The 115,343-nt window shown below is 59.6% G+C and carries 102 protein-coding genes and 1 tRNA gene (1 of these 103 only partly in view); 36 read left to right on the top strand and 67 right to left on the bottom strand.

Translation table 11 applies throughout. The features are described from left to right. Nucleotides 1-430: the 5' portion of a carbon-nitrogen hydrolase family protein gene (locus BLU24_RS07160; protein ID WP_093098701.1), read on the bottom strand. 392 nt of this gene lie to the left of the window's left edge; the window shows 430 of its 822 coding nt (coding positions 1-430); the start codon lies at nucleotides 428-430; the stop codon falls past the left edge of the window. Nucleotides 431-554: 124 nt separating this feature from the next. Between BLU24_RS07160 and BLU24_RS07155 the strand changes: the two genes are divergently transcribed. Continuing rightward, nucleotides 555-1,355: a helix-turn-helix transcriptional regulator gene (locus tag BLU24_RS07155; protein WP_093098698.1), complete on the top strand. Its 801-nt coding sequence runs from the start codon at nucleotides 555-557 to the stop codon at nucleotides 1,353-1,355. 158 nt (nucleotides 1,356-1,513) lie between these two features. Then, nucleotides 1,514-3,133 carry an FMN-binding glutamate synthase family protein gene (locus BLU24_RS07150; protein WP_093098695.1) on the top strand — a complete coding sequence of 540 codons (1,620 nt, stop codon included), beginning with the start codon at nucleotides 1,514-1,516 and terminating at the stop codon, nucleotides 3,131-3,133. Between the two features lie 51 nt (nucleotides 3,134-3,184). Here the strand turns inward: BLU24_RS07150 and BLU24_RS07145 are convergent, their stop codons facing one another. Beyond that, nucleotides 3,185-4,606 carry an amino acid permease gene (locus BLU24_RS07145; protein ID WP_093098692.1) on the bottom strand — a complete coding sequence of 474 codons (1,422 nt, stop codon included), beginning with the start codon at nucleotides 4,604-4,606 and terminating at the stop codon, nucleotides 3,185-3,187. A 555-nt stretch (nucleotides 4,607-5,161) separates the two neighbouring features. Between BLU24_RS07145 and BLU24_RS07140 the strand changes: the two genes are divergently transcribed. From BLU24_RS07140 to BLU24_RS07125, 4 genes are all read left to right on the top strand, one after another. Then, nucleotides 5,162-8,299 (top strand): transglycosylase domain-containing protein, encoded by a 3,138-nt coding sequence (locus tag BLU24_RS07140; RefSeq protein ID WP_093098689.1) that lies wholly within the window; start codon nucleotides 5,162-5,164, stop codon nucleotides 8,297-8,299. 192 nt (nucleotides 8,300-8,491) lie between these two features. Continuing rightward, complete coding sequence (locus tag BLU24_RS07135; protein WP_093098686.1) at nucleotides 8,492-9,073, top strand: dermonecrotic toxin domain-containing protein; 582 nt, start codon at nucleotides 8,492-8,494, stop codon at nucleotides 9,071-9,073. A 67-nt stretch (nucleotides 9,074-9,140) separates the two neighbouring features. After that, nucleotides 9,141-10,091, top strand: coding sequence for an IS481 family transposase (locus BLU24_RS07130; RefSeq protein ID WP_093096621.1), 951 nt, complete (start codon nucleotides 9,141-9,143; stop codon nucleotides 10,089-10,091). Further along, nucleotides 10,058-14,638 carry an NEL-type E3 ubiquitin ligase domain-containing protein gene (locus tag BLU24_RS07125; protein ID WP_093098683.1) on the top strand — a complete coding sequence of 1,527 codons (4,581 nt, stop codon included), beginning with the start codon at nucleotides 10,058-10,060 and terminating at the stop codon, nucleotides 14,636-14,638. Before BLU24_RS07130 ends, BLU24_RS07125 begins: the two co-directional genes overlap by 34 nt. A 47-nt stretch (nucleotides 14,639-14,685) precedes the next feature. Here BLU24_RS07125 and BLU24_RS07120 read toward each other — a convergent pair whose 3' ends face one another. The 6 genes from BLU24_RS07120 to BLU24_RS07095 all read right to left on the bottom strand — a co-directional run bounded on the left by BLU24_RS07120 (nucleotide 14,686) and on the right by BLU24_RS07095 (nucleotide 21,754). After that, nucleotides 14,686-15,906, bottom strand: coding sequence for a hypothetical protein (locus tag BLU24_RS07120; RefSeq protein ID WP_093098680.1), 1,221 nt, complete (start codon nucleotides 15,904-15,906; stop codon nucleotides 14,686-14,688). Nucleotides 15,907-16,087: 181 nt separating this feature from the next. Then, nucleotides 16,088-16,588, bottom strand: coding sequence for a CS1 type fimbrial major subunit (locus tag BLU24_RS07115; protein ID WP_172833246.1), 501 nt, complete (start codon nucleotides 16,586-16,588; stop codon nucleotides 16,088-16,090). A gap of 32 nt (nucleotides 16,589-16,620) precedes the next feature. Further along, the gene (locus BLU24_RS07110) at nucleotides 16,621-17,364 is read right to left on the bottom strand and encodes a pilus assembly protein (protein WP_093098674.1); all 744 of its coding nucleotides are present in this window, start codon (nucleotides 17,362-17,364) and stop codon (nucleotides 16,621-16,623) included. A gap of 44 nt (nucleotides 17,365-17,408) precedes the next feature. After that, on the bottom strand, nucleotides 17,409-18,623 hold the full coding sequence (locus BLU24_RS07105; protein WP_093098671.1) for a hypothetical protein: 1,215 nt from the start codon (nucleotides 18,621-18,623) through the stop codon (nucleotides 17,409-17,411). Nucleotides 18,624-18,627: 4 nt separating this feature from the next. Beyond that, entirely contained in the window at nucleotides 18,628-21,150 is a 2,523-nt protein-coding gene (locus BLU24_RS07100) for a CS1-pili formation C-terminal domain-containing protein (protein ID WP_093098668.1), read from the bottom strand. A gap of 112 nt (nucleotides 21,151-21,262) precedes the next feature. Continuing rightward, entirely contained in the window at nucleotides 21,263-21,754 is a 492-nt protein-coding gene (locus BLU24_RS07095; protein ID WP_093098665.1) for a CS1 type fimbrial major subunit, read from the bottom strand. Nucleotides 21,755-22,263: 509 nt separating this feature from the next. On the opposite strand from BLU24_RS07095, the gene BLU24_RS07090 reads away from it, so the two are divergent. Continuing rightward, a complete protein-coding gene (locus BLU24_RS07090) occupies nucleotides 22,264-22,839 on the top strand; it encodes a PadR family transcriptional regulator (RefSeq protein WP_093098662.1) in 576 nt (191 codons plus the stop codon). Continuing rightward, complete coding sequence (locus tag BLU24_RS07085) at nucleotides 22,836-23,621, top strand: siderophore-interacting protein (RefSeq protein ID WP_093098659.1); 786 nt, start codon at nucleotides 22,836-22,838, stop codon at nucleotides 23,619-23,621. Before BLU24_RS07090 ends, BLU24_RS07085 begins: the two co-directional genes overlap by 4 nt. Nucleotides 23,622-23,741: 120 nt before the next feature. Here the strand turns inward: BLU24_RS07085 and BLU24_RS07080 are convergent, their stop codons facing one another. Both BLU24_RS07080 and BLU24_RS07075 read right to left on the bottom strand, forming a co-directional pair. Further along, nucleotides 23,742-24,380 carry a Pr6Pr family membrane protein gene (locus BLU24_RS07080; RefSeq protein WP_093098656.1) on the bottom strand — a complete coding sequence of 213 codons (639 nt, stop codon included), beginning with the start codon at nucleotides 24,378-24,380 and terminating at the stop codon, nucleotides 23,742-23,744. A 1-nt stretch (nucleotide 24,381) separates the two neighbouring features. Then, nucleotides 24,382-24,612, bottom strand: a complete 231-nt coding sequence (locus BLU24_RS07075; protein ID WP_090285959.1) for a VF530 family DNA-binding protein — start codon at nucleotides 24,610-24,612, stop codon at nucleotides 24,382-24,384. Between the two features lie 302 nt (nucleotides 24,613-24,914). On the opposite strand from BLU24_RS07075, the gene BLU24_RS07070 reads away from it, so the two are divergent. The 7 genes from BLU24_RS07070 to cmoB all read left to right on the top strand — a co-directional run bounded on the left by BLU24_RS07070 (nucleotide 24,915) and on the right by cmoB (nucleotide 36,026). Further along, nucleotides 24,915-26,276 carry a carbohydrate porin gene (locus BLU24_RS07070; RefSeq protein WP_093098653.1) on the top strand — a complete coding sequence of 454 codons (1,362 nt, stop codon included), beginning with the start codon at nucleotides 24,915-24,917 and terminating at the stop codon, nucleotides 26,274-26,276. A gap of 217 nt (nucleotides 26,277-26,493) precedes the next feature. Then, nucleotides 26,494-28,905 carry a glucose/quinate/shikimate family membrane-bound PQQ-dependent dehydrogenase gene (locus BLU24_RS07065; protein WP_093098650.1) on the top strand — a complete coding sequence of 804 codons (2,412 nt, stop codon included), beginning with the start codon at nucleotides 26,494-26,496 and terminating at the stop codon, nucleotides 28,903-28,905. A gap of 505 nt (nucleotides 28,906-29,410) precedes the next feature. Next, a complete protein-coding gene (locus BLU24_RS07060) occupies nucleotides 29,411-29,785 on the top strand; it encodes a DUF6124 family protein (RefSeq protein WP_093098647.1) in 375 nt (124 codons plus the stop codon). A 1,266-nt stretch (nucleotides 29,786-31,051) separates the two neighbouring features. Next, nucleotides 31,052-33,469, top strand: coding sequence for an endopeptidase La (gene lon / locus BLU24_RS07055; RefSeq protein WP_093098644.1), 2,418 nt, complete (start codon nucleotides 31,052-31,054; stop codon nucleotides 33,467-33,469). Between the two features lie 264 nt (nucleotides 33,470-33,733). Next, nucleotides 33,734-34,126, top strand: a complete 393-nt coding sequence (locus BLU24_RS07050; protein WP_093098641.1) for a protease inhibitor I42 family protein — start codon at nucleotides 33,734-33,736, stop codon at nucleotides 34,124-34,126. Nucleotides 34,127-34,329: 203 nt separating this feature from the next. Then, nucleotides 34,330-35,073 (top strand): carboxy-S-adenosyl-L-methionine synthase CmoA, encoded by a 744-nt coding sequence (gene cmoA, locus BLU24_RS07045; protein WP_093098638.1) that lies wholly within the window; start codon nucleotides 34,330-34,332, stop codon nucleotides 35,071-35,073. Then, nucleotides 35,070-36,026 carry a tRNA 5-methoxyuridine(34)/uridine 5-oxyacetic acid(34) synthase CmoB gene (gene cmoB / locus BLU24_RS07040; protein WP_093098635.1) on the top strand — a complete coding sequence of 319 codons (957 nt, stop codon included), beginning with the start codon at nucleotides 35,070-35,072 and terminating at the stop codon, nucleotides 36,024-36,026. Before cmoA ends, cmoB begins: the two co-directional genes overlap by 4 nt. Nucleotides 36,027-36,152: 126 nt before the next feature. Here cmoB and tadA read toward each other — a convergent pair whose 3' ends face one another. The 7 genes from tadA to treP all read right to left on the bottom strand — a co-directional run bounded on the left by tadA (nucleotide 36,153) and on the right by treP (nucleotide 45,469). Next, nucleotides 36,153-36,650, bottom strand: coding sequence for a tRNA adenosine(34) deaminase TadA (tadA, locus tag BLU24_RS07035; RefSeq protein ID WP_093098632.1), 498 nt, complete (start codon nucleotides 36,648-36,650; stop codon nucleotides 36,153-36,155). Then, complete coding sequence (locus tag BLU24_RS07030) at nucleotides 36,650-38,026, bottom strand: multicopper oxidase family protein (protein WP_093098629.1); 1,377 nt, start codon at nucleotides 38,024-38,026, stop codon at nucleotides 36,650-36,652. Before BLU24_RS07030 ends, tadA begins: the two co-directional genes overlap by 1 nt. A 116-nt stretch (nucleotides 38,027-38,142) precedes the next feature. Beyond that, nucleotides 38,143-38,433 carry a PTS transporter subunit EIIB gene (locus BLU24_RS07025; RefSeq protein ID WP_093098626.1) on the bottom strand — a complete coding sequence of 97 codons (291 nt, stop codon included), beginning with the start codon at nucleotides 38,431-38,433 and terminating at the stop codon, nucleotides 38,143-38,145. Between the two features lie 2 nt (nucleotides 38,434-38,435). Then, nucleotides 38,436-40,964: a phosphoenolpyruvate--protein phosphotransferase gene (gene ptsP / locus BLU24_RS07020; RefSeq protein ID WP_093098623.1), complete on the bottom strand. Its 2,529-nt coding sequence runs from the start codon at nucleotides 40,962-40,964 to the stop codon at nucleotides 38,436-38,438. Nucleotides 40,965-41,026: 62 nt separating this feature from the next. After that, the gene (locus BLU24_RS07015) at nucleotides 41,027-42,250 is read right to left on the bottom strand and encodes a maltoporin (RefSeq protein WP_093098620.1); all 1,224 of its coding nucleotides are present in this window, start codon (nucleotides 42,248-42,250) and stop codon (nucleotides 41,027-41,029) included. Nucleotides 42,251-42,355: 105 nt separating this feature from the next. Then, entirely contained in the window at nucleotides 42,356-44,005 is a 1,650-nt protein-coding gene (gene treC / locus BLU24_RS07010; protein ID WP_093098617.1) for an alpha,alpha-phosphotrehalase, read from the bottom strand. A 21-nt stretch (nucleotides 44,006-44,026) separates the two neighbouring features. Continuing rightward, nucleotides 44,027-45,469: a PTS system trehalose-specific EIIBC component gene (treP, locus tag BLU24_RS07005; protein WP_090285989.1), complete on the bottom strand. Its 1,443-nt coding sequence runs from the start codon at nucleotides 45,467-45,469 to the stop codon at nucleotides 44,027-44,029. Nucleotides 45,470-45,704: 235 nt separating this feature from the next. On the opposite strand from treP, the gene treR reads away from it, so the two are divergent. The 3 genes from treR (at nucleotide 45,705) to BLU24_RS06990 (ending at nucleotide 51,947) form a co-directional block, all read left to right on the top strand. After that, nucleotides 45,705-46,409 (top strand): trehalose operon repressor, encoded by a 705-nt coding sequence (treR, locus tag BLU24_RS07000; protein ID WP_093098614.1) that lies wholly within the window; start codon nucleotides 45,705-45,707, stop codon nucleotides 46,407-46,409. A gap of 217 nt (nucleotides 46,410-46,626) precedes the next feature. After that, nucleotides 46,627-48,702, top strand: coding sequence for a TerD family protein (locus BLU24_RS06995; RefSeq protein ID WP_231990196.1), 2,076 nt, complete (start codon nucleotides 46,627-46,629; stop codon nucleotides 48,700-48,702). 80 nt (nucleotides 48,703-48,782) lie between these two features. Next, nucleotides 48,783-51,947: a membrane-targeted effector domain-containing toxin gene (locus BLU24_RS06990; RefSeq protein WP_231990195.1), complete on the top strand. Its 3,165-nt coding sequence runs from the start codon at nucleotides 48,783-48,785 to the stop codon at nucleotides 51,945-51,947. 185 nt (nucleotides 51,948-52,132) lie between these two features. Here BLU24_RS06990 and BLU24_RS06985 read toward each other — a convergent pair whose 3' ends face one another. The 6 genes from BLU24_RS06985 to BLU24_RS06960 all read right to left on the bottom strand — a co-directional run bounded on the left by BLU24_RS06985 (nucleotide 52,133) and on the right by BLU24_RS06960 (nucleotide 57,610). After that, nucleotides 52,133-52,531, bottom strand: a complete 399-nt coding sequence (locus BLU24_RS06985) for a type II toxin-antitoxin system death-on-curing family toxin (protein WP_093098608.1) — start codon at nucleotides 52,529-52,531, stop codon at nucleotides 52,133-52,135. Continuing rightward, entirely contained in the window at nucleotides 52,531-52,701 is a 171-nt protein-coding gene (locus BLU24_RS06980; protein ID WP_093098605.1) for an acetyltransferase, read from the bottom strand. Before BLU24_RS06980 ends, BLU24_RS06985 begins: the two co-directional genes overlap by 1 nt. A 197-nt stretch (nucleotides 52,702-52,898) precedes the next feature. After that, complete coding sequence (gene guaA, locus BLU24_RS06975) at nucleotides 52,899-54,476, bottom strand: glutamine-hydrolyzing GMP synthase (RefSeq protein ID WP_042608327.1); 1,578 nt, start codon at nucleotides 54,474-54,476, stop codon at nucleotides 52,899-52,901. 80 nt (nucleotides 54,477-54,556) lie between these two features. Beyond that, nucleotides 54,557-56,026, bottom strand: a complete 1,470-nt coding sequence (gene guaB / locus BLU24_RS06970; protein WP_093098602.1) for an IMP dehydrogenase — start codon at nucleotides 56,024-56,026, stop codon at nucleotides 54,557-54,559. Nucleotides 56,027-56,131: 105 nt separating this feature from the next. Next, nucleotides 56,132-56,680 (bottom strand): sugar ABC transporter ATPase, encoded by a 549-nt coding sequence (locus tag BLU24_RS06965; RefSeq protein WP_090285997.1) that lies wholly within the window; start codon nucleotides 56,678-56,680, stop codon nucleotides 56,132-56,134. 162 nt (nucleotides 56,681-56,842) lie between these two features. Continuing rightward, nucleotides 56,843-57,610, bottom strand: coding sequence for a sulfite exporter TauE/SafE family protein (locus tag BLU24_RS06960; RefSeq protein WP_093098599.1), 768 nt, complete (start codon nucleotides 57,608-57,610; stop codon nucleotides 56,843-56,845). A gap of 177 nt (nucleotides 57,611-57,787) precedes the next feature. Here BLU24_RS06960 and xseA point away from each other — a divergent pair, with 177 nt between their 5' ends. The 3 genes from xseA to leuA all read left to right on the top strand — a co-directional run bounded on the left by xseA (nucleotide 57,788) and on the right by leuA (nucleotide 62,136). Further along, nucleotides 57,788-59,167, top strand: a complete 1,380-nt coding sequence (xseA, locus tag BLU24_RS06955) for an exodeoxyribonuclease VII large subunit (protein WP_093098596.1) — start codon at nucleotides 57,788-57,790, stop codon at nucleotides 59,165-59,167. A gap of 3 nt (nucleotides 59,168-59,170) precedes the next feature. Beyond that, the gene (locus BLU24_RS06950) at nucleotides 59,171-59,992 is read left to right on the top strand and encodes a M23 family metallopeptidase (protein WP_093098592.1); all 822 of its coding nucleotides are present in this window, start codon (nucleotides 59,171-59,173) and stop codon (nucleotides 59,990-59,992) included. A 464-nt stretch (nucleotides 59,993-60,456) separates the two neighbouring features. Beyond that, a complete protein-coding gene (gene leuA, locus BLU24_RS06935) occupies nucleotides 60,457-62,136 on the top strand; it encodes a 2-isopropylmalate synthase (RefSeq protein ID WP_090286008.1) in 1,680 nt (559 codons plus the stop codon). A 186-nt stretch (nucleotides 62,137-62,322) separates the two neighbouring features. On the opposite strand, the gene BLU24_RS06930 is transcribed toward leuA, so the two are convergent. The 21 genes from BLU24_RS06930 to trmJ all read right to left on the bottom strand — a co-directional run bounded on the left by BLU24_RS06930 (nucleotide 62,323) and on the right by trmJ (nucleotide 81,251). Beyond that, nucleotides 62,323-63,114 (bottom strand): amidohydrolase, encoded by a 792-nt coding sequence (locus BLU24_RS06930; RefSeq protein ID WP_093106492.1) that lies wholly within the window; start codon nucleotides 63,112-63,114, stop codon nucleotides 62,323-62,325. Continuing rightward, on the bottom strand, nucleotides 63,102-64,250 hold the full coding sequence (locus tag BLU24_RS06925) for a pyridoxal phosphate-dependent aminotransferase (RefSeq protein ID WP_093098586.1): 1,149 nt from the start codon (nucleotides 64,248-64,250) through the stop codon (nucleotides 63,102-63,104). Before BLU24_RS06925 ends, BLU24_RS06930 begins: the two co-directional genes overlap by 13 nt. Before the next feature lie 173 nt (nucleotides 64,251-64,423). Further along, the gene (gene der / locus BLU24_RS06920) at nucleotides 64,424-65,896 is read right to left on the bottom strand and encodes a ribosome biogenesis GTPase Der (protein WP_090286015.1); all 1,473 of its coding nucleotides are present in this window, start codon (nucleotides 65,894-65,896) and stop codon (nucleotides 64,424-64,426) included. 212 nt (nucleotides 65,897-66,108) lie between these two features. Continuing rightward, on the bottom strand, nucleotides 66,109-67,260 hold the full coding sequence (gene bamB / locus BLU24_RS06915) for an outer membrane protein assembly factor BamB (RefSeq protein WP_093098583.1): 1,152 nt from the start codon (nucleotides 67,258-67,260) through the stop codon (nucleotides 66,109-66,111). Continuing rightward, nucleotides 67,253-67,894 (bottom strand): tetratricopeptide repeat protein, encoded by a 642-nt coding sequence (locus BLU24_RS06910; RefSeq protein ID WP_090286019.1) that lies wholly within the window; start codon nucleotides 67,892-67,894, stop codon nucleotides 67,253-67,255. Before BLU24_RS06910 ends, bamB begins: the two co-directional genes overlap by 8 nt. A 41-nt stretch (nucleotides 67,895-67,935) precedes the next feature. Next, entirely contained in the window at nucleotides 67,936-69,225 is a 1,290-nt protein-coding gene (gene hisS / locus BLU24_RS06905) for a histidine--tRNA ligase (RefSeq protein ID WP_090286022.1), read from the bottom strand. A gap of 22 nt (nucleotides 69,226-69,247) precedes the next feature. Then, on the bottom strand, nucleotides 69,248-70,357 hold the full coding sequence (ispG, locus tag BLU24_RS06900; RefSeq protein WP_090286025.1) for a flavodoxin-dependent (E)-4-hydroxy-3-methylbut-2-enyl-diphosphate synthase: 1,110 nt from the start codon (nucleotides 70,355-70,357) through the stop codon (nucleotides 69,248-69,250). Between the two features lie 3 nt (nucleotides 70,358-70,360). After that, nucleotides 70,361-71,398, bottom strand: a complete 1,038-nt coding sequence (locus BLU24_RS06895; RefSeq protein WP_093098580.1) for a RodZ domain-containing protein — start codon at nucleotides 71,396-71,398, stop codon at nucleotides 70,361-70,363. Beyond that, on the bottom strand, nucleotides 71,398-72,156 hold the full coding sequence (pilW, locus tag BLU24_RS06890; RefSeq protein ID WP_090286029.1) for a type IV pilus biogenesis/stability protein PilW: 759 nt from the start codon (nucleotides 72,154-72,156) through the stop codon (nucleotides 71,398-71,400). Before pilW ends, BLU24_RS06895 begins: the two co-directional genes overlap by 1 nt. A 12-nt stretch (nucleotides 72,157-72,168) precedes the next feature. Beyond that, nucleotides 72,169-73,317 (bottom strand): 23S rRNA (adenine(2503)-C(2))-methyltransferase RlmN, encoded by a 1,149-nt coding sequence (gene rlmN, locus BLU24_RS06885; protein WP_093098577.1) that lies wholly within the window; start codon nucleotides 73,315-73,317, stop codon nucleotides 72,169-72,171. A gap of 28 nt (nucleotides 73,318-73,345) precedes the next feature. Then, entirely contained in the window at nucleotides 73,346-73,771 is a 426-nt protein-coding gene (ndk, locus tag BLU24_RS06880; RefSeq protein WP_024014216.1) for a nucleoside-diphosphate kinase, read from the bottom strand. Between the two features lie 87 nt (nucleotides 73,772-73,858). Next, nucleotides 73,859-74,059 carry a Fe-S cluster assembly protein IscX gene (iscX, locus tag BLU24_RS06875; protein WP_016773328.1) on the bottom strand — a complete coding sequence of 67 codons (201 nt, stop codon included), beginning with the start codon at nucleotides 74,057-74,059 and terminating at the stop codon, nucleotides 73,859-73,861. A 14-nt stretch (nucleotides 74,060-74,073) separates the two neighbouring features. Then, a complete protein-coding gene (fdx, locus tag BLU24_RS06870; protein WP_007916885.1) occupies nucleotides 74,074-74,415 on the bottom strand; it encodes an ISC system 2Fe-2S type ferredoxin in 342 nt (113 codons plus the stop codon). Beyond that, nucleotides 74,415-76,280 carry a Fe-S protein assembly chaperone HscA gene (gene hscA, locus BLU24_RS06865; RefSeq protein WP_093098574.1) on the bottom strand — a complete coding sequence of 622 codons (1,866 nt, stop codon included), beginning with the start codon at nucleotides 76,278-76,280 and terminating at the stop codon, nucleotides 74,415-74,417. The genes fdx and hscA overlap by 1 nt, the downstream gene beginning before the upstream one ends. Before the next feature lie 51 nt (nucleotides 76,281-76,331). Then, a complete protein-coding gene (gene hscB, locus BLU24_RS06860) occupies nucleotides 76,332-76,853 on the bottom strand; it encodes a co-chaperone HscB (RefSeq protein WP_016773325.1) in 522 nt (173 codons plus the stop codon). A gap of 8 nt (nucleotides 76,854-76,861) precedes the next feature. Further along, nucleotides 76,862-77,185 (bottom strand): iron-sulfur cluster assembly protein IscA, encoded by a 324-nt coding sequence (iscA, locus tag BLU24_RS06855; RefSeq protein WP_010565230.1) that lies wholly within the window; start codon nucleotides 77,183-77,185, stop codon nucleotides 76,862-76,864. Between the two features lie 34 nt (nucleotides 77,186-77,219). Continuing rightward, nucleotides 77,220-77,606 carry a Fe-S cluster assembly scaffold IscU gene (gene iscU / locus BLU24_RS06850; RefSeq protein ID WP_003227907.1) on the bottom strand — a complete coding sequence of 129 codons (387 nt, stop codon included), beginning with the start codon at nucleotides 77,604-77,606 and terminating at the stop codon, nucleotides 77,220-77,222. Between the two features lie 101 nt (nucleotides 77,607-77,707). Further along, nucleotides 77,708-78,922 (bottom strand): IscS subfamily cysteine desulfurase, encoded by a 1,215-nt coding sequence (locus tag BLU24_RS06845; protein ID WP_093098571.1) that lies wholly within the window; start codon nucleotides 78,920-78,922, stop codon nucleotides 77,708-77,710. Nucleotides 78,923-78,969: 47 nt separating this feature from the next. After that, nucleotides 78,970-79,461: a Fe-S cluster assembly transcriptional regulator IscR gene (gene iscR, locus BLU24_RS06840; RefSeq protein WP_003227911.1), complete on the bottom strand. Its 492-nt coding sequence runs from the start codon at nucleotides 79,459-79,461 to the stop codon at nucleotides 78,970-78,972. 239 nt (nucleotides 79,462-79,700) lie between these two features. After that, on the bottom strand, nucleotides 79,701-80,477 hold the full coding sequence (cysE, locus tag BLU24_RS06835; RefSeq protein WP_093106487.1) for a serine O-acetyltransferase: 777 nt from the start codon (nucleotides 80,475-80,477) through the stop codon (nucleotides 79,701-79,703). A 3-nt stretch (nucleotides 80,478-80,480) separates the two neighbouring features. Continuing rightward, nucleotides 80,481-81,251, bottom strand: a complete 771-nt coding sequence (gene trmJ, locus BLU24_RS06830; protein WP_090286037.1) for a tRNA (cytosine(32)/uridine(32)-2'-O)-methyltransferase TrmJ — start codon at nucleotides 81,249-81,251, stop codon at nucleotides 80,481-80,483. Between the two features lie 145 nt (nucleotides 81,252-81,396). Here trmJ and suhB point away from each other — a divergent pair, with 145 nt between their 5' ends. Then, on the top strand, nucleotides 81,397-82,215 hold the full coding sequence (gene suhB, locus BLU24_RS06825; RefSeq protein WP_090286039.1) for a type III secretion system regulator SuhB: 819 nt from the start codon (nucleotides 81,397-81,399) through the stop codon (nucleotides 82,213-82,215). 248 nt (nucleotides 82,216-82,463) lie between these two features. Here the strand turns inward: suhB and BLU24_RS06820 are convergent, their stop codons facing one another. The 6 genes from BLU24_RS06820 to queA all read right to left on the bottom strand — a co-directional run bounded on the left by BLU24_RS06820 (nucleotide 82,464) and on the right by queA (nucleotide 88,568). Continuing rightward, entirely contained in the window at nucleotides 82,464-83,012 is a 549-nt protein-coding gene (locus tag BLU24_RS06820; RefSeq protein ID WP_007956693.1) for a glycine zipper 2TM domain-containing protein, read from the bottom strand. Nucleotides 83,013-83,133: 121 nt separating this feature from the next. Then, nucleotides 83,134-84,048: a protein translocase subunit SecF gene (gene secF / locus BLU24_RS06815; RefSeq protein ID WP_093098568.1), complete on the bottom strand. Its 915-nt coding sequence runs from the start codon at nucleotides 84,046-84,048 to the stop codon at nucleotides 83,134-83,136. 9 nt (nucleotides 84,049-84,057) lie between these two features. Next, nucleotides 84,058-85,926: a protein translocase subunit SecD gene (gene secD, locus BLU24_RS06810; RefSeq protein WP_093098565.1), complete on the bottom strand. Its 1,869-nt coding sequence runs from the start codon at nucleotides 85,924-85,926 to the stop codon at nucleotides 84,058-84,060. 65 nt (nucleotides 85,927-85,991) lie between these two features. Further along, nucleotides 85,992-86,330, bottom strand: coding sequence for a preprotein translocase subunit YajC (gene yajC, locus BLU24_RS06805; protein ID WP_016773317.1), 339 nt, complete (start codon nucleotides 86,328-86,330; stop codon nucleotides 85,992-85,994). Nucleotides 86,331-86,373: 43 nt separating this feature from the next. After that, complete coding sequence (gene tgt / locus BLU24_RS06800; protein ID WP_172833245.1) at nucleotides 86,374-87,489, bottom strand: tRNA guanosine(34) transglycosylase Tgt; 1,116 nt, start codon at nucleotides 87,487-87,489, stop codon at nucleotides 86,374-86,376. A gap of 14 nt (nucleotides 87,490-87,503) precedes the next feature. After that, entirely contained in the window at nucleotides 87,504-88,568 is a 1,065-nt protein-coding gene (gene queA / locus BLU24_RS06795; protein WP_093098560.1) for a tRNA preQ1(34) S-adenosylmethionine ribosyltransferase-isomerase QueA, read from the bottom strand. Between the two features lie 108 nt (nucleotides 88,569-88,676). Here queA and BLU24_RS06790 point away from each other — a divergent pair. Continuing rightward, nucleotides 88,677-88,761: transfer RNA gene (locus BLU24_RS06790), tRNA-Leu, on the top strand. Nucleotides 88,762-88,764: 3 nt separating this feature from the next. Here the strand turns inward: BLU24_RS06790 and BLU24_RS27530 are convergent. The 5 genes from BLU24_RS27530 to BLU24_RS06765 form a co-directional block, all read right to left on the bottom strand. Beyond that, nucleotides 88,765-89,007: a hypothetical protein gene (locus BLU24_RS27530; RefSeq protein WP_157720822.1), complete on the bottom strand. Its 243-nt coding sequence runs from the start codon at nucleotides 89,005-89,007 to the stop codon at nucleotides 88,765-88,767. After that, nucleotides 88,992-89,279: a hypothetical protein gene (locus tag BLU24_RS06785; RefSeq protein WP_093098558.1), complete on the bottom strand. Its 288-nt coding sequence runs from the start codon at nucleotides 89,277-89,279 to the stop codon at nucleotides 88,992-88,994. Before BLU24_RS06785 ends, BLU24_RS27530 begins: the two co-directional genes overlap by 16 nt. After that, nucleotides 89,276-89,998, bottom strand: a complete 723-nt coding sequence (locus BLU24_RS06780; protein WP_093098556.1) for a peptidoglycan recognition protein family protein — start codon at nucleotides 89,996-89,998, stop codon at nucleotides 89,276-89,278. The genes BLU24_RS06785 and BLU24_RS06780 overlap by 4 nt, the downstream gene beginning before the upstream one ends. Beyond that, a complete protein-coding gene (locus BLU24_RS06775; protein ID WP_093106482.1) occupies nucleotides 89,998-90,537 on the bottom strand; it encodes a PAAR domain-containing protein in 540 nt (179 codons plus the stop codon). Before BLU24_RS06775 ends, BLU24_RS06780 begins: the two co-directional genes overlap by 1 nt. Before the next feature lie 1,378 nt (nucleotides 90,538-91,915). Beyond that, on the bottom strand, nucleotides 91,916-92,176 hold the full coding sequence (locus BLU24_RS06765) for a DUF6429 family protein (RefSeq protein ID WP_093098551.1): 261 nt from the start codon (nucleotides 92,174-92,176) through the stop codon (nucleotides 91,916-91,918). Between the two features lie 170 nt (nucleotides 92,177-92,346). On the opposite strand from BLU24_RS06765, the gene BLU24_RS06760 reads away from it, so the two are divergent. After that, nucleotides 92,347-92,676 carry a hypothetical protein gene (locus tag BLU24_RS06760; protein WP_093098548.1) on the top strand — a complete coding sequence of 110 codons (330 nt, stop codon included), beginning with the start codon at nucleotides 92,347-92,349 and terminating at the stop codon, nucleotides 92,674-92,676. An 18-nt stretch (nucleotides 92,677-92,694) separates the two neighbouring features. Here the strand turns inward: BLU24_RS06760 and BLU24_RS06755 are convergent, their stop codons facing one another. Then, nucleotides 92,695-93,063 carry a PH domain-containing protein gene (locus BLU24_RS06755; RefSeq protein ID WP_093098545.1) on the bottom strand — a complete coding sequence of 123 codons (369 nt, stop codon included), beginning with the start codon at nucleotides 93,061-93,063 and terminating at the stop codon, nucleotides 92,695-92,697. A gap of 191 nt (nucleotides 93,064-93,254) precedes the next feature. On the opposite strand from BLU24_RS06755, the gene BLU24_RS06750 reads away from it, so the two are divergent. The 4 genes from BLU24_RS06750 to BLU24_RS27745 all read left to right on the top strand — a co-directional run bounded on the left by BLU24_RS06750 (nucleotide 93,255) and on the right by BLU24_RS27745 (nucleotide 96,865). After that, a complete protein-coding gene (locus BLU24_RS06750) occupies nucleotides 93,255-93,614 on the top strand; it encodes a hypothetical protein (protein ID WP_231990194.1) in 360 nt (119 codons plus the stop codon). A gap of 116 nt (nucleotides 93,615-93,730) precedes the next feature. Beyond that, a complete protein-coding gene (locus BLU24_RS06745; protein WP_093098542.1) occupies nucleotides 93,731-94,522 on the top strand; it encodes a hypothetical protein in 792 nt (263 codons plus the stop codon). Nucleotides 94,523-94,594: 72 nt separating this feature from the next. After that, nucleotides 94,595-96,514, top strand: a complete 1,920-nt coding sequence (locus tag BLU24_RS06740; RefSeq protein ID WP_093098539.1) for an alkaline phosphatase D family protein — start codon at nucleotides 94,595-94,597, stop codon at nucleotides 96,512-96,514. Nucleotides 96,515-96,673: 159 nt separating this feature from the next. Continuing rightward, nucleotides 96,674-96,865 (top strand): type II toxin-antitoxin system Phd/YefM family antitoxin, encoded by a 192-nt coding sequence (locus tag BLU24_RS27745; RefSeq protein ID WP_172833244.1) that lies wholly within the window; start codon nucleotides 96,674-96,676, stop codon nucleotides 96,863-96,865. On the opposite strand, the gene BLU24_RS06730 is transcribed toward BLU24_RS27745, so the two are convergent. Next, nucleotides 96,866-98,047: an aspartate aminotransferase family protein gene (locus BLU24_RS06730; protein ID WP_093098534.1), complete on the bottom strand. Its 1,182-nt coding sequence runs from the start codon at nucleotides 98,045-98,047 to the stop codon at nucleotides 96,866-96,868. A gap of 102 nt (nucleotides 98,048-98,149) precedes the next feature. On the opposite strand from BLU24_RS06730, the gene BLU24_RS06725 reads away from it, so the two are divergent. From BLU24_RS06725 to BLU24_RS06715, 3 genes are all read left to right on the top strand, one after another. Continuing rightward, nucleotides 98,150-99,085 (top strand): LysR family transcriptional regulator, encoded by a 936-nt coding sequence (locus tag BLU24_RS06725; RefSeq protein WP_093098531.1) that lies wholly within the window; start codon nucleotides 98,150-98,152, stop codon nucleotides 99,083-99,085. 15 nt (nucleotides 99,086-99,100) lie between these two features. Further along, nucleotides 99,101-99,505, top strand: a complete 405-nt coding sequence (locus tag BLU24_RS06720; protein ID WP_093098529.1) for a GNAT family N-acetyltransferase — start codon at nucleotides 99,101-99,103, stop codon at nucleotides 99,503-99,505. 132 nt (nucleotides 99,506-99,637) lie between these two features. Then, entirely contained in the window at nucleotides 99,638-100,339 is a 702-nt protein-coding gene (locus BLU24_RS06715; protein WP_093098528.1) for a hypothetical protein, read from the top strand. 270 nt (nucleotides 100,340-100,609) lie between these two features. On the opposite strand, the gene BLU24_RS06710 is transcribed toward BLU24_RS06715, so the two are convergent. The 8 genes from BLU24_RS06710 to hmpA all read right to left on the bottom strand — a co-directional run bounded on the left by BLU24_RS06710 (nucleotide 100,610) and on the right by hmpA (nucleotide 108,992). Then, entirely contained in the window at nucleotides 100,610-101,101 is a 492-nt protein-coding gene (locus BLU24_RS06710; RefSeq protein WP_090286073.1) for a RidA family protein, read from the bottom strand. A gap of 310 nt (nucleotides 101,102-101,411) precedes the next feature. Then, nucleotides 101,412-102,299: a heme o synthase gene (gene cyoE, locus BLU24_RS06705; RefSeq protein WP_090286075.1), complete on the bottom strand. Its 888-nt coding sequence runs from the start codon at nucleotides 102,297-102,299 to the stop codon at nucleotides 101,412-101,414. A gap of 10 nt (nucleotides 102,300-102,309) precedes the next feature. Then, nucleotides 102,310-102,645 carry a cytochrome o ubiquinol oxidase subunit IV gene (gene cyoD / locus BLU24_RS06700; RefSeq protein WP_007916940.1) on the bottom strand — a complete coding sequence of 112 codons (336 nt, stop codon included), beginning with the start codon at nucleotides 102,643-102,645 and terminating at the stop codon, nucleotides 102,310-102,312. Beyond that, nucleotides 102,645-103,268, bottom strand: a complete 624-nt coding sequence (cyoC, locus tag BLU24_RS06695) for a cytochrome o ubiquinol oxidase subunit III (protein WP_090286077.1) — start codon at nucleotides 103,266-103,268, stop codon at nucleotides 102,645-102,647. The genes cyoD and cyoC overlap by 1 nt, the downstream gene beginning before the upstream one ends. Before the next feature lie 3 nt (nucleotides 103,269-103,271). Further along, entirely contained in the window at nucleotides 103,272-105,302 is a 2,031-nt protein-coding gene (cyoB, locus tag BLU24_RS06690; RefSeq protein ID WP_090286080.1) for a cytochrome o ubiquinol oxidase subunit I, read from the bottom strand. A 3-nt stretch (nucleotides 105,303-105,305) separates the two neighbouring features. Then, the gene (gene cyoA, locus BLU24_RS06685; RefSeq protein ID WP_090286083.1) at nucleotides 105,306-106,247 is read right to left on the bottom strand and encodes a ubiquinol oxidase subunit II; all 942 of its coding nucleotides are present in this window, start codon (nucleotides 106,245-106,247) and stop codon (nucleotides 105,306-105,308) included. 827 nt (nucleotides 106,248-107,074) lie between these two features. After that, nucleotides 107,075-107,584: a disulfide bond formation protein B gene (locus tag BLU24_RS06675; RefSeq protein WP_093098526.1), complete on the bottom strand. Its 510-nt coding sequence runs from the start codon at nucleotides 107,582-107,584 to the stop codon at nucleotides 107,075-107,077. Nucleotides 107,585-107,810: 226 nt separating this feature from the next. After that, complete coding sequence (hmpA, locus tag BLU24_RS06670) at nucleotides 107,811-108,992, bottom strand: NO-inducible flavohemoprotein (protein WP_093098524.1); 1,182 nt, start codon at nucleotides 108,990-108,992, stop codon at nucleotides 107,811-107,813. A 162-nt stretch (nucleotides 108,993-109,154) separates the two neighbouring features. On the opposite strand from hmpA, the gene norR reads away from it, so the two are divergent. The 5 genes from norR to BLU24_RS06645 all read left to right on the top strand — a co-directional run bounded on the left by norR (nucleotide 109,155) and on the right by BLU24_RS06645 (nucleotide 113,719). After that, nucleotides 109,155-110,711: a nitric oxide reductase transcriptional regulator NorR gene (gene norR / locus BLU24_RS06665; RefSeq protein WP_093098521.1), complete on the top strand. Its 1,557-nt coding sequence runs from the start codon at nucleotides 109,155-109,157 to the stop codon at nucleotides 110,709-110,711. A gap of 319 nt (nucleotides 110,712-111,030) precedes the next feature. Beyond that, on the top strand, nucleotides 111,031-111,933 hold the full coding sequence (locus BLU24_RS06660) for a chemotaxis protein CheV (protein WP_090286091.1): 903 nt from the start codon (nucleotides 111,031-111,033) through the stop codon (nucleotides 111,931-111,933). A 27-nt stretch (nucleotides 111,934-111,960) separates the two neighbouring features. Beyond that, complete coding sequence (locus BLU24_RS06655; protein ID WP_093098518.1) at nucleotides 111,961-112,419, top strand: GNAT family N-acetyltransferase; 459 nt, start codon at nucleotides 111,961-111,963, stop codon at nucleotides 112,417-112,419. Nucleotides 112,420-112,559: 140 nt separating this feature from the next. Then, nucleotides 112,560-112,886: a hypothetical protein gene (locus tag BLU24_RS06650; RefSeq protein ID WP_093098515.1), complete on the top strand. Its 327-nt coding sequence runs from the start codon at nucleotides 112,560-112,562 to the stop codon at nucleotides 112,884-112,886. Nucleotides 112,887-112,969: 83 nt separating this feature from the next. Beyond that, on the top strand, nucleotides 112,970-113,719 hold the full coding sequence (locus BLU24_RS06645; protein WP_093098512.1) for a YkgJ family cysteine cluster protein: 750 nt from the start codon (nucleotides 112,970-112,972) through the stop codon (nucleotides 113,717-113,719). 42 nt (nucleotides 113,720-113,761) lie between these two features. Here BLU24_RS06645 and BLU24_RS06640 read toward each other — a convergent pair whose 3' ends face one another. Together BLU24_RS06640 and BLU24_RS06635 are read right to left on the bottom strand one after the other, a co-directional pair. Further along, nucleotides 113,762-114,712, bottom strand: coding sequence for an IS481 family transposase (locus BLU24_RS06640; protein ID WP_093096621.1), 951 nt, complete (start codon nucleotides 114,710-114,712; stop codon nucleotides 113,762-113,764). 222 nt (nucleotides 114,713-114,934) lie between these two features. Then, on the bottom strand, nucleotides 114,935-115,174 hold the full coding sequence (locus BLU24_RS06635; RefSeq protein WP_093098509.1) for a hypothetical protein: 240 nt from the start codon (nucleotides 115,172-115,174) through the stop codon (nucleotides 114,935-114,937). Nucleotides 115,175-115,343 lie beyond the last annotated feature (169 nt).

Here is a 115,343-nt window from a genome sequence, read left to right as displayed (position 1 = left end):
CGATGTCGTAGCAGATCAGCAGACCGACGCGCACGCCGTTCCACACGCAGGTCGCGTAACGGTCGCCGGGTTCGAACACGCCGCGATCCGAGGCCCATAGATGGGTCTTGCGGTATTTCAGAGCGATGCCTTCAGGGGTGAGCAACAGCGTGGTGTTGTAAAAGCGACCGTTGTCGTTCTCGGCCATTCCGATCACCACAGCAATATTGCGTTCGCGCGCAGCCGCCAGCACGGCGCTGACACTCGGGCCGTCGACGGGTTCGGCGATTTGCGCCACGGTCTCGCTGTTCGGGAAACCCATCAGGTGGGTTTCCGGAAACACCAGCAATTGCGTGTCAGCCGCGCACGCCGCGATGGCTGCCAAGGCACGTTGCAGGTTGTACGCCGTGTCGTTGTCACGGCCCGCCAGTTGGGCGAGTTCGACTTTCATGAGTGTTCCTTGTTATCGCACCGGGTGCGGAAAGATTGCCCGGCCTCTGTCTGTGGGCCAGTATGCGCAGCAAGCAACCGGCCAGGGAATTACGCGGCTGGGGTAACCCGATAGGGGTAGATCGATGACACTTTCGCTGGATGACATCACCTGGCACCGCGCTGTCGGGCAACTGATCGATGCGCTCGACAAGCCGAATTTCTGGGCGCAACTGCTGCGTTTGCTTGAGCAATACGTGCCATTCGATAGCTGGGTGGTGCTGCTGTTCAGTGCTGATCAGCGCCCGCAAGTCTTCGCCGAAAGCCCCGGCGAAGACGGCAGCCCCGACCCGTTGTTTCAGGATTATCTGCGCGGCCTGTACCTGCTCGATCCGTTTTACATCGCCTGCCGCGAGCAATCGCGCACCGGCCTGTATCGCCTCTCGGAAGTGGCGCCGGAGCATTTCGAACTGACCGAGTACTACCAGCGATACTTTCGTCTGAATGTGGTCGCCGATGAAATCCAGTTCAATTGCCAGCTCGAAGGCGAGCGCACGCTGTGCCTGTCGCTGGGCAGTGAAAAACCTTTTACTGGGCAACAGATCGCCTTGCTGTCTTTGATTCAACCCTGGGTGCTGGGCCTGTTGCGCCAGCGCCTGCCGTGCGAAATCAACGAAACCGTCGCCCTCGCTACCGCGCCGGCCCCCGCCGACTGGCGGGTGCAACTGGAAGCCTCGGTGCAACAACTCAAAGGCGCGCAACTGACGGCTCGCGAGCTGGATGTCGGGCGCTTGATGCTCAGCGGTTGCTCCAGTAAAGAAATCGCCCGCAAGCTGGAAATCTCCGTGGAAACCGTGAAAGTCCATAAGAAACACATGTACAGCAAGCTCGGGATCAAGTCCCAATCCGAGCTGTTTTCGATTTTTCTTCAAGCACAGAACGCCTGAAACGGCGCGATTTACGCTTTTTGTGGGAGCGATCCTGCTCGCGAAGAGGCCATCACATTCAACATTCATGTTGGCCGATCCACCGTCTTCGCGAGCAGGCTCGCTCCCACAAGAGATTGCAGCGCTGATTATTTTGAGTCCGAACCCAAGGAAACCGTATGAGCCTGTCACTGCTGAGCCGCTACGCCTTCTTTGCCGTCTGCGTGGTATTCACCCTCGCCAGCCTGCCCTTTCTACAACATGACTGGCTGTGGCCGATCACCGCTGTCACCGGCGTTTTGAGTCTGATCGGTCTGTTCGATCTGCTGCAGAGCCCTCACGCGGTGCGGCGCAATTATCCGATTCTGGGCAACATCCGTTATCTGGTCGAAGGCATCCGCCCGGAGATTCGCCAGTACCTGCTGGAATCCGACAGCGATGCCCTGCCCTTTTCCCGCGCCCAGCGTTCGCTGGTGTATTCGCGGGCGAAAAACGAAACTGCCGACAAACCGTTCGGCACGCTGATCGACGTCTATCAATCGGGTTTCGAGTTCATTGGCCATTCGATGCGTCCGGCGCCGCTGAGCGACCCGAGCGGTTTCCGCGTCATCGTCGGCGGCCCGCAATGCAGCCAGCCGTATTCGGCCTCGGTGTTCAATATCTCGGCAATGAGTTTCGGCTCACTCAGCGCCAACGCCATTCGCGCGCTGAACCAGGGCGCGAAACTCGGCAACTTCGCCCATGACACCGGTGAAGGCAGCATCAGCCCATATCACCGCGAACACGGCGGCGATCTGACCTGGGAATTGGGCAGCGGCTACTTCGGCTGCCGCACCAGCGACGGCCGTTTCGACCCGGAGCGCTTTGCCGTGCAGGCGCAGAACCCGCAAGTGCGGATGATCGAAATCAAGATGAGCCAGGGCGCCAAACCCGGCCACGGCGGCATCCTGCCCAAGCACAAGGTCACCCGGGAAATCGCTGAAACCCGTGGCATCCTGATGGGCGAAGATTGTGTTTCACCGTCTCGCCACAGCGCCTTCTCCACACCGCTGGAAATGATGCATTTCATCCAGCAGTTGCGTGAGCTGTCTGGCGGCAAACCGGTGGGCTTCAAGTTCTGCCTCGGCCATCCATGGGAATTCATGGGCATCGCCAAAGCCATGCTCGAAACCGGAATTCTTCCGGATTTCATCGTCGTTGACGGCAAGGAAGGCGGCACCGGCGCCGCGCCAGTGGAGTTCACCGACCACATCGGCGTGCCGCTGCGCGAAGGCCTGCTGTTCGTCCACAACACCCTGGTTAGCCTGAACCTGCGCGACAAGATCAAACTCGGCGCCAGCGGCAAGATTGTCAGCGCCTTCGACATCGCCAGCGTGCTGGCCATCGGCGCCGACTGGGCCAACGCCGCGCGCGGCTTCATGTTCGCCATCGGCTGCATCCAGTCGCAAAGCTGCCACACCAACAAATGCCCGACCGGCGTCGCCACCCAGGACGCGCTGCGCCAACGCGCGCTGGTCGTGCCAGACAAGGCCCAGCGCGTGTTCAACTTTCACCGCAACACGCTCAAAGCGCTGGCGGAAATGCTCGCCGCCGCTGGGCTGGACCATCCGTCGCAACTGTCGGCCAAGCACTTGGTACGACGCATGTCGGCGACCGAGATCAAGCTGTTCTCGCAGTTGCATGTATTTTTGAAACCCGGGGAATTGCTCACTGGGGAAGTGAACGGCGAGTTCTATTCGCGGATGTGGCAGATGGCACGGGCGGACAGTTTTGAGCCGCAGGAAGTGGCCGCTGCCTGAAACACAGCGGGCGTACAGAAATGTACGCCCGCTTTGCGACTGACTATCGATTCAAGAAGCCGAGCGCGCCGAGCCCTGCGCTACCTCGGTCGGTTGCAACTTGAACACGTAGAACAACACCGTCAGCAACACCAGAAACGCCGGCCCCACATACAGCGCCACGCGCGTATCCGGGAAGTACGCCATCAGGCCGACTACCAGCACCAGGAACGCCAGCGCAAAGTAAGAGCTGACCGGGTACAGCCACATCCGGTACTTGAGGCCGGCACGTTCGCTGGCGCTCAGGCCTTTGCGGAATTTCAGTTGGGCCAGCAGGATCATCACCCAGGTCCAGATCGCGCCAAAGGTGGCAATCGAAGTGACCCAGACGAAGACTTTCTCCGGCACCAGATAGTTGAGCATCACGCCCAGCAGCAACACCGCAATCGACAGCAGCAGCGCACGGCGTGGTACGCCATTGTTCGATGTCCTGGCAAAACCGGCCGGGGCCTGGCCGTTCTGCGCCAGGCTGTAGAGCATGCGCCCGGTGCTGAAGATGCCGCCGTTGCACGACGACAGCGCGGCGGTGATCACCACGAAGTTGATGATGCCGGCGGCGGTCTTGATGCCCAGACGTTCGAAGGTCATCACGAACGGGCTGCCTTGGGTGCCGATTTCGTTCCATGGGTAGATCGACAGAATCACGAACAACGCGCCGACGTAGAACAGCAGAATCCGCCAGAACACCGAGCCGATCGCATCGGGAATGGTTTTTTGCGGGTTCTTGGCTTCACCGGCGGTGAGGCCGATCATCTCGACACCGAGGTAGGCGAACATGACCATTTGCAGCGACATCAGCACGCCGGTCACGCCATTGGGCATGAAACCGCCATGCGCCCACAGGTTGGAAATGCCCAGCGCCACGCCATCGTTACCGAAACCGAACGCGATAATGCCGACGCCGCCAATGACCATCGCGATGATCGTGACGATCTTGATCAGGGCGAACCAGAATTCGAACTCGCCGAAAGCCTTGACCGCGATCAGGTTGATCGAGCCCATGCTGATCAGCGCCGCCAACGCCCAGATCCAGCGCGGCACATCGGGAAACCAGATGCCCATGTACACCGCCACCGCGGTGATTTCCGCCACGCACGTCACCAGCCACAGGAACCAGTAGTTCCAGCCGGTGAGGAAACCGGCCAGCGGGCCAAGATAGTCCTGCGCGTAGCGACTGAACGAACCGGCCACCGGGTTATGCACCGCCATCTCACCGAGGGCGCGCATGATCACCAGAATCGCCAGACCGCCAAGAATGTAGGACAGCATGATTGCTGGGCCGGCCATTTCAATGGCCTTGGCCGAACCGAGAAACAGACCGACGCCGATACAGGCACCGAGCGCCATCAGGCGGATATGCCGTTCGCCGAGTTCACGTTTGAGCGGACCGCCCTGAGCGGTATCGCCGTCAGGCAGAGAATTGCCAACTGGCATAGGGGTACAACCTCGTCTTGTTATTGGGTATGACCACTGGGTTTCGAAGCGTCGGCCGATAGGCCTTGGCTGGGCAGGAAACCGCGTCGGCTTCGTGGGCAGACGTGTCTTGCAGGGCAACCTGAAAGATCAGCGGGACGTCAGTATAAAAACCTTGCTGCAGGTCTTTTCACTCTAAAAAACACGGGATTCAGCGAGAATTGTCGCATTAAGCCGATAGATCGATCCAATCAACTGGTCGCATAGGAAAAATCGCCAATCTCTAACGGCACCGAGTATTGCACGGCAGTGGTGCATCGTCATGCCCGGATTTCGCCGTCAGGTGTGCGCTGACCGCTCTATTGCGGTGCTCTTACGTCTACGGCAACGCCGCCGCTGCGTCACCCCGTGAAGGAGGCAAGCAGCGGCAAACTTGCGTGCCATGGCACTGAAAAGGCGACAGCGCTTTATGGAGAAATCGGCAGCACCCCACCCGCCTTATTTTCTTCGCCAGCGCCAACCACCGTCTAAGCTTCAGACAAGTCCGATCAATCTGCGTGTATGGATCAATCGACTATGGGCGCTTTATGGCAAACCGATTCGAGTAAAACCGTGGTTCCGACTGAACGTATGGATGAAGCGCCTGTACCTGAAAAACCCCGTCGCAATCGGCATGGGTGGAAGGCTTTCTGGTTGTTGCTGCTGATCATCGCGATCGTGGTGGGGCTGGCTGCATCCAAAGAAATGCGCACCTCGCGCTTTCAGTCGCGCGAACTCAGCCAATACGCCGCCTCGCTGACGTACAAACTGGAACCGGGGCCGAGCGAAGCAATTCGTTATCCGGGCAACGGGCCGTTCGATCTGCGTCTGGGGTATAGCTCGCTGGATGAATTCCTGCCGCGCTTGCTCAAGCGCAATTACGTGATTACCGAACAGACACGGTTTTCGCCGGCGCTGCTCAGCTACACCGACAAAGGCCTGTTCGTGCCCTATTCGGAAAAGATTCAGGCCGGCCTGTCGATCACCGATTGCCGCGCGGCGCCGCTGTACCGCTACAACTATCCGCAACAGCTGTATGCCGATTTCGCGGCGATCCCGCCGGTGGTGGTCAACAGCCTGCTGTTCATCGAAAACCGCTTTCTGCTCGACCCGAAGCAACCGCTGGCCAACCCGGCAGTGGACTGGCCGCGTTTCGGCATGGCCGCGTGGTCGCAGGTGGCGAAGCTGTTGCGCCTGCCGGGGCAATCGGCCGGTGGCAGCACGCTGGCGACGCAACTGGAAAAATATCGACACTCGCCGGAAGGCCTTACCGCGTCGGGCGCGGAGAAACTCCGGCAGATGTTTTCCGCCAGCGTGCGCGCTTATCAAGACGGGCCGCAGACCTTGGGGGCACGGCAGAACATCGTGCGTGATTACCTCAACAGTGTGCCGCTGTCGGCGGTGCCAGGGCACGGCGAAGTGCATGGCATGGCTGAGGGCTTGCGGGTCTGGTACGGCAGCGATTTTGCCAAGGCCAACGAGCAACTGAACAGCCCGGCCACCGACCCGCAGACCATGGCTGCCAAAGGCCTGGCCCTGCGTGAAATGCTCTCGTTGATGATCGCCCAGCGCCGCCCTTCGTATTACCTGACCAAGGGCCGCGAGGATCTCGCCAGCCTGACCGACAGCCACCTGCGCCTGCTCAAACAGAACGGCGTGATCGACAGCGCACTCGCCGATGCCGCGCTGGCGAGCATCGTGTCGTACCGCGACTGGCAGACCCAACCGACGATTCAGCCGATCGAAACCAACAAGGGCATCAGTGCCGCCCGCAGTCGTCTGGCAAGCATGCTCAACCGGCCGCTGTACGACCTCGATCGCCTCGACCTGTCTGCTACCAGCACCTTGCAGGGCGATCTGCAAACCCAGGCCACCGCGTACCTGAAAAAACTCGCCGACCCGGCCTACGCCGCGGAAATCGGCCTGCTCGGCGAGCGCTTGCTGACGCCGACCAGCACCACGCAAGTGCGTTACAGCTTCACCCTGTTCGAGCTGACTGCGGACGGTTCCCGCGTGCGGGTGCAGACCGACAGCACCGACCAGCCTTTCGACATCAACGAAGGCAGCAAACTGGAACTCGGCTCAACGGCGAAAATGCGTGTGCTCACCACCTACCTGCAAATCATTGCCGAGCTGCACGACAAGTACGGCGCGATGAGCGCAGCCGAGCTGAAGAAAGTCGAGGTACCCGATCAGGACCGGCTGAGCCGCTGGGTCATCGATTATCTGATGCAGAACAAGGATCACGACCTGTCGAAGCTGCTCGCCGCCGCGCTGGATCGCAAATATTCAGCCAGCCCCGGCGAGGCGTTTTTCACCGGTGGCGGTTTGCATACCTTCCACAACTTTCGCAAAGAGGACAACGGCCGCCTGCCGACCCTGCGCGATTCACTTCGCGAATCGATCAACCTGCCGTTCATTCGGCTGATGCGCGACATCGTCCGTTACACCACCTACTCCGGGCCGAACGCCGAACTGCTCAAGGACGATCGCGACCCGCGTCGTCAGGAATACCTGGCCAGTTTTGCCGACCGCGAAGGCACTTCATTCCTGCTCAAGTTCTGGAAGAAGTACCGAAACAAAGACACCCAGGCGCGTCTCGACACTTTCCTCGACAGCATGCGCCCGACGCCGATCCGCATGGCCGCGGTGCATCGCTATCTGCTGCCCGAAGCCAGTCAGGAAGACTTCAACCGCTTTGTGCGTTCGCACCTCAAGGGCACCAAGCTCAACGAAAAACTCACCGACGATCGCTTGATCCGCCTCTATGATGCCTATGGCCCCGGCAGTTATGACCTGCCCGACCAAGGCTTCATCGCCAAAGTGCACCCGCTCGACCTGTGGATGATCGGCTATCTGCTGCACCACCCGGACGCCACCTTCAGCGAGATCGTCAAGGCCAGCCATTTCGAACGCCAGGAAGTCTACAGCTGGTTGTTCAAGAGTCGGCACAAGGGCGCGCGCGACAGCCGCATCCGCACCATGCTGGAAATCGAAGCGTTCCTGGATATTCACCAGCGCTGGCAAAAAGTCGGCTATCCGTTCGATCACCTGGTGCCGTCACTGGCCACTGCCATCGGCAGTTCCGGCGACCGCCCCGCCGCCCTCGCCGAATTGATCGGCACCATCCTCAATGACGGTGTGCGCATGCCGACGTTGCGTATCGATAGCCTGCATTTCGCTGCCGGCACGCCTTACGAAACCAAAGTGGTCAACGACCCGCATGTCGGTAAACGGGTGATGCCCGTTGAGGTTGCCAGAGCCATGCGCGAGGCGCTGTCGCAGGTGGTCGATGCCGGTACGGCAAAACGTGTTTCCGGCAGTTTCAAACTGGCCGATGGCACACCGCTGGCCATGGGCGGCAAGACCGGTACCGGCGACAACCGAATTGCGGCCATCGGCTCGGGCGGGCGCATCATCAGTTCGAAGTCGATCAACCGCACCGCGACCTTCGTGTTCTACATCGGCGACCACCATTTCGGCACCCTGACCGCGTTCGTTCCGGGGCGTTCGGCAGAGAACTTCAAGTTCACCTCGGCCCTGCCCACGCAGGTGCTCAAGGGCATGGCGCCGATCCTGACGCCGTATCTGCAACCGGGCAGCGCCTCGCAATGCCAGCCGACGCAGACCGCGAGCGTGGCGCTGAACGACACACCGCTTCCTACAATGAGGTAACAAATCGTGTCGGGGCATTCTGAATCAGGGTGAGGCTTTTTCCCGTCGGCGGGTGGTACTCCTGTACTTTTCCGATTCGAATTTTCGTCGGGTTAGTCACCCGCAGCAGCGTTTGCCTGGCGAACTTTGAACTTTTGTTTTGCCCTGCCGTGGGTAGGCTGATCATTCCTCAACAATCAAGGATGATTGGCCATGTCTCCCGCTCCCCTGCCTGCCGAACAACCAGACAAAGGCCGGCATTACGAATTCATCAAGTCTGCCGTCCACGACAGCTTCAAAAACGCAACCGTCAACCGCGCCCGCGCCTTGGCCGACGTGTCCCTGAAGCCCCAGCCCTGGTACACCTCGGCGAGCGCCGCTGACCTGAAAGAACTGGCCGCGGCCAATCTTAAAGCATGGAACTCGCAGAATCAGGTCGATCATCTTCTGGAGAAAACCGACCTGTATGCCTTCGCCGAGCCGCTGCTCAAGGCGAAAATCAAGTTGCTTCATGGCATCGAGCCGGACGTCAAAAGCACGTACCTGCGCCTTTATCTTCCCGCTGAAACCCCTTGGTACGCGATCAATGTGTCTGAGGGCGTCGTCACCCGAACGGTATCGCTGCTCGATGCCGCACTGCACAACTTCGCCCGCAGCGAAACGGCCGGGCGTGGCTCGGATTACATCAGCAAGCCTGATGAGCGTGGTCTGTTCGACGTCTTGCCAATCAAAAACACCATGCCGATCAGCGATTTCCAAAAACTGTGCCGCGAGCTAGATGTGATCTCTCTGTAGGTTGTTCACTCGGGGCTTTTCCGGGAAATTGGAGGTGCGAACCAAACCAAGCCCCCGGAGGCCCCGAGTGAACACTCATAAAAATGCCCGATTAACTGTTTCTGGTCGAGCCCTTCTTGTTCAAAGAGTCCTCACAGAGGGTTTGAGAGTTGAAGAGGTGGCCAAGGCCCAAGGGGTCAGCGTTCGCACTGCCTACAAGTGGATAAACCGCTATCGAACCGAAGGCGAAAAAGGTCTCCAGGATCGCTCATCCCGCCCGGCTTCCTGTCCGCACGCTACTGCCCCAGAGTGTCTGGAGAAAATCATCAAGCTTCGCCGTGAGCGAAAAACCTATGGCGAAATCAGTAAGTCTTTGAAGGTGGGGCATAGCACGGTAGGCAGGATATTGAGCCGCAACGGACTCAATCGCCTGGCTTATCTGGAACCGCCAGTTGCGGTTATTCGCTACGAATACTCTCAGCCGGGAGGCTTGCTGCACTTGGATATCAAGAGGCTGGGGCGCTTTAACAAACCTGGTCATCGAGTGACAAAAGACCGTCTGAAAGGCCGTTCTTACCATGTGGGTTGGGAGTTTGGACATGTTGCCATCGACGACCATAGTCGAGTGGCGCACTGTGGTTTATACCCAGACCAAACCGCTCGTAGCGCCTGCCTCGCGCTGATCCGGGCCCTGCGTTACTACAAAACGCTCGGCGTGAAATTCGAGCGGGTAATGACCGACAACGGCCCTTGCTACAAATCCAGGAGCTTCAAGCGCCTGTGCCGGCGGCTGCGGCTTAAGCACATCTTTACCAAGCCTTACACCCCGCGCACGAATGGCAAGGCAGAGCGATTTATACAGACCGCTCTGCGCGAATGGGCCTACGCCAGAAGTTATGAAAGCTCAGATCAACGCGCGACGTATCTGATGCCTTGGTTGCACAGGTACAACTGGCATCGCCCGCATGCCAGTTTGAGTTATTTACCACCGATTAGCCGAATAGCATCCGTGAACAACGTGGTGGGTTTACACAGCTAGACCTCGGCGCGAGGTACAAGAAGCACCTGGAAAGCTATCTGCTGCCCGGTGAGCCACTGGCCGAAAGTGTCCTGCAATACAAAGTCAGCCAAAGCCAAAAGGATGCCCTCGCGGTCGCCGCGCAATTAGCCCTGATCAAACGCGACATCTTCTCCGACGCCTACAAAATGTTGTTGGACCTGAGAGAGGAAAGGCGCCCGCTGATGCTGAACGACCGCCCGCTGGTGTACGCCGATCTGTCGCTGCTCGGCACCAGACTGACCGGGATCCTGCTGCTGACCCCCACACAAACCGACAGCCGCGGCATTCGTCGTCTGATCGCGTACATTCCGCACGATCCGGATCACCCGCTCAAGGAATACGCCTCGCTGAAAGCCTTTCGCGAGGAATTGACCCGACAGCTGCGCGAAGACCGCTTCAGCGACGCGACGCAACAGACCTACCGGCAGTTCTTCAGTCAGTTCGTCGATCATCAGCAACGCGGGCACTTTTTCGCCGAACTCGAACAGCGCCTGTTCGTCACCCGTTATCACCCGCGTGACGACCCGACCGATCAGCGCCCTGCGTGGCGCAAGGATGCCGTGGACAATCCCCACCTGCAATTCGCACGGCTGAAAGTCTCGGGCGATTACTGGCGCCACGCCTATCAGCAGAAGCTCAACAAGATTCTCAACGACGCGCGCGAGATCGCCGTCTCCACCGCCGACACCGACAGCAAGGCGCGCTGGGCCTGGTGGGACAACTTCAAGAAGATCCTCTCCGACATTTTCAATGTCGCCCTGTTGATCGTCACACCGTTCGTGCCGGGGCTGGGTGAGCTGATGATGGTTTACACCGCCTACCAGCTGACCACTGACGTTATCGAAGGCATCGTCGATCTGGCCGAAGGCCTGTGGCAGGAAGCGGGTGAGCATGTCATCAGCGTGGTGACCAACGTCATCGAACTGGCCGCGTTCGGCGCGGGCGCGGAAATTGCCGGCGCCTTCAAGGTCAAGCTGTCGCCGCTGGTGGACGACATGAAACAAGTACAATTACCCGATGGCAAAGCGTCGCTGTGGCATCCCGATCTGGGTCCCTATGAACAAAAAAGCCTGCAACTCGATGGGGCCTCGAAACCCGACCCGCATGGCCTGCACGACCATGGCGGCGAGCGCATCTTGCCGCTGGACGGCAAACTTTTCAGCATCGAGAAAGCCTCGACGCGCCCGGAAGTAAAAACCTGGCGGGTCAAACACCCCCAACGCGACAACGCCTACAAACCACTGCTGGAACACAACGAGCACGGCGCGTGGCGGCATGAGGCAGAGAACCCGTCGGACTGGAACGACAACGCATTGATGCCGCGCCTCGGCCATCGCGCCCAGCGCTTCTCGCCCACGCAACTGGAGCAGATTCGCATCAGCAGCGGCACCGGCCACCATCACCTGCGCCGGATGCACAGCGACAGCAGCCCACCGCCGCCCTTGCTGGCGGACGGTCTCAAGCGTTACGCGGCCTACGACGATGCGAAGGTCGCCAGCGCCAACATCCGCGCCGGCAAACCGATCGCGGCCGAGTCGGACTGGTTCGAACCAATCGCCACCAGCCTGCCGGGCTGGCCATACGAGCGCGCGTTGAAGGTTGAGTATGACCATCTGGACGGTTATTCCCGCCAGTACGGCAACCCGATGGCCAGCGCCGCCGACACGCTGACTGTTACCCAGTCAGAGCTTTACGCGGGACAGTTGCCGGAACGTCTGCTGACCTTTCTTGACGAGGGGCAGATGCGCACACTACTGGGTCGTAACGTGCCCGTCGCCGAACGGGTGCAAGCACTGCGCAACAAGCTCGCCGATGCCGTCGACAAACGCCGCGAGGACGTGTCGAAGCGTCTTTATCAAGCGGCCGATCGCACCGGCAAGGCTGACCTGCAGGTGGTGCGCAAGACCTTCCCCGAACTGCCGTTGCCGCTGGGTGAAAAACTGCTCGGCCAGGCCAGCGCCGCTGAAATGCAACGCACCCTGAACGAACAGCGCTTGCCGTTGCGTCTGAAAAATCAGGCACGGGAGCTGGATTTCGAAGCCAGAAGCAGCCGTGCCTACGAGGGTTTCTATCGCGACCATCAACTGAGCTCCGACAGCGAACGCCTCGCGCTGGGAACCTTGCGCCTGCACACCGACACCTTCGCCGACCTGCACATCGAGGTGCGCGACGGCACCTTTGACGGGCCCTTGCGTTGCAGCAGCGGACCGGACAACGCAAAAACGCTCAGGCGTCTGATCAGAAACGAACACGGCCGCTACGAAGTGTTCGACGCCAACGCCCGTTCGCTGCATGCCGCCGCCGAGTTTCATGAAGCGATCTTGCGTGCCCTGCCTGACGAAACACTGACGAGTATCGGCTATCGGCGCGGCCAGGGCGCCGCGCTGAAGGTCTGGCTGATGGAACTCGCAGCAGCCCCCGCCGAGCGCCGCACGGTCCTCGCTGAACCGCCGATTCGCCCGATGGTGAGCGTCGAAACCGAAACACTGCTGGGCTTGCCGAGGTTTCTGCGCCGCTCGACTCCTGAGGAACGGATCCGCGATCTGTATCCGGCAATGACGGAAAGAGAAGCCAGCACGTTTCTTGAAGCACTGACGCGCAAGGGCGAGCCGAAAGACGCCATTGCGCGGCTCGAGCAGGAACGCAAGGATCTGCAAAACGAGTTAACAGACTGGCGCAGCAGTTATACAGAGGTCGATCCGGAAACCGGTTATCCGGGCTTGTCCTCGGACTACCTGCACAAGGGCGGCGACTTTATCGAGGAGCGCCTGAAAGAGTGCTTCGAGCGGCGCAGCGAAATGTTCGGCGAACGCAGCGCCCGTCCAGATCAAGGCTATACGCTCGATCTGTCTTCCGATCTGGTGAGCCATGATCTGGAGCGCTGGTGGAATGACCTGATCAGGCGGCCGAAAATGAAACAGCACCTTGATCGTATCACCGCACTGAAACTGGACAGAGCGCGTCTTTCTCCGGATCCGAGTGCGATGCTGAGCAGCTTGCCCAATCTGCGCCAACTGAGCGCTCGGCAGTGTGAGTTGCAGGCGCTCCCGGACATCATCGGGCTGATGCGTCCCTTGCAGGACCTGGATCTGGCCGATAACAGAATCAAACTGACGTCCGAATCGCGGCAACAGCTTGGCCAGCTGGAACAGTTGCGCACGCTGAATCTGAACGGCAATCCGCTGGACCTGCCACCGGATGTCGGCGCGATGAACCACTTGACCGAACTGAGCCTGGCCAACACCCGTATCGAGAGCTGGCCCGAAGGTTTGTTCAGGGTTGGCGCGGTGGACAAGCAACGTCCGCAAAGCTTCATGCTGGATATGCGCGCAGCGCCGATCAAATCGTTGCCCGAAGTCACGCCCGGATCGGTGCAGGCGCGCATCCTCAGTCGAGCGCGGCTCGATACGTCGCGGCTGTCCGTTGAGGATCGCGTTCGCCTTGGCGGTTATCGCGAGTCCGTCGGCCTGGCATTGGTGCAGGATTATTTCTCCGCAGCTGACGACGAGATTCGCCACTGGCGATCGTTTCCTCAACAACCCGACACGCTCGGCCCGACAGCATCCTTCAGCAAATACCGCGAAGAGTCCTGGCACGATCTGATGGCGGAGCCGGACAGCGCCGGTTTTTTCAGCGTGATTCGCAAGCTTAGAGAAAGCGCCGATTACCAGACTGACAATGGTCGCAGACGCTTGACCCAACGCGTCTGGGAAATGGTCGATGCTGTGGCGCTGGACGCGAAACTGCGCGAGACGCTGTTCCAGCAGATCGTCACGCCCGAGGACTGCGGCGATTTCGGCGCGCAGCTGTTCAATTCGCTGGGCCTGAAAGTACTGGTGTCCAAGGCTTACGGCGAATCGACATCGCCTGCCGTACTTGAAGACAAACTCGTGCGCCTGGCCCGCGCGGCGGCACGCTTGAACCGAGTGACAGACGAAGCTGCGCTTGAATACTGGACACAAGTGCAACTGAACAAAAACGACTCGCGCAATTTGCCACCGGACGAAGTCGAAGTGCACATGGCGTTCGAAACGGGGCTGGCCGAGCGCCTGCAACTGCCCTGGCAATCAGAAGGCATGCTTTACCGGCCACGCTCGGGTGTGACTCAAAAGAAAGTCGACATCGCTTTCGAGACGATCACCAAAGCCGAACAGGGCGATGGTCTGGTCAACGGCATGCTCGATTTGTATTACGAGAATTTCTGGGAAGAACATTTGCTCAAGGCCTACCCGGACCAATACGAACGCAATGCTCGCGAGTTCGAGCCGCAGGAAGGCTGGCTCGATGAACTGCGCGAGGCGCAGGCGCAGTGGGCCAGCACGACTGATCTGGCCAGTCTGACTCCCCTCAACCGAAAGATCGAGCGCCTCGCAGGCCAGTTGGGTATCGCTGATACTGCGCAATTTTTCGAAAACAAACCAATGAGCGACGCCCGTTACGAAGAGCTGTTGATCGGCATCGGTTATCAGCGCAACGAACTGTCGCGGCGCCTGACCCGTGAGGCACTGAAAAGAGCCGGCCTCTGAATGTTCAGCGCGGCCGGCGCCTCACCGCTCGGCCGCGCTGGCAATCCTTAACCGACCTCCGAATCCCAGATCACCGTGATATTGCCTTGATAAGGCCGGCCTTTCGCGTTGTCGATCAGCAGATCGGTGTAGTTCTTGTCGACCTCGAAATGCAGCGTTCCCGGTTTGCGATCGACGTAGATGCTCGGCTGAAACACCGGGCTGGTCTGCGGCCGCAACGGAAAACGTTTGACCGCCTGGCCGGCGCCATCGGTCAAGCCGTTGGGCAGGCTGACGCTGACATCGACCACCCCGCCGTAGCGGGTTTCGCGGTCGATAATGGCGCAACCGGAGCCCACGCCCATGCTGTGCTCGCATTCCAGTTTCATGGTGAATTTCGACGACGCAGAGATGTGGAAAATCTGATCGCGATACAGCCGCACGGGTTTGCGTCCGTTTTCCAGCCAACTGCGCCAGCCGCCCTGAGGTTCCAGCACGATATGATTGCCGCCTGACGGGACATCCACCTTGAGGGTGTGCTGCACGTCCAGCACGAAATCCAGCGTCAGGGTGCTGTCGTCGGACTGAAACCCTCCTCCAATATCAAAGTCGCCACCGCCCCCGACGCTATAGGTCATCGAGCCGGTGTACTGCCCCGAGGACATACCTAACGGATTGGGCGTGCGCAGTTCATAAGCGAAGTCGAGTGTGTCGAAATACATGGACGGAATGGAGTACATCGTCTTTTTGGTGCAGTAACCTTCCGCGGGAGCCTTCCAGAAGAAACGGTAGGTAGCGGGGGTATAAGCGCCGACTCCGCTGTACAGACAAGGTGAAGGTGCATACACCCAACTGCTTTCCCAAAGTTGTTGGTGGCCCGCCAGTGGGTCGCTCACCCCGACCAGTTCGTGCGCCGGGTCGCTCAGAACATAATTTGAGCCAATACCCGTGATGCGCACTTCAACAGTTTCCACTTCCTGCGTATCCGCATTGGTGACTGTCAGCCGCCGCCAGTTGGCCGGAACCTTTATGCCGACTCCCCAATAGGGTTTGATAGTGCCGTTGGAAGTGAAACGAATCGGCAGTTGGATACTGAATGTGGTGTTGTCCGCGCATTGCTCCGGGTAATTCGCACAGTAACCGCTGTTCGGCGTTTGATTGATAAATACGTTCTTGTTTGGCTGCGACGGATCCGGGCGAAATGTGGCGCGGATTTCCTGGATGGCAGCCTGTGCCATAGACGTTGCCAACACCAGCGCCAGACCGATGCCACCTGTGATTCTTTTCATTTTCTTGAACCCGCCTTCTGTCCAGTGCAGGTGACATCCGCCAGGGTGTCCGCCGTGCAAATCACCAATCAGCAACACGTTTGCACCGTCGTCACCCTCACAGCCACCGACAACATGAAGCCGCCCCACAGGGCGGAAACCGGAAGGCATCTGCGTAACGAAATCATTGAATCTCCGTGAATCAGGATGCCGGCGCGGCAGCGCTGAACATCAGCAACACATTGCCGTTGTAATCGCCCGAGCGGTAACCGCCTGCCGGCTCGATCGGTTCGATCTTCAGCGCCACGCGTTTGCCGCCGGCAGCCTCCTCTTTCGAGACCACTTGCTGCGCAACGATGTGTGAGCTGAGCACGACGTTATTGAACGTGACGCGCAGCATGATCACCTCGTTTGGCCGGCCGTTTTCCAGGTACGGATCGAACAGCAGGCGCGCATCGATCGCGCTACTGTCATGCCGAACGTCGAAGTTTTTCTCGAGGCTGCCCAGGGTGGCCTTGGGATAATCCCACCACAACTGTTGCGGCCGGTGAATCCAGTCCGGCTCGGCAGGAATGACATAAAACGGCCGACTGGGAATGGTCAGCGACACCTCGAAGGTGTGCTCTTCCCGAGCCGCCCACGCCAGCGCGCCGGTCAGCCCGGTGGCGAGCATCAGCGCGATGATGGTGCATTGCTTGATCATGTTGATTACCCGATGCGTCAGTGGAAGCGGATCTAGCGACTGGCGGTTTTCAGGGCTTTTTTGTCGGCCCCTTCGATCAGGAAGAAGCGGTATTCGCGGCCCTTTTCCTTGTCGAAGGCGAAGCTCTTGCCAGCCAGCACATGGTGTTTGGTGGTCGCGCCGCAGTCGCTGTCCGTGGTCAGCGAACAGCTCTTGAACTCATCGACGATGATCACCGTGTTGCCGTTGTTGCGCAGTTCGTAACGGTTGGCGCTGTCATTGACCACCGTGTCGAAACGCGCGTCTTTGGGCCGGACGAAAAAAATCGTGCCGAAGCCGGTCATCACGTTGACCCCGGCTGAGAGCGAGTTCTTGTAGTCCTCACGTTCCTCGTTAGTGACCAGGAATTCATCCTCCTTTTCTGGCACCACCGGCACGAAGCGCACGCGAAAATAGCGCTCGCGATCACGCGCGCCCATGTACAGCAAGCGCGTGCCCTGCATGCCCTGCGCAGGCACGATCAACCGTGCGGGGCTGGCCATCAGGCCGTTTCGCGAAGCGCCGTCGGCGGCGTTCTCGACGGCAATTTCCTGCGAGGTGCCATCAGCGTCGTAGACGATTTCCAGCACGTTGACCTTGACGAACGCCGTGGCATCGCCGCTGTTGAACACGCGCTTGAGGTAGGTACTTTTATCGGCATCGAGATAGTCGTACACAGTGCCGACATTGATCTGCGGACCGGCCTGGGCAGTCAGGCAAAACAGGCTGAGCACGCCCAGCAGAAAACCACGGTTCATCGTTGAGAACTCCTGAACGGTTGCGAAGATACGGACTGAAAGGCTCATGCTTCCGAATCCCAGATAATGGTGACATTGCCACGCAAGCGGTCGTTGACGCCGGGTCTGAGGAGAAAATCAATGGCAAACCGCGTCATTTCGAAATGGATCGCACCGGGCTTGCGGTCCAGATAAAGGCCTGGCTGAAACGGCCCGATCCAGTCGTTGAAACGCAAGGGAAGCCGCTTGACCTCATGGCCGCCGGCATGGGTGATGCCTGGCGGCAAGGTCATGAACACCTCCACCTCTGTGGAATTACCCTCCGTGCTGCCCAGGTTGCAGGTGTTGCCCCCTTGCGAACTGCACAGCATCATGACCTTGAAGCGTGACGACGCCGAAATGTGAAACGGCTGGTCGCGAAAGATCCTGTTGGGCTTGCGTCCGCTGTTTATCCACGGTGCCCAGCCGCCTTCGGGCTCCAGCGTGACGTTGTTGCCTCCGGGTGGAATGTCGATTTTCAGGGTGTGCTGCACATCGAGGACGAAATCAAGAGTCAGGTTGCTGTCGTCGGACTGAAACGCTGCGCCCATATCGAAGTCGCCGCCGGGGCCCATCGTGTAGTTGAGAGAACCGGTGTACAGGCCGCTAGTCATGCCCAACGGGTTGGGCGTTTTCAGCTCGTAGGCGAAGTCGATTGTCTCGTAGTCCATTGAGGGAATGCGAAAAGCCGCCGTCTTGGTGCACGCAGCTTCAACTGGCGTGCGCCAGAAAAAACGATAGGCAACGTCGCTGTAACTCGCCAGGCCCGAGCCCAGGCAAGGCGCCGGGGCGTAAAGCCAGCCAGACTGGGAAGTCCAGAGAATGTCATGGCCTGTGGGTTGCTCGACCCCCGTCAGGTTCTTCACGGTATCGCCCAGCACAAATCGGGAGCCGATGCCGGTTACCCGCAGTTCAACGACTTCCGTTTCCTGAGTATCCATATTGGTCACTGTCAACTGTCGCCAGCCCGCAGGTGCACGCAGCGAGACATCGTCCCCCGGCATGATTGCGCGAGTAGATTGATAACGGACCGGCAGTTCAATGCTGAACATGTTGTTGGCGGCGCACTGTGGGGGGAAATTCAAGCAATACCCGCTGTTGGGCGTCTGGTTGACGAACAGGTTCTTCGACGGCTGCGCAGGATCGGGCTGGAACATCGCACGAATTTCCTGATTCACGGCCTGTACCGGGAACGCGCTCAACGCCAGCGCCAAAGCGCAACCGGTGGTCATTATCTTCATGGGATCAACCTGCCTTCTGTTCAGTGGTCGTGACATCCGCCAACGTATCCGGCGTGCAACGCAAATCCCCGATCATCAGCACGTCGTTCTCGCTGCGATGGTCTGCCTCGTTGAGACGGAACTGGCACAGCAACTGATTGCCCTGACGCACTTCCAGAGTCGGCGAGCCGGCATTCATTTCCATCGAAAAGAACCCGTCGACTTCAGTCACGCCACGGCTGGCGTGGTTGATCACGTGGTGCCCCTTGAGCGGTTGGCCCTGGGCATTGACCAGTCGACCGAGCACTGTGAAGGTTTTCATCACGCGCACCTTGCGGTACTCGACGCCGCCCTTGTTCAGGTGATAACGGGTACGTGCCGGCTCGATCGTTGCCGCCGGGACGTTGTTCCCTTCGAAGTCGAAACTCACCGAGCTGTTCTGGTACGCCGTGATCGGAATGAAATTGCGCCCCGGCTTCAACGCCGCACCGCCGCCGCTGTAGTCATCGGCGCGCAGGACGATATCGTCGATGTCCGACTCGACGTCGACGATCAGCCCGGCGCCGCGCACTTCGCTCTGGCTGGTCAGGAGCATTTTTTCGCCGCCGATCACCAGCGTGCTGTCGACGTTGAGGCCGCCGGTGTAATTGCCGTTGTACGAGGAGCGCTGGACAAACGCGTCGCCGTTGACCGCATCGGTGCGGAAGTTGGTCAGGCCGGACATGCCCAGACCATAGGTGTCGGTGAGCGCGGTGACCGATACGCTTTGCAGCACGTGATCCTTGAAATCCTTGCGCCAGCCGAGCGAAGCGTTGTTGTCGCGCTGGCCATCGCGGGCGGTGCGCGAGCCGATGCTGCCGGTGATCTGCTGGCCGGGCGCACCGAGCGCCAGGTTGATGCTCAGGTCGACGCCACGATTGCGCGCATCGCCACTGCTGTAGCTGCCCGGCCGATCGAAAATCGACAAACGCCAACTGGCGTCACTGCCCAACAGCGTGGTGCGCTGGGTCCAGCCGAGATCGATGCCCAAGCCCTCGACATTGCCCTCACTGTGCGCCACTCGAGCGTTGACTGAACTCATGCTGCTGACCCGATGATTGAGCGCCAGCGAGGAATTGCTGGTCTGGCCGATGAACACGTTGCGCGGGCGAATCCGTGTGCCATCGGGCAAGGTGTCATAGGTGTTGGTGGTGTCGAGCCAGCTGCGGTTGTGGCTGACGACAATGCTGCCGGCACCGTAGTTGTACAGGCTTTGCAGATCGAGTCCGGTGCCGTAATCCTCGGTCTTGTAGACGTTGGCGTAGAGGCTGACATGATTGGCCAATGTCCAGTCGATCGAGGTGCCGTACTGCAGCTTTTCGCGAATCTGCCGCGCCGATGCGCCGACAATCACCCGCGGATGCAGCAAGTAGTTCACCGCCGCGCCGGCGGTCGGACTGCCGCTCGATTGCGTGTCCCAGTTGCTCAGCAGTTTGCTTTCTTCGCCGGCGAACAGGTTGTAGCGCCAGCGCTCGTCGAGGTTGCGCCAGTTGCTGGGCTTGTACACCAGCTCCTGGGTGGTCGAAGTGATCTGGCCGTCTTCGATCAGACGCACTTCCACTTCGTAGATACCGCCGGGCAATGGCCGGGTGTCGAGGGTCTGCAACCCGGCCGGTACTGATTGCGTGTTGATCAGCAGGCCGTCGCGCCAGATCTCTACCGAACCCTGGCGGTTGGCGGTGACGTAGATCGGGTACACGCTGGGCATCGGGCTATTGATGGCCAGACTGTCGGAGCTGCCATACATCACGCCGACAGCGGTGTCGGGGCTGGTGCCGAACGTACGCGGTTGGCGCGTCAGCCCTTCGGAATTGGGGGTGAAATAGCCCAGGCGGAAGAAACTGCCTTGCAGTTCGCGCTGGGTGTGCAGTTCATGCACGGCGTGATAAAGCTTGTCGTCCGGGCCGCCGAGACGGGCCATTTGCAGGTTGAGGGTCTGGCTCCAGTTGCCCAGGCTCGCGCTGGCTTCAAGGCCGAAACGCCCACCGAGGTCCTGGTCCTGACCACCGTTGAGGTTGAGCTGGTTACGCACCATCAGGCCGCTGCTGCCGCCGCTGGGTTGCTCGAAATAACGCTTGGCCTCAACGTCGCGTTCGGCGTTTTCGGTGACAATCGAAACCAGTGAGTCTTCCAGGTTGTAGTGCACGGCCAGAAACTGATCCGGGCAGGAACCGCTGCACCCACCCAAGGGCACGCCGGGCTTGAGATAACTGGCCCACTTTTCCCGCTCGGACGGGCCGAAACGGTTTTCACTGGTGTCGGTGAATTCGAGGAGGGTGATGCGATCATCGCGGGACAACACCACCATGGCTTCGCCCAGCGGCTGCTGGTCGACTTCGACCCGCACCGCCAGCGGCACATCAAAGAAATGCTCCTCGAAATCCGCTGGCAGGCCTTTGGCCTGCGCCAGCAGACTGCGTGGCGTGGTACCGGCGGTGTTGGATGCGACGGCTGCGCTGGCACAAAACAACAGCGCAAGCGCAGCCGCGATGGGGGTCATCGGGAACATGAACTCGTACTCTGGTTTACTGACAATGAAAGTCCGGCGGGGCACACATCGCTGCCTGCCCCGTCGGTTGACGCCACGCGTGAAAGCGAGCGCTATGAACCTGATCAGTCGATCAGTTGCCGCCGACCGGTGGCACAGCGTCGAAGATCATTGCCACGGAACCTGTGTAATCGCCCGGCTGGAAGTTGCTGCCCTTGGCAGAAATTTTCAGCGGTGCACGGTAGTTGACGTCAGACTCGGCTTCACCAACGACCATTTGCGGGGTCAGGGTCAGTTCCTTGTTGTTAAGCATGACCTGCAGGTCGATCGAGGTACTGCCGGACACCAGTTTTGGTGCACTTTCGAGGCTGGCGTGTACCGAACCGTTGTTGTTACGCACGTCGAAGAAACCATTGACGTCGGCCATTTTGCCGGTGGTCGGCTGGTAGCTCATGTCCTGGTCCTTGTTGACCAGATCCGGGTCAGTCGGCACGACGTAGAAACCGTTGGTCGGCACATGCGCGACAAGGCTGATCGAGTGCGACGCTTCGCCGGCGGCGAATGCGCCAGTGGAGGTCATTGCCAGAAGAGCCAGTGGAGCGGCGATTGCAAGTTTCTTGAACATCGTTATGTACCTGTTTGCTTGATAGGGGAATGAACATTGAAAGTTCAAGCAGACACTGCTCGAGTCGTCGCTCGAGTTGAGCCAGATCAACTTGAACTTTCAATGTGGGCGCATCATCGGCTGTCGACTCTGGAAAGTAAGCAGGCAACTTCCGACAACCTCGTAGTTAAACAACCCTATGACCTGCAAGAAAAAACAGCTAAATAGCGATATTCGAAACAGTAACTGTAAGCGATGCCCTACAAACAGTTTTAGTTAAAAAACCATACAGCAACTTCGCCCCGCCCCGGCAGTAACTTCGCAACTTTTAGAACTTATACTCTACAACAACTAGAGCCATGACTTTAACTTTCCGGTCATTGCGCGTGGCTCCGCTTGCGTGATTTCAGTGCTTGCGTTTCGCTGGCGCCTGCCGCTCGTCAGCCACGCAGACCGCAGAGAAAAAACGTCTTGCACCCTCGTTAAGATATATCTTACGTTGTATCTAAACACGACGAGAGAAGACTGAAATGAGAGACCATCATTCACCCCACCGCGAACACGGTGAGCCCCGTGACGGCTTCGACCGTCGCCCCGGCCGCGAACGCGGTGGCCGCGGCCCACGAGTATTCGCCCCCGGTGATCTGAAATTGCTGCTGCTGGCGCTGGTCGCCGAACAGCCGTGCCACGGCTACGACCTGATCCGCCAGATCGAAAGCATGTTCGACGGCGCCTACAGCCCGAGCCCCGGGGTGATCTACCCGACCCTGACCTTTCTCGAAGAAAGCGAACTGATCAGCGGCGACGCCGAGGGTGGCAAGAAACGCTACAGCGTCACCGACGCCGGTCGTGTATCGCTTGAGGAACAAGCGGTGGCGCTGGACGGCGTACGCATGCGCATCGAGGTCAGCAAACGCTCGCTGCGCGGCCATGACCGGCCGCCGGAAATCCACGAGGCGGTGCACAACCTGCGCCACGCTCTGCAAATGCACCACGGACGCTGGAGCGCGGAAGAAATCCTGCGTGTGCGCGACCTGCTCAACAACACCGCCAAAGCCATCGTCGACGGCCCCGCCGCCCGACCTGCCCCGGAGACTGCCGAATGACCGCCGTCGATACTCAGACCATTCACCGCGTCATGCATGAAATCAAACGTCGCAAGCTGCAAGTGTTGCGCGTGGTCGACCTGACGCCGCGCATGCGCCGCATCACCCTCGGCGGGCCGGAGCTGGCGGGTTTCATCAGCCTGGGCACCGATGATCACGTGAAATTGCTGTTTCCGCAGAACGCCGAGCAAGCAGCAGCGCTGGAAAATATGGAACTCGGCGCCGCCAAGGACGACGGACCAAAACCGGAAATGCGCGACTACACCCCGCGTCGCTACGACCTGGAAAAAATGGAGCTGGACATCGACTTCGTCCTGCACGGCGACGGCCCTGCCTCGACGTGGGCCGAGCAGGCGCAACCCGGCCAGTTTCTGCACATCGGCGGCCCGCGTGGCTCGATGATCGTGCCGGACATGTTTGACAGCTACCTGCTGATCGGCGATGAAACCGCCCTGCCCGCCATCGCCCGCCGCCTCGAAGGCCTGGCGGCCAATCGCAAGGCGCTGGTGGTGGTGGAAGTGGAAAACGGCGCCGAGCAGCAACGGCTGGAAAGCGCCGCGCAGGTCAATGTGATCTGGGTCTTGCGCGAGGGCGGCAAGGACAACCTGCTGACCACCGTCAAACAACTGCAGGTGCCCAACGGCAATCTGTATGCGTGGGTCGCGACCGAAACGAAAGTCTCACGGCAGATTCGCCGGGTGTTGATCGATGAGCACGGGCTCGATGAGCAGTTCATCAAGGCTGCCGGCTACTGGCGTGCCGAGGGCTCCGACGAGGAATGATATTCCCCTGACTCGCATCCCTTTGTGGGAGCGAGCCTGCTCGCGAAGGCGTCGGCACAGTCGACAACGTTGGTGACTGACACACCGCTTTCGCGAGCAGGCTCGCTCCCACACGGGTTCTCAACTTCGTGCGGGCCGTTTGCGGTCTACGCCGATGATCAACAGGCCAATCACCACAAACCCCACCAATATCCCCCCGGCATTGATAAACACCTGTGGATAACCCAGCACCGCCACATCAATGAACGGATACGCATACGCGCCGAGCTGATGCCCGCGCAGCAAGGCGTAGATGAAATACACCAGCGGATAGATCAGCCACAGCGGCAAATGCCACAAGCGCAACGTGCCCTTGGGAACGCAGCACCACCAATACGCGAGAAACAGCAGCGGCATCACGTCGTGGAGTAATTCGTCAGCGATGAATTGCCAGCCTTCGGGATGCCACAGATGCCGCAGCAAAATGCTGTAAGCGAGGCCGACCACGGCGATGCTCACCGCCACCCCGCTGCTCACCCATGGCCGCAGAAACCAGCGCTGCGCTGCCGATTCACGCGGTGTGACGGCACAGGTCAGCACCGTCGCCACCAGTGTATTGGTCAGTACCGTGAAGTAACTGAAGAAGCTCACCAGCCCGCCAAGCAGGCTCGCGCCGACGTTCAAACGGGCGAAGAAGATCAGGTACAGCTGAATGCCCAATCCGGCCCAGCCCAAAACAGCGGCGCAGGTGATCAGGCGCTGACGCCAGATTGCGTCCATCTCAAAGCGGTCGCTTGGTGCGCATCAGCTTGACGTAAAGACGTTCGACCTTCTCCCGCGCCCACGGGGTTTTGCGCAGGAATGTCAGGCTCGACTTGATGCTCGGATCGCTCTTGAAACAACGGATATCGATCCGCTCGGCCAGGCCCGACCATTCGTAGTGGGTCACCAGCGCGTTGAGGATCTGTTCAAGGGTCACGCCGTGCAGCGGATCAGGGGTTGGTTCGTTCATGCCAGGCCTTCGAGCGAAGTGAAAATGCGTAAAGCCGCGCACCTTAGCCGAGGGGGGGGATCGGGTGAAAGGCCTGACTGTAAATGTAGGTCAACCCGAGAACATCGCAGGCCGGCAAGCGGGCGACAATGCGCCCGTTTGCCGCACTGTTACCGAATCCGAAACGCTGCATGTCTGCAAAAGCCCTTTCTCAATTTGTTACAGATCATTATCCTGCCGCCCTTCCGCTGAATCGCTTCACTGCCTGCGTCATTTTGAAGCGCCGAAATTGCACTCCCAAAACATCAAAAAAAGACTTATCCATGGCTGATTTTTCCTTCTCCCGAGACAGCGCTATCTCCACGTTGCGCATCCTTGGCGGCTGCACTGCGCTGGGCCTCGCCACTTGCGCGCAAGCGGCGCCCGCGTTCGACAGTGAATCACCGTACATGCTCGGTGACTGGAACGGCACGCGCACCGAACTCGCGGAAAAAGGCTACGACTTCAAACTCGACTACACCGGCGAAATGGGCAGCAACCTGCACGGCGGCTACGACCATGACCGCACCGCGCGTTACAGCGACCAGTTCGGCCTCGGCACGCACCTGGACCTGCAGAAGATCCTCGGCTGGGACGCCGCCGAGTTTCAGCTGACCATTACCAAACGCAGCGGCAACAATATCAGCAACGACCGCATCAACGATCCACGGGTCGGTGGTTTCACTTCCGCTCAGGAAGTCTGGGGCCGTGGCCAGACCACGCGCCTGACGCAAATGTGGTACCAACAGAAATTCTTCGATCAGAAACTCGACATCAAGGTCGGCCGTTTTGGCGAAGGCGAAGACTTCAACAGCTTCCCCTGCGATTTCCAGAACCTGGCGTTCTGCGGCTCACAAGTCGGCAACTGGGTCGGCGGCATCTGGTACAACTGGCCGGTCAGCCAATGGGCGCTGCGGGTCAAATACCACCTGACGCCGGAGCTGTACGCACAGGTCGGTGCCTACGAGCAGAACCCGTCGAACCTCGATCGCGGCAATGGCTTCAAGCTCAGCGGCAGCGGCACCCAGGGGGCGATCCTGCCGATCGAACTGGTGTGGACGCCCAAGCTCAACGGCCTGCCGGGCGAGTACCGCGCCGGCTACTACTACAGCAACGCCAAGGCGTCGGACGTTTACAAAGACCAGAACGACCGGCCAGCCGCCCTCAGCGGCGAAGCCTACCGCAGCGCGTCGAGCAAACACGGCGTGTGGCTGGGCGTTCAACAGCAGATTACCAGCGTGGCCAGCGACAACAGCCGCGGCCTGAGCGTGTTCGCCAACGCAACAATGCACGACAAGAAAACCAACGCGATCGACAACTACGTACAGGCCGGCCTCACCTATAAAGGCCCGTTCGACACGCGCGCCAAGGACGACATCGGTTTCGCCCTGGCCCGCGTACACGTCAACCCGGCCTATCGCAAAAACGCCGAAGCGAGCAACCGCGCCAACGCCGTGTATGACTACGACGATCCGTCCTTTTTGCCACCGCAAGACACCGAATACAGCGCCGAGCTGTACTACGGCGTGCACGTGACGAACTGGCTGACCGTACGCCCGAACCTGCAATACATCCGCCACCCCGGTGGCGTGAACGACGTCGACGACGCCCTGATCGGCGGGATCAAGATCCAGTCGTCGTTTTAAAGAATACGCAAGCTCCTGTAGGAGTGAGCCTGCTCGCGATAGCGGTGTTCCAGGCGACCTCTCCAGTGACTGAAAAACCGCTATCGCGAGCAGGCTCACTCCTACACAAATGCATTTCGTTAGCCGAACAAGTTTTTATCTGAACCATGCCTGCGCCAAATCGTCATCTAAAGTGACTACAGCGCGGGACTACATAAACGTCACGGAGAATCACACTATGAGCACCGAAAGTGCTTCGAGCCGGGGGCGGCTGCTACCCGCCCTGCTCGGCATCCTGCTTCTACTGATGGGCCTGGCCATGCTGGCCGGGGGAATCAAGCTGAGCACGCTTGGCGGCTCGCTGTACTACCTGCTGGCCGGTATCGGCATCGCCTTGAGCGGCATTCTGCTGCTGATGCGTCGTCGTGCGGCGCTGGGCCTGTACGCCATCGTCCTGTTCGCCAGCACCGTCTGGGCGCTGTGGGAAGTCGGTCTGGACTGGTGGCAACTGGTGCCGCGTCTGGCGCTGTGGTTTGTCCTCGGTTTCGTGATGTTGCTGCCGTGGTTCCGCCGTCCGCTGCTGCTCAACGGCCCGGCGAAAATGGGCACCGGCGGTCTGACCGTCGCGGTGATCCTGGCCGGCGTTACCGCTTTGGCCAGCCTGTTCACCCATCCGGGCGAAACCTTTGGCGAACTGGGCCGCGAAACCGCCGGTACGACCAGCACCGCACCGGCCATGCCGGACGGCGACTGGCAGGCCTACGGTCGCACCGAATTCGGTGACCGTTACTCGCCGCTCAAGCAGATCACCCCGGCCAACGTCGGCAAGCTGCAGGAAGCCTGGCGCATCCAGACCGGCGATCTGCCAACCAAGGATGACCCGGTCGAGCTGACCAACGAAAACACCCCGCTCAAAGCCAACGGCATGATCTACGCGTGCACCGCGCACAGCAAAGTGCTGGCGCTGGACCCGGACACCGGTAAAGAGCTGTGGCGCTTCGACCCGCAGATCAAGAGCCCGGTCGGCTTCAAAGGCTTTGCGCACATGACATGCCGTGGCGTTTCGTACTACGACGAAGCCGCTTACGCCAAGTCGGAAAACGCCAGCTCCGCGGTCATCTCCGCCGCCGGCCAGGCCGTTGCCCAGGCCTGCCCGCGTCGCCTCTACCTGCCAACCGCGGATGCCCGCCTGATCGCACTGAACGCCGACACCGGCAAGATCTGCGAAGGCTTCGGCACCAACGGCGTGGTCGACCTGACCCAAGGCATCGGACCGTTCACCGCCGGTGGCTACTACTCCACCTCGCCGGCGGCAATTACCCGTGATCTGGTGATCATGGGCGGTCACGTGACTGACAACGAGTCGACCAACGAGCCATCCGGCGTGATCCGCGCCTTTGACGTGCGCGACGGTCACCTCGTATGGAACTGGGACAGCGACAAGCCAGACGCCACCGAGCCTCTGGCCCCGGGCGAAACCTACAGCCGCAACTCGGCGAACATGTGGTCGCTGGCCAGTGTCGACGAAAAACTCGGCATGGTTTACCTGCCACTGGGCAACCAGACCCCGGACCAATGGGGCGGCAACCGCACCCCGGGCGCCGAGAAGTTCAGCGCTGGCGTCGTTGCGCTGGATCTGGCCACCGGTAAAGTGCGCTGGAACTACCAGTTCACCCACCACGACCTGTGGGACATGGACGTGGGCAGCCAGCCAACCCTGCTCGACATGAAAACCGCCGAAGGCGTGAAACCGGCTCTGATCGCCCCGACCAAACAGGGCAGCCTGTACGTCCTCGACCGTCGTGACGGCACGCCGATCATCCCGATCCAGGAAATCCCGGTCCCGCAAGGCGCTGTCAAAGGCGACCACACTGCACCGACCCAGGCCCGCTCGGACCTCAACCTGCTGGCCCCGGAACTGAACGAAAAAGCCATGTGGGGCGCGACCCCATTCGACCAGATGCTGTGCCGCATCCAGTTCAAGGAACTGCGTTACGAAGGCCAATACACCCCGCCATCGGAACAGGGCAGCCTGATCTATCCGGGTAACGTCGGCATATTCAACTGGGGTGGCGTTTCGGTCGACCCGGTTCGCCAGATGCTGTTCACCAGCCCGAACTACATGGCCTTCGTGTCGAAAATGGTGCCGCGCGAGCAAGTCGAAGCGGGCAGCAAACGCGAAAGCGAAACCTCGGGCGTGCAGCCGAACACCGGCGCGCCTTACGCCGTGATCATGCACCCGTTCATGTCGCCACTCGGCGTACCGTGCCAGGCCCCGGCCTGGGGCTACGTCGCCGGTATCGACCTGACCACCGGCAAAGTCGTGTGGAAACGCAAGAACGGCACCAGCCGCGACAGCTCGCCCATCCCGATCGGCTTCACCCTCGGCGTGCCAAGCATGGGCGGCTCGATCGTCACCGCTGGCGGCGTCGGCTTCCTCAGCGGCACCCTCGACCAGTACCTGCGCGCGTACGACGTCAACTCCGGTAAAGAGTTGTGGAAATCGCGTCTGCCAGCCGGTGGTCAAGCGACCCCGATGACCTACACCGGCAAGGACGGCAAGCAATACGTCCTGCTGGTTGTCGGCGGTCACGGCTCGCTGGGTACCAAGATGGGTGACTACATCATTGCGTACAAACTGCCGGAATAAGCGTTAGCCGCGGTAACGAAAAGGCGATGTCCCGCAATGGGCATCGCCTTTTTTGTGCACGCCATTTCTGAATCCACCACAAAACCTGTAGGAGTGAGCCTGCTCGCGATGGCGGTATGTCATTCAACATCCTCGGTGAATGATTTACCGCAATCGCGAGCAGGCTCACTCCTACAAAGGACGGTGTTCGTCCTACAGAAGCACATTGTGAGCGGGAGTTTTCCGACACATCGCGTCGGTTGTGCCTCGGAAATCGGCTGGATAGGCTCGTAGGGTCGCTGCAAATTCAGCGAACGGGCGTCGCGGCCCGATAACTGATGCATAATCGCCAATCTCACGGCACCTCGGTGCTAGTTGTTGTGTCATGGCGGCTGTGCGCGGGATACCTTCGTTGGAGGTATGCCGATTTCTCAGTTATCGGTCCGCGAACCCGCGTACAGCTGCCACCTCAGATTGCGTCGCGGCAATCGAAGGCAGCTCCACTTTCACCAACTGAGTATTCACCATGAAAAAGCCAACACCCAATCCGCCAGAAACCGATGACACCTCGCCATACGAATCCCCCGATTCCAAGAAATTCCACGAAGCCGCCGACCGCGCCCTCGACCACTACCTCAAACCCAACGCCCTGACCCTGCGCTTTCACAAACCCAGCACCATGTTCCAGGTCGCCCCCGAGCAGGACAGCGAAAGCCTGCTGGTCCACGCCTGCGAATCCCTGGCCCAGGCCAGCCTGATGACCAGCGACATCGCCGCCTACATCGACCTGCCGCAACGCCGGACCATACTGGCGATCCAGCAGATCATCATGCTGGCGGAACTGGCCGTGAACCGGGTATTGGATAACCACGAAATCCACCAAACACCAACACCCAGCTGAAAAGCCCCTCACCCTAACCCTCTCCCGGAGGGAGAGGGGACTGATCGGGGTGGATGCAAGAGCTACGTCGACGTGAAAACCGAGTCGCATACACATTTTAAAAAGCCCCTCACCCTAACCCTCTCCCGGAGGGAGAGGGGACTGACCGGGGTGGATGCGAGGGCTACGTCGACGTGAAAACCGAGTCGAACACACATTTTAAAAAGCCCCTCACCCTAGCCCTCTCTCGGAGGGAGAGGGGACTGATCGGGGTGGATGTGAGAGGTACGCCGACGTGAAAACCGAGTCGAACACACATTTTAAAAAGCCCCTCACCCTAGCCCTCTCCCGGAGGGAGAGGGGACTGATCGGGGTGGATGTGAGAGGTACGCCGATGTGAAAACCGAGTCGAATACACATTTTAAAAAGCCCCTCACCCTAGCCCTCTCTCGGAGGGAGAGGGGACTGATCGGGGTGGATGTGAGAGGTACGCCGACGTGAAAACCGAGTCGAATACACATTTTAAAAAGCCCCTCACCCTAACCCTCTCCCGGAGGGAGAGGGGACTGACCGGGGTGGATGCGAGAGCTACGTCGACGTGAAAACCGAGTCGAACACACATTTTAAAAAGCCCCTCACCCTAGCCCTCTCCCGGAGGGAGAGGGGACTGATCGGGGTGAATGTGAGAGTTACGCCGACTTGCGATACCAAGTCGTACTCCACATTCGAAGCCAACCCAAATCGGCTCCCTCTCCTAGGGGAGAGGGCTGGGGTGAGGGGCAGCCACACCACAAATCCCAAGCCGAACAACTGCTTCTAACCACTCAACAATGAGCGCCAGCTCGAGTGCTCTTGATCTTGATCTTGCCTAACCAGCGACATCGGAAGGCTGAGCGCAGGGATCGATCCGGGCGTGGGAGCGCAGCGACCGTACGACGAAGTCGTACACAGCGGAAGTAGGTGCAGCGAAGCAAACCGTAGCCGCTGCGCCCGGATCGATTCCGGAGCGAAGGGACCCGAGCCTGCGGGGGCCGAACGCAGGAGCAAAGCCTTTTTGGGTACTTTTTCGGCGTCTGGAAAAAGTGCCTCGCCGTAAGGGCGAAACCGCCGGCCGCCCCCCCGAAAAAACGGATATGCCCCCAAACCAACCAAAACCTGGTCGGCCCAGAGGCCGCCAAGGCCAACCCCCTGTCAAAACCCTGAACACAAGCAGAAACACCACCCCCCATTGAAACCACCCACCCCCTGCCCCATCTAAGACCCCATACTCCATTGCGCAGGTGCCCCATGACCGACCAGCAGGAACTCCCGGACAACCCCGACGACTACAGCGAAGCCGAGCACATCGAACACACCAGCTCCGGCACAGGCCTCGCCCTGCCCGGCCAGAACCTGCCGGACAAGGTCTACATCATCCCGATCCACAACCGCCCGTTCTTCCCGGCGCAGGTTTTGCCGGTCATCGTCAACGAAGAACCCTGGGCCGAAACCCTCGAACTGGTCAGCAAATCCGAACACCACTCGCTGGCCCTGTTCTTCATGGACACCCCCCAGGAAGACCCGCGCCACTTCGACACCGGCGCGCTGCCCGAGTACGGCACCCTGGTCAAAGTCCACCACGCCAGCCGCGAGAACGGCAAACTGCAGTTCGTCGCTCAGGGCCTGAACCGCGTGCGCATCAAGACCTGGCTCAAACACCATCGCCCACCGTATCTGGTGGAGGTCGAATACCCGCACCAGCCGACCGAGCCGACCGACGAGGTCAAGGCCTATGGCATGGCGCTGATCAACGCGATCAAGGAACTGCTGCCGCTCAACCCGCTGTACAGCGAAGAGCTGAAGAACTACCTCAACCGCTTCAGCCCCAACGATCCGTCGCCGCTGACCGACTTCGCTGCTGCCCTGACCTCGGCCACCGGAGCCGAGCTGCAAGGCGTGCTCGACTGCGTGCCAATGCTCAAGCGCATGGAAAAAGTCCTGCCGATGCTGCGCAAGGAAGTCGAAGTCGCGCGCCTGCAGAAAGAGATTTCCGCCGAGGTTAACCGCAAGATCGGCGAACATCAGCGCCAGTTCTTCCTCAAGGAACAGCTCAAGGTTATCCAGCAGGAACTCGGCCTGACCAAAGACGACCGCAGCGCCGACCTCGAACAGTTCGAACAACGCCTGGAAGGCAAAGTCCTGCCGGCTCAGGTGCAAAAGCGTCTGGAAGAAGAAACCCACAAACTGTCGATTCTGGAAACCGGCTCGCCGGAATACGCGGTCACCCGCAACTACCTCGACTGGGCCACTTCGGTGCCGTGGGGCGTGTACGGCGAGGACAAACTCGACCTGAAGCACGCCCGTAAAATCCTCGACAAGCACCACGCCGGGCTGGACGACATCAAGGATCGCATCCTCGAATTTCTCGCCGTCGGTGCCTACAAAGGCGAGATCAGCGGCTCCATCGTGCTGCTGGTCGGCCCGCCGGGCGTGGGCAAGACCAGCGTCGGCAAGTCGATCGCCGAATCCCTCGGCCGGCCGTTCTATCGCTTCAGCCTCGGCGGCATGCGCGACGAAGCCGAGATCAAGGGCCACCGCCGCACGTACATCGGCGCCCAGCCGGGCAAACTGGTGCAGGCGCTGAAAGACGTCGAAGTGATGAACCCGGTGATCATGCTCGACGAGATCGACAAGATGGGCCAGAGCTACCAGGGCGACCCGGCTTCGGCGCTGCTGGAAACCCTCGACCCGGAGCAGAACGTCGAATTTCTCGACCATTACCTCGACCTGCGCATGGACCTGTCGAAAGTCCTGTTCGTCTGCACCGCCAATACACTGGATTCGATCCCCGGCCCGCTGCTGGACCGGATGGAAGTGATTCGCCTGTCGGGCTACATCACCGAAGAAAAAGTCGCCATCGCCAAGCGTCACCTGTGGCCGAAACTGCTGGAAAAGGCCGGCGTATCCAAGGGCAGCCTGAGCATCAGCGACAGCGCCCTCAAGGCCTTGATCGACGGTTACGCCCGTGAAGCCGGGGTGCGCCAGCTGGAAAAACAGATGGGCAAACTGGTGCGCAAAGCGGTGATGAAGCTGATCGACGATCCAAAAGCGGTGATCAAACTCGGCCCGAAAGACCTCGAAGCGTCACTGGGCCATCCGGTGTTCCGCAACGAACAAGTGCTGTCCGGCACCGGCGTGATCACCGGTCTGGCCTGGACCAGCATGGGCGGCGCCACATTACCGATCGAAGCCACGCGCATCCACACGCTCAACCGCGGCTTCAAGCTCACCGGGCAGCTGGGCGATGTGATGAAAGAGTCAGCGGAGATCGCCTACAGCTACGTCAGCTCCCATCTGAAGCAGTTTGGCGGCGATGCGAAGTTCTTCGACGAAGCCTTCGTCCATTTGCACGTACCGGAAGGCGCCACGCCGAAGGACGGCCCGAGCGCCGGCGTGACCATGGCCAGTGCGTTGCTTTCGCTGGCACGTAATCAGCCACCGAAAAAGGGCGTGGCGATGACCGGTGAACTGACGTTGACCGGGCATGTGCTGCCGATTGGCGGGGTGCGCGAGAAGGTGATTGCGGCGCGGCGGCAGAAGCTCTTCGAATTGATCCTGCCGGAAGCCAACCGCGGCAACTTTGAGGAACTGCCGGATTATCTGAAAGAAGGGATAACCGTGCATTTCGCCAAGCGGTTTGCCGATGTGGCGAAGGTTTTGTTCTGACCGGTAGCGCGTAGCCCCTCACCCCAGCCCTCTCCCCCAGGAGAGGGAGCCGACCGTGGGATATTGCTGAACTACGCCGACCTGAAATTTCATCGCTGAATCCATAATCGACTCGATCTTTCAGGTCGATGTATGACACAAGACACCTCGGTCAGTCCCCTCTCCCCCTGGGAGAGGGCTAGGGTGAGGGCTCGGCACTGTCACACATCGCCTCATCTTCAGTTATGCTCGCCGTTCGTCGTAACCGCCGGAGCCACTGACCCCATGTCCGCCACTCGCCTGTTTCTCCCCCTCGCTCTCTCTCTGCTGGCCGCCTGTGCCACGCAGCCAAAACACAACGTGACCGTGGAAAAACAAAGCGAATGCCCCGTGCGGCTGACCACCGGACAGAACCTTATCGTCATGCTGCCAAGCAACCCAACCACCGGCTATCGCTGGGCCATCCAGGATTCCGCCGGCGGCGTATTGCGTGCACTCAGCCCCGAGGTTTACAGCAACCCGGAAGATGCCGGCGTGGTCGGCTCCGCAGGCGTTTCGACCTGGCGCTTTCAAGCCTTCGCCGCCGGCACCGGGCGTTTGCGCCTGACTTCGCAACAACCGTGGGCGCCGGAAGTGCTGCCAGTGGAAACCTTCGACTGCGCCATCTCGGTGAACTGACTCGCGAAACCGCGCTGGTTTCTTGCGAGCAGAATCTCCCACAGGACACCGCGATCCCCTGTGGGAGCGAGCCTGCTCGCGAAAGCGATATCCCTGACGGCGAAGTTTACCCGCCCGTACTGTGCTTTATCAGCAACCCAAGCATCCGCGCGCCACTTTGGCTAAAATGCCGGCCTTTTCCATCGACACCGCCGGAAACCGCCGTGAGCAAAGAACCCGATCGCCTATTCGCCCAGCCTTTGGCCCAGGTGCCTGACTTCGCTTTCAACGAAGACGTGGTGCGGGTGTTCCCGGACATGATCAAGCGCTCGGTGCCAGGTTATCCGACCATCGTCGAAAACCTCGGCGTGCTCGCCGCGCAATTCGCCCAACCCAACAGCGTACTCTACGATCTTGGCTCGTCACTGGGTGCCGTGACTCAGGCCCTGCGTCGTCACGTGCGCACCGACGGCTGTCGGGTGATTGCTGTGGATAACTCGGCAGCGATGGTCGAGCGCTGCCGCGAATACCTCAACGGTCAGGATTCGATGTTCCAGGAGTTGCTTCCGGTCGAAGTCATCGAAGGCGACATTCTCGCCCTCGACTTCCAGCCCGCTTCGGTGGTGGCGTTGAACTTCACCCTGCAGTTCATCGCCCCCGATCAGCGCACCGCTTTGCTGTCGCGCATCCACCAATCACTGTTGCCGGGCGGCGCGCTGATCCTGTCGGAGAAGCTGCGCTTCAACGATGTTGAAGAACATGCGTTGCTCACCGACCTGCACGTCGCCTTCAAACGCGCCAACGGCTACAGCGAACTGGAAATTGCCCAGAAGCGCAGCGCCATCGAAAACGTCATGAAGCCCGACAGCCTCGAAGAACACCGCGAACGCCTGCTGGCCGCCGGGTTCTCGAAAGTCGTGCCGTGGTTCCAGTGTCTTAACTTTGCCTCGTTGATTGCCTTGCCATGATTGATCTGTCCCCCCTCGCCCGCCGTCTGGCCGGTACACCGCTGGCCGAATGGGCCAACACCCTGCAGGCGCAACTCGACAAGAAAATGGAGAAAGGTCACGGTGACCTGGAACGTTGGCAAAGTGCGCTGGACGCCCTGCCGAAGATCCAGCCAAGCGAAGTGGATTTGCTCAACGGTCTGAAACTCGACACCGATTGCGATGACGCAACCCGCGCGCAGATGCGCACCGCGCTGATGGGCCTGTCGCCGTGGCGCAAGGGCCCGTTCGATCTGTTCGGCGTGCACGTCGACACCGAATGGCGCTCGGACTGGAAATGGTCACGCGTCGCTCCGCACCTGGACCTCAAGGGCAAACGCATCCTCGATGTCGGTTGCGGCAACGGTTATTACATGTGGCGTATGCTCGGGGCCGGCGCGGACAGCGTGATCGGCGTCGACCCGAACTGGCTGTTCTTCTGCCAGTTCCAGGCGGTGCAGCGCTACTTGTCCGAGCCGAACGCCTGGCACCTGCCGTTCCCGTTCGAAGACCTGCCGGCGAATCTCGAAGGCTTCGACACGGTATTTTCCATGGGCGTGTTCTATCACCGCCGCTCGCCGATCGAGCACTTGCTGGCGCTGAAGGATTGCCTGGTCAAGGGCGGCGAACTGGTGCTGGAAACGCTGGTGGTCGAGGGCGACAAGCATCAGGTGCTGGTGCCCGAAGATCGCTACGCGCAGATGCGTAACGTGTGGTTTTTGCCGTCGGTGCCGGCGCTGGAATTGTGGCTGCGCCGTGCGGGTTTCACCGATATTCGTTGCGTGGATGTCAGCACCACCACGGTCGAGGAGCAGCGCGGGACGGAGTGGATGAAGTATCAGTCGCTGAGCGATTTTCTTGATCCTGAAGATCACAGTAAAACGGTTGAAGGGCTGCCGGCGCCGATGCGGGCGGTGATCGTGGCCAGGAAGTAACTTTCACAAACGCCGCATACCCCTGTAGGAGTGAGCCTGCTCGCGATAGCAATCTGACAGTCACATCAAAGTTGAATGTTAGACCGCTATCGCGAGCAGGCTCACTCCTACAGTTTGGTTTTGTGTTTATTCAGTGGGTTTCGCGCGGCGGGCGCGAAAGAACTCGGTCAACACCGCCCCACACTCCTCCGCCAACACCCCGCCCTCATACAACACCCGGTGATTCAAAAAGCCCTGGGTAAAAAACTGTCCCTGGCTCTGCACGATCCCGGCTTTCGGCTCCAGCGCGCCATACACCACCCGCGCCACCCGTGAATGCACGATCAGCCCGGCGCACATGCTGCACGGTTCCAGCGTTACATACAGGGTGCTGCCCGGCAGACGATAGTTATCCACAGCTTGGGCTGCGGCGCGGATCGCGACCATTTCTGCATGGGCGCTCGGGTCGCTGGCGCTGATCGGGCAGTTGTAGCCGCGACCGATGATCTCGCCGTTCTGCACCAGCACCGCGCCCACCGGCACTTCGCCCAGCGCTGCGCCTTGCGCAGCCAGCATCAGGGCTTCGTGCATGAAGTCGCGGTCGCGGCTGCGGTCGATAATCGCCGCTGGGCGAATCTGGCGCATCACTTCACCTCGATGGCGGCCATCAGGCCGGTTTCCATGTGGTCGATCACATGGCAGTGGAACATCCACACCCCCGGATTATCGGCCACCAGCGCTACTTGCGCGCGCTCGTTCTTGCCCAGCAGGTAGGTGTCGGTGAAATACGGAATGACCTGGTGCCGGTTCGACGCAATGACCTTGAAACTCATGCCGTGCAGGTGGATCGGGTGCTGGTACTGGGTCATGTTCTTCAATTCGAAGATGTAGCTCTGGCCCAGCTTGAGGCTAGCAATCGGTCGATCAGCGCAAGTCTTGTCAGTGATGTCCCAGGCCTTGCCATTGATTTGCCACAGGCTCGGCGGTTTGCCGTTGTCGACATTGACCGACACCGAACCGACCCACTCGAAATTGAAGTTGAGTTTCTCGGCATTGGCTAGGTCCGGCTCGGCCACCGGGTTGGCCGGAAGGGCTTTGGGCCAGTCCGTCGGCGCATCGCTATTGGCCACCGATCGTAGCGTACCCAGACGCACCGGCCCGTTACGCAGCGACAGTTCCTCGCCCGCCGCCGGCGCCTTGATCGCCAGGCAAATGCGCATGCCCGGGCCGAGCCAGTATTCCTTGCCCAGCGGCCGTGGTTCGACCGGGTTGCCGTCCAGCGCGTAGATTTTCGCTTCGACGCCGGGAATATTGATTCGATACGTCAGGGTGTTGTCGAGGTTGAGCAACCGCACGCGGGTGATCTGCCCGGCCGGCAAATCGATCACCGGCAACGGCACGCCATTGATCGTCGATAAACGCCCCGCTGTACCGCCCCGCGCGGCTTCGCGAGGAATGCTGAAGTCGACGAAATTGCCTTGCTCGTCGATGTGCCAGTTTTTCAGGCTCAAGGTCTTTTCGTATTGGAAACCGGTCGGCTCGCGTTCTTCGACGATCAGCGGCCCGACCAGCCCGCGACCGAGTTCTTCGCTGCTGCTGACGTGCGGGTGATACCAATAACTGCCGGCATCCGGTACGCGGAATTTGTAATCGAAGTATTCACCCGGCAGCACCGGCAATTGCGACACATAGGGCACGCCGTCCATTTCCAGCGGCAAACGAATGCCGTGCCAGTGAATCGTGGTCGCCACCGGCAAGTGGTTGATGAAGCGCACCCGCAACCATTCACCCTGACGTACGCGCAGTTCGGTACCCGGCGCCGACGGCCCGAACGCCCAGGCTTCGGTCTTGTGCCCCGGCACCAGTTCGACGTCCAGCGGCGCGGCGATCAGTTCATAGTCGTGGCCCGCCTCGGCGTCGGCCATTTTGCCGAGCCAGTAACGCGATGCGCCCCCCGCCCCCACGCCAACGACAACAAGACCGGCCAGGCCACCGAGGATTTGGCGACGGGTAAAGGACATGAACTCAACTACCTCACGTATCAGCGACAGGCCCCGAGGGCCCGCAAAAGGCGAATACGATACACCTGCGGTTGAGAAACAGTAAGGGCGACCCGCCGCCGCACATCAGTTGCAGGCTAAGCGCGCAGCCCGGTAATCAGGTGCACCACGCCGTTTTTAAGGGGCATCACGCCCGCAACGCCAGCATCGCTCAAGGCCTGTTCATCCAGCCGCGACACATCGCGCAACGTCACCCGCACCCGCGTCAACGCCACCGGCTGCTGCGATAGGAGGTTATCCACACCGCCCAACGCGGCAACGATGGCAGCGCTCAACCCGTCGTCCGGCGTGGCTTGCACGTTCGGTGCATCTGGCACCAGATCGGGGGTCAGGGCTTTCCAGAAGGCTTTTTGCAGTTGATCGAACATCTTCAGTTCTCCATAACGTGCGCGGTTTCGACGCTCGCTTCGTGAAACAGCCGCAACGCCTCGCGCACTTGCCCGGCGCTTTCCAGGCCAAGCACCTGTTTGGCGACGACCTGACAGTCGGCCAGCGCCAGTTCGCGCACGGTGGCCTTGATCGGAGCAATCATCGGCACGCTCACTGACAACTCGTCCACACCCAGGCCCAACAACAGCGGCACCGCCAGCCGCTCGGACGCCATCGCGCCACACACCCCGACCCATTTGCCGTGGGCGTGCGCAGCCTTGACCGTCATGGCAATCAGGCGCAGCACCGAGGGATGAAAGCTGTCGGCCTGACTGGCCAGACGCGGATGGTCGCGATCCATGGCCAGGGTGTACTGGGTCAGGTCGTTGGTGCCGATCGAGAAAAAATCCACCAACGGCGCGAACAGGTCGGCCATCAGCGCCGCCGCCGGTACTTCGATCATGATCCCCAGTTTCGGCCTTTCGGTGAGGCCCAGCGCCAACGCTTCTTCTTCAAGCATCTGCCGGGCCAGACGCAGCTCCGCCAATTGCGTGACCATCGGCAGCATGATGTGCAGGCGCGTCAGTGCGCAGCAGCCGAGCATGGCGCGCAACTGCTCACGCAATAAATGCGGGCGCTCCAGGCACAAGCGAATGCCGCGCAGACCGAGAAACGGATTGCTTTCACTTTCCATCGGCACGTAGGCCAGCGGTTTGTCGCCGCCGACGTCAAGGGTGCGCACCACCAGATTGTGCTCAGGCCCGACACAACGGGCGATGGCATTGTAAGTGGCGACCTGCTCGTCATGGCTCGGCGCATGGTTGCGGCCCAGATATAAAAACTCCGAACGCAGCAGCCCGACACCGGCGCCGCCCATGGCCATGGCCTGCTCGGTTTCTGCCAGTGAGGCGACGTTGGCTGACACCTCGACGTGATGCCCATCGCGAGTGCAGGCCGCCAGCGCAGCGTGCTCCAGATCATGGGCATGTCGTTGCCGTTGTTGCGCGTGGCGCGCCTGCCATTGCTCGATCGTCGCCGCGTCCGGCTGCACCTGCAGTTCACCCTTGTCGGCATCGAGCAAAACCTCGGTGCCGTTGCGCAAGGCAAGCATTTGCACCGGCACGCCGCAGATCGACGGCAAGCCGCACGCCCGGGCCAGAATCGCCACATGGCTGGTCGCGCCGCCGCCGACCGTGGCGAAACCGAGCACTTTGCTGGTATCGATGCGAGCGGTTTGCGACGGGGTCAGTTGGTCGGCGATCAGAATGCTGCCTTGCGGCAGGTCCAGCGTCTGCTCGTCGATGCCCAGCAGGCGCTTGAGTACGCGTTGCCCAACATCGCTCAGGTCCGCCGCGCGCTCTACCAACAGCGCGTTGCCGAGCTGGCGGAACATCGCTGCAGTGGTTTCGGTTGCCGTACGCCAGGCGAAGGCCGCACTTTTGCCGGTGTCGATCAACGCCGCGGCCTGATCGAGCAGGCCGGGGTCTTCGAGCAGTTCCTGATGGGCCTTGAAGATCTCCGCTTCAGCCTCGCCTGCGGCGGTATCGCGCAGATGCTGCAAGGCCAGATCCGCTTCGATCAAGGCGTGGGCGAGCGCTTCACGTTCGCTATCGGCATCGCCGCCGAATTCGTCGATGTCGAAGCTCGGCTCGCTGATCTGGACCACATTGCCCAACGCCGAGCCGGGAGACGCGCACACCCCGCGCAACAGCGTCAGCGGCTCGTCGGTGGCGATCACGACGGGCGCCTGCGCTGTCACCGGTTCACCGCAGCCCTCGGTCAACAAGCGGGCCAGCGTGTCGATGGCCGCTTGCGCATCGTCGCCCGCCGCACTGATCTGCACGCTGTCGCCAAACGCAGTCTGCAACGCCATCAGCGCCACCAGCGATTTGCCGTTGGCCTGCGCTTGTTGTTTATGCAGATGAATGGTTGCGGTAAACGCTTTGGCTGCCTGGGCGAACACCGCAGCCGGGCGCGCGTGCAGGCCATTGCGGTTGGGCAAGATCAGCGCTGGCGAAAACAGCGTCTGGCCTTTTGTCGCGTCTGGCGTCTCGCTGGATGTTTGCCCGCCTGCAAGTTCCAGCAGCGGCTGGCCGCGTTCGACCCGTCCGCTCGGCTCGGCCAGCCAGTGGAACGGCTCGCCGCTGACCACCAGCATCAAGGTCAGCAGGCTGCGGGCGTGACGGGCGATGTAGTCGGCATCGAACTCGATCAGCGCCTGTCCGGCAGCGACCTCTTGCCCTTCTTCGACCAGACGGGTGAAACCCTGCCCGGCGAGGTTCACCGTATCCAGGCCGATGTGCAGCAATACCTGCACGCCGTGTTCGTCGGTGATGCTCACGGCATGCCCGCTGGCCTGCACGTTGCTGACCACGCCGGCCAGTGGTGCGCACAGGGTCGACGAGGTCGGGTCGATGCACAGACCGTCGCCGATCACCCGACCGGAAAACACCGGATCGGGCACCCGGTCCAGCGCCATCAGCACGCCGGACAGCGGCGCCAGCAGTTGTAAGGGTTGGGGTGTGGCCATGACGTCACCTGCAATGTTCGTATTGAAGTACCGACGGGGCGCGATGCTCCCGTCAGCATCGCTTATTTCCACCAGTATTCGACCTGCAATCCGACATTCGCACCGTGCCGGGCATTGCCGAAGGCGCCGCTGTCGGACAGTGCCGTGCCTTTCGCCAGTTGATTGGCCGCGCGCTTTGCCGCCTCGTTCCACGTCGCGTAGGTGTAATACAACCGCACTTCAGGCCGCGCCCAGAAGGCCGGACCTTTCGGCGACCAGGTTGGGGCCACGGTGAATTTGCTCAGTTTGCGCGTACCGCCTGGTGCATCGACCTGATCGTGGCCCAGTTCGGTGACCAGTTTGAACTGCTCGGTGAGCGCATAGGCCGGGCGCACGCCCAACGATAGCCAGTTCTGATCGGCGCCGTTTGCACGAATGTCTTTTTGATACACCGCTGCGATTTGTCCGCCGAAACGCGGCGTCAGTTGCCAGTCGAAAAACTCGACAATGCGATAGCTTTTATTGCTGTCGTCGAGTCCGACGTCCCCGGTATAGCCCAACCCGGTGCCGGGCCCTTCGCCGTATTGCAGGGCCAGTTTGTTCTTGCCGCCGAAAAATCCGCTCTGCACATGTTGCGTGGTAATCGCCCAGCCGCGATGGGCGTCGCGGCTGTCGGGTTTGTCGATGTAGCTCAGACCGAATTCCAGTTCGCCGCCGGGGTTGCTGTTGAAGCCACCCACGTTGAAATCGTGGCGATTGATGTAGTCCTTCTGGTAGAGATTGTCTTTGCGCGAGAACGCGTAGCTGTACTTCAGATCGCCGATCAATACGTCTTCGATGCCGCCGCCGGTGGCGCTCTGGTTCCAGTAGTAGAAGTCGGAAATGTGGATATCGTTACGCTTGTAGTAACGGCGCCCGGCCCACAACGAACCGCCATTGAGCGCGGGCATCGCCGACCATTGGGCGTAGGCCTGGGGCAAACGGATCGAACCGGTGTGGTCTTTGAATGTGGGTTTGCGGTCGTAGCGGTTGTACAGCGAAGCCATGCCGTCGACGCTCAGCACTGAACCGTCCTCAAGGGTGTACAGATCCTGACGCAGCTCCAGTTCGCCGTATTGTTCACATTCGTTGCCCAAGCGATATTTGGTCTGCGCGCCGGGCAACTGAAAGCACGACTGGCTGCTGCTGTTGACCGACGTACCGACACCGCTGCGCAAGTAACCGCCAAACTCCAGCGCATGTGTCGACGCTGGTAACGCCAGGCAAACACCTGTCACTGCAAGGCTGCGCTTTATTGTTGTTTTCATAAGCCATCCCATTTTTTTATTGTGTGTTTGCAGAAATTCAGCGCGCAAAGCTCCCCCGCGCAGTGTTCTGCGTGTTTTTGTCAAACGTGGTTTACGGGTTAAGAATCAGGGATCGATCAGGTGCACAACGAACGACTCGTAAGGTCGCAACGTCAGCCGGCGAGTGCGCGGCATGGCGTCCGAGTAATTGCTGATCAAGGTTCGCTGGCGCATCGATTCGCTGATCACGCTTGCGGGCAATTCGATTTCACACGCCGCGGAGTAGAAGTTGTTCACCACCAGCAAGCGCTCGGCGTCGCCCTCACGTAGATACACCCAGACTTGCGGATGCTCGGGCAATAACTGCCGGTACAGCCCGTCGGTGATCAATGGCTCGCTGCGCCGCAGTGCGATCAGCGTGCGGTAGTGGTGCAGCACTGAATCCGGATCATCCAGCTGCCGCGCGACGTTGATCTGCGCGGCATTGGCCGGCACACCGATCCACGGTTCGGCAACGCTGAAACCGGCGTTCGGCGTCGCGTCCCAGTGCATCGGCGTGCGCCCGTTATCGCGGGATTTCTGCATGATCGCCGCCATATTGTCGGCGTCGCTGCTTCCCGCCTCGCGCTTGAGGCGGAAGATGTTCAGGGTCTCGACGTCGCGGTAATGCTCGATCGACTCGAACCCCGGATTGGTCATGCCCAGCTCTTCACCCTGATACACGAACGGCGTGCCCTGCAGAAAGTGCAGCGCGGTGCCGAGCATTTTCGCCGACAGCTCGCGAAACTCGCCCTCATGACCAAAACGCGAGACCACCCGCGGTTGATCGTGGTTACACCAGAACAGCGCGTTCCAGCCGCCGCCGGCCTGCATGCCGGTCTGCCAGTCGGAGAGGATGCGCTTGAGCTGGAGGAAATCGAAGTCGGCGCGCACCCACTTCTGCAGGTTCGGATAATCGACTTTCAAATGATGAAAGTTGAAGGTCATCGACAGCTCTTTCGACTGCGGATTCGAATAGCGAATGCAGTGTTCGAGGCTGGTCGATGACATCTCGCCGACGTTGATCAGGTCGTAGCCTTCGAAGACTTCACGGTGCATCTGCTGCAAGTACGCATGCACGTTCGGCCCGTCGGTATAGAAGCGTCGGCCATCGCTGTCATCTTCGGGAAAGTCTTCGGGCTTGGAGATCAGATTGATCACGTCCAGGCGGAAACCGCCGACACCCTTGTCGCGCCAGAACTGCATCATTTTGAAGACTTCGGCGCGCACCTGCGGGTTGTCCCAGTTCAGGTCGGCCTGAGTGTGGTCGAACAGGTGCAGGTAGTACTGACCGGTCTGCGCCTCGTACTCCCAGGCAGATCCGCCGAACTTCGACTCCCAATTGTTCGGCTGATCGCGCCAGATATAGAAATCACGATAAGGATTGTCGAGGCTGCTGCGCGCCTGCTGAAACCAGACGTGTTCGATCGAAGTATGGTTGACCACGATGTCGAGCATCAGCTTGATCCCGCGCTTGTCCGCTTCGGCAATCAGCAGTTCGCAGTCGGCCATGCTGCCGTAGCTCGGATCGATGGCGTAGTAATCGCTGATGTCGTAGCCGTTGTCGCGCTGCGGCGAACGCAGGAACGGCGTGATCCACAGACAGTCGACGCCCAGCCAGTGCAGATAGTCGAGCTTGGCGACAATCCCCAGCAGATCCCCGGTCGGGTTGCCGGCGTGGCTATGAAAACTCTTCGGATAAATCTGGTAGATCACCGAACGCTGCCAGTCCTGCATGGCACAACTCCTTCAGATATCTCAGGCAACCCGAAAACCGGGACGGACAATCTTCATGCTCAGCGCGCAGGTCAGAACGAACGGCACGAGCATGGCAATCAGCATCCCGATCACGAACATCGGGATGTACTGCGGAATGATCGAAATGAACCCCGGCAGACCGCCGACGCCAATCGCCGAGGCCTGGATGCGGTTCAATGAAAGGAATATGCAGCCGAGCGCAGAGCCAGCCAGCGCCGCATAAAACGGAAACTTGTAGCGAAGGTTGACGCCGAACATCGCCGGCTCGGTGATACCGAAATAAGCGGAAATCGCCGAGGTCGATGCCATGCTCTTGTCCCGCGCATTGCGCGTCATCCAGAACACCGCCAGCGCCGCACTGCCTTGGGCGAGGTTGGACATGACGATCATCGGCCAGATGAAGGTGCCGCCCTGGCTCGAGATCAATTGCAGGTCCACGGCGAGAAACATGTGGTGCATGCCGGTGATCACCAGCGGCGCATACAGCAGCCCGAAAATCAGTCCACCCACCAACGGCGCCAGATCAAACAGCATCACCAGACCTTCGGTAATGTAGATGCCGATATGCCGCGTCACCGGACCGATGATCGCCAGCGCCAGCACGCCGGTGACGACAATGGTGGTGATCGGCACCACCAGTAATTGAATGGCGTTGGGCACGCGGGCGCGCAACCATTTTTCGATCACGCTCATGACGTAGGCAGCGAGCAGGATCGGCAAAATCTGCCCTTGGTAACCGACCTTTTCCACCTGGAACAAACCGAGGATGTCGAAGTACGGCAGTTGCTGCCCGTCCAGCCCGGCCACCGCTTTACCGTAGTTCCAGGCGTTGAGCAGGTCCGGATGGACGAGCATCAGGCCGAGCACGATGCCGAGAATTTCGCTGCCGCCAAAGCGCTTTGCCGCCGACCAGCCCACCAGCGCCGGCAGAAACACGAACGAAGTGTTGGCCATCAGGTTGATCAGGCTCCACAGCCCGTCGAGTTTCGGATAGGCATCGAGCAGCGTCTGCCCGTCGATGAACATGCCTTTGGCGCCGAGCAGGTTGTTGATGCCCATCAGCAGGCCGGCAATGATCAGCGCCGGCAGGATCGGCATGAACACGTCGGAGAACACCCGCACCAGCCGTTGCATGGCGTTGATCTTCTCCGCGCTTTTTTGTTTAACGTCGGCAATCGTCGACGCAGCGAGACCGGTCTGCTTGCGCAGTTCGGCATAGACCTTTTCCACTTCCCCCGGACCAATCACCACCTGATAAAGGCCGCCTGTGAAGAACGAGCCTTTGACCAGATCGATCTGGTTGAGCGTAGCGGTGTCGACCAGGCTCGGGTCTTTCAGAGCCAGACGCAAACGCGTGACGCAATGCGCGGCCTGCTCGAGGTTGTCGGCGCCACCGAGGCTTTGCAGCAAGTCCCTGGCGATGTTCGGGTAGTCGTGGCTCATGCTTGTTCTTCCGCTGTGGATTGTTGTTATTGGCAGCACGCCGAAGCGAAAAATACTCGTACAGACGAGTTAATGCAACAACTCGTCTGTACGAGTTTGTTTGTGCATATTCCCGCCAGACCAACGGCGAATTTTCCTACTTGGCCCTAGGCAGATTTCTATCGTCCACATGGACAAAGCCCTACCCTGGCCTTAAGGTTCGAAGCTTTGAGCAGCCTCGGCACCGAGCCCATCCATGAGCAAATACAACCAGATCTACAACGATCTGCTGGCCAGCATCACCACTGAACGCCTGGAGCGCGGTGCCCGGCTGCCGTCCGAAACCGAGCTCATGGACAGCTACCAGGCCAGCCGCGGCACGGTGCGCAAGGCTATCGAACTGCTGCAGGAACGCGGCTTCGCCCAGAAAATCCACGGCAAAGGCACCTTCGTACTTTCGACCAACCCGATCGAGTTTCAGCTCGGCGGCATCGTCAGCTTCCAGGAGACCTACCCGCGCCTGGGCAACGACGTCAGCACCGAAGTGGTCGAGCTGAGTCAGTTCGCCCTCGAAGGCGCCCTGCTCGAACACATCCATGCCGAACCCGGCAGCCTGATCACGCGGATCAAGCGCGTGCGGCGGATTGACGGCAAACGGGTGATCCTCGACATCAACCACTTCGTCAGCGACGTTATTCCCGGGCTGTCTCTGGATATCGCTGAGCAGTCGATCTACGCCCACATCGAGCAGACCCTGCAATTACAGATCGCCTACGCCCAGCGCACCATCGAAGCCGTACCGCGCAGCAAGGACGATCAACTGCATCTGGACCTCGACGGCCAGAGCCACGTCATCGTAGTCAGCAACCAGACCTTCTTGCAGGACGGCCGGCAGTTCGAGTACACCGAGTCACGGCATACGCTGGACAAGTTCTATTTTTCGGATGTGGCGCGGCGTTGACAGCCGCTGTCAAGCGAGCTGGTTTCAAAATATGTGGTTCGCTGACAAATCCGATGACCTCCGTTAGTATGCCGCCGTGGCTATGGAACACCTTCCTTCTATCCCCTATGAACTAGGGGTTCCGCTCTCCACACTGCGCCTGCTTATTGCAGGCGTTTTCGTATCAATTGCACAGGTGAGCCTCCGCTCACTGGAAACGGCGACCAAGGAAGAAATCATGATCAATCAGGAGCTGTTCCTGCGGCGCCGTACTAAATTTCACGTCCCTGCGGGTACCGGCGGAGCCACGCGTGCGCAGGTCGCATCGGCTGTCAAAGAAGTCACGGCGTTCCGATGCGTGTTTTCCGAGCCGCTGGTTGAGCAAATTGGCATGCTCTCTGCGGAAGAACTCAGGAGTTGGCTGCGTGAGGTTATCCGAGTACTTCGGCGACGCAGCGGCGCTCACGTCCATCACCGACCGTTTTATCCCGATTTCCCCAATCAGGTCCTCGAGGCTTCAGAGGCGGAGTTGTATCTCAACGCCGTCCTGCACTATCACACCCTGCGACGCTTGCCGCCCAGTGAACAGGTTCGGCCGGCCCTGCTTGAAGGCAACTTCATCCATTGGGTGATCGAACCGGGAAGCGTCAGCGAATTCGAGTCACTGCTCGAACCGCTGGTTTCATCGCGCACCTCGCTATCCGACGAGGAAGCCGCCGATGTCATCTGGTTTATTCAAACCTATAAAAACGACGTGTTCCGTCTGTTGCCCGAGACCATCCCGTTCCGCGAAATTCGTGCACTGGTCGCCGGAGCGTTGATTCTGCATATTGGTGACAACACCGGGGTAGAGGCATTTCTGGAACAAAACGTCGAAACAGCAACCGACGTGCTGCGCGTGGCGATCGCCTTGCATGGTGGGGACGTGTCGCTGGCGACAGCGCTGACGCGCTTCTGCAAAATGAAGCGTTCGATGCGTCGCCGGCTGTTGCGCCTGCTCGACCGCGCGCCCAACGCTACGGAAGATGTGATGCGCCAGCCTGAACGTTGGAAACGCCTGGCCGAAGTCCTGCATCCGGGCGATTACGCTGACAAGTATCCGCAAGCTTTCGCCGCCATCACCGCAGCGCGGCGCAACGATGCGCCGGCTTCGTTTGGGTCCCGTGTCGAAACCATGCTTGCCCAACGCCAGATCGCCGCGCTGACACCCGTGCTGCAAGATCGTCCCGGAGAATTCGCCCGACGTCTGGATGTAACATTGCGGCGTGCCACCGATCCAGACGCGGTACTCGACGCTTTTGAAACTGTTGCAGCGAAAGTGTCCTCGCCTGTTCTGCTGCAGTTGCTGGCTCAGGTACAAGCCCCGCGCCCCCTGCCCTTGCGGGCGTTTACACCGAAAGGAGCGCTGGCCAAAGTCTTCGGCACCAAAGATCGTCGTGATTCAATCGCACCACCAGTATTGGCGCGTGCCGCACAGATATGTGAACACGCCCTGATAACGCGCTTTGCATCGTTGCCACCGCTGGGCCGCTGCTTCGTCGACCCTGCATTGCGCGAATATCGAGTGCCACTGGCACAGCGGGCCGCAGCGAAATCCCTGCGCACGCTGGTACGCGGCAGTCGATTGCCGATGCCCGATACGCGTTTCATTCGCCTGTTTCTGTGGTGGAAGAATGGCCGTGAGCGCACGGATATCGATTTGTCCGCTGTCTTCTTCGACGCCGACTTCGTCTTCAAGGACGCGGTCGCGTACTACAACCTCAAAGGTTACGGCGGTTACCACAGCGGCGACATCGTCGACGCGCCCGAGGGGGCTTCCGAGTTCATCGACCTAGACCTTGATGTTCTCGTCGAGAAAGGTATCCGCTATGTCGTGACCTCCCTCAACTCGTTTACCCGGCAGCCATATTGTGACCTTCCTGAATGCTTCGCAGGCTGGATGGCTCGCGCCGATACGGCATCGGGTGAAGTGTTCGAGCCGCGTTCCGTGGTCGATCGCATCGATATCGCCTCGGACACCGGTATCTGCCTGCCCTTCGTAGTGGACTTACACGAGAGACGCATGATCTGGGCCGACCTGGGGCTGACCTCATCGCCCCGCTGGAACAACGTCGACAACAACCTCAGCGGAGTTTCGCTGATGCTGCGCGCCTTGGTGCATACACCGCGGCCGGATCTGCACACGCTTTTCGATTTACATGTGCGGGCACGAGGCGTACGAGTGGCCTCTGCACAGCAGGCGCAAACGGTCTTCTCGCCAGATCAAGGGCTGACGCCGTTCGACACGGATCTGATTCGGTCGCAATTTCTTTGATAAGTGCAGCAGCATTCGCAGAACATCAACAGAACACCCGACGATAGCCGGGTAACGCACTCGCCCTGGGCGAGTCAGTCATGCTCGATCCTTGTTTTCTCAAGGATGAAAAACTCATGACCGCTCCCGAACGCCGTCTGCTGCCCAACGCAGCAGACAAAACCGCCCTGAAAGCCCTCGCCACGACCCTCGTGACGACCTGCCCGGGTCTGTATGACGCGGCGCGTCAAGTTGCCAGCGAACTGCTGATGGCCAAAGGTCTGTCCGACCTCGATCCCGACCGGGTGTATTTCCATCGTTTCAAAACTGCGCAGAGCAGCACGCTGACCTTTACCGGTTGGGAACATTTGCTGGAAAAGCCCTACGAAACGCTGACCCTCACGCAACTGGTCATTCATCGCTTTCGCGCGACCGATCAAGACAACGCCGACCTGCTCGGCCTCTACGGTGGCTTTTATTCGGAGGGACCGGACGCCGAGAATTTCAATCAAGGCAATGAAGTGCGCTTGCTTGGCAGCGATGTTCTGAAAGTGTTCTGGGAAATCGATTTCAGTACGCGCTACACCGCGCAATTAAACAAATTCTGGCAAACCTCGGCGGATGACTTTCGCGTCCTGGCCAAGTGCAGTTTCCTCAGTCAGGCGGTGCAGGCGCTGCAACAGAATGAACTTGAAGGCGATGATTTTCAGCGCATCATTGCCTCGGTCATCGGGCCGATAACCTGGCCCGTCACCCTGCAGATGCTGCAAGCGACCTACCCGGTCGGCGCTGAAGTACGCGCAATGGATGTCGATGGTCACGTTGCCACCGATGTGCTGCGTCTGGTGGAAGACAGCGGCCGGCAGACCCTTTACCTGCCAGGCGAATCCCCGGCTTTTCGCTTGATGGACACGGAGGCTGATCTGCATTGGTGGCTGCTTGAGCAGATGAATTACGAGGACAAACGCAGCGCATTCCTCAAGCATTTCCCGCTCGCCGAGAGTCACCGCATCAGCGAGAACCTCACCGATCTGATGAACCGCCTGGTGAGCGCCTGGGGCCATAGCAATCACCAGATGATCAATCGCAGCAATGTCGCTGTCGCCGGTGACGCGTTCACCTGGTTAAGCGAATCGACGCGCAGCGCCATGGTCGCCGAGGCACAGCTGGTGCTGACCTCCAACAGCGACCTGCGCAAAAAACTCTGGACAGGTTATTTGAGCGCCGGTCTGAAAGTATTCGGCCCGATGGCGGCGGTGGGCTGGCCTGCGGCGTTGCCGTTGATCGGCGCGAGCATCGCCAACATGGGGCTGAACATCGATCAGGCCGTCAACGGCACCACAGCCGCCGAACGCAAAACGGGTCTTGCCAATGCAGTGCTCAACGGTATCGAAATTGTGTTGGATGTGCCGTTTCTGATCGGCACGGGCGCGCAGCTGGAAGTCGGCCCGCAGGTCGAGTTTGCCGAAGCCGAAGAAATGGCCGGGTTGGTCGAGTTCACTTCGGCGAACACGCCTCTCCTGCCCCCCGTGGAGCCGCCGCCAGCCACGGTGGTTGAAGAAGCCAACAATGAGTTGGCAAACGACCTTCCCATCGAAACGCCCCCCGCCACACCCGCCACACCCGCCCCGACCTCCACGACCGCCGCTGCCCCCGTGCCAGGCATTCCTATTCGCTACCGATGCAACGAGGTACTGGTACCGGACACCGTCCAGGCGGCCCCAGGGAAATTTGAAGGTATCTACCGTCTCGACAAGGAGCCACGCTACGCGATCAAAATCGGCGACGACGCGTATTACGTGCGCTACTTTGACGACTCCGAGGAGAGCGGCCACTGGGCGATCGTCGATCCTGAGCGCCCCAATCAGTTCGCGTATTCGCTGCCCGTACGCTTCGGTGCTGGCGGCAAGTGGCAACGCCTACCTGCGTTGCGGCTCAGGGGCGGCGGTCAATGCATGGGCAAGGCTTGCATACCGGACGCCGACACGACCTCCGAGCCGTCTTCCACAACGCCTTCGCCGGAGCTGCCGTTGGTCGAGCCGATTCCCTCGTCTGCCCGTCCGCTGCGTCTGGTCACGCCGCTTCACGAAGTGAAGGGGATGGACATGCCGGCACTCAGAAGGTGGGCGATGAACCTGCCTGACTCCCCCGTTACGCTGCCCGGCGCCGCCCGCGACAATCGATCGACTGCCGAGGCGTTCGCCGTCTACTTCGGCGAAAAGCGCGCCAGTCTGCTCAACGAGGCCAAGGAGTTCTACTCGGAACTGAGCTGGGCCAACCTGCCCCCACGGCCGGTCATCCCGCAGGTCACTCCGGCGATGCCGACGGGAGAACTGATTGACAGCATTTTCGCCAACAGCAATGGCCTGGTGATTGGCGAAACGCTGGATCGCATCGCCAGCATGCGCTTCATGATCGAGAACATGCCGGCGTTCGCACGGCACATCAATATGCTCTATGTCCGTGGATTGCTCAGTGATTTTGCTCAGACTGATCTCAACGAATTCTTCCTGTCGGGAGAGATGTCGCAGGACCTGCGTACCTATCTGAGCAGCCTAGGCACCGACCCCAATGCAAGGTTCAACATCCTTGAGCTGGTGAAGACCGCACAGGCAAATGGCGTCCGGGTCCAGGGCCTGGATGTTGCTCATAGCTACAAGCCGAAGGTACCGCTTACCTCGATTGAAGAACAGCTAATACGCATTCGCCTGAGCAGCCGAATCATAAGGGGTGACGCAATTCTCAACAGACCCGGCAAATGGGTTGCCTTGAGCGAGGCAACGGATACCAATACGTTCAGAAGTTTGCCGGGAATAAGCGAACACATGGGCGGCATCGGATTACGGATCGAGGAGGTCTCGTCCGCAGGAGAAGCAGGCGTCAGTATCGATTCCGGCCTGAAAGTCGCGCGCGGCCCGTTTGATAACGGCGCATCGACCCGCGCCTCCTCAGACGTGCTCTACGCTGACCTGCGTTTGCAGGTCGAATCACCTGTACCGCAATGGACGCCTGCCGCGCAGGAAAAGCTGCTGCATCGCAATGGCATGTTTCTGATCGAAAAAAACCAGAATGCCTACACACTGGTACGCCGCGACAGCTCAGGCAATCTGGTGCGAACAGCGGTGAATAGCCGGAGGGACGGCCAGGTCTACATTTGGGCCCAGTCGATGCCTCGAATCAGCGGCATCATGTTCCGCGACCTCGCCGCGCTATCCGAACGGCTGATAGAGATCGGCCTGACCCTGCAAAGTCGCCTGCCCACCTGAATCGCTTGCAGGCTCATGAAACGAAAAAACCCTTGGCTTGAGGCCAAGGGTTTTTTGTTAATCGAGCTGCTGAGGGAATAGTTCTACAAAATTAACAACAGAAGATGAAAATCCATCAAGCCAATATTATTGCTTATCAAAACTTCAGCTAATCAAGCCAGTAACCATGACAAGAACTCCAGATACTAAGTCTGACTTTGAGAAGCCCTGAAGCTGGAGTAAAGAATATCAGCAAAGTCTTGCTCGTTAATATCCCCAGTAACCAAGTCTCTAACGGCATCCGCTAGCAGATCATTGTCCAAGGTAATTTCATAATCATTTAGAGAAAGGTATTCGAGGCCGACTGCAAGCCCGGTGCGCTTGTTGGCATCGGGCAATGCGTGGCCCTGCGCGATGCTGGCAGTGTATTTGGCGGCAATTTCGAATACATCATCGAGGCCATTATAAGCAATCGCGTTGTCGATTCTGGCCAGCGCACCTTGCAGGATTGGAATATTTATCCGCCCTCTCATGCCGGGCTCGGTAGTCAAAATCTGAGTGTTTATTTCAACGACCCGCTCAAATGGAAAGAAGATCAATTCCATTACATGTCAGCCAGCTTCTTGAAAGTCTTCTGGTGAGTTCTGAGAACGAGCTTCGTTTCTGAGTAAACGATCTGCTTACCTTGGTCACCACCCAAGTCCAGCTTTTTGGTGGCTTTGATTTTAGGCCTCTCCACTATGGATACACCATAGGTATTCAGCTTGTTGTTCATGGATTGGATACCCCAAACGGCTTGATCATTCTGCTACACAAGGTAGCACACCAAGAGGCAAGACACACCGAGCCACCGGTAGCGTCGCGCTCGTCCGGTTGTAATGAAATGTTTTTCGGAAAGTACGAAACGCAAAAATGCGAAAGCCCGCAATTCAGCGGGCTTTCTTGATTACAGACTTTTTGGCATGCGCAGGATCACTCCCACTCAATCGTCGCCGGTGGCTTGCTCGACACGTCGTAGGTGACGCGCGAAATGCCTTCGATTTCATTGATGATGCGGCCGGAGACGGTTTCCAGCAGTTCGTAAGGCAGGTGTGCCCAACGCGCGGTCATGAAGTCGATGGTTTCTACGGCACGCAGGGCCACGACCCAGGCGTAACGACGGCCGTCGCCGACCACGCCCACCGATTTGACTGGCTGGAACACCACGAAAGCCTGGCTGACCTTGTGGTACCAGTCGGCCTTGCGCAGTTCTTCGATGAAGATGTGGTCGGCACGACGCAGCAGGTCGGCGTATTCCTTTTTCACTTCGCCGAGGATGCGCACGCCCAGGCCCGGGCCCGGGAACGGGTGACGGTAGACCATGTCGTACGGCAGGCCGAGTTCCAGGCCCAGACGACGGACTTCGTCCTTGAACAGTTCGCGCAGTGGCTCGACCAGTTTCAGGTTCATCTCTTCCGGCAGGCCGCCCACGTTGTGGTGCGACTTGATCACGTGAGCCTTGCCGCTTTTTGCGCCAGCCGACTCGATCACGTCCGGGTAGATGGTGCCCTGAGCGAGGTACTTGATGTTTTCCAGTTTGTTGGACTGGGCATCGAACACGTCGATGAAGGTACGGCCAATGATCTTGCGCTTCTTCTCCGGGTCGGCTTCGCCGGCCAGGTTGTTGAGGAACTGCTCTTCGGCGTTGGCGCGGATCACCTTGACGCCCATGTTCTCGGCGAACATGGCCATCACTTGCTCGCCTTCGTGCAGACGCAGCAGGCCGTTGTCGACGAACACGCAGGTCAGTTGATCACCGATGGCTTTGTGCAGCAGCGCAGCAACGACCGAGGAGTCGACACCGCCGGACAGGCCCAACAGGACGTTGTCGGTGCCGACCTGAGCGCGGATGTTGGCGATCGCGTCTTCAGCGATCTTCGACGGCGTCCACAGGGCTTCGCAGCCGCAGATGTCGAGCACGAAACGCGAGAGGATGCGGCCACCCTGCTTGGTGTGGGTCACTTCCGGGTGGAACTGCACGCCGTAGTAAGCGCGATCGTCGTTGAACATGCCGGCAATCGGGCAGCTCGGGGTGCTGGCGAGGATGTGGAAGTCTTCCGGCATCTTCGTGACTTTGTCACCGTGGCTCATCCACACGTCGAGGCCGAACAGGCCATCGGCGTCGATGTGGTCTTCGATGCCGTCGAGCAGACGGCTCTTGCCAACCACGTCAACGCGGGCGTAGCCGAACTCACGCAGTTCGGAACCTTCAACCTTGCCGCCCAGTTGCTCGGCCATGGTCTGCATGCCGTAGCAGATACCGAAAACCGGCACGCCCAGGTCGAACACGGCCTGTGGGCAGCGCGGGCTGTTGGCTTCGTGCACGGACTCGGGGCCGCCGGCGAGGATGACGCCCTTAGGGGCGAATTCGCGGATCGCATCTTCGTCCATGTCGAACGGGTGCAGTTCGCAGTACACGCCGATCTCGCGCACGCGGCGGGCAATCAGTTGGGTGTATTGCGAACCGAAGTCGAGGATCAGGATGCGGTGAGCGTGAATGTCGAGGGCCATGACTCATTCTCATGTAGTGAATCAGAAACAACTCGGGGCTGAATGAACAGCCCCGGTGATTGAACGTTTTGCTGAAAGCCTCAACCTACGCGGTAGTTTGGCGCTTCCTTGGTGATCTGCACGTCGTGAACGTGGGATTCGGCCATGCCTGCACCGGTGATCCGCACGAACTCAGGTTTGGTGCGCATTTCTTCGATGTTGGCGCTGCCGGTGTAACCCATCGAGGAACGCAGACCGCCCATCAACTGGTGAATGATCGCGCTCAGGGTGCCTTTGTACGGCACGCGGCCTTCGATGCCTTCCGGTACCAGCTTCTCGGCACCGGCCGAGGAATCCTGGAAGTAGCGATCGGAAGAACCCTGGGCCTGGGACATGGCGCCCAGCGAACCCATGCCGCGATAAGCCTTGTACGAACGGCCCTGGAACAGTTCGATCTCGCCCGGCGCTTCTTCAGTACCGGCGAACATCGAACCCATCATCACGCAGGACGCACCGGCGACGATGGCCTTGGACAGGTCACCGGAGAAGCGGATGCCGCCGTCGGCGATCAACGGCACGCCAGTGCCTTCAAGGGCGGCGGCGACGTTGGCGATCGCGCTGATTTGCGGCACGCCGACACCGGCGACGATACGGGTGGTGCAGATCGAGCCAGGGCCGATACCGACCTTGACCGCATCGGCGCCCGCCTCGGCCAGCGCCTTGGCAGCGGCGCCGGTGGCGATGTTGCCGCCGATCACCTGCACTTCAGGGAAGTTCTCTTTGACCCAGCGAACGCGGTCGATCACGCCTTTGGAATGACCGTGCGCGGTGTCGACCACCACCACGTCCACGCCAGCGTTGACCAATGCGGTGACGCGATCACCGGTGTCTTTACCGGTGCCGACCGCCGCGCCGACACGCAGACGACCTTGATCGTCCTTGCTGGCCAGCGGGTAGGCTTTGGCTTTTTCGATGTCGTTGACGGTCATCATGCCTTTGAGGGCGAATTTGTCGTCGACGATCAGCACGCGCTCGATGCGGTGCTTGTGCAGCAGTTCGCGTACGTCGTTCTTGTTGGCGCCTTCCTTGACCGTGACCAGACGCTCTTTAGGCGTCATCACTTCGCGGACAGTGGCTTCCAGACGGTTTTCGAAACGTACGTCACGGGAAGTGACGATGCCGACCAGGTCGCCATCGTGCAGTACCGGAACGCCGGAAATGTTGTGCAGACGGGTCAGTTCGAACAGATCACGCACCGTGGCATCGGCCTCGATGGTGATGGGATCCTTGACCACACCGGCTTCGAACTTCTTGACCTTGCGCACTTCGGCAGCTTGCTGCTCGATGGTCATGTTCTTGTGGATAATGCCGATGCCACCTTCCTGAGCCATGGCAATCGCCAGACGGGCTTCAGTAACGGTGTCCATGGCGGCAGAAACCAGAGGAATATTCAGTTCGATGCCACGGGTAAGACGGGTCTTGAGACTGACTTCGTTGGGAAGTACCTCGGAATAACCGGGCACTAGGAGAATGTCGTCGAATGTCAGAGCTTCTTGGCTGATACGCAGCATCGCGGGGGCTCCCGAGCGGGAAAATGGAAGCGCGCCATTATAGTCAGACACCCCCTGCTGTTCAATGTAAAACTCAGCCTAATTGATAGAAGGAAAAGCCCGGCCCTACAGCTCCACCTTGACCCACGAGACAGGTTGATCGAGCCAGTCGGCGAACTCGTCGATGAAGCTCTGCTTGAACCCCGCCTCCAGCCAATTGTTGAAGATGAAACCGAGGTTGGAAAACGCGCATTCCTGCAAGAACAGGAACCCGTTGATGTCGTCTTCGTGCCCGCATTCGGGGCAGGTGAAATTGTCGGTGCGACCGGGAAACCAGTCTTCCAGACTTTCGAACAGCGCTTCGCCGACTTCGCGGCGGCATTCGGCGCAACCGGCTTCTTCGAGAAAGCCTTTGGCCGGGGTATAGATGCAGCGCTTGGTGATGATCTCCAGGCCATTGATTGGCTCACCGAACGGTAGCGCTTCGGGGTGCAGCACCACCGCGCGGGCGCCGTCGGCGATGGCGTGGGCCATGCGGTTGCCGGTGCGCCCGCAGGTGGTCAGTTGTTCTTCGACGATGTTCTTGCGCACCAGCCAACGCACGATCGCCCGCGCCCGGGGTTCGTGCACCGGCAGGGTGGAGATTTTCGGGACGATGATGCTTTGCGTGTTCATGGTCGAGCCTGCTGAAAATACCGGGAAAACCTTGTAGGCCTTCGCCTGCTCGCGATAGCGGTCTGTCAGTGACTTCAATGCAAACTGATACACCGCTATCGCGAGCAGGCGAAGGCCTACAAAGGAAATGCGGCCGGCAGCTTAATCCCTGACAAAATCCGGTCAAGTGTTGAAATAACGCCCGATCAGAGCAATCCCGCTGGCCAGCACCAGCCACGTCACCAGCCGCACAAACGCTTCGCGCGACAACTTCATGCTCAGTCGCCGGCCGATCCACAAGCCCAGCGCCATCGCCGGCAACAGGCACAGCGCCAATATCAACAAGGGTAGCTCGGCATACACGCCCGCGATAATGAACAGACTCAGGCGAACCACGGTGCTGCAACTGATCAGCGCACTTTGCGTGGCCCGCGCGGCTTCTTTGGATAAGCGGCTGTTGAGATAGATCGCGTAGAGAAAACCGCCACTGCCAAACAACGCACCGAACAATCCGCCCACCGTACCCATCGGCACGGCCCATGCCGCCGACAACTGCGCCGGCCGCGCTTTGACCCACAGGCTGTAGATCGCATAGGCGCTGATGAACAGCCCCATCAATAACAGCAGCACATCGGATTTGAGGTTGAGCAGAAAGATCACCCCCAGCGTGCAACCGATCGCCATGCACGGCAGCAGCCGTAACAACTCCGGCTTGGCAACATCGCGCCGCGACGGCAGCAAATTGCCGAACGCTGCGACGAAGTCCAGCAGCACCAGCAGCGGCACGATCTTCGACAGCGGCATGAACAGGATCAGAATCGGCCCCGCGACCAGCGCCGTACCGAAACCGGCGATGCCGAAGACGATGTAGGCCAAAGCAATGCCCAGCCCGATCGCCGCCCAACCGCCCGCGCCCCATGACCACGCCCCCAACAGCTCCATAATGTCCATCGGCCCGCATCCTTTATAAGGCCGCTGACTGTACCATCCCCCTGTAGGCCTTCGCCTGCTCGCGATAGCGGTGGGTCAGACACATCAATATATGCTGACACACCGCTGTCGCGAGCAGGCGAAGGCCTACAGGGGATTGGTGGTGATCCGACGGCAAATGCCTTTAAACTGCGCCCCATGATTAAAGATCCCTTTGCAAGACTCGGCCTGGACCGTGAAGTCCTGACCGTCAGCCAGCTCAACGGCCGCGCGCGGGTGTTGCTGGAAGACGTGTTCAGCAACATCTGGGTCGAGGGTGAAATTTCCAACCTCGCCCGCCCGGCGTCGGGGCATGTGTATTTCACTCTCAAGGACAGCGGCGCCCAAGTGCGTTGCGCGTTGTTCCGGCAAAACGCCGCGCGGGTGCGTCAGGCGTTGAAGGACGGCTTGGCGGTGAAAGTGCGCGGCAAGGTCTCGCTGTTCGAAGGCCGTGGCGACTACCAGCTGATTCTCGACACGGTAGAACCGGCCGGTGACGGCGCGTTGCGCCTGGCCTTCGATGCGCTGAAGGAAAAACTCAGCGCCGAAGGTCTGTTCAGCGCCGAACGCAAAGTGCCGCTGCCGGCTCATCCGCAGCGCATCGGCATCATCAGTTCGCCGACCGGCGCGGTGATTCGCGACATCATCAGTGTGTTCCGCCGCCGCGCGCCGCAGATCCAGTTGACGTTGATTCCCACCGCCGTACAGGGCCGCGAAGCCACCGCGCAAATCGTCCGCGCGTTGAAAATGGCCGATGCTCGCGGTTTCGACGCGCTGATCCTCGCCCGTGGCGGCGGTTCGCTGGAAGATCTCTGGTGCTTCAACGAGGAAGCCGTCGCGCGTGCCGTCGATGCCTGCGTGACGCCGATCGTCAGCGCCGTTGGACATGAAACCGACGTATCGATCAGCGACTTTGTCGCCGACGTGCGTGCGCCGACACCGTCCGCCGCGGCCGAACTGCTTGCGCCAGACTCGAGCCATTTGATCCGTCAGGTTGAAAGCCTGCATCGCCGTCTGGTGATGCGCATGCGTGATCGCTTGATGCGCGACCGCCTGCGGCTGGAAGGCATGGCCCGGCGTTTGCGTCATCCCGGTGAGCGTTTGCGCCAGCAGGCGCAGCGTCTGGATGATCTGGACATGCGCATGCGCCGGGCGTTCGAGCGTCATCTCAACACCCGCCGCGAGCGCCTGATCCGCCTGGAAACCCGTCTCGCCGGGCAACATCCGGGTCGCCAGTTGGCGATGCTGCGCCAGCGTCTCGACAGCCTCGCCGACCGCCTGCCCCGGGCCATGCGTGAAGGCCTGAAAAGCCGTCGCCTGCAACTGCACAGCCAGATGCAGACGCTGCATGTGGTCAGCCCGCTGGCAACCCTCGGTCGTGGCTACAGCATTCTGCTCGACGAGCGCGGCCACGCGATCCGCGACGCCGCGCAGACCCACACCGGCCAGCGCCTTAAAGCCAAACTGGGCGAAGGCGAGTTGCAAGTGCGCGTCGAGGATAACCACCTGACGCCCGTCACCCTCTCTTTACTGGACTGATCCATGCCGCGCTTTCTCGCTCCGCTGCTTTTGCTGTGCCTGACCTTCAACGCCTACGCCGACAGTTACATCACTCGCCTGCTGAACAAACCAGTGCCGGGCGGCGTCGCGGTGGTGGATCTGGGTGCGGCAGCACAAGCGCCGAAAGCCACGTATCAGGGCAAACCGGTGCTGGTGGTGAAAGAACAGAACAACTGGCTGGCGATCGTCGGCGTGCCGCTGACCGTCAAACCCGGTGCCCAGCAGATCAGCAGCAGCGGCCGGACTTTGCCCTTCACCGTGGGCAGCAAGAAATACCCGGAGCAGCGCATCACCCTGAAGAACAAGCAGCAGGTCAATCCGGATCAGTCGAACCTTAAACGCATCGAGGGTGAACTGGCCGAGCAGATCAAGGCCTACCGCAGCTTCAGCCCGAACACGCCGAGCAACCTGCTGCTGGACAAACCAGTCAACGGGCCGCTGTCGAGCAAGTTTGGTGTGCGCCGCTTCTTCAATGGCGAAGAACGCAACCCCCACGCCGGTCTCGACTTCGCGGTGCCAGCCGGTACGCCGATCAAGACGCCGGCGGCGGGCAAGGTGATTTTGATCGGTAACTACTTTTTCAACGGCAACACCGTGTTCGTCGACCATGGCCAGGGCTTTATCAGCATGTTCTGCCATATGTCGAAGATCGACGTGAAGAACGGCCAGCAACTGGCCCGTGGCGCGGTGGTCGGCAAGGTCGGCGCCACCGGCCGGGCGACCGGGCCGCACATGCACTGGAATGTCAGCCTGAATGATGCGCGGGTGGATCCGGCGATTTTCATTGGTGCGTTTCAGCCTTAAAAAAAAGAGCGAAGCTGATGGCCTCATCGCGAGCAGGCTCACTCCTACATTGGACTGGTGTTGTGAACACGATCAACTGTAGGAGTGAGCCTGCTCGCGATGGCGGCTTATGCTGTACTCAAACACCCCTGACACCCCATCGACCTCAATTGCGCCTCAATCAAAGCTCCCGCAAACATTACAACGATCAGCGAACTCCAGCACAATAAAATCTCGCAGAACCCGGCTTTCCGAGGATTCCTCTCAATTTTTTTCGACTGCTTGCCATCCTCCCCCCTCGCGGTTAGGGTTGAGGGCATGAAAACCTCTCACACCCTCATTCAGCTTCGCCAGCACCGCAGCCTGTGCCTCGTCAGCGCACGACTGCCAGGCTGAATCGCTGCGCCTCGTCCTACGCTTTTCCAAGAACATTCGTTCAACCGGCAGGCCGCCTCTTTTCGGCCCAGACAACAAGGAATTTCCCGATGAGCATGCTCAAAGACCCGTCTTCGAAATACCGCGCGTTTCCCGTCATCAACCTGCCGGATCGCACCTGGCCGTCGAAGACCATCGACACCGCGCCGATCTGGTGCAGCTCCGACCTGCGTGACGGCAACCAGTCGTTGATCGAACCGATGGACGCGGCAAAGAAGCTGCGCTTCTGGAAAACCCTGGTTCAAGTGGGTGTGAAGGAAATCGAAGCATCGTTCCCGGCGGCTTCGCAAACCGACTTCGACTTCGTGCGCACCCTGATCGAAGAAGGACACATTCCGGACGACACCACCATTCAGGTGCTGACCCAGGGCCGTGAAGACCTCATCGAGCGCACCTTCGAATCCCTGCGCGGGGCGAAGAAAGCCATCGTTCACCTCTATAACGCTACATCGCCGTCGTTCCGTCGCATCGTGTTCAACCAGGACAAGGACGGCATCAAGGCCATCGCGGTCAACGCGGCCAAGCTGTTCGTCAAATACGCAGCGATGCAGCCGGACACCGAGTGGACCTTCGAATACTCCCCGGAAACCTTCAGCGCCACTGAGCTGGAGTTCGCCAAGGAAGTCTGTGACGCGGTGATCGAGGTGTGGAACCCGACGCCTGAGCACAAGATGATCCTCAACCTGCCAGCCACCGTTGAATGCGCGACGCCAAACGTCTACGCCGACCAGATCGAGTGGTTCGGCCGCAACATCAACCGTCGTGACAGCGTGATCATCAGCCTGCACACCCACAACGACCGTGGCACCGGCGTCGCCGCCACCGAGCTGGGCCTGATGGCCGGCGCCGACCGCGTCGAAGGCTGCCTGTTCGGCAACGGCGAGCGCACCGGTAACGTCGACCTCGTCACCGTCGCGCTGAACATGTACACCCAGGGCCTCGATCCGCAGCTGGATTTCTCCGACATCGATGGCGTGCGCAAAGTGGTAGAGGAGTGCAACCAGATCCAGGTGCACCCACGTCACCCGTACGTTGGCGACCTGGTCCACACCGCGTTCTCCGGCTCGCACCAGGATGCGATCCGCAAAGGCTTCTCCCAACAGAAACCGGACGCTCTCTGGGAAGTCCCGTACTTGCCGATCGACCCGGCCGACATCGGCCGCAGCTACGAGGCGGTGATCCGCGTCAACAGCCAGTCGGGCAAGGGCGGCATCGCCTACTTGCTGGAGCAGGAATACGGCATCAGCCTGCCGCGTCGCATGCAGATCGAATTCAGCCAAGTGGTGCAGCGTGAAACCGACCGTCTCGGCCTGGAAATGACCGCCAAGCAGATTCACTCGCTGTTGATCAGCGAATACCTTCAAGCCAACACCCCGTACGCGCTGGTCAGCCACCGCCTGCAAGAAGAAAACGGCAACAGCGCCGTCGAAGTGGAAGTGGCGAGCAAGGGTCAGGGCGAAACCAACCTGCACTGGCGCGGCAAGGGCAACGGTGCGCTGGAAGCACTGGTGGCCGGCTTGCCGGTTCCGGTGGAAATCATGGATTACAACGAACACGCGATCGGCGCTGGCACCAACGCCAAGGCAGCGGCCTACATCGAGCTGCGCGTGAACGGCGAACGTGCGGTGCATGGCGTGGGGATCGATGAGAACATCACCACCGCCAGCTTCAAGGCACTGTTCAGCGCCCTGAACCGCTCGCTGAGCCAGCCAGAGGCGAAAGCGGCTTGATTGCTCGCTGAAATGCAAAAGGCCCCGGAGTGAAAGCTTCGGGGCCTTTTTTATATCTGAGTTTTTTGTGCCGCCTTCACAGGCCCCATCGCTAGCAGGCTAGCTCCCACAGGGATTTGTGTTGTGAACGCAACCCCTGTGGGAGCCAGCCTGCTGGCGATAGCGCCCTGTCAGGCACTGGAAACCTCAGGTGAACTCGAAGGTGTCGGCATCCAGATTCGCCGGAAACCGCTCGCGGTAAGCGGCCAACGGCGCCGCCTCCAGCACCACCTTGAACACTCCGTCTGCCTCCCCCGCCGCGAGCAACGTCTCGCCCTGGAAATCCAGCACCTGACTGTCGCCGGTGTAGGCGAAGCCCTTGCCATCGGTGCCCACGCGATTCACCGCTGCCACATAGCAGAGGTTTTCGATGGCTCGAGCCGGCAACAGGCGATTCCAGTGCAGGCGCCGTGCGCCGGGCCAATTGGCGGTGTACAGCAGCAGGTCAGTGTCCTGGGCATCGCGACTCCACACCGGGAAGCGCAGGTCGTAGCAGATCAACGGGCGAATGCGCCAGCCTTTCAATTCGAACTGCACCTGACGCTCACCGGGGGTGTAATGGTTGTGCTCACCGGCCATGCGGAACAGATGACGCTTGTCGTAATGCAGCACTTCGCCGTCCGGTCGCGCCCACAGCAGGCGGTTGCGATGGCTGCCGTCGGCGGCCTGGATGATCACGCTGCCGGTGATCACCGCGTCGAATTTCGCCGCCTGCGCCCGCAACCATTTGCTGGTCGGGCCGTTCTCGGCTTCGGCGAGCGTTTCCGATTCCATAGAAAAACCGGTGGTGAACATTTCCGGCAAGATAATCAGATCGGCACCACGCGCCTGCTCCAGCAGCCCCTCGAAATGCTCGAGGTTGGCCTGGCGGTCATGCCAGGCCAGGCTGGTCTGGATCAGCGCCAGGTTGAGGTCTGGCAACGCACTCAGATCACGCATAGTTTTGCCGCCGCTTCACGCAGCGTCTCCTCGCGTTTGGCAAAGCACAGACGCACCAGGCGCTGGCCTTGCGGCGGTTTCTGGTAGAACACCGACACCGGAATACTTGCCACGCCATGCTCGCGGGTCATCCACAGGGCCATCTCGACGTCATTCAGGTCTGGGCGAATCTGTGAATAGTCGACCAGTTGGAAATACGTACCGGTGACCCGAGTGAAACTGAAGCGCGACGGCGCCAGCAGGTCGCAGAACAAGTCGCGCTTGGCCTGATAGAAACCCGGCAGCTCTTCGACGTGCTCAGGGTGCTCGGCCATGTAATCGGCCAGCGCGTATTGCAGCGGCGTGACACCGCAGAAACTCACGTACTGATGCACCTTGCGCAGCTCGGCAGTGAGCGCTGGCGGTGCGACGACATAGCCGGTTTTCCAGCCGGTGACGTGATAGGTCTTGCCGAACGAGCTGACCACGAATGCGCGCTGATACAGCTCCTCATGAGCCAGCACGCTGACATGCGGCACGCCGTCGAAAACCAGGTGCTCATAGACTTCGTCGCTGATCACATAGATGTCGCGATCACGAATCAACGCGGCCAGCTGATCCAGTTCGGCACGACTGATCAGCGCGCCGCTCGGGTTGTGCGGGGTGTTGAGAATGATCATTCGCGTACGCGGGGTCAGGGCCGCGCTGAGCTGATCGAAATCGATGGAGAAATCCTTCAAGCCCAGCTGCACATGCACGCAGCGGCCGCCGGCCAGTTCCACCGCCGGCTCATAACTGTCGTAAGCCGGGTCGAAGACGATGACTTCGTCACCGCTGTGAATAACCGCCTGAATGGCGCAGAAGATCGCTTGCGTGGCACCGGGCGTGACGGTCACTTCGTGATCGGCATCGACAGTGGCGCCGTAGCTGCGCGCGATTTTCGCGGCAATCTGCTGACGCAGCGCCGGCAGGCCGGTCATCGGCGAATACTGGTTATGGCCGCTGGCGATATGCCGACCCACCGCGTCACGCAGCGACTGCGGGCCGTCGAAATCCGGAAAACCCTGAGACAGGTTGATCGCCCCGGTCTGCGCCGCGAGCTGAGACATCTGCGTGAAAATGGTGATGCCGACATTCGGCAGCTTGCTGGTGATCATCGGAAGCCCCTTGCAGGTGAAATGCAAGTTTCAAGCGGCAAGCGACAAGATTCAAGCGGCAAGTTACAAGCTTCAAGCTGCAAGCCAAGTTCACCGCCCACAAAAAAGGGCGCCGTACGGAGCCCTCTTTGCTTTTACTTGAAGCTTGCAGCTCGAAACTTGAAGCTGCTTTTTTATTTCTTGTCGCGGCGTTTCTTGCTGGCTTTCTTGTTGTGCGACATCAAGCGACGCTTCTTGTTGACCTGGCGGTCGGTCAGCGTGTTCTTGTTGCCTTCGTACGGGTTTTCGCCGCCCTTGAACTCGATGCGGATCGGCGTACCGACCAGCTTCAGCACACGACGATAAGTGTTCTCCAGATAGCGCACATACGACTTCGGCACTTTCTCGATCTGGTTACCGTGGATCACGATGATCGGCGGGTTGGCACCACCCAAGTGCGCATAACGCAGTTTGATGCGGCGGTTGTTGACCATCGGAGGCGCGTGCTCGCCAACCGCATCTTCGAGGATCTGGGTCAGACGGTTGGTCGGCCAACGGGTGACCGCCGACTTGAACGAGTTCTGTACGGAAGCGTAGAGGTTGCCCACGCCGGTGCCGTGCAGTGCCGAGATGAAGTGGATGTCGGCGTAGTCAACGAAGAACAGTCGACGTTGCAGCTCGACCTTGACGAAGTCGCGTTCGCTCGGCGTCATGCCGTCCCACTTGTTGATCGCGATGACCAGCGCACGACCCGACTCGATGGCGAAGCCCAGCAGGTTGAGGTCGTGATCGACCACACCTTCGCGGGCGTCCATCACGAAGATCACCACGTTGGCGTCTTTGATCGCTTGCAGGGTTTTGACCACGGAGAACTTTTCGACTTCTTCGTGGATCTTGCCGCGCTTGCGCACACCGGCGGTGTCGATCAGCGTGTACTTTTCTTCGTTGCGTTCGAACGGGATGTAGATACTGTCGCGGGTCGTACCGGGCTGGTCATAAACGATCACCCGGTCTTCACCGAGCATGCGGTTGACCAGGGTCGATTTACCGACGTTCGGACGGCCGATGATGGCGATCTTGATCCCGTCTTTTTCGCTCGGGCCAGGAATGCGCTTGGCTTCCTCGCCTTCGGCAACGATCTCTTCCTCTTCGCCTTCAGCCGGCTCGTCATCGTCACGCGGGAAGTCGCTCAGGGCGGCTTCGAGCAACTGCGTGATGCCACGGCCATGAGCACCGGCGATCGGGATCGCGTGGCCCATGCCCAGCGGGGCAAATTCGGCGCGAGCCATTTCCGGGTCGATGTTGTCGACCTTGTTGGCGACCACGTGTGAACGCTTGTTACGCTTGCGCAGGTGTTCGGCGATCATCTGGTCGGCGGCGGTGAAACCGGCCTTGGCATCTACCAGGAACAGCACAACGTCTGCTTCTTCAATGGCCAGCAGCGACTGCTCGGCCATTTTTTCGTCCATACCATGTTCGTCACCGGAGATACCGCCGGTGTCGATCAGAATGTAGGAACGCCCTTGCCACTTGGCCTCACCGTACTGGCGATCACGGGTCAGACCGGACAGGTCGCCGACGATGGCGTCGCGAGTCCGAGTCAGGCGGTTGAACAAGGTGGACTTGCCGACGTTCGGTCGGCCCACCAGGGCGATTACGGGAACCATGCGGCTCTCCACTTCGTTATTTCAGAAAATACAAAAGCCGCTGCGAGGCAGCGGCTGGTGCTCGGGGCAACACTGTGGGAGCGGGCCTGTTCGCGAAAAACGGCAACAGCATCGCGTTCATTCAGGCTGTACGCGTCAACCTTGACGCTTTTCGCGAGCAGGCTCGCTCCTACAAGTGAAGCTGCCTGGGGTGTCAACCCCAAGCATAGTTGTTACTTGATGGTCAGGGCTTCCAGTTTGCCGCTGTTGCCATACACATAAATCGTGTCGCCCACCACCAGCGGACGGGCACGCAGGCCGTCGCTGTCGATGCGCTCACGGCCGACGAAACGACCGTCAACCTGACTCAGCAGGTGCAGATAACCTTCCAGGTCACCCACTGCAACATAGCTGGAGAACACTTCCGGAGCCGACAGCTGGCGGCGAGCCAGCGCATCGTTGCTCCACAACGCGGTGGTGGAACGCTCATCGACGCCTTCAACGGTGCCTGAGGACAGGCTCACGTAGACGCTGCCGAACCCCTGAGCGATACCGGCGTAGCTCGAGGCATCGCGCTGCCAGAGTTGACGACCGCTTTCCACGTCCAGTGCCGCGACGCGTCCCTGATAGCTGGCCACGTACAGCGTACCGCCGGACAGCAGCAGACCGCCGTCGATGTCGACCACGCGCTCCAGTTCCGAACGACCCTGTGGAATGGCGATGCGCTGTTCCCACACCGGCACGCCGTTGGAAATGTCCAGGGCGACCACTTTACCGGTCGACAGGCCAGCCAGCGCCAGACGGTTGGTCACCAGCGGTGCACTGGTGCCCCGCAGGGTCAGTACCGCCGGCGTGCTGTCATACACCCAGCGCTGATTACCGGTGGACGCATCCAGACCGATCAGACGATCGTCCTGGGTCTGCACCACCACCACGTCACCGTTGTTGGCCGGCGGCGCGAGGACTTCACTGTTGACGCGAGCACGCCACTTCTCTTCACCATTGCTGGTGTCCAGAGCGACGACTTCGCCACGCAGGGTGCCGATCAATACCAGACCGTAACCAACACCAACGGCGCCGGACACAGGCAGTTCGAGATCCTGTTTCCATTTCACGTCGCCATTGCTGCGATCCATGGCCATGACCACGCCGGTGACATCGGCGGCATAGATGGTGTCACCATCGATCGCCGGTACCAGCATGTTGTAGGTTTCGCCCTGACCGTCACCGATCGAACGACTCCACTGCTTGTGCAGAACCACTTCTTCTTTGAAGTCGGTCAGTTCAGCCGGTGGCAATTCTTTCTTGCTGTTGCTGCTGCAACCCGCGGCCAGAAGGGCCAGAGCCAGCAATGCTGCATGCTTCCAACGGATCACGTCACGCATCCCCTTTGGCCAGGTCGTCGAGCTTGATTTGAAGGCCACCGACTGCCGCTTCATCCGACAGTGCTGCCTTGGCTTTTTGATACGCCTTGTTCGCGTCATCGGTACGGCCCAGCTTCACCAGCAGGTCGCCCTTGAGTTCTTCGCGAGTGGCCAGGAACGCTTTGTCGGCATCGCCGTCGAGCAGCTTCAGGGCGTCTTCGGTCTTGTCCTGCGCGCCCAGCACCTGCGCCAGACGCTGACGGGCGATCTCGCCCAGCGCCGGGTTGGCCGGTTTGTCGACGATGGCTTTCAGCTCGGTGGCCGCATCGTCCAGCTTGCCGCTGTCGACCGCGACCTTGGCGACGAACAGGCTGCCGTACTGCGCATAGGCAGAGCCGCCGAATTCGCTGTTGAGCTTGCCGGCCAGGTCCGCAACGCGCGCGGCGTCTGGCTTGCCGTCAGGCGTCAGGGTGGTTTCCAGCAATTGCTGATAGAGCACCGAAGCGCCTTGCGACTGGTTGCTCTGATACTTGTGATAAGCCTGCCAGCCGAACACGATGACCAGCGCCAACAGGCCGCCGGTGACCAGAGGTTTGCCGTTGCGTGTCCACCAGTCCTTCAAATCCGCCAACTGTTCGTCTTCGGTACTCGACACCCCAATACTCCTTAATCGCTAAATCGGCTGTTAAGACAGCTTCAACCCTGCACGACGCAGGTGGCCAGGTGAGCGGCGAGCGCATCCCAGGCAATGCTTTGTTGTTCGCCCTGGCCACGCAGGGGTTTGAAACCTACCACTTGCTGGGCCATCTCGTCGTCGCCGAGGATCAGTGCGTACAGCGCACCGCTCTTGTCGGCTTTCTTGAACTGGCTCTTGAAGCTGCCGGCACCGGCATTGACTTGCAGGCGCAGGTTTGGAAGTTGATCGCGAATCCGCTCGGCCAGGGCCAGACCGGCCAGCTCCGCCTGCTCACCGAAGGCGCACAGGTAGACGTCAACCTGACGGGAGATTTCTGCCGGGATCTGCTCGAGGGTTTCGAGCATCAACACCAGACGCTCGATGCCCATGGCGAAACCGACGCCGGTGGTCGGCTTGCCGCCCATCTGCTCGACCAGACCATCGTAACGGCCGCCCGCGCACACGGTACCCTGGGCGCCTAGCTTGTCGGTGACCCATTCGAAAACGGTTTTGCTGTAGTAATCGAGGCCGCGCACCAGTTTCGGGTTGAGCACGTATGGAATGCCGACCGCGTCCAGCCGCGCCTTCAGGCCTTCGAAGTGAGCACGGGACTCGTCGTCTAGGTAGTCGGCCATTTTCGGCGCATCGACCAGTACCGCCTGAGTGTCGGCGTTCTTGGTGTCGAGCACGCGCAGCGGGTTGGTTTTCAGACGGCGCTGGCTGTCTTCGTCGAGCTTGTCGTGGTGCGCCGAGAGATACTCGACCAGCGCTTCACGATAACGCCCGCGGGACTCGCTGGTGCCGAGGCTGTTGAGTTCGAGCTTGACCGCATCACGAATGCCCAGCTCGCCCCACAGGCGCCAGGTCATGATGATCAGTTCGGCGTCGATGTCCGGACCGTCGAGGTTGAACACCTCCAGACCGATCTGGTGGAACTGACGATAACGGCCTTTCTGCGGGCGCTCGTGGCGGAACATCGGGCCGATGTACCAGAGTTTCTGCACCTGACCGCCGCCGGTGATGCCGTGTTCGAGCACAGCGCGCACGCACGCCGCCGTACCTTCGGGACGCAAGGTCAGCGAATCGCCGTTGCGGTCTTCGAAGGTGTACATCTCTTTTTCGACGATATCGGTCACTTCACCGATCGAGCGCTTGAACAGCTCGGTGAACTCGACGATCGGCATGCGGATCTGCTTGTAACCGTAGTTGTCCAGCAGACGCGCAACAGTGCCCTCGAAATAACGCCACAGCGGGGTCTGTTCGGGCAGGATGTCGTTCATGCCACGAATGGCTTGCAGAGACTTGCTCACAAAAATTCCTTAATTCGTTCGATCAGCCGCGCGCGATAACCGCTGCGTCAGCTTCGACCTTTTCGGCCGCTTTCTCGCGGATCAGCCGTTCCAGCTCATCCACCAGATTGTCATTCGTCAGTTTCTGCGACGGCTTGCCATCGATGTAAATCAGGTTTGGCGTGCCGCCGGTCAAGCCGATGTGGGCTTCCTTGGCTTCGCCGGGGCCGTTGACCACGCAACCGATCACCGCGACATCCAGCGGGACCAGCAGGTCTTCAAGGCGCCCTTCCAGCTCGTTCATGGTTTTCACCACATCGAAGTTCTGCCGCGAGCAGCTCGGGCAGGCGATGAAGTTGATGCCACGGGAGCGCAGATGCAAAGACTTGAGAATGTCGTAACCGACCTTCACTTCCTCGACCGGGTCGGCCGCCAGCGAGATGCGGATAGTATCGCCAATCCCTTCGGCGAGCAGCATACCTAGGCCGACGGCGGATTTCACTGTGCCCGAACGCAATCCACCGGCTTCGGTGATACCCAGGTGCAGCGGCTGGACGATTTCTTTCGCCAGCAGGCGGTAGGCTTCGACGGCCATGAACACGTCGGAGGCCTTCACGCTGACCTTGAAGTCCTGGAAATTCAGGCGTTCAAGGTGTTCAACGTGACGCAAGGCGGATTCAACCAGCGCCGCCGGAGTCGGTTCGCCGTATTTCTTTTGCAGGTCTTTTTCCAGCGAGCCGGCGTTGACCCCGATGCGGATCGGGATGCCACGATCACGCGCGGCATCGACCACCGCACGCACACGGTCTTCGCGACCGATGTTGCCCGGGTTGATGCGCAGGCAGTCCACACCCAGTTCGGCCACGCGCAAGGCTATGCGGTAATCGAAGTGAATGTCGGCCACCAGCGGCACCTTGACCAGCTGCTTGATCTTGCCGAACGCCTCGGCGGCGTCCATGTCCGGCACCGAAACGCGAACGATGTCGACGCCGGCGGCTTCCAGACGGTTGATCTGCGCAACGGTGGCGGCGACGTCATTGGTGTCGCTGTTGGTCATGCTCTGCACCGCGATTGGCGCATCGCCGCCCACCGGTACGTTGCCGACCCAGATCTTGCGCGAAACGCGACGTTTGATTGGAGATTCGCCGTGCATGACTTATTGACCCAACTTCAGGCGAGCAGTCTCGCCACTGGTGAACGGAGCGATATCGACCGGCTGGCCGTTGTAGCTGACCTGTGCGGCGCGAGCGACACCCAGGCGGACGTTGAGCGGCGGCTTGCCGGCCACGGTCACGCTGTCGCCTTTGTGTTTCAGACCGCTGAAAATTACCTTGCCACGGCCGTCGGTCACCTGCGCCCAGCAATCGGCGCTGAATTGCAGCTGGACCTGACCTTCGCCGGCAACCGGGGCAGCCGCTTCAGGGCTGGCCGCAGGTGCGACGGGCGCGGTTGGAGCGGCGACGGTTGGCGCCGGCGTTGCGACGTTCGGCGCCGGAGCGGTGGGCGCGGCTACGGATGGCGCAGGGGTATGAGCCGTGGCGGTCGGGGCGGTCGGCGCCACCGGTGCTACTGGCGCGGTGGCCGGCGCAGTGGCTTCGGCACCGGTCGATTCGGCGCTGGTTTCGGATTGCGGCAATGCCAGCGCGGTCGAGCTGTCGGCCTGGTTTTCTTCGACAGCCTGGTCTTCCGGCTCGTCGATCGGATGAATCTGCGTAGTGCCGTCCGCGCCTTCAACTTCGACGTGCTCCGGTGCGAGAGCGGCCAGATCCTTGGTGCGCAGCGAGGTCTGATCCTGCCACCAGACGAAACCGCCGCCGATGACCGCGATCAGCAACAGCAGGCTGACGATACGCAAAATGGTGTGGGAAACCCGCACCGGCTCTTCGATACGACCGAGGGCGTGAACGTTGCTGCCCTGCGAATCGGTGCCGGTGGACTGGTCGAATTGCTGGACCAGCACGCTCTGATCCATGCCGAGCAATTTGGCATAGGCGCGAATGTAGCCGCGGGCGAAGGTATGCCCCGGCAGCTTGTCGAACGCGCCGGCTTCAAGATTGCTCAGGGAAGTCACGGTGAGGTTGAGCTTGAGGGCCACTTCGGCCAGCGACCAGCCATTGCTTTCGCGGGCCTGGCGCAGGGTCTCACCGGGGTTAACGCGATTCGCTGCTACAACTTCGGGATGCGCCGCTTTCATCATTGCTCCGACAGGTATTGCTGATATTCCGGCGTACCGGGATAGAGTCGTTTTAATTGCAGGCCGTAACTGGCGGCCTTGTCGCGATCTTCAAACACTTTTGCCAGCCGAACGCCGAGCAATAGACTACGTGCATTCTGTTCGGTCAACTGGCTGAAACGGTCGTAGAAGTCACGCGCGGGCACATAATGCCTGTCTTCGAAGGACAACTCAGCCATTTCCAACAGCGCGCGCGGTTGTTGACGGTTCAAACGCAGTGCTTTTTCCAGTTGCTGCTGCGCCAGATCGCGCTGCCCAAGCTTCGCTGCAGTCATGCCGAGGTTCTCGAACACCCGCGAACGCTCAGGATACAGGGTATCGGCGGCAGCCTGTTCAAATCGCTCGTAGGCTTCTTTATAGCGCTGTTCTTCGTAGAGAAAACTGCCGTAGTTGTTGAGGATGCGCGCATCGGCGGGACGCGAGGACAGGGCCTTGCGAAAGTGCTCGTCGGCCAGCTGGGGCTCCATCTCGGACTGAAACACCAGACCGAGCGCCGCATTGGCGTCTGGATCGGAATCGTCGAGTTCCAGGGCCTTTTTCAATGGCACCTTGGCCCGCTCGGTCATCCCCTGCTGCAGGTAACCCAGGCCCAACTGCACGTAGGCAGCCCGCGCTTCATCGCGGCCCTTGCTGGTCTTCATCGGGTTGTAGTCACCCGACAGGACACAACCAGCACACAGGCTGGCCAACAGCAACAGCAGCGCAAAGCGCAGGGACATAGAGATCCTCTCTTAGTGAGTGTTCGTGGCGTTCTGAGCCAGATCGCTGTCGGCGCTCAACTCACGCACAGCGATGTAACGTTCACTGCGACGGGTGCGATCCAGCACCTGCCCTACCAATTGACCACATGCAGCGTCGATGTCTTCACCACGGGTGGTGCGCACGGTGACGTTGAAACCGGCCTGATGCAACTGGTCCTGAAAGCGGCGAATGGCGTTGTTGCTTGGCCGCTCGTACCCGGAATGCGGGAACGGGTTAAACGGGATCAGGTTGATCTTGCACGGAATGTCTTTCAGCAACTCGATCATTTCCACCGCATGCTCAAGCTTGTCGTTGACGTCCTTGAGCAAGGTGTACTCGATGGTCAGCACACGTTTCTCGCCGAGGGCGGACATGTAGCGCTGGCACGACTCGAGCAGCATCTTAAGCGGATATTTCTTGTTGATCGGCACCAATTGGTTACGCAATGCGTCATTCGGTGCATGCAGGGACAACGCCAGAGACACGTCGATGTGCTTGGCCAGCTCATCGATCATCGGCACCACGCCCGAGGTGGACAGGGTCACGCGGCGCTTGGAGATCCCGTAGCCGAGGTCATCCATCATCAGGTGCATGGCGGCGACGACGTTGTCGAAGTTCAGCAGCGGCTCGCCCATGCCCATCATCACCACGTTGGTGATGGCGCGGTCGACGGTGGCCGGGACGCTGCCGAAAGATTTGTTGGCAATCCACACCTGGCCGATGACTTCGGCGGCGGTGAGGTTGCTGTTGAAGCCTTGCTTGCCGGTGGAGCAGAAACTGCAGTCCAGGGCACAGCCTGCCTGGGACGAAACGCACAGAGTGCCGCGTTTGCCCTGGGGAATGTACACGGTCTCGACGCAGCTGCCGGACGCCACGCGCACCACCCATTTACGGGTGCCGTCGCTGGAGATGTCCTCGCTGACCACTTCCGGACCACGCACTTCGGCAATGGCCTTGAGCTTGTCGCGCAAGGCCTTGCTGACGTTCGTCATGGCGTCGAAATCATCTACGCCAAAGTGGTGAATCCATTTCATTACCTGACCGGCACGGAAACGCTTCTCCCCGATTGAGTCGAAGAATTTTTCCATTTCCGGCTGGGTCAGACCCAGCAGGTTGGTTTTCACAGTCGATATCGTCATGGATTCACCTTCACTCTTAAGCCAATGCTTAGCGAGTGGTTACTTCAGTAGCTGCGAAGAAGTAAGCGATTTCGCGAGCAGCAGCGGCTTCGGAGTCCGAACCGTGAACAGCGTTGGCGTCGATCGACTCGGCGAAGTCAGCACGGATGGTGCCGGCAGCCGCTTCTTTAGGGTTGGTAGCGCCCATCAGCTCACGGTTGCGAGCGATGGCGTTTTCGCCTTCCAGAACCTGAACGACAACCGGGCCGGAAGTCATGAAAGCAACCAGGTCACCGAAGAAACCGCGCTCGCTGTGCTCAGCGTAGAAGCCTTCGGCTTCGGCTTTGGACAGTTGCTTCAGTTTCGAAGCTACAACGCGCAGGCCAGCGTCTTCGAAGCGAGTGGTGATCTTGCCGATCACGTTTTTAGCAACGGCGTCAGGCTTGATGATGGAGAAAGTACGTTGAACAGCCATGGTGTAACTCCAGAAACGGTAATTTGCGAAAAATTAAACCCGCGAATTATACGCGGGTTCTTGGGTATTGCCTAACCTGCGAGACGATCAGTCCAATTCTGCGGCCCAAAGCTCCTGAACCGCTTCGAGCACCTTCTCGCCGACCCGGCCAGAAGTCGCATCGAAGTCAGGCAGCTCAAGGATCATTTGCTGCAGACGGACGAAACCTACCGAGTACGGATCGAGCCCTTCGTGGGCCTCGGCCAGCTCTTCGGCAATGCGTTGAACATCATTCCAACCGTAGCTCATGACAGTATTACCAGTCAGTGCGGCGCTTCGGCCGCATGGTTAAGCGAATATTTCGGAATCTCGACGGTGATGTCTTCTTCACCGACGATGGCCTGACAGGCCAGACGCGATTGCGCTTCCAGGCCCCAGGCGCGATCGAGGAAATCTTCTTCCAGCTCATCGGCCTCTTCCATCGAGTCGAAACCCTCGCGGATGATGCAGTGGCACGTGGTGCAGGCGCAGACGCCGCCGCAGGCACTTTCCATCTCGATGTGGTGTTCGTGGGCAAGCTCGAGAATCGAGGTGCCGGGCGCAGCCTCGACCACCATGCCTTCAGGGCAGAACTTCTCGTGGGGCAGAAAAATGACCTGCGGCATCAGATATCCTCGATTTCATTCAGGTTGCGCCCCGACAGAGCGGCTTTGACCGTCTGATCCATGCGGCGGGCAGCAAAAGCATCGGTCACTTGCGACAGACGCTTGGTCTGCTGCTCGATGGCATAACCATCGGTGCCTTTCATCAGTTCGGCCAGTTCTTGCATCTGCAGGTCGATGACCATGCGCTCTTCGGCGTCGAGCAAACGCTCGCCATCCGCCTCCAGAGCGCCATGCACCGCTTCGAGCAGGCGCTGGGCATCGACTTGCTGCTCACGCAGAACGCGGGCGACCTTGTCGTCACTGGCGTACTGGAACGAATCCTTGAGCATTTTGGCGATTTCGCCGTCGGTCAGACCGTAGGACGGCTTGACCTGAATGCTCGCCTCGACACCCGAACCCAATTCGCGGGCGGAGACGCTGAGCAGACCGTCGGCATCGACCTGGAAGGTCACACGAATCTTCGCCGCGCCAGCCACCATCGCTGGAATACCGCGTAATTCGAAGCGCGCCAGAGAGCGGCAATCGCTGATCAGCTCGCGCTCACCCTGCAACACGTGGATCGCCATGGCCGACTGGCCGTCTTTGTAGGTGGTGAAATCTTGCGCGCGAGCGACGGGGATGGTGGTGTTGCGCGGAATCACCTTCTCCATCAGGCCGCCCATGGTTTCCAGGCCTAGGGACAATGGAATCACATCGAGCAGCAGCAGTTCGCCGCCATCGCGCTTGTTGCCGGCCAAGGTGTCAGCCTGGATCGCAGCCCCGATGGCCACCACTTGATCCGGGTCGATTTCGGTCAGCGGCTGGCGACCAAAGGCTTCGGCGACCGCTTCGCGAACACGCGGCACACGGGTCGAACCGCCGACCATGACCACAGCGTGGACGTCTTCCAGCTCGATGCCGGAGTCGCGAACGGCGCGGCGGCAGGCTTTCAGGCTGCGCGCGACCATCGGCTCGATCAGCGCATCGAAGGCTTCGCGAGTCAGCTGGGCCTTCCAGTCTCCATAAGCCACTTCAACACTGGCCGCATCGGTCAGGGCTTCTTTGGCCGCACAAGCGGTTTGCAGCAGATTGCGTTGTGCACCCGGATCGAGATCGGCGGACAGCCCGGCGCTCTCGATGATCCAGCCGGCAATCGCGTGATCGAAGTCATCGCCGCCCAGCGCGCTGTCGCCGCCAGTGGCCAGAACCTCGAACACACCGCCGGTCAGGCGCAGAATCGAAATATCGAAGGTACCGCCGCCCAGGTCATAAATGGCGACCAGACCTTCGGCATGCTGGTCAAGACCGTACGCCACCGCAGCGGCGGTCGGCTCGTTGAGCAGACGCAGCACGTTCAGACCGGCGAGTTTTGCCGCATCTTTGGTGGCTTGACGCTGGGCATCGTCGAAATAGGCAGGAACGGTAATCACCGCACCAACCAGTTCGCCGCCCAAGGTCGCTTCAGCGCGCTGACGCAGGACCTTGAGGATATCGGCGGAGACTTCGACCGGGCTTTTCGGGCCCTGCACGGTATCGATGAACGGCATGTGCGACTCGCCACCGACGAAGCGGTACGGCAGTTGCTCGCCCAATTGCTTGACGTCGGACAGACCACGACCCATCAAGCGCTTGACCGACAGCACGGTGTTCAAAGGATCCGCGGCGGCGGCCAGCTTGGCCGACTCGCCGACTTCGATGCGATCGGCGTGATAGCGCACGGCGGACGGCAGGATGACCTGCCCTTCGGCATCGGCCAGCGGTTCGGAGACTCCGCTGCGCAACGCAGCGACGAGCGAATTGGTAGTGCCCAGGTCGATGCCGACAGCCAGACGACGCTGGTGCGGTTGAGGACTTTGGCCGGGTTCGGCGATCTGCAGTAGAGCCATGGTAATCAGGTCTTGTCTGTCTATCAGGCGTGCAATCAGGGCAGCACTGGGTTAATCGTCGAGGCGCTCTTCTAGCTGGCGCACTTCGTAGGTGAGCTTGTCGAGGAACTGCATGCGCCGCATCAGGCGTTCGGCCTGTTCGCGTTGCGCCGCATCATCCCAACAGGCTGCGAAGCTTTCATTGAGCTGTTCCTGAGCGGCCTTGAGGCGACGCTTGAATACCGCGACACCATCGAGATCGGCACTGTCCTGCAGATCTTCGAGCTCTTCGCGCCATTGCATCTGCTGCAAAAGAAACTCGGGATCGTGGACGGTGACTTCCATCGGCACTTCATGCCCGCTGATCTTCAGCAGGTAGCGCGCACGCTGGGCCGGGCTCTTGAGCGTCTGGTAGGCGTCGTTGAGCCGCGCGGACTGCTCAAGCGCCGAACGCTGCTCGCGCTCGGACGCGTCGGCGAAGCGGTCTGGATGAACCCCGCGCGCCAGCTCGCGATAGCGCGTGGCCAACTGCTCGAGATCCAGACGGAAGCTCGGTTGCAGCTCGAATAAAGCGAAATGACAAGGAATACCCACGACAAGCCTCAGATGTTGAAGCTTTCGCCGCAGCCGCATTCACCGCGTACGTTGGGGTTGTTGAACTTGAAACCTTCGTTCAACCCTTCCTTGACGAAATCGAGCTCGGTGCCGTCCAAGTAGGTCAGGCTTTTCGGGTCGATGATCACTTTTTCGCCGTGACTCTCGAACACCTGATCTTCCGCAACCACCTCGTCGACAAACTCCAGCACGTAGGCAAGGCCGGAACAGCCTGTGGTGCGAACACCCAGACGAATCCCTTCACCTTTGCCGCGCCCGTCGAGGGAGCGCCGCACGTGCCGAGCAGCCGCTTCTGTCATGCTGATAGCCATCGTTGACTCCTTACTCGTCGCCAGATCCAGAAAGTCAGATCAAGCCTTTCTTCTGCTTGTAATCGCGAACAGCCGCTTTGATAGCGTCTTCAGCCAGTACCGAGCAGTGGATTTTCACTGGCGGCAGGGCCAGTTCTTCGGCCAGCTGGGTGTTCTTGATGGTTTCGGCTTCGTCCAGGGTCTTGCCCTTCATCCACTCGGTGGCGAGGGAGCTGGAAGCGATGGCCGAACCGCAGCCGTAGGTCTTGAACTTGGCGTCTTCGATAACGCCCTGATCGTTGACCTTGATTTGCAGACGCATCACGTCGCCGCACGCCGGAGCGCCGACCATGCCGGTGCCGACATCAGGATCTTCCGCGTTCATCTTGCCGACGTTGCGCGGGTTTTCGTAGTGGTCGATGACCTTTTCGCTGTAAGCCATGATTCTCAATCCTCACTCATCAGGGCCGCTCTTGAGACCCTGCAACTGCGCTGCGTGAACCGCCGCGTCGCTACAGGATCTGTATCCGGCGGCTTCTTTGGTTAGTGTGCCGCCCACTCGATTTTCGAGATATCGACGCCATCTTTGTACATGTCCCACAGCGGCGACAGAGCGCGCAGCTTGGTAACCGCCTCGCAGACTTTCTGCGCGGCGTAGTCGATTTCTTCTTCGGTGGTAAAGCGGCCGAAGGTAAAGCGGATCGAGCTGTGTGCCAGTTCGTCGTTGCGGCCCAGGGCGCGCAGTACGTACGAAGGCTCCAGCGACGCCGAGGTGCACGCCGAACCGGACGATACCGCCAGATCCTTGAGCGCCATGATCAGCGACTCGCCTTCAACGTAGTTGAAGCTCAGGTTCAGGTTGTGCGGAACTCGGGCGGTCAGGCTGCCGTTGACGTAGAGCTCTTCCAGATGCTCGACCTGCTTGTAGAAACGATCGCTCAAGGCTTTGATGCGTACGTTCTCGGCAGCCATGTCTTCCTTGGCCACACGGAACGCTTCGCCCATGCCGACAATCTGGTGGGTCGCCAGGGTACCGGAACGCATGCCACGCTCGTGACCGCCGCCGTGCATGGTCGCTTCGATGCGCACACGCGGCTTGCGGCTGACGTACAGCGCGCCGATGCCTTTGGGACCGTAGGTCTTGTGCGCGGAGAACGACATCATGTCGACTTTCAGTTTCTGCAGATCGATGTCGACCTTGCCAGTAGACTGAGCGGCGTCGACGTGGAACAGCACACCCTTGGAGCGCAGCAGTTCGCCGATTGCAGCGATGTCGTTGACGGTGCCGATTTCATTGTTCACGTGCATCACCGACACCAGAATGGTGTCTTCGCGCAGTGCCGCATCGATCATCGCCGGAGTGATCAGACCGTCTTCGGTCGGCTCAAGGTAAGTCACTTCGAAACCTTCGCGCTCCAGTTGGCGCATGGTGTCGAGAACGGCCTTGTGTTCGATCTTGCTGGTGATCAGGTGCTTGCCCTTGGAGGCGTAGAAATGTGCCGCACCCTTGATTGCCAAGTTGTCGGACTCCGTGGCACCGGAGGTCCAGACGATTTCGCGCGGATCGGCATTGACCAGATCGGCCACCTGACGACGGGCGTTTTCGACCGACTCTTCAGCCTTCCAGCCAAACACGTGGGAGCGCGAAGCCGGGTTGCCGAAGTTTCCGTCAACCAGCAGGCATTCACTCATTTTTTGCGCAACACGCGGATCAACCGGGGTGGTCGCAGAGTAATCAAGGTAAATCGGCAATTTCATGGACTATCTCCTAAATCAGGGCTGGCGTGCCGTTGGCTCTCTGGCGGTCATTCGACGGCGGACGCTTCAATCTTGTCCAGGCGTGGCGCCTTGCTGTTGCAACGGCGCTGGTCCTGACGCTGGGCTACTTCTTGCACCTCACGGCGAGTCACAAGATCAGCCAAGCTGATACCACTTAGAAATTCGTGAATCTGCAGGCTCAGGTCGCACCACAGATGGTGGGTCAGGCAGGTGTCGCCGGAATGGCAATCGCCCTGGCCCTGGCACTTGGTGGCGTCGACCGATTCGTTCACCGCATCGATCACCTGGGCAACCTGGATGCCCTGCATGTCGCGGGACAACTGGTAGCCACCACCCGGACCGCGAACACTGGAAACCAGGTTGCTGCGACGCAGTTTGGCGAACAGCTGTTCGAGGTAGGACAGGGAGATGCCTTGGCGCTCGGAGATATCGGCCAGGGACACCGGCCCGTGCTGCGCGTGCAACGCCAGGTCAAGCATGGCGGTCACGGCGTATCGGCCTTTTGTAGTCAGTCGCATGGACAGTTACCACGGAGTTCAGAATGGGCGGGAGTATGCAATTCCCGAGCATTTAAGTCAACTATAAGACCTAGTGCTTTAGTCGGGTTTACCCGCAAAAGAGCGCGCGCACTATAGCAAAGGCCCGCGGCGTACAGCCAGCGCAACCGTGTAATCGTTCATCGCGAGCAGGCTCACTCCTACAGGGGAACGCATTTCAAATGCAGGAGTGAGCCTGCTCGCGATAGCAGCACCGCGATTTAACTGACCTGACTCTGATCTTTGCCCTTCACACAGGCAAAGTCTTCTTCACGCAGCTCAGGCAGATCTTTCGCACAGTAATTGCTGCCCAGATCCTTCAACGCGCCGCACATGCCTTCCAGTCGTCCGTCGACCGCTTGCAGGTGATCGAGTAACTGGCCGATGGCGCGCGCCACTGGGTCGGGCATGTCTTCGCTGACGCCATAGGCATCGAAACCGATCTTCTCGGCCATGGCCTTGCGCTTGGCGTCCTGCTCTTCATCGGACTTGATGATGATGCGCCCGGGAATCCCCACCACGGTGGCGCCCGGCGGCACTTCCTTGGTCACCACCGCGTTGGAACCGACCTTGGCACCGGCACCAACCGTGAACGGACCGAGCACCTTCGCGCCTGCACCGACCACCACACCGTCGCCCAGCGTCGGATGGCGCTTGCCCTTGTTCCAGCTGGTGCCGCCAAGGGTCACGCCCTGATAAATGGTCACGTCGTCGCCGATCTCGGCGGTCTCACCGATAACGATGCCCATGCCGTGGTCGATGAAGAACCGACGGCCGACCTTGGCGCCCGGATGAATCTCGATGCCGGTCAGCCAGCGGCCGAAGTTCGACACCAGCCGCGCCAGCCACTTCAGATCGTTGCGCCAGAGCATGCCAGCCAGGCGATGAATCCAGATCGCATGCATGCCGGGGTAGCAGGTCAGGACTTCAAAAGCGTTACGCGCCGCCGGGTCTCGATGGAATACGCTCTGGATATCTTCACGCAAACGCTCAAACATCATTCAGTCCTTCCGCTTAAGAAGCTCACCACGGGCCGCTTTCTGGGTTTCCGTGAGAATGCCCCGCAAAATATTCATTTCCGCCCGGCTGACCGAGCTGCGCCCGTACAACCGGCGCAGGCGTGCCATCAAGTGCCGGGGCTTTTCCGGGTCGAGAAATTCGATCGCGACCAATGTCTGCTCCAGATGCTCATAAAAGCGCTCCAGCTCATCCATGGTCGCCAGCTCGGCACTTTTTACCGAAGCCACTTCTTCTTTCTCGACCTTGCTCGGCTGCCCCTGCGAGGCCAGCCAGGCCATGCGCACTTCATAACTCAACACCTGCACCGCCGCCCCCAGGTTCAGCGAACTGAACGTCGGGTCGGAAGGGATGTGCACGTGAAAGTGACATCGCTGCAGCTCTTCGTTGGTCAGGCCGGAATCTTCACGACCGAACACCAAAGCGATTTCGGCGCCCTGCCCGGCTTCTTCGATGACTTTGGTTCCGCATTCACGCGGATCGAGCAGCGGCCAGGGAATACGCCGATCCCGCGCACTGGTACCGAGGACCAGATTGCAGCCGACCAGCGCGTCTTCCAAAGTGGCGACGACTTGCGCGTTTTCAAGGATGTCTCCGGCACCGGATGCTCGGGCATCGGCTTCGTGGTGCGGAAACTGGCGTGGCTCGACCAGCACCAGACGCGACAGACCCATGTTTTTCATGGCGCGCGCGGCCCCGCCGATGTTTCCGGGGTGGCTGGTATTGACCAGGACGACACGAATGTTCTGCAGCAAGGGAGGCGCTCTCGGACATTGGAAAGGGGGGCAAATCTTACAGAACAGCCTACCGTTAAGCTATGAAAGCGAACAGCGTCCTTCACCTGAAGAAAAGTTCTGATAGAATGCGCGGCTTTCTTTAACAACCTTAGGTGACACATCCATGCAGCCCATGCTGAATATCGCGCTGCGCGCCGCCCGCAGCGCCAGTGAACTGATCTTCCGCTCCATCGAGCGCCTGGATACCATCAAGGTCGACGAAAAAGACGCCAAGGATTACGTATCCGAGGTCGATCGCGCCGCCGAACAGAAAATCATCGATGCCCTGCGCAAGGCTTACCCGAATCACTCGATCCGGGGTGAAGAGACCGGCCTGCACGCCGGCACCGGCATCGAAGGCGAAGAGTACCTGTGGATCATCGATCCGCTGGACGGCACCACCAACTTCCTGCGTGGCATTCCGCACTTCGCGGTCAGCATCGCCTGCAAATACCGTGGTCGCCTGGAACACGCTGTGGTTCTGGACCCGGTGCGCCAGGAAGAATTCACCGCCAGCCGTGGTCGCGGCGCACAACTGAACGGTCGTCGCCTGCGCGTCAGCGGCCGCACCAGCCTTGACGGCGCCCTGCTGGGTACCGGCTTCCCGTTCCGTAACGACCAGATGGACAACCTCGACAACTACCTGGGCATGTTCCGCTCCCTGGTCGGCCAGACCGCCGGCATCCGCCGCGCTGGCGCAGCGAGCCTGGACCTGGCTTACGTCGCTGCCGGTCGTTTCGATGCATTCTGGGAGTCGGGTCTGTCCGAGTGGGACATGGCGGCAGGCGCCCTGCTGATTCAAGAAGCCGGCGGCCTGGTGAGCGATTTCACCGGCGGTCACGACTTCCTTGAAAAAGGCCACATCGTTGCCGGCAACACCAAATGTTTCAAGGCAGTGCTGACGGCGATCCAGCCGCACCTGCCGGCCTCGCTGAAGCGCTAAGCTTCGGACGAATCAGAAAAGCACCCTTCGGGGTGCTTTTTTTATGCCCGCAATTTGCGTCCTGACACCCCACAAATCCAATGCAGGAGTGAGCCTGCTCGCGATAGCGGTGTTTCAGCCACCACCTGTTTTGAATGATAAATAGCTATCGCGAGCAGGCTCACTCCTACAAGGGATTGTTGTGCCGGTGGAATTGCAGGCACAAAAAAAGCACCCCGGAGGGTGCTTCTTTTCAAACCAGTGAAACCTTACTGACCCGGCTCGTTCTGCGACAGGATCAGCTTGCCTTCCTTGTCGACCGGAATCTGGTTGCCCGGATCGCGGTCCATCCGCACTTTGCCTTCCTTGCCATCGAGCGAGTAACGCACGTCGTAACCGACGACCTTGTCGCTGATGTCATTGACCGTGTTGCAGCGGGTTTGCGTGGTGGTGTAGGTGTCACGCTCCTGCATGCCCTCCTGCACCTTGTTGCCCGCATAACCACCACCGACCGCACCGGCCACCGTGGCAATCTTCTTGCCGGTGCCGCCGCCAATCTGGTTACCCAGCAAACCACCGGCCAGCGCGCCAACCACGGTCCCGGCGATCTGGTGTTGATCTTTCACCGGTGCCTGACGGGTCACCGTTACATCCTTGCAAACTTCACGTGGAGTCTTGATCTGTGTCTTGACCGGCTCAACGGCTAGCACTTGCGCATACTCAGGGCCGCTTTTAACCAGGCTGTAGGTGGCAACAGCACCCCCGGCTGTAACACCGACAGCACCCAATACCGCACCAACCAGCAACGACTTGTTCACATGAACCTCCTGACCATCACATGCGGGACGCGCCCGCGCTTCTCCCAGCCTTGGAGCACAAAAAAAGGCGCGAGTTCAACTCGCGCCTTTCGTGGCCTGACAGCCGGAGTTTCGAGGGCCGTTATGGACGGTCGTCGACTTCCTGCTCGGTGTTGGCCGGAGGAATCAGATCCTCTGTAGTCAGGTTCAGCCAGATCAGCACGACGTTGGCGATGTAGATCGACGAGTACGTACCTGCCAGCACGCCGATGAACAGCGCGATGGAGAAGCCGAACAGGTTGTCGCCGCCAAAGAACAGCAGCGCCGCGATCGCCAGCAAGGTCGAGATCGACGTCGCCATGGTGCGCAGCAGGGTCTGGGTGGTCGAGATGTTGATGTTCTCGATCAGCGACGCCTTGCGCAGGACACGGAAGTTCTCGCGCACCCGGTCGAACACGACGATGGTGTCGTTCAGCGAGTAACCGATGATCGCCAGTACCGCCGCCAGCACCGTCAGGTCGAAGGTGATCTGGAAGAACGACAGGATACCGATAGTCACGATCACGTCGTGGATCAGCGACACGATGGCGCCGACCGCGAATTTCCACTGAAAGCGGAAAGCCAGGTAGATCAGGATGCCACCGAGCGCCAGGAGCATGCCGAGGCCGCCCTGGTCGCGCAACTCTTCACCGACCTGCGGACCGACGAACTCGACACGCTTGACCGTCGCCGGGTTGTCGCCGCCGACTTTCTGCAGCGCTTCGGCGACCTGATGGCCGAGCTGCGGGTCTTCACCCGGCATGCGCACCAGCAGGTCAGTGGTGGCACCGAAGTTCTGCACGATGGCTTCGTGGTAACCCGAGGTCGCCAACTGCTCGCGGACCTTGGTGACATCGGCCGGACGCTCGTAGGTCAGCTCGATGAGCGTACCGCCGGTGAAGTCCAGGCCCCAGTTCATGCCTTTGGTGACAACGCTGAATACCGCCAGCAGGGTCAGAAAAACCGTGACGCCGAACGCGAAGTTGCGAACGCCCATGAAGTTGATTGTACGTAACATGGCAGCCCCTTAAATCCACAACTTCTTGAAGTCACGTCCGCCAAAGATCAGGTTGACCATTGCGCGGGTCACCATGATGGCCGTGAACATCGAGGTAAAGATCCCGAGGGACATGGTCACTGCGAAGCCCTTCACCGGGCCGGTGCCCATGGCGAAGAGAATGCCGCCGACCAGCAAGGTGGTCAGGTTGGCGTCGAGAATCGCGGTGAATGCCCGGCCGAAGCCTTCGTTGATTGCACGCTGCACGGTCATGCCGGCGGCGATCTCTTCACGGATCCGCGAGAAGATCAGCACGTTGGCGTCGACCGCCATACCCATGGTCAACACGATACCGGCGATGCCCGGCAGGGTCAGCGTGGCACCCAGCAGCGACATCAGCGCCAGCAACAACACCATGTTCACCGCCAGCGCGACGGTGGCGATAACGCCGAAGAAGCGGTAGATGGCGATGATGAACAGCGACACGAACAGCATGCCCCACAGCGACGCGTCGATACCTTTGGTGATGTTGTCAGCACCCAGGCTCGGACCGATTGTGCGCTCTTCAGCGAAGTACATCGGCGCCGCCAGACCACCGGCACGCAGCAGCAGGGCCAGTTCGGACGATTCGCCCTGGCCGTTCAGGCCGGTGATACGGAACTGCGCACCCAGCGGCGACTGAATGGTCGCCAGGCTGATGATCTTCTTCTCTTCCTTGAAGGTCTGCACCGGCACGTCTTTCTCGACGCCGTTGACGACCTGCTTGGTGTAAGTCGTCACCGGGCGCTGCTCGATGAAGATCACCGCCATGCTGCGACCCACGTTGGAACGGGTCGCGCGGCTCATCAGCTCGCCACCGTGGCCATCCAGACGGATGTTCACTTCCGGCGTGCCGTGCTCGCCGAAACCGGCCTTGGCGTCGGTGACCTGGTCACCAGTGATGATCAGACCACGCTCGATCTGCGCTGGCGGACGATTGCCTTCGCGGAATTCGAACGACTCGGAAGTGGCTTTCGAAGCGCCCGGCTCAGCGGCCAGACGGAACTCAAGGTTGGCCGTCTTGCCGAGAATACGCTTGGCTTCGGCAGTGTCCTGCACGCCCGGCAGTTCAACCACGATGCGGTTGGCACCCTGACGCTGAACGATCGGTTCGGCAACACCCAGCTCGTTGACGCGGTTACGTACCGTGGTCAGGTTCTGCTTGATGGAGTATTCACGGATTTCCGCCAGCTTGGCCGGGGTCATCGCCAGACGCAGCACCGGTTGACCGTTGAGGTCGGCCGGAACAATGTCGAAATCGTTGAAGTTCTTGCGGATCAGGCTGCGAGCCTGTTCGCGGCTGTCTTCGTCAGCGAAGCCCAGCTGAATGGCACCGCCCAGTTGCGGCAGGCTGCGATAACGCAGCTTTTCTTTGCGCAGCAGGCTCTTGACGTCGCCTTCGTAGACTTTCAGGCGTGCATCGAGGGCTTTGTCCATGTCCACTTCAAGCAGGAAGTGCACACCACCGGACAAGTCCAGACCCAGCTTCATCGGGTGCGCGCCCAGATTGCGCAGCCATTGCGGAGTGGTCTGTGCCAGGTTCAGCGCAACGACGTAGTCATCACCCAATGCCTTGCGCACAACGTCCTTGGCCGGCAGCTGATCTTCAGCCTTGCCCAGACGGATCAGACCACCCTTGCCGCCCGAGGTCAGCGTGGCTGCCTTGACGTTGATGCCGGATTCTTTCAGCGCCGTGCTGACGCGATCCAGATCGGCCTGATTGACCTGCAGGGCCGTGCTGGCGCCGCTGATCTGAATGGCCGGGTCATCGGGGTAAAGATTGGGAGCGGAATAAATCAGACCGATCGCCAGCACCGCCAGGATCAGAATGTATTTCCACAGAGGGTATTTGTTCAGCATCACGCCGCCCGTTATGAACGCGGGGCGCCTTGCGCGCCCCGTCGATTGAGTAGAAGTTGTTGCTTTTAGATCGCTTTCAGCGTGCCTTTTGGCAGCGTGGCGGCGATGGCGCCTTTCTGGAACTTCATTTCAACGGTGTCGGAGACTTCCAGAACCACGAAGTCATCGGCAACCTTGGTGATCTTGCCGGCGATGCCGCCAGTGGTCACGACTTCGTCGCCTTTCTGCAGGCTGCTCAGCAGGTTCTTCTGCTCTTTGGCGCGCTTGGCCTGTGGACGCCAGATCATCAGGTAGAAGATGACCAGGAAGCCGACCAGGAAAATCCACTCGAAGCCGCCGCCCATTGGGCTTGCAGCAGCCGGTGCAGCTGCGTCAGCCATGGCGTTAGAGATAAAAAAGCTCATTTAGCACTCCAGTTGCAAATGTTGAATCTTGGGGTCAGAAAACTCAGTCCAAAGGCGGAACGGGAAGTCCGCGTTTGGCGTAGAAGGCATCGACAAAGGCGGCCAATGTACCCTGTTGAATAGCCTCGCGCAAACCAGCCATCAGCACCTGATAATGGCGCAAGTTATGGATGGTATTGAGCATGCTGCCGAGCATTTCGCCGCACTTGTCCAGGTGATGCAGATAAGCGCGCGAGAAGTTCTGGCAGGTATAGCAATCGCAGGTCGGATCCAGCGGCGATTCATCATGGCGATGAAACGCGTTACGGATCTTCAGCACGCCAGTATCAATGAACAGATGCCCATTGCGGGCATTACGGGTTGGCATCACGCAATCGAACATGTCCACACCGCGGCGCACACCCTCAACCAGATCTTCCGGTTTGCCAACGCCCATAAGGTAACGAGGTTTGTCAGCGGGCATCTGGCCCGGCAGGTAGTCGAGCACTTTGATCATTTCGTGCTTCGGCTCGCCCACCGACAGGCCGCCGATGGCGAGGCCGTCGAAGCCGATCTTGTCGAGGCCTTCGAGCGAGCGCATGCGCAGGTTTTCATACATGCCGCCCTGGACGATGCCGAACAGCGCCGCGGTGTTGTCGCCATGGGCGTTCTTCGACCGCTGGGCCCAGCGCAACGACAGCTCCATCGATACGCGGGCGACATCTTCATCGGCCGGGTACGGCGTGCATTCGTCGAAGATCATCACGATGTCGGAGCCGAGATCGCGTTGCACCTGCATCGATTCTTCCGGGCCCATGAACACTTTCGCGCCATCGACCGGCGAGGCGAAGGTAACGCCCTCCTCCTTGATCTTGCGCATCGCACCGAGGCTGAACACCTGGAAGCCGCCGGAATCGGTCAGGATCGGGCCTTTCCACTGCATGAAATCATGCAGGTCGCCGTGCTCCTTGATCACCTGCGTGCCGGGACGCAGCCACAGGTGGAAAGTGTTGCCAAGAATGATCTCCGCGCCCGTGGCGACGATGTCACGCGGTAACATGCCCTTGACCGTGCCGTAGGTGCCGACCGGCATGAATGCTGGCGTCTCGACGGTGCCACGGGGGAAGGTCAGGCGACCACGGCGAGCCTTGCCATCGGTGGCCAGCAGCTCAAAGGACATTCGACATTCGCGACTCATTCTGTTTCCTCTGGGCCTGATTGTTCAGGGGCAGTTGGAGCGGGATTGCGGGTGATGAACATCGCATCACCGTAGCTGAAAAAGCGGTAACCGTTGTCGACCGCGGCTTTGTAGGCAGCCATGGTTTCCGGGTAACCGGCAAATGCCGAAACCAGCATCAACAGCGTTGATTCCGGCAAATGGAAATTGGTCACCAGGGCATCGACCACATGAAACGGCCGGCCCGGGTAGATAAAGATGTCGGTGTCGCCACTGAACGGCTTGAGCACACCATCGCGCGCCGCACTCTCCAGCGAACGCACACTGGTCGTGCCGACCGCGATTACTCGACCGCCGCGCGCACGGCACGCCGCCACGGCATCGACCACATCCTGGCCGACTTCCAGCCATTCAGTGTGCATGTGGTGATCTTCGATCTTGTCGACGCGCACCGGCTGGAACGTCCCCGCACCGACGTGCAGCGTGACGAACGCGGTCTCGACGCCCTTGGCCGCAATCGCCTCCAGCAACGGCTGATCGAAATGCAGCCCCGCCGTCGGCGCCGCCACCGCGCCCAGACGCTCGGCGTACACGGTCTGATAACGCTCGCGATCCGAGCCCTCATCCGGGCGGTCTATATAAGGAGGCAACGGCATGTGCCCGACACGATCGAGCAGCGGCAGCACTTCTTCAGCGAAGCCCAGCTCGAACAACGCATCGTGACGCGCCAGCATCTCGGCTTCGCCACCGCCGTCGATAAGGATCTTCGACCCCGGCTTCGGCGACTTGCTCGAGCGCACATGCGCCAGCACGCGGTGACTATCGAGCACGCGCTCGACAAGAATTTCCAGCTTGCCGCCGGACGCTTTCTGCCCGAACAGCCGCGCCGGAATCACCCGGGTATTGTTGAACACCATCAAATCGCCCGGGCGCAAATGCTCAAGCAAATCAGTGAATTGACGGTGTGCCAGGGCGCCGCTCGGCCCATCGAGGGTCAGCAGGCGACTACCGCGACGCTCGGCCAACGGATGGCGGGCGATCAGCGAATCAGGAAGCTCGAAAGTAAAGTCAGCAACGCGCATGATGGGGTTCGTCTAGCAGGGCCGGAAAGTCTAGCGGAAATATCAAAAATTGACCATGAAACGTGATTGACCAACGGTAATGACCTCTCTATACTTCGCCGCCATTGAGCCCTGATGGCGGAATTGGTAGACGCGGCGGATTCAAAATCCGTTTTCGAAAGGAGTGGGAGTTCGAGTCTCCCTCGGGGCACCAAAATTAAGAAAGGTCTTGCTTTGCAAGACCTTTTTTTTCGTCTATGGAAAAGTGGGCTGTTGGTTTTCGTATGCCGGGGATGCGAAGTTTGCCTTCAACAACCGCGCCGATGGTCAGGCGCCGGAAGATTGGAAAACCAAGCAAAGCACTGACGAGACAGAGAGCTGGCTGAGCAAATTGCCGCCGATTAAAAAAGGCCTCCGAAGAAGCCTTTTTTGAATCCCAGCCATCTATTTTTTTCTGCAAACTTCAACGTCGTTTTGTGTTTTCAGATCGGTATCGATGCCCAGCCGGTATCTGCAGTAATCAACGATCCAGATACGCTCCTCCTCCGTGAGCCGTTCGACCTTACGAATTTCTCCGTCATTCGCGTGGATGTTGTAAAACTTCATCTGAAACGTCGGATGCTTCTTGATGAACAGGATGGTTTCAATGTCTCCATCCTCCAGCGCTTCGTAATACCCAACGTAGAGCACGGTCACCAGAACCAAAACCATCAGCGCAATCAGTTTCTTCATTCTTGCGGCGCCGGAGGTGGGAGTAGTTGAGTTTTTGCTCTGAGATTCCTGACCAACTCCATGCCAATATTTCCGGGACAGATCTTGCCTTCAGATGCTTGACCTGGGTATTCCCGATGTCCGCCAAAATGCTTGATTACAAACACACTCTTCAGCGCATCGATCAGATGTATCAGCGCAGTGATCTGGGCAGCAGGTATTACGTTTGTTGTGCTGTATCCGAGGCTATCAAGCGCAACACGGCCCTTCGCGACCCAATCTCCGCCCTCCTTCGGTGTCGTCAGGTTTTCCAGTAAAACAATGCCAATCAGGCCTGTATTGAATTTCAGGACACTCGAACCTTGAAGGCGTATATCGCGCCCCTCATAAACTTGCCCGGTGCAATCAATACCGAAGTGGTAGCCGATATCGTCGTATTTCTGGCTTAGGTGCCCCTTCTGGATTTCCTGCATCTGCTCTGCACCGGGTGTACAGCTGTGGCTTCGACCGGCGTGATGCAGGGCGATCATGGTGTAATCCCAATCCATCACCATATCCGGCTTGCCTTTCACCGCTCCCCACGAGGATCGCTCTACGAACGTGGTGTTTAGTGAACGGACCTTCTTGATGATCGCTTCACGCGTTGCCGCTCGATCATTGACGGTAATCGGTATCGGACACATGAACTCGCCGGGCTTGATTTCTTGGGCGGTCGCTTGAGTTGCGAATAGATTGGTCATCAGGCCCCCTCCGCCAGCTCATGGAGCGTTCGAGCCGGAGCGCTGAACATGACGTGCAGTGAAATCTTCGCATCGGGAGTCGGTGTCTTTACGTGAGCAATTCCATTGGCATCGGTTACGCCCGTGGTTTCTACTCCGTTGACTGTCGCCACAAAGTCACGGAAAGCCAACGGAGTGCCCGTTTCGCTGTCGGTGATGCTGAAGGCCTGGCCGTAAGTCTTTTGGATCGCAAGAGGAAGTGGAGGTACGAACGGAGCAGGCGTATGCGAATCCCCGATAATTACGGTGCCGGAGCCGCCGACTACGACGTCACCGTGCGTACCAACGGAATCAACCGTTGCTGCGTTTTTACCATTGATAAAAACGGTCGCTGATACACCTGAAACCAATGCGCTGCCGCATGTGCAGGTATCCCCCTTCCGAGCGGCAGCAAGTCCATCGAAGAAAACGTCAGCAGAGCCTGAAGCGATGGCTTTGGCGCCATGCCCTGGCATTGGGCAACTGGTCGGATCGGTTAAACGTGCTGCGGGCTTTGCCACAATTGACTCCTTGTCATTATCGTCTATGAACCCGACCTTATCAGAAATCAATAGGCCCGGTCCGCTAAGACCGAGTTTCAGCAATAGTCGCATCAGAAGCGTTACACCAAATGGCCGCGTTACACCCCTCAAGATTGGCGTTTGAAGTCGGTGTAACGTTAAGAATATCCAATAAGTACAGTCACTTACGAATGATCGTTACACCAGTTACACCAGTTACACGAGTTACACGAGTTACACCATTTCGGAGGGATATAATTCCCCCGCGCCCCGTAAGCATCAATCCCACCAGCGAACGTCAGGTGTTTCTCCCGCTGTATGCTTGGGGCCCCTGAGGTTCTCTTTGAGACACGGGGTCGGAAACCCGCGGGACTTTGTTAGCGGACAAGTGCCCAGCTTAGTGAAGAGGCGAACCGGGTGAACGCACAGTTCACCAGTGCAGTTGCACAAATGATGGGAGGACGCCGGGGACCCTGAGCGTATCTGAATGAAACTGGGCATAAAACCCGCGGGATCTTGTTAGGCTGATTTTTTCAGGATGGTTGACAGGTTGACTCGGTTGACAGCTGACGGTGTCCATAATCATCAACACGAAAGGCCATCGTTACCGATGCGGTAATGATGGCCCTTTTCGACCGAATTTCTTTCAATTTCAATGACTGAAATTTCAGTAACTTGAAAACCTTCCACTAACACGGTCCCGCGGGTTTCCGGCCCCGTATCCTTTAAATAGTCCCAGGGGCCCGGCGACTTTTGGGCAGTTGATTGCTTTCTGCCATCCTCCGGCTAACCTCCATTCCTGCTGGTCATCACGAACCTCGGCCAGCCAGCAGACATGATTAAAAATGTTGAGTCATTAACGATCCGACACACGGAAGCGAGGACTAGCGAATGCAATCATTTATCGTAAATAAGAACGTTCAAGCGAACGGCGATCACGAAGTGCACAACACGACGACTGGCTGCAGGTACATGCCGCTCTTGGAGAATCAGGTATCACTCGGAAATCACTTAAACTGCACCGGCGCTGTTAGCGCCGCTCGTGGGGCAAACCCTACACTAAGAATTAATGGTTGCTACCATTGCTGCAACCCTTGCCACACCAGCTAGGTTCTTGGCAAAGCAGTGCGGGGATTGCGGGTCGTTTATGTCCAGATCTAGGATTGTGTGATCATAGGGCCAAGCAAGCTGTATCCCTGTGTGTATCCCTAACTACATAATCCGGCTGTAGGCCATTATACGGAAGACTCCAGTCTCCCTCGGGCACCAAAGTTAAGAAAGGTCTTGCTTAGCAAGGCCTTTTTTTCGTCTGCATTGAAGTGGACGCGCAACGCTGAAGGCTCACCACCGTGCGGGTCGCACGTGACATAGCACGGACTCAGGTGTCGGAGTCGTTTGCAGGCTCAGCCTGAGCACTTACCCCAAACAACCGCACCGCCATCGCCCGCCCCCGCTCCAACCCCTCCTCCGTCAGCCAAACCGATTTATTCCTGTTAACCGGGTCACTGATCAAACCCTGTTCATGCAATCGATTCATGATCTCGAAGTCATACCCTTTCCAGGTATGGCCGTGATCGGAGGCGTAAGCCGCCAAGAGGGCAAGGACGGCGTCGTCGATCAATTTTTCGTCGTATTCCATGGTAGTTACTCCACTGATGTTCAGACCGCTCTAATCAAACCGCCACATCAAAATGAATGTCAACGCTGCGCCAGCGGCTCGTATAATCACGCCCGCGCTACAGGCCTACCGGCTGCATCTTCGTGTGCGCATCGGTTCCAAGTCCTCCCCTTCAACTGACAAGACACCCCATGGAAACCTCACTGGAAACCATCGCCCTCTTCTCCCTCAAACTCGCCTACGAGGAGGAAGGCCTGAGCCCGATTTTGCGTGACGACATGGTCATGGGCGATTACCAGAAAGACATTTTCGAGCTGTTGGTCAAGCGCGGCGATGTGCAGGCGATTCAGTTCAAGATGAACGAATGCCTGAGCCTGGCGATGGATGCGTTAGGCGGTGTCGAGAAGCCGTTGGGGCGGGAGTTGAGCAAGTTGTCGGCGCAGTTGAGTCGGGCGCAGTCGCTGGAGCAGTTGCATCAGCCGCTGCTCGCGATCAAGGGGTATTTGCGCGACATTCTTTGAATGCCGCGCGGGCAATGCTTAGAGCAGATAGCTGGAGATGTACTTTGAAATTTCCACCATCGACGTCTTGCCGGTGAATTCGAATTTCACTTTGCCTAGTGACGAAAAGTAGATCTCCAGTTCCGAATCCAGATCGAACGTGCCCGATGTTTCCACGGAGTAGGCGACGATGTTCTTGTAGGGCAGCGAGGTGAAATCCTTTTTGCTGCCGGTGATGCCCTGGACGTTGACGGCGATGATGCGCTTGTTGGTGAAGACCACGCCGTCGCGCATGGCTTTGTAAGCGTCGATGACTTGTTCGCCTTCCAGCAACAGTGCGCTGACGCGCTCGGCGTACTCGTCGTTCTGTTTGAGTTTGAAGAAGCCTTTGTTGTTGAAGTCGATCATCTGTCCATCCTCTGGTTGAAGAAAAAATCCTGCACTTTACTTACGCACTCTGACGACTCGAATGTCGCTCGCCCCGCCGTTACGCAGACGAAGAAAGTGGCGCGAAGCTACTATTTTGCTATCTTGCCGTCCACTGCCGACGGCGAGGTTTCGAGCGCCTCGACGGTATCGATTTTCTAAGGACACGCAGCATGCTGGCTTTTCTTTACCTGTCCATTTGGACTGTGGTGTGGGTCTGGATCGCGACCGAGCGCGGAAACTGGAATCTGATTCAGGCCAACCTGGCGGGCGCTGCCGGTGGCTTCATGGTCGCGATGACCGTTTCGGTCATCGTCTCAAGCCTCTTCCCGTCAGATGCAGCTTCGTCGACGCACTTCAAAGGAAGCGTAATGGCTGTGACCACCACGGCAGGCGCGCTGGCGGGTGTCTGGATGTGGCTGGCCAGTCGACCACGGCCAGCGCATCCGCTAGTACGCCACATAGTGGCTGGCCTCTGTGCATTGGCCGCTGGCGTGACGACATTAACGATTATTGCAGTCAACTTTCGCTGAGCAGCGCACTCACCGCTGGCGTTACGCGTGGGTTTTGCTATCGTGCCGCCCATCGTCAGCGCTCACCACGGGAGTGCATTGATCTTGGCTTTTTGAAGGGTTAAGGAAAGGATCGAATGGATTTTTTGCGCTTGCTGGCATTTGTTGCGGTGTGGGGTTTCATGTGGCGCTGGGTGGTGAAGAACCGCGGCAGCTGGAATCTGTTTTTCGGCAATATGGTCGGTTTGGCAGGCGGTTTGATCGTCGGCCTGGTGGTGTTGTCCATCAGCCTTTCGCTGTTCCCGATGGCACACGAGCCGAAAACGCAGGCCGTCGAAGAAACCGCTGCCCAGACAGTCGACCCCGCTGCGGTAATGCCTGAAGCCGAGCCTGCGAGCGTTACGGTAAAGGAGCCTGCGCCGGCACCTGCGCCAGCACCTGTACCCACGCCTGCATCCACCCCGGTCACCAGCAACCTCCCAACCTACGTTGCCAGCACACCGCAAAATGAGCCTTCGCCGCCGGAGTCTCCGCTCATGCCGTTTTATAGCCAGCGCATGGCAACGACGACGATATCGGAGAAGAAACTTGAAGACGTTGTGGGCGCGAACGTTGTCACCCTGCGCCGAATGATGGGAACGCAGCCTGACGCTGACAAGTCAGTACTGGCAGCGGTCATGTGCGTTCCGTTCGTACAAAGAGCCATGCGTTTTCCGGCAGCGGCGATGATCACTCCACGAGCCAAAACCGATAGCCGATTGTTCAAGGATCAGACCTACACCATCACCAATACCGTCACCGCCCGCAATATGCTTGGCGACGACGTTCTCTACCAATTCGATTGCTCGATCAAACAGTTGCCGGCCGACGCTGCAGGTTACTCCGACTGGCAATTGCTCGACCTGAAATTGAAGAAGGCCGACTCTTAAGCCTCGCTTAAGCGCTCAAGGCGCCGGCTGCGTTATCATCGCCAGCCTGTACGCCTTGAGCTTTGCCCTTCGATGTCTGAACACCTGACCGATCCCTCTTTGCTGCCGCCGGTTCTGGCCGGCCCGCTGTTGCGCCGTCTGCAGCCAACGCGGCTGGTCATGTGGCTGGTTGGTAGCCGCGAACTGGCGCTGACCTTGCGCCTGCAAGGTGTAGGAGAGATTCCCCTCGATGCCGGGAAATGCACGGTCATTTCCGTAGGCCGTCATGCGTTTGTTCACCTCATTGATGTTGCGCTCGACAGCGCCCTGCCCTGCGATACGCGTATCGACTATGACCTGCTGATTGATAACGCCGCGGGTGTTGCCGACTGGGCGCCGCATCTGCTGTATGGCGAGGCGACGAGTCCGAACTTCGTCCTGCGCGCGCGGATCGATCAGTTGCTGCATGGTTCCTGCCGCAAGCCGCATCACCCGGCAACCGATGGTCTGCTTTGCGTTGATCAGCTGCTGGCTGAGGAAGCCGATCCGCAACAACGCCCGGCGCTGCTAATGATGAGCGGCGATCAGGTCTACGCCGACGACGTCGCCGGGCCGATGCTGCGGGCGATTCATGCGTTGATCGAACGGCTCGGCCTGTTCGACGAACACCTCGAAGGCGCGGTGGTCAGCGACAGTGCCAAGCTCTATGAACACCCGGCCAGCTACTATCACCGCGCGGATTTGTTACCGGCGCTGGAAAGCAACGAGACGTTGCGCGAGCGATTTTTCGGCGGTGCGCGTAAGCCGATTTTCACCAGCAGCAGCGCCGACAATCATCTGGTGACCTTCGCCGAAGTCATGGCGATGTATCTGCTGGTGTGGTCGCCGACGCCGTGGGCGTTGATCAACCCGCAGGCACCGACGCTGACGCCGCCGCGGCTGAAGCGATACCGCCTCGAACAGACGCGCATCGATGCCTTCAAGGCTGGCCTCGGCAACGTCGCCCGGGCACTGGCGCATCTGCCGAGCCTGATGATTTTCGACGATCACGACATCACCGATGACTGGAACCTGTCCGCGCAGTGGGAAGAAACCGCCTACGGCCATCCGTTTTCCAAGCGCATCATCGGCAATGCGCTGATCGCTTATCTGTTGTGCCAAGGCTGGGGCAACAATCCCGATGCGTTCAAGGAAGTATTGACCAAGACCCGACAGCTGAGCGCCAGCGGCGATGACGGTTATCTGGACCAACCAGTGCAGGATGATTTGATCGATCAGTTGCTGCGTTTTCAGCAGTGGCACTTCGTTCTGCCAAGCAGTCCGGCGCTGGTGGTGATCGACACGCGCACGCGGCGCTGGCGCAGTGAAATGGCGCTCAAGCAACCTTCGGGTTTGCTCGATTGGGAAGCGCTCAGCGAACTGCAGCAGGAACTGCTCGATCACCCGTCGGCGATCATCGTTTCCCCGGCACCGATCTTTGGTGTGAAGTTGATCGAGACCGTGCAAAAGGTCTTCAGCTGGTGCGGTTATCCACTGCTGGTCGATGCGGAAAACTGGATGGCCCATCGCGGCGCCGCGCAAGTGATCCTGAATATTTTCCGCCACTCGCGCACACCGGGTAACTACGTGGTGCTGTCGGGTGACGTGCATTATTCGTTCGTCTACGAAGTGCTGATCCGCCATCGCAAGGCCGGCCCGCGTATCTGGCAGATCACCAGCAGCGGCATCAAAAACGAATTCCCACCGGCCCTGCTGGAATGGTTCGACCGCCTCAACCGCTGGCTCTACTCGCCACGCTCACCGTTGAACTGGTTTACCAAACGCCGGCAGATGCGCATCGTGCCGTATACGCCCGAACATGCCGAGGCCGGGGAACGGTTGTGGAATTCGGCGGGGATTGGACAGGTGTTTTTCAATGAACAGGGGCAGCCGAGCGAGATTGTTCAGCACAATTCGAATGGGGCGGTGAAGACGCGGATGTTGGCGCCAGAGTTGGGGGATGAGCCGGATTAAGGGATGACCGGTGAGGTTCCATTTGACAGCAGCTCAGTTGCTGACAAGTACTGGCGATCAGGATTACAAATCTCTCGGAAACGTCTCCAGAATACCTGGGTGATACTGGGCACAATTGAATCCTGCCGAATTGTGCTCTACCCACCAAAGGTCTGTCTCATGCAAACCATCCCCTACAGCAAAGTCCGAGCGTGCCTTGCAAAATCCATGGATCAGGTCATCAACGACCGCACTCCCCTGCTCGTTATCAGGCGAAGTGCCGATCCTGTGGTAATGATTTCCTTGGCAGATTACTGCGCAATGATGAAAACAGCCGAAGCAGTAAGTGCTCCAGCTGTTGCGATGCCGTGATTACGAAGATTGGATGGAGGCCAGTGCTCGCCCAACCCCTCTGACAATCATCCCCACCTCCCGCTCATCAATCGTCAACGGTGGCAGCAGCCGTATGGTCTTGCCGCGGGTGACGTTGATCAACAAGCCATGGTCCCGTGCGGCAATCATGGTCAGGTCGCGCACCGGTTGTTTCAGCTCGATGCCGATCATCAGTCCCTGTCCGCGAATCGCCAGCACATTGGGGTTGTCGGCCAGCTCTGCGCGTAACCGGGCCAACAGGCGCTCGCCTTGTACCCGCGCATTTTCCAGCAGACCTTGTTCTTCGATGATATCCAGCACGGTGCAGGCGACCCGGCAGGCCAGTGGGTTGCCGCCGAAGGTGCTGCCGTGGCTGCCGGGGGTGAACAGGTCGGCCGCGCGGCCGCGCGCCAGGCATGCGCCGATCGGCACGCCATTGCCGAGGCCTTTGGCCAGGGTCATGACGTCGGGAACGATGCCTTCGTGTTGAAAGGCGAACCACTGCCCGGTGCGGCCCATGCCGGTCTGGATTTCATCGAGCATCAGCAGCCACGCGTGGCGATTGCACTGATCGCGCAGGGCTTTGAGGTAACCGGGCGGCGCGACCTGCACGCCGCTTTCGCCCTGAATCGGCTCGACCAGAATCGCCACGATGCGCTCGCCGTGTTTACGCTGCACCTGCTCCAGCGCGGCGAGATCGCCGAACGGCACTTTGACGAAATCCCCCGGCAATTCGTTGAAGCCCAGGCGCACCGCCGGGCCATCGCTGGCCGACAAAGTGCCGAGCGTGCGGCCATGAAACGCGTTGGCCATGACCACCACCAGCGGCTGTTCGACACCCTTGCGCCAGCCATACAAACGCGCGAGTTTCAGCGCGGTTTCATTGGCTTCGGCACCGGAGTTGTTGAAGAACGCGCGCTCCATGCTCGCCAACCGGGTCAGCCGTCTGGCCAGCTGTTGCTGCCAGTCGATGCTGTACAGGTTGGAAGTGTGCAGCAGCAGTCCCGCCTGCTCGCTGATCGCCGCAACAATGCGCGGATGCGAGTGGCCGACGTTGGTCACTGCCACACCGGCCACGGCGTCCAGATATTCACGACCGGCCTGATCCCACAGGCGAGTGCCCAGGCCTTTGGTGAAGCTGAGGGCCAGTGGTTGGTAGGTGTTCATCAGCGCGGCGGTCATGACGTGAAACTCCAGTTCGGGTCGGTGTGCTGGCAGTATGGTTAGCCAGCGAAACTGGATAAACTCGGCAAAACTTCAATCATTTGAAAGCCGGGCTTGATAATGGATTTATTCCAGTCAATGAGCGTGTACGTCAAAGTCGTCGAGGGCGGGAGCATGACCGCAGCCGCTTTGCAGTGCGACATGTCGACGACAATGGTCGGCAATCACCTGCGTGCGCTGGAGCAACGCCTCGGCGTGCAATTGCTGCAGCGCACCACCCGCCGCCAGCGGCTCACCGAATTCGGCAGCGTTTATTACCAGCGCTGCCTGGACGTGCTCGGTCTGGTCGCCGACTCCGAGCGCCTTGCCGAACAGGCCCTCGACGAGCCACGCGGCTTGCTGCGCATTGCCGCGCCGCTGACCTTTGGCGTCGAACGCCTGACCCCGGCGCTCAGCGAATACGCCCTGCTGTATCCGCAAGTGAAACTCGACGTGGTATTGACCAACGGCCGCCCGGACCTGCTGGAGAATGGCCTCGATGTTGCGTTCCGGCTGGGCAGTTTCGATGAGTCTTCCAACCTGATCGCCCGCCCCTTGATCGACTACACCCTGACGGTCTGCGCCTCGCCGGATTACATCGCGAGACGCGGCATGCCGCACACCCCGCAGGATTTGCAGCAACACGATTGTCTGTCCTTCGCCTACCCTGCCGGGGATGACTGGCAATCAGTGGAAAAACGCTGGCGCCTCAGTGGCCCGGAGGGCGAAGTCCTCGTCGACGTGAGCGGCCCGCTGCTGATCAACAGCTCCGCCGGTTTGCACCAGGCCGCGCGTAACGGCATGGGCATCATGATGCTGCCCGATGCACTGGTCGAACAGGACCTGCGCGAGGGCAGACTGGTCAAGGTGGTCGCCGATTACCCGCCACCGAGTCGGCCGATGCATCTGCTGTACGCGCCGGATCGTTATCGTTTGCCGAAACTGCGCAGGTTCGTCGAATTTGCGATGCGCACCTGGGGGAAACCTGACGCCGGGCGCTCAACAATCGAAAGCTGAAAAGGACATCAATCCATGCAGAACACACTCAACGTTCGCAACTTGCGTCCCGATGAGACAGAGTCGGCGCGGCTGTTTCTTGGCGAGCATGGCTGGCGCCATCGCACCGGCGACGCCGAGTCGTTCGCTCGCTTGATCGGCAATTCGCAACGCACTGCCATCGCCCTGCTCGGCGATCAGATCGTCGGCTTCGCCCGCGGCATCACTGACGAAATCTCCAATGGCTACCTGTCGATGGTGGTGGTTGATGCTCAGCATCAACGCACGGGCATTGGCCGTGCGCTGGTTGAGCATGTGATGGGCGACAACCCTGACATCACTTGGTTACTGCGTGCGGGACGCGAGGGCGCGGAAGCCTTTTTCACCAGCCTTGGCTTCGAAATCTCCGTGATTGCCATGGAGCGTCCGCGCCAGAAATAGCAGTGGCTGGGAAAAAACCCGACCACCAGCCCGTTGCTCCGTGACAACGCCGCCCCGCTCCCCTAAATTAGTCGGCCTGAAAAAGCCCTGGGCTTGTTCGTCTCCATTCAAGTTAAAAGTAGTGAAATTTCAATGTCCGATTTCAACACCGCTGAATCCGTAGTCACCCAGTCGTCCAAAGCGGAATACGAAAACTCCATCAATCTTTCACAACACCTGCCACAAGCCAAAATCATCAGCGAGATGGTCCTCGACGCATTCCAGTCGACCCGCGAGAGTGACCAGATCCGTGAACTGCGCGCCGCGATTCGTCAGGCTCACGACAGCTTCGATGACGATAAGGCCTACGAACTGATGGGCGAACTCAAAGCACTGAAAGACGCCGAGGCTGCGGACCTCGCCGCCCTGGAAGACCTGAGCAGCAAGTTCTCGATCGGGCGCATTCTGTCCAGCTTCAAGGACGACCCGGCGTTTCAGGAAATCGTCTATGGCCTGGCGCTGAAAGTGCTGAACCAGACCCATCAGGCGATCAGCAATCCGAGCGGCGGCAAGGGCAAGGCTGCGAAGAAGAAAGAAGTGGAAATCTTCACCATCAGCAAGGACGGCGCCAGCGTGACCCTGCCGCTGCGCACGCCGCGTTCGCGTCTGAACGTGGATCGGGAAGCGCTGGAATTCCTTGGTTTCACCTTCGTCGGTGAAGGCGATGAGGCGGAGCTGGAAAGCGAAACTTTCCTGGATAATGCCGGGACGGAACAGGCTGTGAACCGCAAGAACATCATCACTGCGCTGCAGCAGAAGACGGCGTTTGACGGGTACAGCATCGCGGCGCAGTAAGCTGCCGAGCGCTTGTGAAGAAGCCCCGTGCTGAGTGATCAGGCGGGGCTTTTTTATCGGCTGGGGATTGGCGGTGTTGAATCGATCGTCGCCCCTCACCCCAGCCCTCTCCCGAGGGAGAGGGAGCCGATTTAGGCTGTTTTCAAGATTGCGGTTCACTCAATATTCAGGTCGCCGTAGTTTCAGAGAACGACTCGGTCAGTCCCCTCTCCCTCCGGGCGGTCCGACGTTTCGGGAGGGTTAGGGTGAGGGAAACAGGCGCCGCCGATCTCAAGCCGAAGCATGCACCGCTGCAATCATGTCCACTTCAATCGCCGCATTCTTCGGCAACTGATACACACCAATGGTGGTGCGCGTATGCCGCCCGGCATCGCCCAGCACGTGGCTGAACACATCCGAAGCGCCGTTGGCCACTTCACTCAGGTCGACGAAATCAGCCGTCGACTTCACATACACCGTCACCCGCAGCAGCGCGCGGATCTTGTCCAGCGACCCCACCGCATCGACGATCAGCGCCAGGCAACGCATGGCGCTGATGCTCGCAGCGGCTTGCGCGTCCTTGAGGGTCAACTCCAGCCCGACACGGCCCGGATACAGAATCTTGCCATTGACCCGCGGCACCATCCCGCTGATGTACAGCTCATCGTGATGTCGAATCAGCGGTGCGTAATTGCCACCGGCGGTGTTCTCGCCATAAATGTCGTAGTTCAGTTCTTCGGCCAGGGCGATAAAGCGCTCATCGCAGGTCATCCGTTCGGTCATTGCGCCCAGCCTTTTGATCGGTGCAGGTTGAGACAGTTGGGCGCCGGAAAACGGGTGGGGCTATCACTGTCGTGGTTGGATCCGAATCTAGGTCTTTTACCGAGAGCCCGCAACCGCAAACCTCTGATGGAATTCAGTGGCAGGGCTATTCGCGAGCAGGCTCGCTCCCACATTTATTCTGCGTCGCCCACCTGTCTGCTGTGGGAGCGAGCCTGCTCGCGAAGGGTGGCACCTCGAACCAGCATAATGCAGCCACAAAAAAACCCGCACATCTCTCAATGTGCGGGGTTTTTCGTGAAGCCTTTGAACCTTACGGCGCGTACGTCAGCAGCAGCTCGCTCGGCACCTTGAAGTCCAGAGACATCATGACGCTCAGCGCGGTAATGGTGAAGATCGAGAACACGAACAGCTTGCGTGCCCAGACCGTGTCATCCACTGCCTTGTAGCCGGTCCAGGCCATGTACAGCCAGTACATGCCCATGGCCGCGGCGACGGCGAGGTAGCTCATGCCGGCGTAGCCGCTGAAGGTCAGCATCAAGGTCGCTACGAGGAACGCCAGGATGTAGAGCAGGATGTGCTTCTTCGCCACTTGAATGCCGCGCTTCACTGGCAGCACCGGAATCGAGGCGGCCAGGTAATCGTTGAAGCGGAAAATCGCGATGGCGTAGGAATGCGGCATCTGCCACAGGCTGAACATCACCAGCAGGGTCAGCGCGGCCATGTCGAAGCTGTTGGTGACGGCGACGTAACCGATCACTGGCGGCATGGCGCCCGACAGACTGCCCACCAGCGTGCCGTGAACCGACTTGCGCTTGAGGTACAGGCTGTAGAAGCCGACGTAGATGATGAAGCCGATTACTGCGAACAAGGCAGCCAACGGGTTGGCCACCTTGTACAACAAGGCAACGCCGAGAACACCCAGAATGGTCGCGTAAACCAGGGCCAGTTTCAGGGAGATCAAGCCCTGGACCAGCACCCGGTTCTTGGTGCGTTCCATCTTCAGGTCGATGTCGCGGTCGATGCAGTTGTTGAACACGCAACCGGAGGCCACGACCAGGGAAGTACCGATCATGGCGGCCAGAAACACCGCCAGATCGACATGCCCTTTCGAGGCCAGGAAGAACCCGCCTGCCACAGAAAGCACGTTACCGAAAATGATCCCCGGTTTGGTGATTTGGATAAAGTGCTTGAGCGACATCGGGTCTACCTCACTTCGCCATCATGTACGTGTGGATGCTGAACATGATCCACAGCGACAGGCCAACCAGCAGCACGATCACGATCGCCGTGAAGACGAAGGCGATCACGTTGTTGCGCTGAGCAATGGAACGGTCCAGGTGCAGGAAGTAATACAGGTGAACGATCACCTGGATCACGGCGAACAACAGCACGATTGCCAGCGTCGTCGCCTTCGGCAGGCTCGGGTACATCACCAGGCCGAACGGGATGACGGTCAGGATCACCGACAGGATGAAGCCGATGGCATACGACTTTACGCTGCCGTGGCCAGCATCATGGCTGTCATGGGAGTGTGCATTAGCCATTACAGAGTCCCCATCAGGTAAACAACGGTGAATACGCAGATCCACACCACGTCCAGGAAGTGCCAGAACAGGCTCAGGCAGCTCAGACGGGTCTTGTTGGTCGCCGTCAGGCCGTGCTTGTTGACCTGGTACATCATCACGCCCATCCAGATCAGACCGGCCGAAACGTGCAGACCGTGAGTACCGACCAGGGTGAAGAACGCCGACAGGAAGCCCGAACGGCTAGGACCGAAGCCCTCGGAGATCAGCAGGTGGAACTCGTTGATCTCCATGGCGATGAAGCCCGCGCCGAGCAGGAAGGTCATGAACAACCAGCCCAGGACAGCCTGCTTCTTGCCTTTGTACAACGCCAGCATGGCGAAGCCGTAGGTGATCGAACTGAACAACAGCAGAGCGGTTTCGCCCAGCACGTAAGGCAGTTCGAAGATGTCGTGGCCCGACGGGCCACCGGCAACGTTGTTTACCAGTACTGCGTACACCGCGAAGATCGACGCAAACAGAATGCAGTCGGTCATCAGGTAGAGCCAGAAACCGTATACGGTCATCTCGCCCGAGTCGTGGTGATGGTCATCGTGCCCATGGTCACCATGGGCGTGTCCAACATTGGTCACTAAGTTCGACATGGTTTAAGCCTGTTCCAACGAGGTTTCAACACGGGTGGCACCGGCCGGGATTTTCCCTGCCGCGACCAGACGCTTGTGCTGCTCGGCTTCGATACGCTCGATCGTTTCAACCGGAACCATATAGCCCTGGTCGTCACGTGCAGCGTGAATCACGAAGTAAACGACGGTGCCCACCAGGCTGGCGATCGCCAACCACCAGATGTGCCAGATCATCGCGAAACCGAAGACGGTCAACAGTGCGCCCATCACCACGCCAGTGGCGGTGTTGTTCGGCATGTGGATCGGCTCGTACTTGGCCGGACGCTGGTACGCAGTACCGTTTTCCTTGGCTTCAGTGAACGGGTCGATGCAGTCAGCCTTAGGCAGCACAGCGAAGTTGTAGAACGGTGGTGGCGACGAGGTCGACCATTCCAGCGTGTGCGCATTCCACGGGTCACCGTGATCGCAAACGTTCTCTGGCTTGTTGCGGTCACGCACGCTCACATAGAGCTGGATCAGCTGGCAGGCGATACCGACAGCGATCATCACCGCACCGAACATGGCCACGTACAGGTACGGTACCCACTCAGGGTTGGTGGTGGCGTTCAGACGACGGGTCATGCCCATGAAGCCCAGTGCATAGAGCGGCATGAACGCGACGAAGAAGCCCGAGATCCAGAACCAGAACGCTGCTTTACCCCAGCCTTCGTGCAGCTTGAAGCCGAACGCTTTCGGGAAGTAGAACGCGAAGCCAGCGATGTAACCGAATACCGCACCGCCGATGATCACGTTGTGGAAGTGCGCGATCACGAACAGGCTGTTGTGCAGCACGAAGTCAGCACCCGGGATGGCCAGCAGTACACCGGTCATGCCGCCGATGGCGAAGGTCACCATGAAGCCCAGAGTCCACATCACCTGGCTGGTGAAACGCAGACGGCCCTGGTAGATGGTGAACAGCCAGTTGAACAGTTTCACACCCGTCGGGATGGAAATCAGCATCGTCGCCAGACCGAAGAAGGCGTTGACGCTGGCACCCGAACCCATGGTGAAGAAGTGGTGCAGCCAAACCATGAAGCCCAGTACCGAGATCGCGCCCGAGGCGTAGATCATCGAGTGGTGGCCGAACAGCTTCTTGCCGGTGAAGGCCGAGATCACTTCCGAGAAGATGCCGAAGGCCGGCAGGATCAGGATGTAAACCTCAGGGTGGCCCCACGCCCAGAACAGGTTGACGTACATCATTGGATTGCCACCAAGTTCATTGGTGAAAATGTGGAAATCCATGTAACGGTCAAGCGTCAGCAGTGCCAGGGTCGCGGTCAGGATCGGGAACGAAGCCACGATCAGAACGTTGGCCCAGGTGCAGGTCCAGGTGAAGATCGGCATGTCCATCAGTTTCATGCCAGGGGTACGCATTTTCAGTACGGTCGCGAGGAAGTTGACCCCCGTTAGCGTCGTACCCAGTCCGGACAGCTGTAGCGCCCAGATGTAGTAGTCCATGCCCACGCCAGGGCTGTATTGCAGACCCGACAGCGGTGGATAGGCAACCCAACCGGTCTTGGCGAATTCGCCGACGCCCAGCGACAGGTTGATCAGCACAACGCCGGACACCAGCAGCCAGAAGCTCAGGGAGTTCAGGAACGGGAACGCCACGTCACGCGCGCCGATCTGCAGCGGCACTGCAAGGTTCATCAGGCCGGTGAAGAATGGCATCGCCATGAAGATGATCATGATCACACCGTGAGCGGTGAAGATCTGGTCATAGTGTTCAGGTGGCAAGTAGCCAGGCGAACCTTCGGTGGCCATGGCCAACTGGGTACGCATCATGATCGCGTCGGCAAAACCGCGCAGCAGCATGACCATGGCGACGATGATGTACATCACGCCGATTTTCTTGTGGTCGACCGAAGTCAGCCACTCGGTCCACAGGTACGTCCACTTCTTGAAGTAAGTGATCGCAGCGAACAGCGCCAGACCACCGAGGGCGATCATGGCGATGGTCACCATCACGATCGGCTCGTGGAATGGGACTGCTTCCCAACTTAATTTACCAAACATCGTTTACTCCTCTGCCCCGGCAGCTGAATGCGAACCCGCGTCAATATCCGTGGCCGCCACTTCTTTCTCTTTCTTCTCGTGCTTCAGCGGCTTGCCCGGCTTCATACCTTCGTACTTGTCGACGATGATCTGGAACTGGTTCGGCGTGACCGACGAGTAGAGCTCGACTGGGTTGTTCTGGCTCGGTTTGGCAAGGGCCGCGTACTCAGCTTGATCAAGCTGTTTAGGTGACTTCTTGACTTCACTTACCCAGGCGTCGAAATCTTCCTGAGTGGTGGAGATAGCCTTGAATTTCATACCGGTGAAACCGGCGCCGCTGTAGTTGGCGGAGATACCGTCCATTTCAGCGTTGCGGTCGGCGATCAGGTGCAGCTTGGTCTGCATGCCCGCCATCGCGTAGATCTGGCCGCCCAGACCCGGGATGAAGAACGAGTTCATCACAGCGTCAGAGGTGATCTTGAAGTTGATTGGCGTGTGCGCCGGGAACACGATCTTGTTGACCGTGGCGATGCCTTGTTCCGGGTAGATGAACAGCCACTTCCAGTCCAGCGCAACCACTTCGATGGTCACAGGCTTGACGTCGGACTGGATCGGACGATACGGGTCCAGTTCGTGGGTGGAAATGTAGGTGATGTAACCCAGAGCGATGATGATCAGGACAGGAATGGTCCAGACCGCCACTTCGATCTTGGTCGAGTGCGACCATTTCGGGGTGTAGACGGCGTTCTTGTTCGACGCGCGGTATTTCCAGGCGAACAGGAAGGTCATGACGATAACCGGCACCACGACCAACAGCATCAGCAGGGTCGCGGTGATGATCAGGTTTCGCTGCTCCAGGCCAACCTGGCCCGTTGGATTGAGCAAGGTCATGTTGCAGCCTCCCAGCAACAACGTGCCGAGCAGCGGCACTAGGCCTAGTAATCTGGGGTACCTGTTTTTACTCATCTCACGACCTCTAAAGCAGCTTGCGCAATGCAGTTGGGTTTTGATCGCCAACACTTCACCCTGCCAAGGGTTGGCATTTTCTTTGGATTGAATAAGGGCCGCCCGTCGCGCGTCAGACGCTCGACAAAACCTTGGGACAGCGTTCAGTTCTTATTCGAATTCGTGGTCAAAGGCCTTGTTACAGACCAATTCCATTTGGTGCGGAAAGTTGGAAAGGCACCGACACCTGGGTGTCTCGAAAGCCTCGCGGCTCGCTCGACACCCGACCTTCTGATCAGTTCCTTAATAAAGGCTGAACAGCGCCGGGAATTCAGTGCGGGCGATTGTAGATAGGTAGCGCCCTATACACCATGTCTTATCCCGAAATAATTTTTATCTTTTACGGCAACAATCCCTCGCCATTTTTGCAAAACTGTCACGCGTTGTTGACAGGCATTCTCAACAAATCTCGCAAAACCTGTCAGCGCACCCGCGTCAGTTCAGACAGCTCCGAAGGTTTTTTCCGCACAGCGGAACGGCGCAAAGCCCGATAACCCAAGGCTTCTGGCCATCTGCCTGAAGCTGTTAAAACTGCCTGCTCTGGCACTCACGTCCTAAAGCAAAAAAACCCTCAGACCGACCAATCCTTTTTTGTAACAACGCGGCAATCGGAGTCTGCGGGCGCCTCTGCGACACCCCCTGTGTGACAACATGTCGCACACTTGTCACACCCTCGCTTGCCGTCCGTCAGGATGAGTTCAGCCTCACTCTGAAACGTGCAACGCCCCGATTGGCTGAACCGCCAATCGGGGCGTTTTGTGTATCGGCCACGCTTGCGAAAAGTTGACTCAGCGCAGTGCTTTTCGATTACGCGAAGTCAGCAACGGCACCAGAATCACCACCAGCACGAACGCCACCAGCGCCCACTGCGCCAGCGACAGGCCGAGGATCGGCGGGTATGGCGTCGAGCAGAAGCCGTCAACCTGGAAGCCCAGCGGAAAGATCTTCGCCAGCGGCAGATCGTCGACAATCGGTTGCAGCACATCGACGCCACAGCTGACCGCCGGGTAGAACTGCGTATACACGTGGTGCCCGGCGACCGCGGCGCCGGCAAGCGCGCAAAGCACCACCAGCGCTTCGAACACGGTGATGCTGCGACGGCTGCGCATGGCCGCGCCGATGAACGCGAACAGCGCGATCAGCAGCAACGCATAACGCTGCAGAATACACAGCGGGCACGGCGCTTCGCCGAGCACGACCTGCATGTACAGGGCACCACCGATCAGCGCCAGGCAGATCACCCCCAGCAGCACCAGAAAGCGCCGCTCACGGCCCAATCGAATCGTTTCCTCGCTCATTGCCTTTCCCTTGTTTGTCCATGGTTCAGCTGGCTTGCGGCTGAAGGTCGCCGCAAGTCTACACCGGGGCAATAAACGATAGAGCGGTTAAGGAACCATTAACCCCCAAGGATTTCGGTTGCGTGCAAAAGCGAATCGCCAGCAGGCTGGCTCCCACATTGGCCTGCGCCGAACGCATAACCTGTGGGAGCCAGCCTGCTGGCGATGCGGGCGACCCGGTTTCAGATCATTCCAAAGCAGAAGCCGGCCCGAAGAACTCGTAACGGCTCTGCTTCTCCGGCACACCCAGCGCTTTCAAATGACGCTTGATCGCGCCCATGAAACCTTTCGGCCCAAGGAAATACGCATCGACATCACGTTGCGCAGGCAACCACTCACCCAGCTGATCCTGGCTCAGCATCCCGACCTTGTCCGCCGCCGGACTCACCCCGTCATCCTCCGCGTAGCAGTAAAAACGCTTGAGCTGCGGATGACGCGCGGCGAGGTCGTCGATCCAATTGCGGAAGGCATGCACGCTGCCATTGCGTGCGCAGTGAATGAAATGCACCGGCCGCTCGGTTTGCAGCGCCGCTTCGAGCATCGCCAGGGTCGGGGTGATGCCGACGCCGCCGCTGATCAGCACCAGCGGTTTATCGCTGGCCGACAAGGTGAATTCGCCCGATGGCGGGAACAGCTGAATGCTCGCCCCGACCTGCAACTGATCGTGCAAGTGATTGGACGCGCGGCCACCCGGTTCGCGCTTGACGCTGATGCGGTACTGGCCGTTGTTGGCCAGCGCCGACAGCGAGTAATTGCGACGGATTTCTTCGCCGTCGAGGACCAGTTTCATACCGATGTATTGACCGGGTTCTGCGGCGAGAATCGGGCCCTTGTCGGCTGGCTCGAAGTAGAACGAAGTGATCTCGGCGCTCTCCTCGACCTTGGCCGCAACGATGAACTCGCGCGCCCCGCGCCAGCCGCCGACGGCTTGTTCCTTCTGGTCGTAGATGGCGGTTTCAGCGCCGATCAGAATGTCAGCCAACTGGCCGTACGCTGCGCCCCAGGCACTCATCACTTCTGGCGTGGCGATTTCATCGCCGAGCACTTCGGAAATCGCGCGCAGCAGGCAGGTGCCAACGATCGGGTAGTGTTCCGGGAGAATCTGCAGGGCGACATGCTTGTTGATGATTTTCGCCACCAGATCGCCCAACTGATCGAGCTGATCGATATGGCGGGCATACATCAATACCCCGTTAGCCAACGCGCGCGGCTGGTCGCCGCTGGCCTGGTGGGCCTGGTTGAACAGCGGACGCACTTCGGGATACTCGGAGAGCATCATCCGATAGAAATGCGTGATCAACGCTTCGCCGCCGCTTTCCAGCAGAGGCACGGTGGATTTGACGATGGCACGATCCTGAGCGCTTAGCATGAGGGTGACTCCTGAGCCTTATTGAAAGTTATCTTTGGAGTATCAGTATTCGTGCCACTTATTTTTCTCATATAAATCAATCGCTTGCTTTCTATGTAGTCATAACGACCCAAGCCGGCTTATAGTCTTAGCGACTACATCACGTCTATTTGACTACACGCCATGATTGCCAAATCGCTGCTCACTGCCCTGCTACCTCTGGTTTCCGACCTGTCGCGCGAACTGCCCGAGGGCGAGCGCTATCGGCGCCTGCTCGAAGCCATGCGCGCCCTGTTGCCCTGCGACGCCGCCGCGCTGTTGCGCCTGGATGGCGAATCGCTGGTGCCGCTGGCCGTCGACGGCTTGAGCACCGACACCCTCGGGCGCCGCTTCAAGGTCAGCGAACATCCGCGTTTCGAAATTCTGCTGGCCGGTGCCGGGCCGACGCGCTTCGCCGCCGACAGCGATCTGCCTGATCCCTACGACGGTCTGGTCGACGGCCTCGACGATCACCTGGAAGTCCACGACTGCCTCGGCTGCCCTTTATTCGTCGATGAAAAACTGTGGGGCCTGATCACCCTCGACGCGCTCGATCCTGAACGTTTCGAGCCGATCGAACTGGATGCTCTGCAAGCCTTCGCCAGCCTTGCCTCGGCTACGGTCAACGCCGCCGAACGCATCGAACGGCTGGCCAGCCGCGCCGAAGACGAGCATCAGCGCGCCGAGGTCTATCGTCAGGCCAGCGGCCAACAGCAGCGCGAAATGATCGGCCAAAGCAAAGCGCATAAACGCCTGGTCGAGGAGATCAATCTGGTCGGCGGCAGCGATCTGACGGTGTTGATCACCGGCGAAACCGGGGTCGGCAAAGAACTGGTTGCCCAAGCGATTCACTCCGCCTCGGCGCGTGCCGACAAACCGATCATCAGCCTCAACTGCGCCGCGCTGCCGGATACGCTGGTAGAAAGCGAGCTGTTCGGCCACGTCCGCGGCGCCTTCACCGGCGCCACAAGCGACCGCCGCGGCAAGTTCGAACTGGCCAATGGCGGCACGCTGTTTCTCGATGAGGTCGGCGAACTGTCACTGACCGTGCAGGCGAAATTGCTGCGCGTGTTGCAGAGCGGGCAGTTGCAGCGCCTGGGCTCGGACAAGGAGCATCAGGTCGACGTGCGCCTGATTGCCGCGACCAACCGCGACCTCGCCGAAGAAGTGCGCAGCGGCCGTTACCGTGCCGACTTCTATCATCGCCTCAGCGTCTACCCGCTGCGGGTCCCGGCGCTGCGCGATCGCGGGCGCGACGTGCTGCTGCTCAGCGGTTTTTTCCTGGAGCAGAACCGCTCGCGCATGGGCCTCAACAGCCTGCGCCTGAACAGCGACGCCCAGGAAGCGCTGCTCGCCTACACTTGGCCGGGCAATGTGCGCGAGCTGGAACATCTGATCGGCCGCAGCGCGCTGAAGGCGTTGGGCAACTGCAAAGTACGGCCGAAGATTCTCAGCCTGAGTGCGGCGGATCTGGATTTACCGCGTGAGGTTGTGGATAACCCGATTGAGATGATGGCCAGTGTGCAGGAATTGCCTTCGATCAGCGGCGATCTGCGCAGTGCAACCGAGCAGTTTCAGCGCCAGTTGATCGGCGCGGCGCTGGAGCGCAATCAGGATAACTGGGCGAGTGCGGCGCGGGAGTTGGGGATTGATCGGGCGAACCTTGGGCGGATGGCCAAGCGGTTGGGGATGAAGAGCTAAAAGCACACCCTCACCCTAGCCCTCTTCCGGAGGGAGAGGGACTGACCGAGGTGTCTTACGCTATACGCCGATCTGAAACATCGAGTCGATTTTGGATTCAGTGCAGCAGGATCAGGTCGACGTAATTATTCTAAATCCCACGGTCGGCTCCCTCTCCCTCCGGGAGAGGGCTGGGCGGGCGGCGTTCCGATGAGGGGCTTTTGATTTGAATGCCATCACCCAAGCACCTAAAGCCCACCCCAATCAAGCCGATAACCCGGCATCAATGGTTTCTGGCGACTCCCACCTCGCCCATCACCTTTCTCCACAGAAGGTCCAAATGTCCTCGACAAAAGCCCGCGCAGATTCACTTTCGCTTCTTCTGTTTACCTTGCGCAGCGGCAAGCTGATGGCGATCAACCTGCTGAAAGTCAGCGAAATCATCCCCTGCCCGCCGCTGACCAAGCTGCCGGAGTCGCACCCGCACGTCAAAGGCATCGCCACCTTGCGCGGTGCCTCGCTGTCGGTCATTGATCTTAGCCGGGCCATCGGCGAGCGGCCGCTGGAAGACCCGAACGGCGGCTGCCTGATCGTCACCGATGTCAGCCGTTCGAAGCAGGGTCTGCACGTTCAGGCGGTGAGCAAGATCGTTCATTGCCTGACCACTGACATCAAACCGCCGCCGTTCGGCTCCGGCGGTTCGCGCGCTTACATCACTGGCGTGACCTCGGTTGACGGGACTTTGGTGCAGGTGCTGGATATCGAAAAAGTTATCCACAGCATCGCCCCGGCTCAGATCGAAATGGCCCCTACCGACCTGACCATGGAAGACGCAGAAGTGCTCGGCAACGCGCGGATTCTGGTGGTCGACGACAGTCAGGTGGCGCTGCAGCAATCGGTGCACACCCTGCGCAACCTCGGCCTGCAATGCCACACCGCACGCAGCGCCAAGGAGGCCATCGACTGCCTGCTCGACCTGCAAGGCACCGCGCAACAGATCAACCTGATTGTTTCCGACATCGAAATGTCCGAGATGGACGGCTACGCCTTCACCCGCACCTTGCGCGAGACCCCGGACTTCGCCCACTTGTACGTGCTGCTGCACACCTCGCTCGACAGTGCGATGAACAGCGAGAAAGCCCGACTGGCCGGGGCCAATGGCGTGCTGACCAAATTCTCCTCGCCGGAACTGACCCATTGCCTGATCGAAGCGGCCAAACATGTCGCGGCCCAGGGCCATTGAGTCTTGGCTGAGAAATTCTGCTTCTTGATGCGCCGCGATCTGCACGCAGATCTACCGGACATTCGCTGGCCGGACGGTGTTGAAGTCAGCACTTATCGTGCGCAATCCGCAGCCGCCGTGCACGCGCTGATGCAGCTCGGCTACCGCGAGGGCGGTGGCCGGGTGCCGGCGCTTGAGGTTTGGCAGCAACGGTTCGGAAGCGACCCCGAATACGATCCGGCGCTGTGCTTTGTCGCCAACGATGCCGACGGCGTGGTGGGTGTGGCGCAGTGCTGGACCAGTTCGTATATCAAGAATCTGGTGGTGCATCCGCGGCTCCAGGGACGTGGACTGGGCCGGGCGTTGTTGCTCAATGCGTTCAAGGTGTTTCAGCAGCGGCGCGAAGGTTTTGTTGATTTGAAGGTACTGGAAAGCAATCTGCGGGCGCAGCGGTTGTATGAAAGTGCCGGGATGTATGTGGTTCGCCGGGAGTTGGTGCCGGACTGACCCACCGCTTTCGCGAGCAGGCTCGCTGTTGAAATACATTCCAAACTGTAGGAGTGAGCCTGCTCGCGATGAGGCCGGCACCGGCAACTTCTAACCCTCGGGCATACTCCAACCTTGGCCAATAACAAGGATGCCTCACCATGAAAGCCCTCACCGCCAGCCTGCTCTGCCTCACCGCCCTCGCCTCCCAGGCACATGCCTCCAGCCCCGACGCTTGGGCCGCCTACGACAAAACCGTGCTCGCCAGTTGCACCAAGGCCAGCGGCCTGAAAAATGCCAAACCGGTCGGCACCCCGGCGCAATTCGACGACCGCGTCGGCTACACCGCTGTGCTCCTGCAAGGCCAATACCCGCAAAAACACATGAAAGGCCAGCAAGGCACTGAGCTGTGCCTGTACAGCAAATCCGCGAAAAGCGCATTTGTCACCGAGTGGGACTCGATCCGCCCGATCGCCAAAAACCGCTGAGTGGCGCACAACTTGCTTCGATGCAGGCCTGTACGGTGGTTTTCCGCCGCCGGTTCACACCCTGATTGAAGACAGATCGCTCAATGAATACGACGTTTTCCTGCGTAGGCTGCGGTAAATGCTGCACCGACCACCACGTCCCGCTGACCCTGGCCGAGGCGCGCATGTGGGCAACCGACGGTGGTCAGGTGATCGTGCTGGTCGAGGCCTTTCTCGGTAACGGCCTCGGGTTGCCGGCGCAGCAACGCGAGCACGCCGAACGCCGTTCAGTGCGGGTTCGCAGCGGCAGCACCGATGCCCATGTGGCGATCACCTTCGCCGCCTACAACGTCGGCCCCTGCCGGAATCTTGACGAAGACAAGCTCTGCCGGATCTATGAGCGGCGACCGTTGGTGTGCCGCATCTATCCCGCGGAAATCAATCCGCACATCCCGCTCAACCCAGCGGCCAAGGATTGCCCGCCAGAATCCTGGGAACAGGGACCCTTGTTGATTGCCGGGGGCGAATTGGTTGATCAGGAACTGATCGAGTTGATCCAGCGCTCGCGTCAGGCCGATCGCGATAACATTCAAACCAAGGATGCGATCTGCGCATTGCTCGGGATTCGCACCACGGCGCTGAAGGGCGACGGGTTTACTGCGTATCTGCCGAATATGAGTGCGTTTGCTGCGGTGATGGATCAGGTGAGCGAGCAGCTCTCGACGAATGCGCCGAGTGAGTGGCTGTTTCATCTGTCAGGCGAAGATGTTGCGGGGCAAGTCGTGGCGGCCGGGGCGCAGGTGGTGGCCGAGCCGGCGCAGACCTATGCGTTCATATCGCTGCGGGCGGCTTGATGCGGATTTTGCACTGAGGCCAATGGCCCAATCGCTAGCAGGCTAGCTGTGTAAACCCACCACGTTGTTCACGGATGCTATTCGGCTAATCGGTGGTAAATAACTCAAACTGGCATGCGGGCGATGCCAGTTGTACCTGTGCAACCAAGGCATCAGATACGTCGCGCGTTGATCTGAGCTTTCATAACTTCTGGCGTAGGCCCATTCGCGCAGAGCGGTCTGTATAAATCGCTCTGCCTTGCCATTCGTGCGCGGGGTGTAAGGCTTGGTAAAGATGTGCTTAAGCCGCAGCCGCCGGCACAGGCGCTTGAAGCTCCTGGATTTGTAGCAAGGGCCGTTGTCGGTCATTACCCGCTCGAATTTCACGCCGAGCGTTTTGTAGTAACGCAGGGCCCGGATCAGCGCGAGGCAGGCGCTACGAGCGGTTTGGTCTGGGTATAAACCACAGTGCGCCACTCGACTATGGTCGTCGATGGCAACATGTCCAAACTCCCAACCCACATGGTAAGAACGGCCTTTCAGACGGTCTTTTGTCACTCGATGACCAGGTTTGTTAAAGCGCCCCAGCCTCTTGATATCCAAGTGCAGCAAGCCTCCCGGCTGAGAGTATTCGTAGCGAATAACCGCAACTGGCGGTTCCAGATAAGCCAGGCGATTGAGTCCGTTGCGGCTCAATATCCTGCCTACCGTGCTATGCCCCACCTTCAAAGACTTACTGATTTCGCCATAGGTTTTTCGCTCACGGCGAAGCTTGATGATTTTCTCCAGACACTCTGGGGCAGTAGCGTGCGGACAGGAAGCCGGGCGGGATGAGCGATCCTGGAGACCTTTTTCGCCTTCGGTTCGATAGCGGTTTATCCACTTGTAGGCAGTGCGAACGCTGACCCCTTGGGCCTTGGCCACCTCTTCAACTCTCAAACCCTCTGTGAGGACTCTTTGAACAAGAAGGGCTCGACCAGAAACAGTTAATCGGGCATTTTTATGAGTGTTCACTCGGGGCCTCCGGGGGCTTGGTTTGGTTCGCACCTCCAATTTCCCGGAAAAGCCCCGAGTGAACAACCTACAGAGAGATCACAGCTAGCTCCCACAGGGGGTTTGCGTAACGACGCGGATCCCATGTGGGAGCCAGCCTGCTGGCGATGACGGCAGAGCAAGCGACCGCAATCGCCAACCTGCCGCCGCTTGCGAATTCATGAAACAAGGCGCGAATAAAACTCAGCGCTTGCCCATCGAACGACGCGTACCCGGCGGCGCCATGCCCGGGGTTTTGGTGTGGCCGTTCTTCGCGCCATTCTTGTACCAAGGCTGGTTGGAGCCCTTGGCAGCGGCCAGGTCACCCGGCTTGAACGGGAATTTGAACGCCGGAATCTCAGCTTTGGTGTCGTTGGCATCGGCCAATTCAACCGGGACAGCGCTCACAGCGTCGTCAACCGGCGGCAGGGTCGGGGAAGTCATAAAAGCTCCGCAAAGCAAAAGTCGGGCCCGATCAGTGAGCCGCGAAGGCGCGCAGTATACCTGCACGCCCTGGCTCGGCACCTGAAGAATTGCGTCGAACGCCGAACGGTTTGCAGATACGTGACGATGCCTTTGCCGCTGAAGGTCTTCAGCGCTTCGTAACAACCAC

The organism is Pseudomonas sp. Z003-0.4C(8344-21), from assembly GCF_900104975.1.
Lineage (GTDB): Bacteria > Pseudomonadota > Gammaproteobacteria > Pseudomonadales > Pseudomonadaceae > Aquipseudomonas > Aquipseudomonas granadensis.
Note: the sequence above shows the minus strand (reverse complement) of the source record. Positions and strands in the feature narration are given on the sequence as shown.

Coding starts and splice junctions, on each gene's coding strand:
- yajC (WP_016773317.1), bottom strand. CDS start 86,330: ATGAGCTTTTTTATCTCTAACGCCATGGCTGACGCAGCTGCACCGGCT.
- BLU24_RS06785 (WP_093098558.1), bottom strand. CDS start 89,279: ATGAAGAAACTGATTGCGCTGATGGTTTTGGTTCTGGTGACCGTGCTC.
- BLU24_RS07090 (WP_093098662.1), top strand. CDS start 22,264: ATGAGAGACCATCATTCACCCCACCGCGAACACGGTGAGCCCCGTGAC.
- iscU (WP_003227907.1), bottom strand. CDS start 77,606: ATGGCTTACAGCGAAAAGGTCATCGACCACTACGAAAACCCGCGCAAC.
- secF (WP_093098568.1), bottom strand. CDS start 84,048: ATGTTACGTACAATCAACTTCATGGGCGTTCGCAACTTCGCGTTCGGC.
- BLU24_RS06965 (WP_090285997.1), bottom strand. CDS start 56,680: ATGAACACGCAAAGCATCATCGTCCCGAAAATCTCCACCCTGCCGGTG.
- treR (WP_093098614.1), top strand. CDS start 45,705: ATGAGCAAATACAACCAGATCTACAACGATCTGCTGGCCAGCATCACC.
- BLU24_RS07155 (WP_093098698.1), top strand. CDS start 555: ATGACACTTTCGCTGGATGACATCACCTGGCACCGCGCTGTCGGGCAA.
- BLU24_RS07065 (WP_093098650.1), top strand. CDS start 26,494: ATGAGCACCGAAAGTGCTTCGAGCCGGGGGCGGCTGCTACCCGCCCTG.
- cysE (WP_093106487.1), bottom strand. CDS start 80,477: ATGTTTGAGCGTTTGCGTGAAGATATCCAGAGCGTATTCCATCGAGAC.
- treP (WP_090285989.1), bottom strand. CDS start 45,469: ATGAGCCACGACTACCCGAACATCGCCAGGGACTTGCTGCAAAGCCTC.
- BLU24_RS06710 (WP_090286073.1), bottom strand. CDS start 101,101: ATGACCGAACGGATGACCTGCGATGAGCGCTTTATCGCCCTGGCCGAA.
- BLU24_RS07085 (WP_093098659.1), top strand. CDS start 22,836: ATGACCGCCGTCGATACTCAGACCATTCACCGCGTCATGCATGAAATC.
- secD (WP_093098565.1), bottom strand. CDS start 85,926: ATGCTGAACAAATACCCTCTGTGGAAATACATTCTGATCCTGGCGGTG.
- guaB (WP_093098602.1), bottom strand. CDS start 56,026: ATGCTGCGTATCAGCCAAGAAGCTCTGACATTCGACGACATTCTCCTA.
- ptsP (WP_093098623.1), bottom strand. CDS start 40,964: ATGGCCACACCCCAACCCTTACAACTGCTGGCGCCGCTGTCCGGCGTG.
- BLU24_RS06755 (WP_093098545.1), bottom strand. CDS start 93,063: ATGATCGACTTCAACAACAAAGGCTTCTTCAAACTCAAACAGAACGAC.
- ispG (WP_090286025.1), bottom strand. CDS start 70,357: ATGCACGGCGAATCTCCAATCAAACGTCGCGTTTCGCGCAAGATCTGG.
- cyoE (WP_090286075.1), bottom strand. CDS start 102,299: ATGTCGCTCAAGCACTTTATCCAAATCACCAAACCGGGGATCATTTTC.
- BLU24_RS07015 (WP_093098620.1), bottom strand. CDS start 42,250: ATGAAAACAACAATAAAGCGCAGCCTTGCAGTGACAGGTGTTTGCCTG.
- guaA (WP_042608327.1), bottom strand. CDS start 54,476: ATGGCCCTCGACATTCACGCTCACCGCATCCTGATCCTCGACTTCGGT.
- bamB (WP_093098583.1), bottom strand. CDS start 67,260: ATGCGTGACGTGATCCGTTGGAAGCATGCAGCATTGCTGGCTCTGGCC.
- BLU24_RS06960 (WP_093098599.1), bottom strand. CDS start 57,610: ATGGACATTATGGAGCTGTTGGGGGCGTGGTCATGGGGCGCGGGCGGT.
- hmpA (WP_093098524.1), bottom strand. CDS start 108,992: ATGCTAAGCGCTCAGGATCGTGCCATCGTCAAATCCACCGTGCCTCTG.
- BLU24_RS07025 (WP_093098626.1), bottom strand. CDS start 38,433: ATGTTCGATCAACTGCAAAAAGCCTTCTGGAAAGCCCTGACCCCCGAT.
- cyoD (WP_007916940.1), bottom strand. CDS start 102,645: ATGGCTAATGCACACTCCCATGACAGCCATGATGCTGGCCACGGCAGC.
- BLU24_RS06740 (WP_093098539.1), top strand. CDS start 94,595: ATGTCTGAACACCTGACCGATCCCTCTTTGCTGCCGCCGGTTCTGGCC.
- BLU24_RS07060 (WP_093098647.1), top strand. CDS start 29,411: ATGAAAAAGCCAACACCCAATCCGCCAGAAACCGATGACACCTCGCCA.
- BLU24_RS07150 (WP_093098695.1), top strand. CDS start 1,514: ATGAGCCTGTCACTGCTGAGCCGCTACGCCTTCTTTGCCGTCTGCGTG.
- cyoC (WP_090286077.1), bottom strand. CDS start 103,268: ATGTCGAACTTAGTGACCAATGTTGGACACGCCCATGGTGACCATGGG.
- lon (WP_093098644.1), top strand. CDS start 31,052: ATGACCGACCAGCAGGAACTCCCGGACAACCCCGACGACTACAGCGAA.
- cyoA (WP_090286083.1), bottom strand. CDS start 106,247: ATGAGTAAAAACAGGTACCCCAGATTACTAGGCCTAGTGCCGCTGCTC.
- leuA (WP_090286008.1), top strand. CDS start 60,457: ATGAGCATGCTCAAAGACCCGTCTTCGAAATACCGCGCGTTTCCCGTC.
- BLU24_RS07140 (WP_093098689.1), top strand. CDS start 5,162: ATGGGCGCTTTATGGCAAACCGATTCGAGTAAAACCGTGGTTCCGACT.
- BLU24_RS06925 (WP_093098586.1), bottom strand. CDS start 64,250: ATGATCACCAGCAAGCTGCCGAATGTCGGCATCACCATTTTCACGCAG.
- BLU24_RS06635 (WP_093098509.1), bottom strand. CDS start 115,174: ATGACTTCCCCGACCCTGCCGCCGGTTGACGACGCTGTGAGCGCTGTC.
- BLU24_RS06660 (WP_090286091.1), top strand. CDS start 111,031: ATGTCCTCGACAAAAGCCCGCGCAGATTCACTTTCGCTTCTTCTGTTT.
- BLU24_RS06950 (WP_093098592.1), top strand. CDS start 59,171: ATGCCGCGCTTTCTCGCTCCGCTGCTTTTGCTGTGCCTGACCTTCAAC.
- cmoB (WP_093098635.1), top strand. CDS start 35,070: ATGATTGATCTGTCCCCCCTCGCCCGCCGTCTGGCCGGTACACCGCTG.
- rlmN (WP_093098577.1), bottom strand. CDS start 73,317: ATGACGATATCGACTGTGAAAACCAACCTGCTGGGTCTGACCCAGCCG.
- BLU24_RS06845 (WP_093098571.1), bottom strand. CDS start 78,922: ATGAAATTGCCGATTTACCTTGATTACTCTGCGACCACCCCGGTTGAT.
- BLU24_RS06675 (WP_093098526.1), bottom strand. CDS start 107,584: ATGAGCGAGGAAACGATTCGATTGGGCCGTGAGCGGCGCTTTCTGGTG.
- norR (WP_093098521.1), top strand. CDS start 109,155: ATGATTGCCAAATCGCTGCTCACTGCCCTGCTACCTCTGGTTTCCGAC.
- tadA (WP_093098632.1), bottom strand. CDS start 36,650: ATGCGCCAGATTCGCCCAGCGGCGATTATCGACCGCAGCCGCGACCGC.
- BLU24_RS06645 (WP_093098512.1), top strand. CDS start 112,970: ATGAATACGACGTTTTCCTGCGTAGGCTGCGGTAAATGCTGCACCGAC.
- hscA (WP_093098574.1), bottom strand. CDS start 76,280: ATGGCTCTACTGCAGATCGCCGAACCCGGCCAAAGTCCTCAACCGCAC.
- BLU24_RS06765 (WP_093098551.1), bottom strand. CDS start 92,176: ATGGAATACGACGAAAAATTGATCGACGACGCCGTCCTTGCCCTCTTG.
- BLU24_RS07105 (WP_093098671.1), bottom strand. CDS start 18,623: ATGAAGATAATGACCACCGGTTGCGCTTTGGCGCTGGCGTTGAGCGCG.
- BLU24_RS06985 (WP_093098608.1), bottom strand. CDS start 52,531: ATGGAATTGATCTTCTTTCCATTTGAGCGGGTCGTTGAAATAAACACT.
- cyoB (WP_090286080.1), bottom strand. CDS start 105,302: ATGTTTGGTAAATTAAGTTGGGAAGCAGTCCCATTCCACGAGCCGATC.
- suhB (WP_090286039.1), top strand. CDS start 81,397: ATGCAGCCCATGCTGAATATCGCGCTGCGCGCCGCCCGCAGCGCCAGT.
- BLU24_RS06650 (WP_093098515.1), top strand. CDS start 112,560: ATGAAAGCCCTCACCGCCAGCCTGCTCTGCCTCACCGCCCTCGCCTCC.
- BLU24_RS07100 (WP_093098668.1), bottom strand. CDS start 21,150: ATGTTCCCGATGACCCCCATCGCGGCTGCGCTTGCGCTGTTGTTTTGT.
- BLU24_RS07135 (WP_093098686.1), top strand. CDS start 8,492: ATGTCTCCCGCTCCCCTGCCTGCCGAACAACCAGACAAAGGCCGGCAT.
- BLU24_RS06720 (WP_093098529.1), top strand. CDS start 99,101: ATGCAGAACACACTCAACGTTCGCAACTTGCGTCCCGATGAGACAGAG.
- BLU24_RS07080 (WP_093098656.1), bottom strand. CDS start 24,380: ATGGACGCAATCTGGCGTCAGCGCCTGATCACCTGCGCCGCTGTTTTG.
- iscR (WP_003227911.1), bottom strand. CDS start 79,461: ATGCGACTGACTACAAAAGGCCGATACGCCGTGACCGCCATGCTTGAC.
- BLU24_RS06990 (WP_231990195.1), top strand. CDS start 48,783: ATGCTCGATCCTTGTTTTCTCAAGGATGAAAAACTCATGACCGCTCCC.
- BLU24_RS06750 (WP_231990194.1), top strand. CDS start 93,255: ATGCTGGCTTTTCTTTACCTGTCCATTTGGACTGTGGTGTGGGTCTGG.
- BLU24_RS07095 (WP_093098665.1), bottom strand. CDS start 21,754: ATGTTCAAGAAACTTGCAATCGCCGCTCCACTGGCTCTTCTGGCAATG.
- BLU24_RS07120 (WP_093098680.1), bottom strand. CDS start 15,906: ATGAAAAGAATCACAGGTGGCATCGGTCTGGCGCTGGTGTTGGCAACG.
- BLU24_RS06930 (WP_093106492.1), bottom strand. CDS start 63,114: ATGCGTGATCTGAGTGCGTTGCCAGACCTCAACCTGGCGCTGATCCAG.
- xseA (WP_093098596.1), top strand. CDS start 57,788: ATGATTAAAGATCCCTTTGCAAGACTCGGCCTGGACCGTGAAGTCCTG.
- queA (WP_093098560.1), bottom strand. CDS start 88,568: ATGCGCGTTGCTGACTTTACTTTCGAGCTTCCTGATTCGCTGATCGCC.
- BLU24_RS07110 (WP_093098674.1), bottom strand. CDS start 17,364: ATGAACCGTGGTTTTCTGCTGGGCGTGCTCAGCCTGTTTTGCCTGACT.
- BLU24_RS27745 (WP_172833244.1), top strand. CDS start 96,674: ATGCAAACCATCCCCTACAGCAAAGTCCGAGCGTGCCTTGCAAAATCC.
- iscX (WP_016773328.1), bottom strand. CDS start 74,059: ATGAGCTACGGTTGGAATGATGTTCAACGCATTGCCGAAGAGCTGGCC.
- pilW (WP_090286029.1), bottom strand. CDS start 72,156: ATGTCCCTGCGCTTTGCGCTGCTGTTGCTGTTGGCCAGCCTGTGTGCT.
- BLU24_RS07115 (WP_172833246.1), bottom strand. CDS start 16,588: ATGATCAAGCAATGCACCATCATCGCGCTGATGCTCGCCACCGGGCTG.
- BLU24_RS06745 (WP_093098542.1), top strand. CDS start 93,731: ATGGATTTTTTGCGCTTGCTGGCATTTGTTGCGGTGTGGGGTTTCATG.
- BLU24_RS06730 (WP_093098534.1), bottom strand. CDS start 98,047: ATGACCGCCGCGCTGATGAACACCTACCAACCACTGGCCCTCAGCTTC.
- ndk (WP_024014216.1), bottom strand. CDS start 73,771: ATGGCTGTTCAACGTACTTTCTCCATCATCAAGCCTGACGCCGTTGCT.
- BLU24_RS06760 (WP_093098548.1), top strand. CDS start 92,347: ATGGAAACCTCACTGGAAACCATCGCCCTCTTCTCCCTCAAACTCGCC.
- BLU24_RS06995 (WP_231990196.1), top strand. CDS start 46,627: ATGATCAATCAGGAGCTGTTCCTGCGGCGCCGTACTAAATTTCACGTC.
- treC (WP_093098617.1), bottom strand. CDS start 44,005: ATGCAGGACTGGCAGCGTTCGGTGATCTACCAGATTTATCCGAAGAGT.
- fdx (WP_007916885.1), bottom strand. CDS start 74,415: ATGCCGCAGGTCATTTTTCTGCCCCACGAGAAGTTCTGCCCTGAAGGC.
- BLU24_RS06980 (WP_093098605.1), bottom strand. CDS start 52,701: ATGAACAACAAGCTGAATACCTATGGTGTATCCATAGTGGAGAGGCCT.
- BLU24_RS07030 (WP_093098629.1), bottom strand. CDS start 38,026: ATGTCCTTTACCCGTCGCCAAATCCTCGGTGGCCTGGCCGGTCTTGTT.
- BLU24_RS07075 (WP_090285959.1), bottom strand. CDS start 24,612: ATGAACGAACCAACCCCTGATCCGCTGCACGGCGTGACCCTTGAACAG.
- der (WP_090286015.1), bottom strand. CDS start 65,896: ATGGTTCCCGTAATCGCCCTGGTGGGCCGACCGAACGTCGGCAAGTCC.
- BLU24_RS07070 (WP_093098653.1), top strand. CDS start 24,915: ATGGCTGATTTTTCCTTCTCCCGAGACAGCGCTATCTCCACGTTGCGC.
- BLU24_RS06655 (WP_093098518.1), top strand. CDS start 111,961: ATGCGCCGCGATCTGCACGCAGATCTACCGGACATTCGCTGGCCGGAC.
- iscA (WP_010565230.1), bottom strand. CDS start 77,185: ATGGCTATCAGCATGACAGAAGCGGCTGCTCGGCACGTGCGGCGCTCC.
- BLU24_RS06725 (WP_093098531.1), top strand. CDS start 98,150: ATGGATTTATTCCAGTCAATGAGCGTGTACGTCAAAGTCGTCGAGGGC.
- BLU24_RS07145 (WP_093098692.1), bottom strand. CDS start 4,606: ATGCCAGTTGGCAATTCTCTGCCTGACGGCGATACCGCTCAGGGCGGT.
- BLU24_RS06715 (WP_093098528.1), top strand. CDS start 99,638: ATGTCCGATTTCAACACCGCTGAATCCGTAGTCACCCAGTCGTCCAAA.
- BLU24_RS07050 (WP_093098641.1), top strand. CDS start 33,734: ATGTCCGCCACTCGCCTGTTTCTCCCCCTCGCTCTCTCTCTGCTGGCC.
- BLU24_RS06780 (WP_093098556.1), bottom strand. CDS start 89,998: ATGACCAATCTATTCGCAACTCAAGCGACCGCCCAAGAAATCAAGCCC.
- BLU24_RS06895 (WP_093098580.1), bottom strand. CDS start 71,398: ATGAAAGCGGCGCATCCCGAAGTTGTAGCAGCGAATCGCGTTAACCCC.
- tgt (WP_172833245.1), bottom strand. CDS start 87,489: ATGTCCTTTGAGCTGCTGGCCACCGATGGCAAGGCTCGCCGTGGTCGC.